This is a genomic window from Brevibacillus sp. RS1.1 (assembly GCF_013284365.1).
GTDB lineage: Bacteria > Bacillota > Bacilli > Brevibacillales > Brevibacillaceae > Brevibacillus > Brevibacillus brevis_D.
The window spans coordinates 56,952-172,294 of record NZ_JABSVA010000009.1 but is presented as its reverse complement, the minus strand read 5'-3'; the positions used below and the strand labels follow the sequence as shown (position 1 = coordinate 172,294).

Here is a 115,343-nt window from a genome sequence, read left to right as displayed (position 1 = left end):
AGCATCGGCACCCTTGATTTGCCCGAATACTGTACCTGCCGCTCCGTGCAGGATGGCAGAAGCAGCTGTGCCGCGCGGGATTTCCTGAATGGGACGAAGGTGGACACCGTACAGAAAATCAATATCGTCCACTACCTGCTTGTTCACCATCGCAAGTGCGCCATTTCCGCTTTCTTCTGCTGGTTGGAAAATCAGTTTCAAGCGCCCAGGGAGCTGGACGTCCATTGCTTGCAATACCATGAGGACGCCTAATGCCATGGTCATATGCGCATCGTGTCCGCAGGAATGATTCGCGGTAAAGACGCCGTTTACTTCTTGCCAAAGGGCGTCCATGTCTGCCCGTAAGCCTACGGTCAATTTTCCTGGCGTCAGATCGCCCCATTCGCCAACCACTCCCGTCACGTCATCAAAGGTAGTGACGTGGCAATGGTGTTTTTTCAAGAAGTCAGCAATGAATGAAGTGGTTTGGACTTCCTCCCAGCTTATCTCTGGATGCTGGTGTAAATGCTCGTATAGAGAAAAAATGGCGGGCTGCAATTGTTTGATCGTTGTGCGCATGGTTCCTCCATCGGTTTGTTCGTGAGTAGTCGATAAGTGAAGCGCAGGCTACGCCAATCATTTGACGCAGCCAGTTTAGTGAATAGCTCATTTGTTACGAAACGCCGATTATCACTGCTACAATGAGCGCGATTGAGGCGATCACGGCCCAACCAGCTAGCAGCTTCCAAATGAACTTGACCCATTTCTCATACGGAATGCCTGCAACAGCCAGATAGCCCATCAACGCAGAAGAAGTCGGGATAATGGAGTTGGTGACCGCATCACCGTATTGGAAGGCAAGAACCGCAATTTGACGTTGGATGCCGAGCAAATCCGCAATCGGTACCATGATCGGCATTGTTGTCGCTGCCTGTCCACTACCGGAAGAAATGAAGAGATTGAGAAAGGCTTGAATCACAAACATAGCCAGGACGTTTACGGCATCTGGCAAATGACCAATCGCCGAAGTCAGACTGTTAATCATCGTATCGATAATTTTTCCGTCTTCCAAGACGACCGTAATCGCGCGGGCAAAACCGACGATCAGCGCTCCAAACGTAACAGCTCTCGCACCAGCGACGAAGGAATCAAACAACGTATTGACCGACAAACCTCCGACGAGACCAGCAACAAGGCCCATGATCAGGAAGGAAGCGGTAAGCTCGGTCAGGAACCATTCGTACTTGAATACACCGTATACGTTGAAGGCGAGGCCACAGACCATTACCAGGAACACGAGCTTGTGGCGTGCATTCAGATCGGGAATGTCTACTGTTGCCTGTTCTTGACTTGCGTGATTCTCCACGCCATAAAGCACACTCTTGGTCGGGTCTGCTTTGACACGATACGCATAGCGCATGACGTACCAGATGGCAAAAGCAAGCACGAAGACATACACAACAGCACGGAAGGTAAGACCAGAGAAGAGCGGCAATTGCGCGAGCGACTGTGCCACCCCAACCGTAAATGGATTGATCATTCCGCCCATGAAGCCGGCTGCCGCCCCCATGGTGATCATGGCTGTACCTGTTACGGCATCAAAGCCCATTGCACGAGCCAGCGCGATACCGATCGGAACGAAGATGATACTTTCTTCTGCCATTCCCATCGTAAAGCCACCAATGGAGAAGAGGAACATGGAAGCAGGAATGAGCAGCTTTTCCCGACCTTCCAAGTGTCGGACACCTTTATTGATCCCGGCCTCAATCGCTCCGGTCTGGCGGATGATTCCGAATACACCGCTTACAATAAAGATGTAGAAAATGATTTGCGCGCCTTTTTGCATCCCTTCTGGAATCGCTTTGAACATGTCAAAGAACGAGACCGGATCACTTTCTACAGGATGGTAGCTACCGTTGACGACGATGGTTTTTCCTGAGGCAGCGTCCTTGACGCGATCGAATTCACCAGCCGGAAGCACGTAGGAAGCCAAGGCTGCCAAAATGATGATGATAAAGAGAATGGCATAGGTATGCGGCACAGAAAAACGTTTCTTTGCAGGTTTCAATGGATGTGTAGACATGAGGTCACCTCGCTTTTTTTTGCTTATGACAAGCAAGGGTCGTGCCAAGTGTCGAAATTTCCCGAATATAAGCGTTTTCAGTGGATTTTCAACGGCAAGGGAAGGGAAGAAAATGAGCTTTAGGAATGTTTATTAGGTTTTATGCAGCCTAATACATCCTATTATTCAATGGGCGGATGCTAAATCCGCCCGTGTTTTCGCAACAATTCGATACCCGCGGGGGTGATGGAGGTTCCTTGTCGAGTTGTGCCTGAACGCACCAAACCTTGCTGTTCCAGCAGTTTTAGCTTGTGCCGCAGTGCGCTCTCCGTCCAGCCTACGGATTGCAGTTCGGGAGAGTGCGCCAATTGATAACGCCCGACTGGTTTGTTGGATACGTAATAATGATGCAAGCAATACAAAATGTCTAGGTCGCGGTTGTCGTCCAAATTGGGGATAGAAGCCGTCTGCTGCTTTTTGAAAAGGCTATCCGTGAATCGTTTGGGGAGATCCTGAATGCCGATGACGGGATGCTCGCTTACTGTAATGGCATAGTCTACGACATTTTTCAGTTCGCGAATGTTCCCCCGCCAGTCATGTCGATTGAATAGCTCCATGACTTCTGGCGACCATGTTTTGCGAATACCTTGCTGCTCCAGATGCTCATCGATGAGAAGGGGAATATCGCTGATTCGCTCACGCAAAGCGGGAATCTGGATCGGCAGGACAGCCAAACGATAGAACAGGTCCTCGCGAAAGCTTCCTTGGGAAACAGCGTCTTCCAAATCGCGATTGGTAGCAGCGATGATGCGGCAATCCACAGAAAGAATTCCCGTACCGCCCACGCGGATGACCTGCTTTTCTTGCAGCACGCGAAGCAGCTTGACCTGAATGGCCCCAGAGATGTCCCCCACCTCATCGAGAAAAATCGTCCCGCCATCCGCTTGCTCAAACAGGCCGGGCTTTCCGCCTTTTCGTGCTCCTGTAAAGGCACCGTCTTCGTAGCCAAACAACTCGCTCTCGAGCAGGTTTTCCGGCAAGGAGGCACAGTTGATTGCGACAAAGGGGCCGTTTTTGCGTAGCGAGTGCTGATGAATGGCATGGGCGAACAGCTCTTTTCCCGTTCCATTTTCGCCTGTCAGCAGAATCGTTTGATTGTTTTTTGCCATCTTTTTGCCGAGCTCGATGGCTTGGAGCAGCGGTTGGCTTTGTCCTTTGATATCGGAAAAGGAGTAGGTGGCTGTATGACCGCGCAACGTAAGCGTGGTTCGCAAGCGTTGGATTTCCGTCACGTCTTTTAGCGTACAAACGAAGCCTAAATGCTCATGCCTACGGCGGATGCTTTGACTGCTGACGATAAATTGTTTGTGATCAATGGTTACGAGGGCGTCCTCCTGATCTTCCTGCTCAAAAAAGGGTTGCAGCAAGCTGTGCTCCTTCAACACCGTGTACGGTTGTCCAACAATGGTAGATGCATGTGGACAAAACAGCTCAACGGCGACGTCGTTTATAAACGTGATCAGACCTTGTTCATTGCAAGCGATCACGGGGTCTTTGACTGCCTGAAAGGTAGATTGCAGCTGGCTGTTAAGCTTCTGTACTTCTGCGTAAGAGGTGCCGAGCATTTTCGCGAGCTCAGACATTTCTACAATGAAGGCAGACAAGTACTCGCGCTCCCATTCACTGGGCACGCCTACCTTGCGACCGGTATCAATCAGGTCATGAATGCTGATTTTGCGAAAACCGAGATCGATCACCTCCACATGAGGAGGAAGAGGTACGTCAGGAACGCTCATAATGATGGCGTATTGAAATTCGAGATCATCAAATGTACAGCCAGGGTGAAAGGGAACGTAATTCAAATGATCGACATTCGCTTCTAATAGATTTTGGATGACTTCCTGTGCGGAAACTGGCGAATTGTTCATGACAGGGACGGTCGTCCCCGGAGGGATCTGCATCAGGGCTTTCATTTTGTGCAGCTCGAAAAAACGGTTTAAAACCGTGATGGGTACGGAGTCAGCAACAGCTTGACGGGCAACTGTGTACAGCTCCGGGGATTTGGTTGTGATAAAGACATGATCGACTCCGCTCAAATCGGGAATGTGCTCATGGCTGGCATAACCGACGACTTTACAATACGGCTCGAAATAAGCCCGCAGTTCTTTTAACAAAAATTCGAGAGTGTCCGTTCCTTTTGCAATCAAGACAATGGTGTGGTCCATGCTGCACCGCCTTTGCGTAAACAATCGTGAATGTTTTGTAATCTCATGATAGCACAATGCCTGGCTGTAATCGGATGGATTCGCTTGTATAGAGAGGAAAGACAAGGATTGATTTGGTGGTAGGGAAATGTGTTTTAATAGAAGATAGGAGATAGAAGATAGAAAAAGCAATAACACGAGCAGGAGGAATCAGCATGGAGGACAGATTGGTTCCAGAGGTGCTGCAAATGATTGGGGAAGTCGTGCCAGACGGGGTATCGATTGCGATCTCGGACGGATCACAATACTTGTACTATCAACCGAGTTCGAATATTGATTTGAAAATTACGCCAGGGGATCTCGTTCCCATTGGCTCGGCTACACATCAAGCCCTCTTGGAAATGGGGAAGGTAGGGCATCAGGTGGAGAGTCGTATTTTTGGTGTGCCGTACTACGGACTCTCGCTTCCACTAGTGCGAAATGGTCAGGTCGTGGGCTGTATTACCGCCATCTATCCACCTCAAAGCGTTCCGCTCACAAATCCGGAGGCGCGTCTATCGTTTTTGGTCGGAAAAGGGGAGGATGGCTGGCTGCCTATTCCGTTAACAGAGATCGTCTATATCAGCTCTCATGAAGGAAAAACGCTTCTGCACACGGCTAGTGGATCATATGCGAATAAATATAACATGGCTGAACTGGAGTACATGCTCCCGCAAGAGCGATTTGTGCGTTGTCATCGTTCATATTTCGTCAATATGGAATCGATCGGCTTTATTCACCCGCATTTTCATTCGACGTTTTTATTGGAAATGAAGGATAAGCAAAAGACGAGAGTTCCTGTGAGCCAGTCGTACGCCAGCTCGTTTCGGCAATTGCTTGGCTTCTGAAATATCTGACAAATGAGAACGGTTCGCTGTCGTTTTTTCTTGATAGCCGCGTAAATATTCTGTTTTGCTGAAAATCGAGTGCCCGCTCAGAATCCGTGTGCTAGTGTAAAAGGCAACAAAGATGGCATGGGAGGTCACAATGATGTGGGAACGCTTACGCGATAAACGACTGGCAGATAAAATCGTGACGGCTGAGGTAGCAGCAGGATGGATTGAGGATGGCATGACGATCGGGTTAAGTGGTTTCACGCGTGCTGGTGATGCCAAGGTCGTGCCGCTCGCATTGGCTGAGCTGGCGAAAAAAGAGAACAAGCCTTTTGGCGTAAACGTATATACAGGAGCTTCACTTGGCTCCGATGTGGATGCCGTAATGGCGGAAGCGGGGATCATCAACAAGCGATTGCCTTTTCAAGCTGATCCGGTTATGCGCAAAAAAATCAACGATGGCAGCATGATGTTCGTTGACCAGCATTTGTCTCATACAGCGGAAGCGATTCGCCAGGGAGCGATAGACGCGGTCGACTACGCGATTGTGGAAGCGGTTGCAATTACAGAAGAGGGCATGATCATTCCGGCTACGTCCGTGGGGAACTCCAATATTTTCGTGGAAAATGCCAAGCATGTCATCATTGAGCTGAATATGGCTCAATCGGTGGAATTGGAAGGCATCCATGATATTTATACACCAGCAAAACAAGGAGAGCGTGAACCGATTCCGCTCACATCCGTGGATCAGCGAATCGGCACAGCAGGGATTCCTGTCGATCCGGATAAAGTAAAAGGGATTGTCCTGACAAATCAGTTGGATTCTCCGTCGACGATTGTGGAGCCGGACGAAGAAACGGCGCAGATCGCGGCGCATCTGATCGACTTTTTGCGTCAGGAGGTAAAAGCGGGACGCTTGCCGAACAATCTCGCGCCATTGCAATCGGGGATTGGATCGGTAGCGAATGCGGTTTTCAACGGATTTTTGGATTCGGAATTCACGGATCTGACTGTCTTCTCGGAAGTGTTGCAGGATGCGGTGTTTGATTTGCTGGATGCAGGTAAAATTTCGTTTGCCTCTGGCTGTTCGATCACGCTGACAGCTGAAAAAATGAAACATGTCACTGAGAATTTCGCCCAATACCGGGACAAGCTGCTGTTGCGTCCGCAAGAAATCACGAACCATCCGGAGCTGATTCGCCGCCTCGGTCTGATTGCGATCAATACCGCGATTGAAGCGGACATCTACGGCAACGTCAACTCGACCAATGTATCGGGTACGAGAATGATGAACGGTATCGGCGGTTCTGGTGATTTTGCTCGCAACGCACGTCTGGGCATTTTCGTAACCAAGTCGATTGCCAAAGGTGGAAACATCTCGAGCATCGTTCCGTTTGCCTCCCATGTGGATCATACCGAGCACGATGTAGATATTATCGTCACTGAGCAAGGTCTGGCTGACCTGAGAGGCTTGGCTCCGCGCCAGAGAGCCATCAAAATTATCGAGAACTGTGCGCATCCGATGTACCGCGATCAATTGATGGCCTACTACGAGGAAGCACTCACACGTGGCGGACACACTCCGCATGTACTGGAAAAGGCATTCTCCTGGCACGTACGTTACGCGCAGGAAGGCACCATGTTGGAGAAAAAGCCAGCGTTGGTTTAGTCGAGGGAATGATGAAAAAAAGAAAACCCGCTCGGGCGTTAAAGCCTTGGCGGGTTTTTCTCGTCTCCAGTGCAAAGTTTACGTTTTACGCTCGCAAGCTTTGCTGCCTTTTTTCCTGAGCAAACGAAGCCCATGCAAAGCCAAAGCCGACGAGGACGAGCAGACCGCCGACCCAGCTGATGTGAACGATACCTACATGGTCTACGATCACTCCACCAAGTCCTGCACCCAGCGCCAGCCCAAGCTGAAAAACCGAGGTGTTCATGCTGAGGGCCACCTGCGAAGAGTGAGGGGACAGCGTGATCAAATAATACTGCTGGGCAGGAACGGTGGTTTGCACGGCAGCGACCCAGAACATAACCGTGATGATTGCCCACGTGAACAGTTGCGAAGACAGCGGCAGGATCAGCAGGATAGCCGCATGGAGAAGCAAGCTGACATACAGCGTGGGGCGAATCCCCCATTTGTCGGTGGAGACGCCTCCGATCCGCGAGCCAGCCACACTAGCGAGGCCTGCCAAGAAAAGCGTGGTGCTTACCCAAGTAGTCGTCATGGCGGAAGTGCTCTGTAGAAGCGGAGTAATGTAGGTATAGACGGTGGAATACCCTGTGACAAAGAACAAAGAGATACATAGCGCATGAATCACCCGTTTGTTGCGGAGTGCGGCCAATTGTTTGCGTAGCGGGACGGTTTCTTCCCCCTGCTGCTTCGGCAAAAAGGCGAGGATGGCAAAGAAGGGAATCAGTGTCAGGACGACAATAAGCGCGAAAACAGGACGCCATCCCCAGATGTCTCCCAGCATGGTACCAAGTGGAACCCCAAGCACGAGCGAGAGGCTGAAGCCCATGAGGATGATCGCGATGGAGCTGCCTTTTTTCTCTGGGGAGGCCATGTTAGCAGCTTGCGCGAGAGCTACCACGGTGTAGATGCCTCCGCAAAGCCCCAGCAGAATGCGGGATACCATCAGTAGGGAGAAGCTTGGGCTTATGGATGCGAGCAGGTTTGCCACTATGAAAGAAAACAGTGTCCAAAGGATGAGTTTTTTGCGTTCTACTGCCGCGGTGAGTGCAATCAAGACCGGAGCCCCAAAGGCAAAGGCCAGAGAAAAGGTGGTCACTAACTGACCAGCAAGGGAGAGGGAGACATGGGTGTCATCTGCGATCATGCCGATGATTCCGGTCACGATTGACTCGGCAGTGCCAATCATGAATTCTCCCAAGGCCAGCAATAGGATTAAAAATTTTTGGGGCAAGGTGGTTCACTCCTCGAGCTAACAAAATTGATGTAGTGACATTTTACAAAACGATTTCTATAATTTACATACATAAACAAAGGTGTTTTCGATGAGAGGATTTCTATATACAAGTTATTTGGTAGGAAACACTTATGGATTTGAAAGGATGATCTGCGTGGACCAAATTGATTATAAAATCATGAGCTTGTTGCACGAAAATTCGCGGATACCGTTCGCGGAGCTGGGGAGAATCATCGGAATGACGCAGCCTGCCGTGAAGGAGCGGGTCCGTCGTTTGGAGGAGCAGGGAATCATTACGGGCTACCACGCGTCGATCTCTCAGGAAAAGCTGGGTAAGCACACGACTGCTTTTGTCATGTTCCGCACCAAGCAATGTGCGGCGTTCATCGATTTCTGCAAGCAATCGCCGGAAGTGACGGACATGTACCGGATCAGTGGGGAGTATAACTACATGCTGAAAGTGGTAACAAGGTCGACGGAGGAATTGGTTGCCTTCTCGGAACGCACTGGGGATTTCGGCTTCTCCTATACATTGATCGTGCTAACGGCGCCGTTTGAGCAAAAAATGATGCTGGAGGAAGAGAAAATCTTCTGATCGTGCTTTTGACCGAAAAAAAGAGGCTCCGCCGTATCAGGGCGAAGCCTCTTTCCTTTTGCGTTTTGCGAAATTGCTATTTTTGCCGGACGTACTGCTCGTCCCTCATAAACAGACGCCAGAAATAAATAAAACCGGGTACGAGAATCGCAAAGCCGACTAAATAACAAATGAACAGAGCGTGGAACGTATCCGGGTGTGTAAAGCTGGACTCAATCGTCACATTGGGATAGACGATGTAGGGGAGGCGTGCTGCACCATACGCATAGCTGGCGAGCAGGTATTGCGTCGTGGCGACAATGACCGCAATCCGCGGAAGGTGGATGCCGAAATATCGACGATCTTGTGGTACCAAGAGAGCGATATAGCTAATGAAAAAGCAGACCGCCGATGCAATAAGCCACGGCAAATAGTCGAGAATGCGCTCATATAGCCATTTTGCCTCCAATTGCATCGTCATCACGGTAACCAATGCTGCAAGCAACGTAATTGGCCCCAGAAACACCGCATCCCGGCGATAGACAGAGAAAGCTTGCTTTTCACCTGCGACGAAGGAGTAGTCCGCGAGAAGCAGCGACGAGAGGTAGAGTGTGCTGCTGACGGCAAGACCAATAAAAGAATAGACGTGCGGGCTGGTCAAAAAGAGTCCCCAATCGAGAGACTCCACACCATTGATCGTTCGAGACAACCCGCCCTGTGTCACAGGGAGCACGCTGATTAACAGAGCTGGTACCAATATCCCGGTAACACCTGAAACGATGCTGAGCATCTTATCATACCTGTGAATCAGATGAGAAAACACCATGAATGTACTGCGAATCAACATCAATAACACCACGAGACATCCGGGAACAAGCAGCAGGCTTGCCAATGTGTAGGTTGCGCCAGGGAAAAAGGTAACGAGTGCGACTACAATTAACACGATAAAGACATTCACGACCTCCCAGGAGGGCGAGAGGTAGCGATTGGCGATTTGAGTGGCTTTGGTTTTTTCCCGATTCAAATAGATCATCGACCAAAAACCAGCACCGAAGTCGAAGGAGGCCGCAACGGAATAGATAACGACGAAAATCCAGAGCAGCGTAATGGCAATAATCGTATCGGTCATGCTGTTCCTCCGTCCACTTTCGGCTGTTCTGGCGGATCGAGCTCCAAGGGATGGCGGCCAAAATAGCTACGGAATACGAGTAGGGTGACGATCGCGAAAAATACGTACACCGAGAGGAAAATCCAAAATAGAGTAGAGATGCCTGCTGCTTGGGTAGCGGCGTCTACTGTTTTCATCACACGATACACCACCCATGGCTGGCGTCCTGTGCAGGCAAATATCCAGCCGAATTCAATCCCTAGCAAGGCGAGCGGGCCACTTACGACAAAGACCCAGAGAACCCAACGGGGATACTGAGAGCGCTTTAGGAGCTTCTTCCAAGCGAAGCCGATGAAACCAACGAAGATCAACAAGCTGCCGATGATGACCATTCCGTTAAATAGCGTATGGATGTAGAGTGGAGGCCATAGCTCCTTTGGAAAGTCGTCCAGACCGACCACGACCTCGTCAAAGCGGTTGGCTGCAAGGAAGCTGAGCGCCCATGGAATCTCGATAGCGTATTTGACTTTTTTTGTCTCGGGATCGGTAAAGCCGCCAATCGCGAGTGGGGCATAAGCTTGTGTTTCAAATAGTCCTTCCGCAGCGGCCAGCTTTTCCGGCTGGTATTCATGTAAAAGCTGCGCTGATTCGTGACCGTTCAAGGCAGTTAAAAGGGAAAAGGTGCCTCCCACGATTAAACCGGCCAAGAGTGCTTTTTGGTGATACAAATAAACCCGACTCCCTTTTTCGGCGCGAAGCATTTTCCATGCTGCTACTCCAGCGACGATGAATGCCCCCGTCATATAAGCAGAGACAGTTACATGACCTGCCGTCACGAAAAAGCTGGGATTAAAAAAAGCTTTCCAGGGGTCCACGTCGACGATCTGCCCATCGACCATCCGAAAGCCAGTTGGCGTGCCTTCAAAGGCGTGGACATTCGTAATCAGGATCGCGGAGGCCGTCGCACCAAGCAAAACCATAAACAAGCTAAGCAAACGCATGTTGCGGGATAGGCGGTGAGCCGCGTAGACGTAGATGGACATAAATAAGGCTTCCACGAAGAAAGCGAATATTTCGATCTGAAAAGGCAGCGAGATCACCTTGCCGACAATCGCCATGAACCCAGGCCATAGCAGGGAAAGCTGGACCCCAGCAATCGTTCCAGAGGGGATCGCGACACCTAGCAAGATCGCCTGCGCTTTTGTCCAGCGTTTGGCCATAATCTCGTAATCGCGGTCACGCGTCCGCCAAAAGAGGAGCTCCACCAGCAAAATCATGAGCGGGAGACCAACACCCATGGTCGCAAAAATAATGTGAAAGGCCATAGTCGTCCCGAAAATGGCTCTGGTCATCACGATATCTTCCACGTTCAACTTCCTTTCTGATCGACACCAAAAATTGTTAACGATTTCCTCGTTAATGTCCCATGAGGAGGCGGAGTTTATACGAAAAAGACCGTCACAAAAATGTGACGGCCGGGCTTGATGATAGGATAAGGGCGTTTGGAAGAGTAGATTATTTACGATAGAGTGGATAATCAACCTCAGTTGGTACCTGAATCAACACCAGGCGGAGCGGAGCATCCGTTGATGCTGTGTAGATGGCTGTGTTGCTTTCCTCGGTGGAGAGAACGACAAAGTCACCTTTGGTTGCCGGGGTGTGATTCTCGCTGACAGTTGCTTTCTCTGCAACGCTTCCGTTTCCTTCCACTATGACGACTGCGTGAGCATAACCAGCCGGGAGTTCTTTTGCATACGACTTTCCAGCGGGAATCGTGATATCGCTCATAAAGGAATCCGTGACCAACTGAATGGGCGCAGGCGATCCGATGATGTGCTTCACTTGCACTCCATCAACATCCTCAGACGGAAACTCCTCATGATCAAACTGATGGTAAGTCGGTGGTTGCTTCGTCGTTTGTGCCAGATGCGGTTCAAACCAGATTTGAAACATTTCCGTATCCTTGCCGAGCTCTTCTGCATGGTACGCGCCTGAACCGGTTTGCATGATCTGTGCGCCGCCTGTCGACACCTCTTGAAGATTTCCGAGCGTGTCTCGATGTCCGACTGTCCCTGTGAGGACATACGACAAAATTTCAAAGCCGGAGTGAGGGTGCAGCGGAATTTCAAATGTCTTCAGTGATTTTGCCCATGCCCAGTAAAAAAGTGGTCCTACCCGTTTGACAACGGAGCCTTCATGAGGGAAGCCAATTGGTTTGTTCTCTACGATTTCACCGTCGCCAAAATGTCCTTTTGCTTGCTCGTTCTTTGTATAGACGCGGATTTCCATCTGATGTTCCTCCCTTAGTACGATTGCTGGCTTACGGGTTGTGAGGAGTTACCATTAAAACAAGATGTATGCACCTGGACCGATCAACGCTACACCAATAACTACTGCGATTATTGTCAGGTTGTATTCGAATCCGTTTTGTGTCACCCAATATCCATTTTGCCCGTGTACCTTTAGAATGGCAACCAGCATTGTGAAAGCAAGTAAAATAGCACTTGGCCAGATACCTACGCCTGCCGCAAACATCAGACCACCAACGAGTTCAGACAATCCAGCGACAAAGGCCATCGCTACGCCAGGTTTCACTCCGATGGACTCCAGCCAGCCGCCTGTTCCTTTCAAACCATAACCACCAAACCAACCAAACAATTTCTGCGTACCATGACCTGCAAACGTCAAACCAATGACCAAACGAATTAACAACAATCCAGTATCCAACACTTTTCATCTCTCCTTAATTACTTTTAATTAGTATATCTTTATTTTGAGATATTAGTCCAAAAAGGCTGGCGGGCCTTAGAAGGATTCCGCCAGTTTTACTGCTTTTTCTACACCAGCTGCAACGAGCTCAGCTGCTTTGTCTTGGAATTGGTTGTGACCTTCTACGATCACTTCGGTTACATTGCTAACGCCCCAGAAGCCGAGGATCGTGCGAACGTATTTGTTTGCCATTTCCATCTGAGCCATAGGCCCTTCGGAATAAACGCCACCGCGTGCGCTCAACAGAGCTACTTTTTTGTCGCCCATCAGACCAACTGGACCTTCAGCTGTGTACTTGAATGTTTTACCTGCTTGGGAGAGGTAATCCATGTACGAGTGCAGAACAGCAGGAACAGTGAAGTTCCACATTGGGAAAGCAAATACGACTTTGTCTGCTGCTGTAAACTGGTTCAGGTATTTGTTAACCAAGTCAGCACGTTTTTGCTCATCAGCAGACAGCTCGATGCCGTTTCCTGCTTTCCACATAGCAGTCAGCATGTCGTTACCGTAATAAGGGAGGTTTTCTGCAAACAGATCCAACTCAACGATTTCGTCATTTGGATGTGTTTCTTTGTATGCTTTCGTGAAAGCTTCGTACAGCTTTACACTTGTAGCCTGCTCAACTGGGCGATCGTTTGCTTTAATAAAAAGTACTTTACTCATGGAAATTTCATTCCCCTTCCGTTTAGTAAGTCACTAACTTTTAATGTGTATATCTTGATTTTAAGATTATTACGTATCGGATCTTTTGTCAACACTTTTTTGAAAGATAGTGTTGGAGAGTGGGGACGGGGACTGCTCTTCTAAAAAGTAGCTTGAGCAGTACGTCCCAATTTTTTAAGCAGTTCGATTGCTTGACGCTGTTCTTCTGGTGTGAGACCTTCCATCGCTTTCTCAATTGCGAGTTGATGAGGCGGGAAGATTTCAGACAAAAATTGATGCCCTTTTTCAGTGAGTTCTGCAAAAATGACGCGTCGGTCTGCTGAACAGGGCTTGCGAATGAGCAGTTGCTTCTTTTCGAGTTTGTCCACAACGTATGTGATGTTTCCGCTGGAGATCAATATTTTTTCGCCAATTTGCTGCAATGGTTGAGGACCTTTATGAAATAATACCTCTAGTACGCCGAATTCAGTTGGATTAAGTCCATGCTCGCGAATGTGACGATTGGAGTGAGCGGTAACCCAGTTGTATGACCTTGATAAAACGACAAAAAGATCGAGGGGATCATTTCGCAGTGGTTTGTCAGACATATGGACCCTCCTTTACATCTACATCGAAATTTCGATATCTCTAATTTAAGATAATCCTACATGATTGCATTCCTATTTGTCAAATTTAGAAAAAATAAAATGAAAAACACGCTTGTGAAAACAGTTGTCTACGTGATAAACTTTTGTTTGTAAACAAGCTGTGAAAGCGTAACAGAAGAAAGGAGGATGACCGTGGAAAAAGACATGCAGATCCTTCATCATATCCGGCAAAATCCTTTTATCACGCAACAGGAGCTGGCTGATCTGATTGGCATCTCACGTTCAGCGGTAGCTGGCTACATCGCACAGTTGACCAAACGCGGGGAAATCAAAGGACGGGCTTATGTACTTCGTGATGAAGGAATGATTGCTTGTATCGGTGGGGCCAACCTGGACCGCAAAGCACGCGGCAAGCAACAGGTGCGTCTACACTCATCCAATCCCGTAACGATTATGGAATCGTGTGGAGGGGTGGCACGGAATATCGCGGAGAACCTCGGTCGTCTTGGCTGCAATACGTCCCTCATCACCAGCGTTGGCGAGGACAAAGAAGGCGAGTGGCTCTTGCAGGAGACGAAAAAGCACGGGGTGCACATCAGCCAAGTGTGGCGACTGCCTACACAGCGTACGGGAACGTATACGGCGCTTCTCGATATTGACGGCGAGATGGTTGTTTCCTTGGCGAACATGGATATTTACGATACTCTCACACCGGAGATGTTCGCAGAAAAATGGTCGCACATTGCAGCAGCCCACGTGGTTTTCATCGATACAAACATTCCGGCGGACTGCTTGGCTTACATCATCGAACGTTGCCGGGAGGAAAACATCCTGCTCTTCGTTGACCCGGTCTCTTCCATTAAAGCAAAGAAGCTCCCACAGCAATTGGACGGAGTAGAAGCGATTTTGCCGAATCGCGAGGAAGCCGAGCTGATGGCTGGCATGAAGATCACGACGATTGAAGAATGCGCCGAGGCTTGCCGCAAGATCAGGGAACGAGGCGTCAAGCACGTCATCGTGACCTTGGGAGAAGAAGGCATTTACTATCAATCCGAGGACGTTGAGGAGCATATGCTTCCATATCCAACAGAAGTAGTAGATGTTACGGGTGCGGGAGATGCGTTCGCGTCGGGACTCTTGTATGGCATTGTAAACGGAGAGTCTTTCCAGAGGGCGTGTCGCCTTGGGGTGGCAGCATCCGCTCTGACATTGCAAACAGAGCAGTCCGTATCTCCTCTATTAAAAGCAGAACAATTGGAACTGGCCGTAGAACAATTCGAAAAGGAGCGATAAGAGATGAAACAATATTTGACCTTTACTGAGGAAGTACGCCACGCACTGGAGAACAACCTGCCGGTAGTTGCGCTGGAGACAACGATCATTTCGCACGGTATGCCGTATCCGCAAAACATCGAAATGGCAAAAGAAGTAGAGCAAATCATTCGCGACAATGGTGCTGTACCAGCTACGATCGGGATCATGGACGGCAAAATCAAAATCGGTTTGACTGACAGCGAGCTGGAAGAGTTTGCGACGAACAAAAATGTAGCAAAAGTAAGCCGTCGCGACTTCGCTTATATTTTAGCTAGCGGTAAAATCGGTGCGACTACAGTAGCCGCTACCATGATCGCAGCTGAGATGGCTGGTATCCACATGTTTGCAACTGGCGGTATCGGTGGGGTACACCGTGAAGGCGAAATCACTTGGGACGTATCTGCTGACCTGACTGAGTTGGCGCAAACAGATGTAGCTGTAGTATGCGCAGGTGCGAAATCGATCCTCGATATCGGCCGCACACTCGAATATTTGGAAACGCAAGGTGTACCCGTTGTGGGCTACCGCACGGATGAATTCCCTTCCTTCTTCGCTCGCAAAAGCGGATTTGGCGTAGACATGCGTATCGATACACCAGAAGAAGTCGGTAAGATGATGAACACCAAATGGGATCTGGGACTCAAAGGCGGTATGATTATCGCGAATCCAGTACCAGAATCTGATGCACTCAACCACGAGGAAATCGAGGCTGTGATCCAAAAGGCACTGGCAGAAGCAAAAGAAAACAACATTGCAGGGAAACAGGTAACGCCATTCATGCTCGATAAAGTGAAAAAGCTGACAGAAGGCAAGAGCTTGGCAACAAATATCGCGCTGGTGAAACACAATGCTGAAGTAGCTGCGAAAATCGCGGTAGCTTATCAGAAAGAAGCGAATCAAGGTAAATAAGAGAGAGATTAAACAACAAAATAGGTAAAGAAAAACGAGCCGCTAGAATCGCTTCTAGGGCTCGTTTCGTTTATTTTACTCACTCCCACCAATGTTGCATTCCACGGATTCCAACGTCCCACAGCTTAGCGTTTCCGGAGACGATAATGGTAATTTCGTTTACCTCGTTAAAAGGCATCTCCCTTAAAGCTGCTGCCCCTTGATAGGATTGTTCGTTTAACTGAGATAGTTCTTGTCCATCTACGATGATTTTGGCTTCACCCTTTGAGCCCCCATTGTCGGGAATGCCGAAATAGAAAGAAAGCCAGACATTTTTTTGGTTCCCCAGAATATAGTTGTATGTTTTGGTTGATTCCCCTTCACTGCTATACACGTTCATTTTCGGCTCTATTCGCTCACCTGCTACCGAAAAGCTTGGGAGATTCTCCGTCATAGGTGTAGTTCCTGTCATTTCTTTCATAACCGTTAATGATTGAACGGGGCCTTCTCTTTTTTGGAGGATTTCAGAGACAACCATGACTCCAAATACAAGTACAACAATAGTTAGAGCCGAAGCCATGAGCTTTTTATAAGAAAGGTTTGAAGAAAATCCAACTCGATAGGAAACATAACCAATCGCTGCCCCTATTGTATTGGATATCACATCATTTACATCAAAGCTACCAAGATATGTTAGGGCCTGAACTGTTTCTAGAACGAAAATCGCTAAGACAAACAAGGATATGAACTTCCCAAATCTTACACGATACAACAGGGGAAATAATATTCCAAAAGGGATAAAAGCAACAACGTTTCCGAAATCAACAATCCATGAATAAGTTAGTTCTGGAAATGTAAGTGGTACTCCTTCTGGAGCAAGGATAAAGGTGTATCCATCTACACTAGTTGCACCGTCGAGCCTGTTAAACGCAAAGAACATAAAAAATAAAATGAATATCGTATAGCATATGGTCCCAACTAAGATGATTTTCCGTGATTTCGTTTCCATCATTTCAATCTCCTTAAAGCTATTTGTGTCTGAATGATTTTACTCTGAATGAATACGTAAGTGATTGGCTGTTAGTCACTTGAAGCCCATTTAGAAAAAAATTGAAAAAAGCACTTGATATACCCTGAGGGGGTATTGTATAGTAAAGGTGTGATCAGGAAACAACGTTAGGGAAACGATACGATAAAATATACCCCCAAAGGGTATTTGGAGGGATTATAATGAGTGCCAAAACAGCAGAGGCAACAGTCGCAATCTCAGGGATGACTTGCGCAGCTTGTGCACTGCGCATCGAAAAGGGCTTAGGAAAAATGGAGGGAGTGGAGACCGCCAACGTCAATCTGGCTTTGGAAAAATCCACAGTGGTGTTCGATCCAACGAAAACGAACATCGACGACATCCGCTCCAAAATTGAATCGCTCGGCTATGGCGTCGTCTCTGACAAGGTGGAGCTAAACATCTCGGGAATGACGTGTGCGGCTTGCTCCACACGGATCGAAAAAGGCTTGAACAAAACAGCTGGGGTTCTAAAGGCAAACGTGAACCTGGCGATGGAAACAGCCACTGTCGAGTACGATTCCTCACAGGTAAGTGTGACGGACCTTATTCAAAAGGTAGAGAAGCTAGGGTATCAGGCGACTCGCAAGGAAGATGGAAAAGAAGAAGAAAAAGTAGATCGTCGCCAGGAAGAAATCAAACGGCAGACCCGCAAGTTCTGGATTTCCGCGATTCTGTCGCTCCCACTGCTCTGGTCGATGGTGAGCCACTTTTCCTTCACCTCGTTTATCTGGCTGCCTGAAAGCTTGATGAATCCGTGGGTACAGCTCGCATTGGCCACACCGGTACAATTCATCATCGGAGCACAGTTTTACGTCGGAGCTTTCAAAGCCCTTCGCAACAAGAGTGCCAACATGGATGTGCTGGTTGCTCTCGGTACCTCGGCAGCTTATTTCTATAGTTTATGGGTCGCGATCAACTCCATCGGTGCTCATGGTGGCCACATGTTGGAGCTGTACTTTGAGACCAGTGCGGTACTGATCACGTTGATCGTTTTGGGTAAATTGTTTGAAATGAAAGCAAAGGGACGTTCTTCGGAAGCGATCCGCAAGCTGATGGGCTTGCAAGCAAAAACAGCAGTAGTCGTACGAGATGGCGTCGAAATGACCATTCCTGTAGAAGAAGTGAGACTAGGCGACGTCGTTCACGTGAAGCCAGGCGACAAAGTACCTGTCGATGGCATCGTCATGGAAGGGCAGTCCGCAGTAGATGAGTCCATGCTGACTGGCGAAAGTATTCCGGTGGATAAAGCTGCAGGCGATACCGTCATCGGCGCCACCTTGAACAAAAACGGCTTTTTGAAGGTCCAGGCAACCAAAGTCGGAAAAGAAACGGCTCTGGCGCAAATCATTAAAGTAGTGGAAGAAGCACAAGGAACAAAAGCACCGATTCAGCGTGTAGCTGACAGCATCTCCGGGATTTTTGTCCCAATCGTAGTAGGGATTGCTATTCTTACCTTCTTGATCTGGTACTTTTTCGTTATACCTGGCAACTTCGGTGAGGCTTTGGAAAAAGCAATTGCCGTACTCGTAATCGCTTGCCCATGCGCCCTCGGTTTGGCAACACCGACCTCAATCATGGCGGGCTCTGGACGCGCAGCTGAGCTGGGCATCCTGTTCAAAGGCGGGGAGCATCTGGAGACGGCTCACCACTTGGATACGATCGTCCTCGATAAAACAGGGACTGTAACCAAAGGCGAGCCAGAACTGACAGACGTCATCGCCATTGATATCGAAGAACAAGAGCTGCTCTCTTTAGTCGGTGCCGCTGAGAAAAACTCCGAGCACCCATTGGCTCAAGCTATCGTTCGCGGTATTGCGGATAAAGGAATCACTGTGGCTGATACGGGTTCGTTTGAAGCCATTCCTGGTTTCGGTATCCGGGCCACCGTCTCCAGCAAAGAAGTACTCGTCGGTACCCGCCGTTTGCTGGAAAAACATCAAATTTCATACCAAGCAGTGTCCGATACCATGCTGGCACTGGAGCGCTCCGGTAAAACGGCGATGCTCGCAGTCGTCGAAGGCAAGCTCGCTGGTTTGATTGCCGTAGCGGATACGATCAAACCAACCTCCAAGCAAGCGGTTCAGCGTATGAAAGCAATGGGATTGACTGTGATCATGATGACCGGTGACAACCGTCAAACCGCCGAGGCCATTGCCCGTGAAGCAGGAATCGATCACGTCATCGCAGAAGTCCTGCCTGAAGGCAAAGCCGCAGAAGTGAAAAAACTGCAAGAACAAGGCAAAAAAGTCGCGATGGTCGGCGATGGTATCAACGATGCTCCTGCACTCGCTACCGCTGACGTCGGTATGGCAATCGGTACAGGTACAGATGTGGCGATGGAAGCAGCCGATATTACCCTGATGCGCGGCGAACTGACTAGTGTCGCAGACGCCATCGAGATGAGTAAGCTCACCATCCGCAACATCAAGCAAAACCTGTTCTGGGCATTGGCCTACAACACCTTGGGCATCCCAATTGCCGCAATCGGCTTACTCGCTCCATGGCTTGCCGGTGCCGCAATGGCCTTCAGCTCCGTATCCGTCGTACTCAACGCACTAAGACTGCAACGAGTGAAGCTGTAACAACAGTAACAAGCGGCTTCGTCCGCCTTACCTATACAACATAAAATGCAAGGAGAGATTGATCATGACAAATATCACATTGAACGTAGAGGGCATGTCTTGCAATAAATGCGTAGCGCGCATCGAGAACACATTGAAAGATCTTGGTGCAGAAGGCAAAGTAAACCTGGCTGAAAAAAAGGTTGAGGTTTCCTATAACGAGAGCAACTTGACTCTCGATGCAGTGAAAGAAGCTATTGAAGACCAAGGTTACGACGTCGTTTAATCATTGTATCTTTGAAAAGCAAAGCTCCTGCCTGATTCATTGAGGCGGGGGCTTTTTGGTGTTGAGGTAAAAGTGGCTGTAGGGGAGGGGAAGAAGCCCATTTCCAGTCTACGCTTCCACCTACGCCCCGCAAGGGGTTAGACTGTCCGCTACGAAATAAATGTCGGGAGCGCTTCAAAAGTAGAGTTTCGAGGATGTATTCGCAGAGGTTGAAGCTGACAACCCCCGCCATTCATTTCTCCGCTAAGTAGGGCTCCAGAGGCGCTAGGACTGGAAATGTTCTTCTTCCCAAGCGGCTATTGTTTACATCTTGAAAGCATCATTCAAAAAGTCTTTAAAAAAGCGTAGAACCTCAACAGCTCGTAGAGGAAACAGGTGAAATAAGCGAAGATCTTTGGACACACCTACCGAGGCGCAGTGAAAAAAAGCGAAACTGCCTTTAGCGTCCACCTCTGAGCCACATCCTGATGGACTACTTTGGACGCGGTTTCGCTTTTTTTCACGGAGCCGGGCACCCCATGCTCCCGCGCAGGGGTTCCAAGAATCTGAGCGTTTTCTCCTGTTTCCTCCCCACCACAACAGCGAGTATAACGCACTAATCCTTCAACCGAATAAGCAACGAACAGCTAATCCAATCCGACTCATAAAGAAAGCCGTAATCCGGTTAAAACCATGCTAAACGAACGTTCACAATAACTGGAAGCCAGCGTATAATTCAAATCACAATCACGCTTCAATAAGAAACAACACATACGGCCTAGTTCCGATATTCTCGGAAGCGGGGGAACCAATCTTTTGGGGTTAATCCTGAGTGATCAGGAGGGATGAGGAAATGTCTTCTCTGCCATCCTACCCGTCAGCTAACCTCGTCGGCCAAAGCAGGGAAGGTCATGGATGGATAAAGTCTAGGCATTTTATGCGCAACAAGGGGATTCCTTGCGGGCGTGTGATAGGCCGATACAGGCTTTTTCTTTGGGACCTTTGTTCTGGAGAAAAAGGATGGATCGGTCTATTTTTTTATGGAAATATCGACGAGCAGCTTACGCGATACAGTCGTGAAGGAAATGGTGTGGATCGCTGGGAGGCAGTCGGTACGACATAAACCGCTGACAATCGAAATCGGGAAGACAGAGTACAGGGAGTCCTGACAATGGACGCCAGGTATTCCGTAAGCCTGCGGATTTTCTACACGAGTAAAAATCAAGCGTGCCTGCTTAGGTTTGCTGGAGTGTGGAAGCTTCGCGGGCTTTTTACATTTACGAAAAAACGAAGGATGAGGGATATCATGTCCAAAATGAAAGTCCATCAACTTACAAAAGTGTTTGGCAAGCAGCCCGAGCTGGCCTTGAAGCTGCTGGCGGAAGGACGTAAAAAAGAACAAATTTACAAGCAAACCGGCCAGTCCATCGGTGTCAATCAGGTCAGCTTTGAAGTCGAGGAAGGCGAAATCTTCGTCATCATGGGCCTATCCGGCAGCGGCAAATCAACCTTAATCCGACTGTGTAATCGACTGATTGACCCAACGAGCGGAAGCATCGAGATCGATGGGGAAGAGATCGTGGCCATGAAGGCGACAGCTTTGCGCGAGGTGCGGAGGAAGAAGCTCGGGATGGTTTTCCAAAACTTCGCCCTGTTTCCGCAGCGGACGGTACGGGAAAACGTGGAGTTTGGTTTGGAGATTCAACAAGTACCACCAGGGCTCCGACAAGAAAAAGCACGGGAAGCGCTCGCGCTCGTTGGATTGACCGAGTGGGAAAATGCGTACCCAGATCAATTGAGCGGAGGTATGCGTCAACGAGTCGGATTGGCGCGGGCGTTGGCTAATAATCCAGATATTCTCTTGATGGACGAAGCGTTCAGTGCACTGGACCCGCTCATTCGAAAAGATATGCAGGATGAGCTGCTGGAGCTTCAGATGACGATGAAAAAGACGATCCTGTTCATTACACATGACTTGCATGAGGCGTTGCGACTGGGCGACCGGATTGCCTTTATGAAAGACGGGCAGATCATTCAAATCGGCCGCCCAGAAGAAATCCTGGCTGACCCAGCGGATGAATTCGTGCGGAAGTTCGTGGAGGATGCCGACCTGTCCAGGGTGCTCGTTGCTGAAAATGTGATGAAACGGGCAGAAGCAATCACGCCTGACAAAGGGGCCCGAGTGGCACTGCAACTCATGATGGATAATGGCGTGTCCAGCTTGTACGTCGTGGACAAAAAGCGCACACTGCTCGGATTGATTACGGCGTATGACGTATCACTCGCGATCAGTACGGGAGATTCGCTGGAGGCAATCATGAAAACCGACCTCCCTACCGTTTCGCCTGACGCACGTCTGCACAGCTTGTTCCCGATGATGGCAGACCTGCATGTCCCGATTGCGGTAGTGGGCGAGCAGCAGCGTTTGTTGGGTGTCATCGTAAAAGGAGCGGTGCTAGGCGGGCTGGTAGGCAAAGTCAATGTCCAAGAACATCAGAGAGCAGAGGTGATGAGTGATGGACGTCGTGCCTAAGCTACCGATTGGCGGTTGGATGGAAGGGTTCGTGGAGGTGCTGGGCCAGTACAAAGGGGTATTGTTTGATCCGGTGGCTATCGTCATTTCCACGATGGTGACTTACTGTTCTACGGTTTTGGCAGAGATACCTTCGCTGATTCTCATCTTGCTGCTGGGGGCCGCTGCGTGGGTTTTTGCAGGGAGAGCGTCCATGGTCTTTACGGTTGTTGGACTTTCTCTCATCCACAACTTGGGGTACTGGGATGAAACGATGGAGACATTGGGACTCGTCCTCACTGCCACCATGATTTCGATCGCTATCGGGATTCCGGTGGGCATTCTTTGCGCGAGACACGATACGTTTCGCAATCTGGTTACGCCAGTACTGGATTTGATGCAGACGATGCCAGCGTTCGTTTATTTGATTCCCGCCATCTTTTTCTTCGGTTTGGGCGAGGTGCCGGGAGTTATTGCCTCCGTTATTTTTGCTTTGCCGCCAATCGTGCGTCTTACGAACTTAGGCATTCGTCAGGTCCCAGCGGAAATGGAGGAAGCGGCGGACGCCTTTGGCGCAACTGGGTGGCAAAAGCTCGTGAAAGTGCAGCTGCCGTATGCGAAATCGACGATCTTGGCGGGCGTCAATCAGTGCATCATGCTCGCCCTGTCGATGGTGGTCATAGCGGCTATGATCGGGGCGAAAGGCTTGGGTGCAGATGTGTATCGTGCCGTATCGCAAGTGGATATAGGAAGAGGATTCGAGGCGGGGCTATCCATCGTGATCATCGCTATCGTCCTGGATCGGCTTACCCAACATGCAGGAAAAAAGGAGAGAAACACATGATGAACAAAATGATTCCAGCTTTCTTGGCAGGGATGATGGGAGCAACAGCTTGGCTCGCAGGCTGCTCTAGTCAAAACACAAACACACAAATACCGACAGCAACGGTGGTCGATCCTATTGCTTCTGAGACGTCGGACAACGCGTTAGGAGAAAAGCTCGACTACAAAATCATCGGAATCGACGCAGGAGCAGGCTCGATGGTAAAGACAGAGGAAGTCATGAACCTGTATGGCTTGGATAAATGGCAGCTTGTCGAAGGCTCAGATGCAGCGATGACAGCCGCTTTGATCAAGGCGTACGAAGCGAAGGAACCAATTATCATAACGGGCTGGACGCCGCACTGGATGTTTAAAAAGATGGATTTGAAATACTTGGCGGACCCAAAGAACGGCTTTGGCGGAGCGGAACAAATCCATACCATCGTGCGCAAAGGGCTGAAAGAGGATCAGCCTGCTGCCTATCAATTTCTGGATAAGTTCTGGTGGGAGCCAGCTGATATGGAGTCGGTCATGGTTCAAATGATTGACGGAAAAGATCCGGAAGTGGCCGCTGCGGAATGGGTAAAAAATAACGAAGCCAAAGTGGCGAAATGGGTGGAGGGCATACAGCCTGTCCAAAAAGAGAAGCTGACTCTCGCTTATGTAGCATGGGATTCCGAGATTGCCAGCTCGCACGTCGTCGAGCATGTGCTGGAACAGAAGCTGGGGTATGAAGTCGAGTTGAGTCAGGTGCAGACTGGACCGATGTGGGCAGGAGTGGCAATTGGGGATGTGGATGGAATGGTTGCGGCGTGGCTGCCGTCTACGGATACGAGCTATTTGAAAAAATTTGGTGGGCAAATCGAGGATTTGGGTCCGAATCTCGACGGAACCAAAATCGGACTCGTGGTTCCTTCGTACATGAACATCTCGTCCATTGAGGATCTCCAATAAGAAAGGGGAGGTGCTGCTATGAAGCATTATTTTGTAATGGGCAGAGGGGAAGCTTTCACTTCTTTTGTCCAGACACTCTGCTGCGACAGTTTGCCTGCATTTTGGGGAAGGAATCCAGGTGCCTTTTCATTGACGGTGGGGTCTGGAGACAAGACGATTCAGCGTTTTTTGCCCATCTCATTTGACGAGTGCTACCGCGATCAGGAATCTTTGCTGATATACCAATCCGTCTACATTTTTCCAGATGAGTGGGCAGAGGGACGAGACTTCGTTACACTGTTCAGGCAACTGGGTTCCTGCCGGATTTTTGTGATGACACAGGAGCATCGGAACGCGATGTTATACAAGGCGCTCGGGGCGAATCACGTCATCGTGAGCCAGCCCGGTTATAAGGGCTACGGCTGGTTGGCTGAACAGATGAGTGGCTAGGAGAGAAATAGAAAAGGCTCCGCCTGCACATGAGGTGGAGCCTTGTTTTCGTAAAATTAGCCCAACATTTTTTCGAGGTCTTTGTCCAATACATAAACTTCGATCCGTTCACCCATCTTCGTGCTGATGTCGCTATGGCTCGATAGTACCTTACAGCTGGTCAGCTTTTCTACGATTTCTTCTGATTCTTCGCTGTACATTTCACGAAGAACCTCGCGCATTTCTTTGACGATGCGGCGACCTTTATCGTGACTGGACAGATGCTTTTCTTCGACGGTGAGAACGCCCTTGAACCTAGCGATGACCATATCACCGACGATGTAAGTCTTCGCTTCCTGTGGACCTCGTCCAATCAGTTCGCGCTGAAATTTTATGAATGCTTCGCTGATTTCGGCTTCCAGCTTTTTTTTGTTAGAGATGGCCAAATGCCATACCTCCCATAATTTATCATTGTGCCTAATATTACTCAGCAGTCTTGGGACTGTCAAACAAATAGGCTGATAATGTGAAAACGCAAGAGAAACGATGAAATATCATGATCGGATGAGGCCTGATAGGTTTAAACCGCTTACACGGATAAAGAATGCAAAAATCGTGTGAAAAAGACTGAAATAGGACATTAACATCCGATTATGCCGGACGTATAATGAGATTCGTAACCAACAATTGCAAAATATGGCCAAATCCCGAGGCACTCGGGAACGGAGGACCCAATCAGTAGGGGTTAATCCCACGAATGAATCGTGGGAGGGATGAGAAACTCTTTCGCCATCCTACCCGTCAGCTAACTTCGTCGGCTAAAGCGAGGGAGGTCTAAAGACCGCCTGTTTGAGGAGGCCTTTTTGTTATCCATTGAGGGACAACAAGGGTTGACTCGAAACGTTACGCAGGTCTTTTCGTTTTGCTCAAAAACGGCCAATGACCGTTTTACTCACAAGTAAATAGCTGTTTTCGGAAAAAGGAAACGGGAGACAAAACGCAAAGAAGGCAACTTCAAGTCGGCTGGGCGTTAGGTAGACCAATGAGTACTTTTTCTCCGATACAAAGAATCGTTTTGATTTGCCGCGAAAAGGCGGGCGACTTGTTTCGTCTGTTTATCTTTCGCTCGGTCAAATGTGGCGATCTTTCGGGGAAATCGTAAGCATTGGTCTATTTTTTTCCCAACTGGCAGGTTTTTTTCAAAAAAGGAAGCCTGTACAGGGGAAGCGAGAGAGACGAGTCGGCCAGACTTTACGGGATAGTCAGTACCAGAAAAAAGGAGGGACATGGCATGGACGTGGTTTCCATACTGCTCTTGGCGCTTTCATTCGGTGTATTTTTTGCACTCATCAAGTTTTGTGACGCCGTGGTAAGAGAACAGGGAGGGAAAGAGAAATGATCTGGTTGCTTTTGATTATGGCAGGGCTTGCGATGTACCTGTGCCACGCATTGATTTACCCGGAAAAATACTAGGGGTTACCCGAATCATTCGTTTATTTGGAACCATTTTTTAGAGGGAGTAGGAGGAACTGTCGTGGACTTTATACAAATAGCGTTGGTTTTGGTCGTGCTTTTCGTGCTCGCCATACCGATGGGAAAATATTTGGCACGCTCCTTTTCGCTGGAGACGACTCGATTGGACCGTGTTTTTGGCGGGGTGGAAAAAGCGATATACAAGCTGTCTGGCATTCGCGTAGCAGATATGACCTGGAAGCAGTACGCAATGGCTGTTCTGGTCAGCAATATTTCAATGGTGGCGATTGCTTATCTCTTGCTTCGTTTGCAAGGGATGTTACCTGGAAACCCGAGTGGGATCGCGGCGATGGAGCCGTTGCTTTCCTTTAACACGGCTGTCAGCTTTTTGACGAATACGAATCTTCAGCATTACAGCGGAGAGAGCGGATTGTCGTATCTATCGCAGATGCTGGTCATTATTTACCTGATGTTTACGACCCCAGCGACAGGGATCGCGGTCGTGATGGCCTTTATGCGCGGGCTGACTGGACAACGCAGCATCGGTAACTATTACGTAGACCTAGTACGTGCTCATACACGTGTGTTGATTCCACTGGCGATTGTCGTGACATTGCTTTTGGTGTCCCAAGGCGTGCCACAGACGATGGAGCCGACCGCAACAGCGACAACCATTAGCGGGACGGAGCAACAAATCGCTCGTGGTCCGGTTGCTTCACTCGTATCGATTAAGCATTTAGGAACAAACGGGGGCGGATTCTTCGGGGTAAACTCCTCGCATCCATTTGAAAACCCGACACCGCTAACAAACGTGATCGAAATTTTGTCGATGTTCTTGATCCCAGCGGCACTGCCGTTCGCATTCGGCTTCCTGGCGAAGAGCCGCAAGCAAGGCTGGGTTATTTTTGGAGCGATGTTCGTGATGTTTCTGGCGTTCCTGATCACGGCCTATGCCAATGAAGGAAACGGCAACCCTGCGCTAGAGCGGGTTGGCCTGTCACAAGAAATGGGCAGCATGGAAGGAAAAGAAGTCCGATTTGGCATCGCACAAAGCGCCTTGTTCACTGCCGTGACAACAGCGGCAACGACAGGAACCGTGAACAACATGCACGATACATTGACACCACTTGGCGGCTTGGTTCCGCTGGGTGAAATGATGCTCAACTGCGTATTCGGGGGAGATGGCGTCGGAACGATTAACATTTTGATGTATGCGATTTTGGCTGTATTCTTGGCGGGCTTGATGGTAGGGCGTACGCCTGAATTCCTCGGCCGCAAGATCGAAGGAAAAGAGATGAAGCTGATCGCCATCGCGATTCTCGTTCATCCCCTGATTATTTTGGCGCCAACCGCCATTGCATTGGCAACAGAAATGGGATCGTCCGCAGTGTCGAACCCAGGATTCCACGGCATTTCACAAGTGCTGTACGAGTACACTTCTTCCGCAGCCAACAACGGTTCCGGTTTTGAAGGATTGGGCGACAACACGCCATTCTGGAACATTTCTACGGGACTCGTCATGCTGTTCGGCCGATACGTCTCGATTATTACGATGCTGGCGGTAGCAGGCTCCTTGCTCGCAAAAACGCCGGTACCGGAAACGATGGGTACACTTCGCACAGACAATAGTGTATTCACAGTGATTTTGATTGCGACGGTGGTGATCGTAGGCGCACTGACATTCCTGCCTGTGCTTGCTCTCGGCCCAATCGCCGAGTGGCTTACGATCCGATGATAAGAGGAAGTTTAATAGCTCACTTTGAACTTCGATTTGAAAATGAATACTAGAGGCAAAGGAGTAATTTTCCATGAGTAGAACGCGCACGGTTGCGCTTCCTAAAGATTTGTATCAACGGGCCTTTGTCGAGTCCTTCAAAAAACTGGACCCGCGTGTGATGATGAAAAATCCAGTCATGTTCGTGGTAGAGATCGGGTTCTTCATTACACTTCTCCTGACGTTTGTGCCGAATTTGTTTGGGGGAGCTTCGGACCCGTTTTACAACGGCGTCGTCAGCTTGATCCTGTTCGTGACGATTTTGTTCGCCAACTTCGCAGAAGCCTTGGCAGAAGGGCGCGGCAAAGCACAGGCAGAGAGCTTGAAAAAAACGAAGCAGGACACGCAAGCAAAAAAAGTGGGGAAAGATGGTCGCATGCAAGTCGTCAGTTCCACAGAACTGCGAAAGGGCGATCTGGTCATCGTGGAAGCAGGCGAGCTGATTCCATCCGACGGGGAAATCGTCGAGGGTGTCGCCTCTGTGGACGAATCAGCGATTACAGGTGAATCCGCTCCGGTCATTAAAGAAGCAGGTGGCGATTTCAGCTCTGTCACGGGAGGCACACGTGTCGTCAGTGACCGCATCCGCGTCCGTGTGACGACTGATCCCGGCGAATCGTTTTTGGATCGCATGATTTCGTTGGTGGAAGGTGCGAAGAGACAGAAGACTCCGAATGAAATTGCGTTGAATACGCTGTTGGTCAGCTTAACATTAATTTTCTTGATCGTTTGCACGACTTTGCTGCCGATAGCCAACTATGTACATGCAGCCATTCCGGTTGCGACACTGATTGCTTTGCTCGTTTGCTTGATTCCAACCACGATTGGCGGACTCTTGTCAGCGATTGGGATTGCGGGGATGGACCGGGTCACGCAGTTTAACGTCATCGCCATGTCGGGTAAAGCGGTTGAGGCGTCTGGTGACATCAACACTATTATTTTGGATAAAACGGGAACGATCACGCATGGTAACCGGATGGCTGCCGAGTTTGTCACCGTAGGCAACACCAAAAGCACGGAATTGAACCGAGTAGCTGCACAAAGCTCAGTCCATGACGAAACACCGGAAGGACGCTCTGTTGTAGAGCTGGCGAAAAAACAAGGTCTGGCACCTGCTGAACTGGAATTGCCCGGTTCCGAAGGCGTGGAGTTCCGCGCTGAAACAAGAATGAGCGGGACGAATCTGGCAAACGGGGTCATCATCCGTAAAGGAGCCGTCGATGCCATCAAGAAATACGTGGCAGAGCAAGGGGGCAACATTCCTGCTGATTTGGATGAAAAAGCAAACCGGATTGCAACGGCTGGCGGCACGCCATTGGCTGTAGTAGAAGGCAATGCGATTCTCGGATTGATTTATTTGAAGGATACCGTAAAGCCAGGGATGCGCGAACGCTTTGAAGAGCTGCGCCGGATGGGAATTCGTACGGTCATGTGTACGGGAGATAACCCGCTGACAGCAGCGACGATTGCCCGCGAAGCTGGTGTGGACGATTTCGTAGCGGAAGCCAAGCCGGAAGACAAGATTGCGTTGATCCGTAAAGAACAAGCGGCAGGCAAGCTGGTCGCCATGACAGGTGATGGTACGAATGACGCGCCAGCTCTCGCACAAGCCGATGTTGGTCTGGCGATGAATACAGGAACGGTAGCGGCAAAGGAAGCAGCGAACATGGTCGATCTGGATTCTGACCCGACCAAAATCATCGAGGTCGTTGCGATTGGCAAGCAGCTTTTGATGACACGCGGTGCATTGACGACGTTCAGTATCGCCAATGACGTAGCGAAATACTTCGCGATCATTCCTGCGATGTTCATGCTGGCGATCCCACAAATGAGTGCGCTCAACATTATGGGCTTGGCTACACCGCAAAGTGCGATTTTATCCGCGTTGATCTTCAATGCGATCATCATCCCGATCCTGATTCCGTTAGCGATGAAAGGTGTGAAATACACGCCGATGAGTGCGACAAAGCTGCTTAGCCGCAACCTGGTGATCTATGGCTTGGGAGGAATTATCGTTCCGTTCGTGGGTATCAAGCTGATTGACTTGATTTTGAGTGGATTGAATTTAATTTAATTCATATTGAAAAAAGAAAGCTCAGGTGAACCGATATGATTTTGAAAAATTTACGTCTCAGCCTCATTTTGCTGCTGATTTGCGGCGTTGCCTACCCGCTGGCGATGACAGGGATTGCACAGGTTGTCATGCCTGCACAAGCAAGTGGCAGTCTCATCACCGATGGGAGCGGCAAGGTGGTCGGCTCCGAGCTGATTGGGCAGACCTTCACCGATCCGAAGTACTTCTGGGGACGCATTTCTTCTATTGATAACAATGCGTCAGGCTCTGGCTCGAACAACTACGCGCCATCCAACCCGGCCCTGATCGAACGTACGCAAAAGGATATCGCCGCATTTCTAGCAGCGAATCCTGGCGTGAAGCAGGAAGACATCCCGGCTGATTTGCTGACTAACTCCGCTTCCGGTCTGGACCCGCATATCTCGCCAAAGGCTGCCCAAATACAAGTAGAGCGTGTAGCCAAGGCGCGCAATCTCGAACCGGTACAACTCCAGGCACTGATTGAAGCGAATACAGACGGAAGAAGCTTGGGTGTATTCGGAGAGCCGCGTGTCAATGTAGTGAAGCTGAATTTGGCCTTGGACGAATTGAAGAAGTAAAGATAGAAGGAGGGCTGCGAGATGGTAGAGCAGTTTCGGCGAAAGTCCCCGGAGGAAATCTTGCAGTCCATCTCCAGAATGCACCGGGGCAGGCTGAAAATCATTCTGGGGGCAGTCAGTGGTGCAGGTAAAACCTATCACCTGCTAATGGAAGGGCAGTCGCTTAAGAGAAAAGGGATTGATGTGGTCGTAGCTGGCTCAGGTGAGGCCACTCATCCCAAGCTGGCGCAAAAGCGGGAGGGCTTGGAGCAAATCGAGCCAATCAACTGGCATTCTCTCGGGGAAGCGAGACATGATCTGGACGTTGCAGCCATTATCGAGCGAGATCCGGAAGTTGTGCTCGTAGACGGTTTGGCTCATCGCAATCGTCCAGATGCCCCGCGTCCAACCCGGCTCGAAGATGTTCAGTTTTTGCTGAATAACAATATTAGTGTGATTGCGACGGTCAACATTTACGAGTTAGCCGGGATGAAAGAAATGGCGGAGCGACTGACGAAGGCAGAAGTACGGATTGACCAGTGTGTTCCTGAGGATACGCTTGCCATGGCTGACGAGGTGAAATTGCTCGACGTCACGCCAGAAGCCATTCTGAAACGGCTGCAAGAAGACGACCGCAACCCAACTCGAACCCAGCATCCGTTGTTTCGCAGAGACAATCTGCATATGCTGCGGGAACTCGCTCTTCGGTTCGTAGCTACGGGCGTAAACGAGGATTTGGAGGATTATCGGGAGAAGCACGGCATGGTGGGGGCTTCAGGAGCCACAGAGAGGGTGCTGGTTTCTGCCCAGTATCATTGGAACGGCTCGATATTGGTTCGGCGCGGACAACAGGTTGCCAAGCGGCTCGGCGGAGAGCTCTTGGTCGTCTGTTTTCTCCCTTTATCCAAAAAGCTGACGAAAGAAGAAGCGACTTTTAAGAGATCCATCGGAAAGCTCGTGGACAAAGTCGGTGGTACCTTTGAAGAGCAGATGCTTGCACGTGAAAAGGACGTAGCAAATGAGCTCGTCGCCTATGCGATGGAGAATAATGTGACCCGCATCGTCATGGGGCAGTCTAAGCGTACGCGCTGGGACGAGATATGGTACGGCTCCATCGTCCATAAGATTCTTCGGCAAACGAAAAATATTGATATCTTGATCGTGGCAGATCGTTCCGAGCGAGACGGTGAGCGCGTCATGCCGACCAAGCGAGAACAGGCGGTAACGGTCAATCCGTACCGACGACTCTCCGATGAGGAGATGCAGCAAGAAATCGGGAAAATCAAGCGCGGGACGCTAAAAGTATATGTAGGAGCCGCACCAGGTGTCGGCAAGACATACACGATGCTCCGAGAAGGTAACGAGCTAGCTGAAAATGGCATCGACGTGGTGATTGGGCTTTTAGAAACGCATGGACGAAAAGAAACCATTGAGCAGGTAGGGAGACTTCCTCTTATCCCGCGCAAGCGCATCCCGTATAAAAATGTGACGCTAGAAGAAATGGACACAGACGAAATTATCCGGCGAAATCCGGAGGTCGTACTGGTGGATGAGCTGGCACATACGAACGTGCCGGGAAGCGCCTATGAGAAGCGATATCACGATGTCGAGAAGATTTTGGCTGCGGGTATTTCTGTCATATCCACGATGAACATTCAGCACTTGGAGAGCTTAAACGACAGCGTCGAGCAAATTACGGGAATCCGCGTTCGAGAGACGGTGCCGGACCATATTCTGCATCAGGCAGATGAGGTAGAGCTGATTGATATTTCACCCAAAGCGCTACGCCAGCGGATGCGGGAGGGAAATATTTACGCGATGGAAAAGGTGGAGCAGTCACTGACCAACTTTTTCAAAACAGGGAATTTGATCGCGTTAAGAGAGCTGGCCTTGCGTGAAGTGGCGGACGACGTCGACGAACGCTTGGAGGCATGGGAGCGACGAACGCTGCGCGGGCCTTGGCGGCAGCAGGAAGTCATTTTTGTCTGTGTGAATTTGCGGGCAGATAGTGAACGATTGATACGCCGAGGGTTCCGAATTGCCTATCGGCTGAAGGCGTCCTGGCATGTAGCTTACGTGCAGGATCATCCGTCGCTGACAGAAGAGGAAGAGACGCAGCTGGCGAAGCTGAAGGCACTAACGGAGCGTCTCGGAGGTCGTTTTGAACGATACGAAGCCCCTTCCCGACGCAAGGTTTTCACCAAGCTAGTTTGGCATATGAACGAAAAAGGAACGACGCAGGTCGTCATCGGGCAGTCGGCACGAACCCGCTGGAAGGAAATTCTCGAGGGTTCGGTCATCCAGCGATTATTGCGGGAGGTCCGACACATGGATGTGCTGGTCGTGGCCGATCACGCACCCGATATGATGTGAGGGAGGGTAATGATGGGCACAGAAAAAGAAGGGCAATGGGACCAAAGCGTGGCAGACGCCTATAGCCGTTTGGAGTGCCTGATACGAGAGCCAACTACGGAGGCAGATTTATTTTCCAGGCTGATACGGATCTATCTGGAGGAAGAAGAGGTGCGCATACGGCAAAAGCTAAAGCGCAAATCCTCACAGCGAATCTCTCGCGTCATGCATGAGCGGGTGGGTGAGTTTTTGTCCGGGCAGTTGAGCGGGCTTTCGTTTCAAGTGATCGATGGTCTCTTGTTTATAAAGAGGGAAGAGCAGCTAGTCGGGGCACTCAAATGCATCCCTGATCTCGGCAGCTACGATACGCCGTCCTGGAATGCGACACTTGCCCGTTTTGCCAAGCAGTATCAGAAGCGGTTCAACCTGGCGCCAGAGAAGCTGCTATTCGTTATCTGCTCGCTTGCCAAAAGCTTGGATGCAGCCCATGCCAAGGAGTTGACCGGAATTGACGTGTGGTGTGGCGCGGCTTTAACGACTCCCGTCTATCGGGATGCGTTGCAGGTGTATGTTAACAAATATGTGGAGCTCATGGACGCTCTCCCGCAGCCTGTACACCAAGTGTATTTTTTAAGTGCAGATGTCCATCCGAATGCACTGGCTTGCCAATTGCTGCGCGGGGAAAAAGCATCCTTGCCAGATCGATGGTTACGACCGTCCGTCGGTGATCTCATCCAATTTTTGCAAGGCAGGCTGTGATATACTTTTAAGGACATTCATACCATGAATTCCTTGGGAGGGACTATTTATCAGAGTAAAAGTGGCTGGTATCCCGCATTTCACAGGAGCATATGTCTCTGGCACAGAATTATCTCCGGACGCGCTTCGTACAGCAGGATTGATCGAGCAGTTGCAGAAGCTTGGCTTGGAAGTGCAGGACGTAGGAAATCTGCATCTTCCCGATGATTTGCCTCGCCATAATATTCCACCAGTTCGTAATTGGCCGGCACCACGCATGTTCTGGGATTTGCTGCAAAAGGACGCGCAAGAGTGGCTCGATACAGACGACTTTGTCTTGATGCTTGGCGGCGATTGCAGCTTGGTCGTTGCAACGGCACAGGCTCATCAGGCTCAGTATCAGGAAAAAGCGTATCTGCTCGTGCTTGACGGTCATCTCGATGCCGTAGTTCCATCGGCCTCTCGCTGTATTGGGGCGGCAGGGATGGGATTGTGGTTTTTGCTTCAGGATCGCGGACAATGGATCGAACCAAGCGGCTGGGATGCAGAGCGAATCCGTCTTGTCGGTTGCCAACAAATGCCCACAGAGACGTATGGCGTAGAGATTATGACCTTGGACCAGCTCACAGAGGGAAGCATCGTGGAACGAATTTCTCATATGCTCCAATCGATCCCGCCTGATGCCAAAATCCTCGTTCATTTCGACGTAGATATCATGCACAAAGACGCGATGCCAGCGGCCTATTCTCCAAGTGAGATTGGATTGTCGCTGTCCGAAGCGGAGGCATTACTGGCAACTGTTTTGCGAGATTCGCGCGTGACTAGTATGGAAGTGACGGAATTCTCAGGGGCAAGGGATACCACTGGCGAGTATGCAAGGAGACTGGTAGAGTTACTCGCTCGGGCACTATCTGCACGTGTTTAAAGCCCTCTCATTTATGAAATAGTAAATTCGATAACGAGTGAGCTCGGCAGACCTGATTTCGTTCAGGCTGTCGAGCTCTTTTTTTGCGTGCTCCTCGTGAACCGAACGATTGTTTCTCGTGAATATTGAGTGAATCTAGGAAAATAAGGAGTGGAGCAGTTATGAAAAAAATGGCATTATGTGTGGCAGCATTGGCAGTCGTTGTATCAACGGGAATCCTCGTGTCCCCGTCGTTTTTCACAAGTAGTCCGGCAGCAGTGGTGAATGCAGCACCGTCTGTGAACACTAGCTTGTTTGTCTCGCAAAAGGCTGGAGATCCTGGAATTTTGCAAGCCGCTCAAAATGGATTTACCCAGCCGCTTGATCTGAAAGTGACCGATCAAGGCTTTATCTTGGAAGCAAAAGAGGTTCTGGCAGACCCGCTGCGTATCAGTATCATCGCCGGGGTAAAAGACAAAGACGGCAAGGCAACAGATGTGTATTGGGATAATTTCCACACCCCCACCCATGAATATCAAGAAATCACGATCAAGGATAAAGCGGGCAAGGTTTTACATAGCTCATCCCCCAATCAAGTGTCGTGGAAAACAAACCAGATAGGCGATTACATCCTGTTTGAACACGAGCTCAGAAGCTATTTTGACGATGGGAACAAGCTGCCGGACGAGTTGGTCGTAGAGTTCCACATGAAAAAGATGGGCAGTACCAAAGGCAACTGGCAGCTGTCGGTACCCGTGAACTTGAAAAAAGCAAAAGCTGCGACGAAAACAGTGGCTGTCAATCAGTCCCATACCTCTCTCCAAGGATTTCAGTTCGATTTGCGAGAGATTACCTTTGCACCGAGTGGAACAGAAGTGGTGATTGATTCGAATAACAAGGACTTCAGCTATCAGCTTGTCAATGAAAAGGGAGTCGTCCTTGGCGCATGGGACTCTGCAGTCGCTATCCATGATGAGAGCATTCAGAAAAACGTAATCAATACGATGAAATGGCGCGAGTCTGCTCCAGTGGAAAAAGGGCTGCGACAATTTCATTACTTCCACGACCTGAAAGAATCGAATGGTCTAACCTTTAAGCTGCATGCTGTTTATACAGAGGAAGAGCCAAGATTCAGCGTAAAGCTGGACCCTGCCAGTGTGGGAGCAAAGCCAGTTACAGCAGAAAAGAATGGGACTCGCTTCACGTTTCACAAGGTATCTAAGGGCAGCGGAGAGGATCGCCACAACATCGAGTTTGAGGGGACGCTAGCGGAAGGAGTAGTGGGAATCTTCCCGTTTGATACATGGTACGTGACGGACGAAAAGGGCAAAAAGTACAGTGCGGTATGCCATATCGAGGAATCCGCCAATCAAAATGGACGGATGAAAGTAAGAGGGAATTTGGAAATCGAGGAGATGAAATCCTTGCCAAAGCAAATGACGATCACCTTTGACAGTATGTTGAAGGAGCATCGCGATGTGAGCTTTGCGGTACCTCTTTTGACAGGAAAATAAAATTTTTCAAAATAACGAGAAAGGATTTTCCAGCTCATTCGTATTAGTGGTGAATCAACCAAATTGGAAGCTGCGCAGCATTCCCCACTGGCTGATCGGTTATAGATGGAGGAGTAGTAGAAATGCCGGACGATCGGGAATTGATCGAGCAAATCCTGGCTGGCAATCATCAGCTGTACAGTCAGATTATCGACAGGTACAAGGGCAAGATCGTGACCTACTTGTACAAAATGATTGGCAACATGCCGGACGCACAGGATTTGGCTCAAGACGTGTTTACCAAAACCTTTTACCTATTGAAAGACTATCGGCCTGAGCACAAGTTTTCTTCATGGCTGTATCGAATCGCGAGCAATCATTGTCTCGATGAAATACGAAGACGCAAAAGGACGGAGCAGACAGCCATAGTGGAGGAACAGATCGTTGATCCACAAACACCTGAGACCGTCCTGCTAAAAAAAGAGCGGGAAGCCCAGCTGGAACGCAGCATCATGCTGCTGGATGAGGAGTATCGCGAGGTGTTCGTCCTGCATTACCTGCAGCGTCTGTCGTATCGGGAAATTAGCGAGCGACTGTCTCTTACGGAGAGCGCTGTACAGATGCGCTTGTTCCGTGCTCGTAAAGAGATGAAGAAAAGCCTGACGAAAACAATGGGAGGGGGAGATATTTATGACATGCTTCATGTTTAATCAATGGAAGCTCTATGCAAATGGCGAGCTCCCCCCTGCCGAAAGAAAAGGACTAGAGCAGCATGCAGTAGAATGCCCACAATGTCAAATCAAGCTACAAGAGTGGGTAGATCACATGCTGGAAGAGGAGTTTTCCGCTTATCCGGAGGTTCCTGTACCCGATACGTTTACAGACGAGGTCATGCGTAAACTGTTCCAAGCAGTTCCCGCACGCACGGCACGGAAGCGCTCCTCCCAAACCAGAAGACAAAGGGGCTGGGACATTGTGAAGAAGACAGGATTGGTAGTAGCAGGACTTACGGCGTTGGTCGTGACAGGTACGGTCGTTTCACCGACATTTGCTAACTATGTGAATAGCTTGTTCCAAATTGAGAAGGATGCGGATAATGGCATGAAAAATGCTGTGGATAAAGGTTTTGTTCAAAAACTTGAGCAACAAGTAACTAATCAAGGAATTACTATCGAAGCAAAAGAGGTAATGGCTGACTCGATGAGAATCGCGGTTATCTATGATGTGTACGACCAGAACGGCAAGCAAATTAAAATTGGTGAAGATGGACACTTACTGAATGCTTATCTGATTGATTCAACAGGGAAAGATTGGTTGGAGGGCGATGGACCAACTTTAGGTGGTCACGGAAAGTATTTTATCGCAGAGCAGCCCTTAAACACTATTTTTGAATCCGCCGAAGCTACTCCGAATCTGTTGACCTTAAAATTAGAACAGACCGAAATCGCTGGGAAAAAGGGAAAATGGTCATTGGAAATCCCTATCGATATGAAGAAAGCCAAGGAAGCGACCAAAACCGTTGTTTTCCAGGATACAGCTTTTCATTCACCACTGGGTATGGAGATTGAACTGGAAAAAATCGAATTTTCCCCGAGTGCGACCCGCCTGATGCTAGAAACTACTCTTGCTAAATCAGCTTATGTAGAAATTGAAGAGGAGCGAGTAGAAGTAACCAGCGAAGGGGCGCAAGTCAAAACAATGGAAAAAAGGCAGGTTCCCATTTTATCAGGAAACGATATTGCGTACGAAATCACAAACGAAAAAGGGGATGTTGTGGCTGCTCGGGATAAGTCGTCGTTGGATGAGGGGATAGCGAAGGAGAAAAACGTGCTCAATATATCTGGATTTACAGGAAAACGACAAGGTGAACATAGCCAGAAGTGGTGGCATACTTTTGGCCCGATTCAGGGTGAACAAAAATTAACGCTTCAGCTCCGAAAAATATATGAAATGAAACGCTCTTCTCCCAAAGTCAAAGTCGATCTGGTTCCAGCAGAACTTAACAAGGAAGCAGCGACTTTACAAGATGAAGCAGGCGGTACCTTTACGCTCTCCTCCTTTGCATTGGAGCCCGCTAGCGGTGACAGGCAAGCGAAGGCTGCGATGACAATAGAGGGTAAATTGGGAAATGCCGTAGTGGATACCGATTCTTGGACGGTAATAGATGAAAAAGGTGAGAGTTACCCCACTCGTCTGGAAACAACCAGTACCAGAGACAAAGATGGTAGAGTGTACATCAAAGGAAAGCTGGATATTATTGGTCTGGAAAAGCAACCGAAAAAGCTCACGGTATCCTATGAGGAATATACAGTGGAGCACAACGTGAATTGGGAAGTACCTATTGAAATCAAATAGCTGGAAGACAAGGTGAAGAGGCGGAGAAATGCCTCTTCTTTTTTATTTGGATAAATGATTCAAAAATTTTTTAAAAGTAGAGAAAGGTTTTTCCAGCAAATCCGTAATAGCTTATGAATCAACCAAAACGGAAGCTGCGCAGCATTCCCCGCTGGCTTGATCTGTGATAGATGGAGGAGTAGCAAAATGCCGGACGATCAGGAACTAATCGAGCAAATCCTGGCTGGCGATCATGAGCAGTACAGACAAATTGTTGACAGATACAAGGGCAAGATCGTTGGCTATTTGTACAGGATGATCGGCAACATGCCAGACGCACAGGATTTGGCTCAAGACGTGTTTATCAAAACCTTTTATCGTTTACACGACTATCGGCCTGAGTACAGGTTTTCTTCATGGCTGTATCGAATTGCGAGCAATCATTGTTTCGATGAAATGCGAAAACGTAAACGGACAGAGCAGGTAGAAATCGATGAGGAGCAGCTGATTGACCCAGACACGCCAGAGACGACTTTGTTGAAAAAAGAACGGGACGCCGAGCTGGAACGCAGCATCATGCTACTGGATGAGGAGTATCGGGAGGTATTCGTCCTGTTTTACCTACAGCGACTGTCGTATCGGGAAATCAGCGAGCGACTGTCTCTCTCGGAGAGCTCCGTTCAGATGCGATTATTCCGTGCCCGCAAAAAGATGAAGGACAGCCTAGAGAAAACGATGGGAGGGGGAGCTATTTATGAAATGCTTCATGTTTAATCAATTGAAGCTATACGTAAACGATGAGCTAGCCCCTGCCGAGAGCAAAGGATTGGAGCAACATGTGGAAAATTGCCCACAATGCCAGAAGTACCTGCAAGAGTGGGTAGAAGGCATGCAAGAAGTGGATTTTTCCGACATTCCAGATGCTCTTGTACCCGATACGTTTACAGATGAGGTCATGGATAAGCTGTCTGATGCAGTTCCTCCACGTTCTACGCGAAAGCACTCCTCCCGAACCAGAAGACAAAGGGGTTGGGATATTGTGAAGAAGACAGGATTGGTAGTAGCAGGACTTACCGCGTTGGTGGTGACAGGAACGGTTGTATCACCTACGTTTGCGAATTATGTGAATAGCTTGTTCCAGATTGAAAAAAATGCGGATAGCGGTATGAAAAATGCTGTCAATAAAGGCCTTGTCCAAAAGCTGGAGCAAAAAGTAACCGATCAAGGAATTACGGTCGAGTTAAAAGAGCTGTTGGCTGACTCGATGAGGATCGCAGTCATCTATGATGTGTACGACGAGAGCGGTAAGAAGATTGAAGATCATAATTTGAATGCGAAGCTAATTGATCAGAACGGTAAGGATTGGTTTGAGGATGATGGAGGAGATAATTGGGGAAGTCATGGAGAGTTTTTCATCACAGAGCGATTTTTGAACGAAATCTTCGAATCAACTGAGGCGACTCCTGACCAACTGACCTTGCATTTAGAACAGACAGAAATCGCAGATAAGACAGGAAAATGGTCATTGGAAGTTCCGATCGATATGAAAAAAGCCAAGGAAGCGACGAAAACGGTTGCCTTCAAGGATACTGTTTTTCAATCGCCGCAGGGGCTCGGGATTGAGCTGAAAAATATCGAATTTTCCCCGAGTGCGACACGGGTCATGCTGGATACCACTTTCCCAAAATCAGCTTATTTGGAGGTTGAACGAACGTCGATCCTGTACGATCGGAAAAATCCGCAAGGCGCCATTGTCACAGAAAAAGAGCGTGATCCTGCTTTTTCGGGAGAGAATATGATGTACGAAATCACCAATGAAAAAGGGGATGTGGTAGCCGCTTGGGATATGAAATCATTGGATGATGAGCTTGATAACAAGGAGAATGTTCTTTTCACACCAAGAACAGAAGAAGAAGCGGAAGAAAGACCAGAAGGCAATGTCTTGAATTGGTGGCATACATTTGGCCCGATACAGGGAGAACAAAAATTAAAGCTTGAGCTAAAGAAAATTTATGAGAAAAAGCTGGCTTCGCCTAAATTTGATCTGGTTCCAACAGAACTAGACAAGAAAGCTGCGACTTTCAAGGATGAGACAACAGGCAGTACCTTTACATTCTCTTCTTTTGCATGGGAGCCAGGTAACGGCGAAGATCTAGGTGAGGCCGTAATGACCATAGAGGGTACATTAGGAAAAGGCATAGTCGAGAACCGCGATTGGTCTGTAAAGGATGAAAATGGGAAGACTTACCCTGCGTCAGTGAGCACAGAAAGCACCAGAGACAAGGACGGACAGGTACAGATCAAAGGTGAGATCTCGATTCCGCGCTTGAAGCAACAACCGAAAAAGCTCACGGTATCCTACGCTACCTATATGATGGAACACGACGTGAAGTGGGAAGTACCGATTGAAATCAAATAGTTCAAAGAAAAGGGAAGAGGCAGACAGTGGCCTCTTCTTTTTCATTTTAGGAGCTACGAGAATTTTTGTCCTGATGATCCAGTCATTAATACCCCGGCAATGATTTATTGGCACATCAGCGGAGCTTTTCGCGTATACCTAATAGGCAATGGGAAAGAGGTGACCACATATGAGCGGATGGCTCGCACTCCTGCTCGTTTCCCTGGCCATCAGCATGGACAGTGTCAGTGTAGGATTGACGTATGGTTTACGGAACATGAGAATGCCCTTTTTGTCGCTCGTTGTCGTTTCCGGTTGTTCGTTTGCTGTTGTCTATGGTGTCATGCTTGTAGGCTCATCCCTCACCGAATGGTTAACACCCGAGATTGGCCAGTATATTGGAGCTGCGGTCTTGATCCTCATGGGTTTGTTTACTCTGTGGCGGCTGATTGAGACAAGGTCAGGGACAGAGGTTCAGGAGTCTACTGCTGCGAGCAACAACGCCGTTGTAGCCGAAGAAAAACAGGAAGAGCAGGAACCCATCGTATTATTGTCGCAGTTCCGCATTTTTGGTGTGATGATCCAGATTTTAAAAGATCCGTCCAAAGCCGATACTGACCGTTCTGGGCATATTATGGGCTGGGAGGCCGTCATGTTGGGGCTTGCTCTGTCTTTGGATGCTTTCGGCGCAGGCATCAGCCTTACGTTTTTGGGATACTCGCCACTGCTTGTCGCTCTCTGTATCGCAGTGATGAGTGCCTTGCTTCTTGTGGTAGGAATTGCTCTCGGCAGCCGTGCAGGAAAAGCCAGCTGGCTGACGCGGCTCACCTGGCTGCCGCCGATTTTGTTGATTTGCATTGGTGTAGCCAAAAGTTTGAAATAACCGACAAACTAACACAGACCCGTCCAGATAAATGGACGGGTTGTTTTATTTTCTAGCTCGTCTGCATACACATGAAAATGAGTGAGATGTGGATGGAGGAGATGTAGGTGGATACACAGCCAATTCGAAAATGGTACACGCTGGCGGCGGCCGACGTGACCGAAGCCCTTCATAGTGATGCTGCGCAAGGGTTGACTCAGCAGGAGGCGGAGCGGCGACTGGCTAAACAAGGTGCCAACCAGTTGGCTGAACAAAAGCGAAAGCCTCTCTACTCGGTCTTTGTTGATCAGTTCAAGGATTTTATGGTACTCATCCTGTTCATTGCAACGTTGATCTCGTACTTCCTCGGAGAGTACCTGGATGCGATTGCGATTATTGCGATCATCCTCATTAACGGCATCCTCGGTTTTATTCAGGAGGCCAAGGCTGAGCGATCCTTGCAAGCGCTAAAGGAGCTGGCATCCCCGATGGCGCGTGTCATCCGGGGTGGTAACATTTCCATGATACCGGCTTCGCGGCTGGTACCTGGTGACCTGGTGCAATTGGAGGCCGGGGATCGTGTTCCCGCAGATTTGCGTTTGCTTTCGGCCAATCGGCTAGAGGTAGAGGAGTCTGCATTGACAGGAGAGTCTGTTCCCGTCGGAAAAAACGTGAAAAGACTGGAGACAGCCCAGGCCTCCACTGTACCGCTTGGCGACCAAAAAAATCTCGCGTTCATGGGTACGATGGTGACCGGAGGAACAGGGAGCGGTATCGTCGTAGCGACAGGGATGAGCACAGAAATTGGGAAAATCGCGCACTTGATGAATACAGCGGAAGAAGCAGAAACGCCTTTGCAGCTGCGCTTGGAGCAAATGGGCAAGATTCTTGTGGTCGTCGCACTGCTGTTGACGATTGTGGTCATTGCTGCTGGTGTCTGGCATGGTCATGAGCTGTTTACGATGTTCCTCGCCGGGGTGAGTCTCGCAGTAGCGGCGATTCCGGAAGGCTTGCCGGCGATTGTGACTGTCGCGCTAGCGCTTGGCGTCCAAAGGATGATCCGCCGCAATGCGATCGTACGCAAGCTGCCATCAGTCGAGACGTTGGGCTGCGCCTCTGTTATTTGCTCCGACAAAACAGGGACCTTGACTCAAAATAAAATGACCGTTACCGAAGTGTGGCACAGCGATTCCACGTATGAGGTGAGCGGTAGCGGCTACGCACCAGAGGGAGCCTTTCACTACCTGGGGAAAATGGTATCTCCCGCCCGTGACGGGGCTCTCACGCAAATGATCCGAATCGCAGACCGATGCAACAATGCCCGTTTGACATGCGAGGAGCAAAGCACGCGCAATTTGCTTGGAATGGGCAAGGCATCACGCTTTTGGCAAGTCATAGGCGATCCGACTGAAGGTGCTCTCAAGGTGCTTGCCGCGAAGGCATTGGGCGGCAATACAGAGCGTACCACCCCAAAGAATCAGGGACAGCGTGTGGAGGAGCTCCCCTTTGATTCTGACCGCAAAATGATGTCCGTCGTCGAAAAGGGGATGGACGGTGTGTATTCCCTGCTGACCAAAGGCGCGGCGGAGGCATTGCTGGCGAGATCGACACATATTTTGTGGAAGGGTGAGCTCATTCCACTCTCCGCAACGCTTCGTCACCAGGTACTGGAGCAAACGGAACAGATGGCGGGCAAAGCGTTGCGCGTACTAGGCTTCGCCTATAAGACACTGCAAGGCTATCGCCCGGGACAGCCGATTGGCTCTCTGGAAAACAATCTTGTCTTTGTCGGATTGGCCGGGATGATCGATCCACCGCGTGAAGAGGTGCGTCCAGCGATCGATCTTTGCCATCAAGCAGGGATCAAGACAGTCATGATTACAGGCGACCATAAGGTGACAGCAGAAGCAATCGCCCGTCAGATTGGTTTGATGCGTGGCTACGGAGAAGTATTGGAGGGGCGGGAGCTGGATGGCATGTCAGATGAGCAACTCGCAGAGTATGCGGAGCGAGTGACTGTCTATGCCCGTGTGTCTCCTGAGCACAAGCTTCGGATCGTCCGTGCCCTGCAAAGCCAAGGACATGTTGTCGCCATGACCGGGGACGGTGTCAATGATGCTCCTGCGATCAAGACCTCAGACATTGGGATCGCGATGGGGATTACCGGTACGGATGTGACGAAGGAAGCGGCCGATCTCGTGCTGCGCGACGATAACTTCGCCACGATTGTTGCCGCCGTCGAGGAAGGGCGTAACATCTATGACAACATTCGAAAATTCATCCGTTATTTGCTGGCGTCCAACGTAGGCGAGATTCTCGTCATGTTTTTTGCAATGCTCCTTGGGCTTCCTTTGCCTTTGGTGCCGATCCAGATCTTGTGGGTCAATCTCGTGACGGATGGTTTACCGGCCATGGCGCTGGGCATCGATCAGGCGGAAAAAGATACGATGTATCAGAAGCCGCGCAACAAGGCAGAGAACATATTCAGCCGAGGGTTGGGCTGGAAAATTATTAGCCGTGGCTTTCTCATCGGGGCCATGACGCTGCTCGCGTTCTGGCTGACCCTCAAAGAGAATCCGAATGACTTGGTGCATGCCCAAACGGTCGCTTTCGTCACGTTGGTGATGGCGCAGCTGATTCACGTTTTCGATTGCCGGAGTCAATACAGTGTTTTTCACCGCAATGTATTTGAAAACAAATACCTTGTTTGGGCCGTACTTTCGTCGATCGTGCTCGTGATCGGTGTCGTATACATGGAGGCACTCCAGCCGATCTTCAAAACAACGGATCTGAATCTGCGCGATTGGGCATTAATTTTAGTCACGGCGGGAGTTCCTACGTTTGTCGCGGGAATCGGTGGGGTGCTTACCGGCGGCAGACAGCGCACAAGCAAAGAAAAAAAACCAGCTATGCGTACGGTTCGTCCTGACTAACCGAGCCGCCAAAGGGGAGAGGGGGCCATCGTGCGTGTGAGAAGGGGAGGATGGAAAAGACGCAGAAGGAGAATTTTTGCTGGGATCCTGCTAATCATTGTGGTATTGATTGTTTTGTTTATCGTTGTGGAACGCAGGGTGGAGCCGACGTTGATGCTGATTGCCCAGGCCAAGGCAGAGCAGGTCGCCAAGCTCGCGATTACCGATGCAGTCACCAAACGCATGACCCAGCAGGGTGTCGACGTCAACGAAGTTGTCATCATGGAGAAGGACGAGAGTGGTAGCATCAAAGCGGTGAATTTTAATTTCAAAGAGTATTCCCGGATTGTGGGGGAAACGACAGCCCGTATTCAAAATCGCTTGAAGGAATTCGAGCAGGAGCACGTCCAGACAACCATACCACTAGGCTTGGCTACCAAAAACGTCTTTCTGGAGCACATTGGGCCTGATATTCCGGTGTCGTTCGTTCCGATTGGCGCCGTCAAAACGAAGCTGGAAACAGGCCTGAAGCAAGCCGGGATCAATATGGTGCTGGTGACTGTCTACATTCACGTCGAAGTCGATTTGCGGGTCATTATCCCGTTTGCGACCAAGCAACAAACGGTCACTACACAAATCCCAGTCTCCGAAGCCCTGATCGTCGGCAAGGTACCGACTTATTTGTACGACAATCCATCCGGGAAGCCCGATGTGCCGATGCCGCGAACGGACCAAGTCCCAAGCAACCCGATCCCAAGCCAGCCGTGATGTTTTTCGCTTATACATGAAGGATTTACACATCTATGAAAAATTTGTTGAAACGTTTCTGAAAGGGTGCCGTCCAATGAATAGAGACACACAAAAACAAACAAGCACATTGGAGGCATAAACAATATGAAAACATTCCGTACAGGTATGATGACAATCGCGGCACTGGCCGCTTTGGGAACTAGCGTGGTATCCGCAACCTCCGAACCAGTAAAAGAGCTTTCTGTTAACATAAACGGTCAAGCAATCGCACAAGATGCGATCTTCGATAAAGGTCAACAAACCGTACTGGTTCCACTTCGTCCTGTTGCTGAAGCTCTTGGTTTCAAAGTAAGCTGGAACGACAAGGAAAAAGCAGCAGAAGTGCAAAGAGGCGCGATCACCAGCTACGCAAAAGAAGGAGAGGATCGCTATCCTTTCGCAAAAATGTACAAAACGCTGGGAGCAGAGCCTCGCGTACTGAATGGCAGCACCTATGTGCCAGTTAAATTCGTAGACGAAATCCTGCAAGCAGACGTGAATGTAACCGATGATACAGTGACTGTAGTGGAGGACGAAATCGCTCCTATGCGCACAGGTACCATTACAAACATCAACAAATCCGATAAAGGCTACTCGGTTACACTGAACATCTATGAGTCTGGCATCATCCTGCACCTGACAGCAGACACCAAAATTACGGATGAAGCTGGTAAAGTACTGAAGCCAGAAGACTTGAAGCTGGGTATGGCCGTAGATGCTACGACCGAGAAATTCATGGCAATGAGCTTGCCGCCACAAACGAGTGCGCTCAGCATTACGGTAAAAGGCGGCTTGGAGACTCAGGACATCCTGGGAACAGCGGGAAAAGTAGAGAGCATCTCTGCTGACAAAGATGGCAACTACAAAATGCTCGTAGAGGGTCGCGGTATTACCGGAACCTCCCAAGAAAAAATCAACCTGAACATTACCGAAAAAACGGTGATCATCAATGCGCGAGACAACAAGGTACTCTCGCCAGCTGAGCTGAAAGAGGATATGCAAGTAGTTGCCTTCTACGGCCCAATGATGACGAAGAGCCTGCCGCCTATAGGCACTGCTGAAAAAATCGTAGTAGAGTAAGAGGAAGTACGGGATGGCATTTGCTGTCCCGTTTTCTTATGTTCAGGGAATTCCCTGATACACTTTCTTTTATGGAAACTTTACAATAACGTTAGGATGATTGTCTCAAAAGGAGGAGCCATGGGTACGTCGAGTGAAGTGCTTTCCCTGATGCAGTCCATCTTTGCCAACGTCAGCGATGCGATCCTGGTGATTGATCAGGAGGGACGAATCGTAAAAGCCAATGCTGCGTTGGAGCAGATGACGGGCTGGACAGAAGAAGAGCTGATTCGAGATAAACATATTTGCGAGCTGTGTCTCGGAATGGCAACGTGTATGGAAGAAACGAGCTGCGCGGATTGCTTTTTTAAGCGCGTGCAAATGCCTTCATTCGAAATGAGGCTCCGAACGAAATCGGGTGTGGATTACCCTGTCGCTGCCAGCTCAGCGAGGCTAGAGGATGAATCGCAGGGGAAGCTGGTCATGATTTTGCGTGATATGTCTGCGCAACAGCGAGTAGAAAAAGAGCGCTACCAGTACAAGCTGACGAATTTTGCGATCCAAGCACAAGAAGAAGAGCGAAAGCGCATCGCCCGGGAGCTGCATGATGGCGTAGGGCAGGCGCTTTATAGTATTTTAGTGGGACTAAACGTAGTCAGACAACGAGAATTGAGCGAGCCGGTTATGCAGCATGTCGCGGAATTGGTGAATATGACTTCCAAGGCGATGGAGGAAGTGAAGCGTATGGCACTGGAGCTGCGTCCATCTGCACTGGATGATCTCGGTTTACTGCCTGCCTTACGTTCGTTGATGAAACGAGTGGAAAAGACGTTTCATATCCAGGTGGAGCTGCATGTTCAGGGGGAAAAACGCAGATACTCCGCTGCGATGGAAACAGCACTGTACCGGATTGTACAGGAAGCCATGACCAATACGGCAAAATACGCAAAGGCGAGCCATCTAGGAATCATGTTTGAGAATAGGGAGAAGGAAATTGTCGTCACAATTGTGGATGATGGCGTAGGATTTGAAGTAGAGAAAACATTGAAAATCGGCAAAGGTCTCGGTGTGTTTGGCATGAAGGAGCGTGCCCAGCTGCTTGGTGGTACCGTTGATATTCGCTCCGCACCCGAGGAAGGAACGACGGTGATCGTCCGAATTCCGGTGCCGAAGGAGGGGGTAGAGGATGAGCATTCGTGTCTTGATCGCCGATGATCATGCGATTGTACGCTCTGGGCTGGGGATGCTGATCAACGCCCAGGAGGACATGGAAGTCGTCGGTTATGCAGCTGACGGAAAAGAGGCATGTGAAAAAGCATGGGAAGTCCGGCCCAACGTCGTCCTGATGGATTTGAGTATGCCGCCTGGGGAAAACGGTTTGACGGCAACGGCCAGGCTGAAGGAAACGGCACCAGACATTCAGGTGCTCGTGCTTACGATGCATGATGACGAGGAATACTTGTTTCGGGTACTGCAAGCCGGTGCTGCTGGCTATATTTTAAAAAGCGCCCCTGACCTCGATTTGATCACGGCGATCCGCTCGGTCAATCAGGGCATGGCGTATTTGTATCCATCTGCGACGAAATCTCTGATCGAGGAATTTCTGCAAATGGTCAAGAACGGTGAAGAGCAGGCCAAGTACGACATCCTGACTGATCGGGAAAAAGAAGTGCTGGTCTTGATCGCAAAGGGCTTTAGCAACAAGGAAATTGCTGAACAGCTCACTGTTTCCGTCAAGACGGTAGAATCGCATAAAGCGCATATTATGGAAAAGCTCCACCTGCGTACGAGGCCTGATTTGGTGCGGTATGCGATAAAGAAGGGCTGGCTGGATTTTGAGTAAGGACGATCCCAATACGGGGTCGTCTTTTTTTTTGTCGAACCTGTGACCAAAAATGGTCATAAAAAGGTCGAAATCAGGGGTTTCCCGGAACATTTTAGGGGATTTCCCCGAATTACTTCCAAGGGGTTCCAGCGGTAGAATGAAGGCGTGAAAACTACACCGCGCCCATGAGGCACGTAGGAAAGGAGAAGAGCGCGATGGAGACGCAAGTTGACAAGGCGGAGAAAGGCATGAAATCAAAGTCCAGCAAGCTGCAAACGGACCAGGAAGACTTGAAGGGAACGTTTGTCGCGGTTCTGATCGTCGGAGGTATCATTCTAGTCGGTTGGTTGGGTGTATTTGGGCTTTTCCTAGATAGGGCGTAATAAGGAAGTAAAGGAGGGTACTTATGCATTTGCATCGATATGAAAAAATCTGGTTGATGCTTGGCGCAGGCGGTTTGGCCTTATTTATTGTATTGTTGTGCGTCAATGCGTTTGCCATGGGGATGGCTCCGCCAAGTAATATGGAAATGATTGATCCGGAGAAGGTTACGGAGACGCCTCCTTTTGATAAACCAGGCTTGAAACAGGTAGGAGACAACGAATACGACGCTTACATGACAGCATTTGCTTTCGGCTTCTCTCCGACCAAGATGGAAATACCAGTTGGCGCAACGGTGAATTTCCACGTCACAAGTCCAGACGTTATTCACGGATTCCAGATTCCAGAGACCAACATTAACTTCATGGTTCTGCCTGGACACATCAGCTCGGCGACACACACGTTTGACAAGCCAGGTGAGTATTTAATCCTTTGTAACGAATACTGTGGCGCAGGTCATCAGGTAATGGCGACCACAATTATTGTGAAATAAAGGTAGGTGAATCCTATGGTAATCGCACGGAAGGTCGAAGATACACTCCCCCATGTCCCGGTTCAGCGTTCTGCGGCAAGGCTTAGTTTGGCCTATGTGTGGGTAGCTTATATTGCATTCGGTTTGGCAGCTGTGGCTGGGATGGTACAGGGAATGGTTCGCGGTGGAATCATGGAACTACCGAGCTGGACAAATTACTATCAAATTTTGACCGCTCATGGCGTGTTGATGGCACTTATTTTTACCACGTACTTCATCGTCGGATTTATTTTCTCAGGAGTCGCCCGCACGACAGGTGGTTCCTTGCACGGAGCCGCCCTGAAATTTGGATGGGCCGGCTGGATTCTCATGACGCTAGGGACGTTGATGGCTGTTGTCACCATTCTCTTGAATGAAGCCTCTGTCCTTTATACGTTCTACGCACCACTGAAAGCATCTCCGTACTTTTACATTGGTTCTGCCTTGCTAGTAGTAGGCAGCTGGCTAGCAGGATTCGGGGTTTTTGCCAGCTATCGCAAATGGAAACGCGAAAATAAAGGGAAAACGTCTCCACTGTTCCTCTACATGGGAGTCACAACTTACATTCTGTGGATTACTGCGACAATTCCAGTAGCGGTGGAGGTTCTGTTCCAACTCATCCCGTGGTCACTCGGGTTGGTTCCTACGATTAATATCATGCTCAGCCGTACGCTGTTCTGGTTTTTCGGTCATCCACTCGTTTATTTCTGGCTATTACCTGCTTATATGGCTTGGTATGTATGTTTACCAAGAATCATTGGCGGTCACATCTTCAGTGATTCGCTTAGTCGACTCGCTTTTATCTGCCTGCTGTTGTTCTCGATTCCTGTCGGGTTCCACCACCAATTGATGGAGCCGGGTATCTCACCAGCATGGAAAATGATCCACGTGACACTGACGCTGATTGTTGTAATCCCGTCTTTGATGACAGCATTTTCGATGTTTGCCATTTTTGAAACAACTGGACGTAAAAAAGGCGGAGTTGGACTTTTCGGTTGGTTCAAAAAACTGCCTTGGACAGACGTACGTTTCTTTGCTCCATTTGTAGGGATGCTGTTCTTCATTCCTGGCGGAGCTGGGGGGATTATTAACGCAAGTAACCAGATTAACGCGGTGGTGCACAATACGATTTGGGTTACCGGTCACTTCCATATCACAGTAGGAGCAGCTGTTGCGCTCACCTTCTTCGGTGTCACCTTTTGGCTAATTCCAGCATTGACCGGAAGGCAGTTGACCAAGACTGCGAATCGGATGGGAATGGTGCAAACGGTATTCTGGGCAGTAGGAATGTTCTTGATGTCGCTCGCTATGCACACGATGGGCTTGCAAGGGGCGCCACGCCGCACGGACTACACAACGTATATGGATCACCCGTTAGCTCTGGGCTGGATGGATTACCAGCGCTTGATGGCTTTTGGTGGAGGACTGTTGTTCGTATCTGCGATTCTCTTGATCCTGATCTTGCTGTATCTGACTTTCTACGCACCAAAAGGGAATACAGAATATCCGATTGCCGAGACAGAGACAACGCAAGAAGTTCCAAAAATTTTGGAGCGCTGGCCAGTTTGGATCGGATTGGTCGCCTTCCTCATTATTCTCGCGTACGGTTATCCGATTTTGCAACAAATTCAGCACCAAGCACCAGGCTCGCCGCCTTTTGTGACTTGGTAAGACGATACGTACGAAAAAGCCGCTCATTCCATTTGGAAGCGAGCGGCTCTCCTATTTTTATGGTTCGTATATCATCTTGCGGGTCATTCCGCCATCTATAATCAGCTCAGTACCCGTAATGAAATCGTTGTCCTTTTGTGTCAAAAATAGACATGCACGGGCAATATCGTCGGGTGTTCCTACGCGACCTACCGGATGCTGGGCATGATCACCGGGACGAAGAGCGGCATAATCGCGGTGCTCAATCCAGCCGGGAGAGATCGCGTTGACGCGAATCCCATCGGGGCCGAGTGAGACACTAAGCGCATGTGTTAAGGATAAAATGCCTCCTTTTGAAGCCGCGTATGCTTCCGAGTGTGGCTCAGACATGTGCGCCCGCGTCGAACAAAGATTAAGGATAGCCCCTCCACCATGGCGACGCATGATTTTGGCTGCTTCTCTCGATGCGAGAAAAACACTGCGCAAATTCGTGTTCAAGATATGGTCCCATGCTTCGATGGTCAGTTCATAAGGAGATTCCCATACGGACAAGCCCGCGTTGTTGATCAAAACATCAAGTCGCCCCCAGCGTTCATCGACGGTTCTCATCAATTGTTCGATCTGCGCTGGTACGCTGACGTCGATGTGCTCGAAGTGTGCAGTACCTTTCACTGCTTCTGTCGAGTTGATTAGCGATGCCGTTTCCTCTCCCGCAGCATGATTGTACTCGGCGATGACGACATGTGCTCCTTCGGCAGCATACATAGTGGCGACAGCCCGTCCGATGCCTTGGCCACCGCCAGTGACGATGACAATGTTATCCGTGTATTTCATCGAGAGTGCCTCCAAACAATAAAGTATGAAGCAAAATGTAAAAAGTAATTGCAAAATGTTTGTAACGATAATAAAGTAAGTAGTATCTTTTTAACAGCGTACTATACAGTATGGAGGAGATTCAATCATGAATACAGAACTGAAAATTACCGCTGAACAGGTAATGGAAGCCCGTCACAGCGTACGTAAATACGATCCGAATGGAAAAATTCCACAAGGCGAGCTGAACGAAATTCTGCGTCTTGCAGCAAGTGCGCCATCGGCTTGGAATTTGCAGCATTGGCGTTTTCTCGTCGTAACTGATCCTGCGATCAAAGAAAAACTGCTCCCAATCGCATACAACCAGCAGCAGGTAGTGGATGCTTACGCTACGATCATCATTCTCGGCGATTTGGAAGCTTATAAGTCTGCTCGTCCTGTTTATGACGAAGCATTGGCAAAAGGTTACGTTACAGAGCAAGTGCGGGAGAACATGATCGCACAAATCGAAGGGGCGTACAATAACAACCCGGAAATCGCGCGTGATGAAGCAATCCGTAATTCATCCTATGCAGCGATGCAGCTCATGCTGGCGGCAAAAGCAAAAGGATACGACACGTGCCCAATGGGTGGATACAACCGTGATGCGCTCATTAAAGAGCTGAACATCCCATCCCGCTATTTGCCAACACTCATGCTGACTTTGGGGAAAGCAAGCGTGCAAGCTTATTCGACTTCCCGTTTCGGCTTGGATCAATTGGTTATTCAAAATAGCTTCTAATAGCGTGTTCCAACAGCAAAAAACTCATCCACGCCACATATATATGCGGCAAGGATGAGTTTTTTTGTCATATCTTCTCCAGGGGAGCGATTCGCTCTTCCTCCCTTATTGATTCGCCAACAACGGTAAATCCACCATAATCGATGTTCCTTGACCAAGGGCACTGCTGACCGAAAACCGCCCGGCATGGAGCTGAATGATCTCTTTGCAGATTGCCAATCCCAGACCACTGCCGGAGAGTTTGGAGCGTCCTTTGAAAAACTTTTCTGTGACATGCGGCAAGTCTTCCGGGTTAATGCCTTCGCCAGTATCCGTGACGGTGACAAGAAGCCTATCAGCTGACAAGGAAGCTGCGATAACGATCGAGCCATTTTGTGGCGTGAATTTTAACGCGTTGTCCAATAGATTCACAAATACTTGCTTCAGCCGATTCGGGTCTCCCATAACGATAAGTGGGGTGGGGGGAGTCTCCAGCTTCAACTCGATTTGTTTTGCATGGGCACGTACTGAAAATTGAAGATGCAAATCTTGGAGAAGCTCCCGGACATCCATGGGTACACGAGACAATTTCATCTCACCGGATTGAAACTTCGAGAAATCGAGCAATTCCTCGACGAGCCCGATCAAACGATCTGTCTCCTTGGAGATGACCTCCAGACCGAGCATCGTCTCCTCAGGTTCTTCCAAACCACCCGAAATGAGTGTTTCGCCCCACCCTTTAATCGACGTAAGTGGGGTGCGCAGCTCATGGGAGACAGAGGAGATGAAGTCATTTTTTAGCTTTTCGTTTTTCCCGATCTCCGTTGCCATGTAATTGAAAGTATCCGCGAGAGTTCCTACCTCATCATCGAATCGTTTTGGAGCGCGGACAGAAAAATTTCCTTCCGCCATTTGTTTAGCCGCGTTGGTTAAATCTTCGATAGGGTCAACGATTCGTTTTGCCATGAGCAGGCTGAGTGCAAAAGCCAGGATGACTACGCCTGTCCCAACGCCAGCGCCGTACAAGGCAATGCGATTTACTGCTTGGTAGAGCGGTTCAGCAGAGATCGTGTACCGCAGAACACCTACAAATTCTCCGCTGTACGTAAGCGGGTTGGACACCGCGATGACGCGCTCCCGCGACTGTGGACTTTTCCCGATGTAGAGACCACTTTGCCCCTTGAGGGCATCCATCACATCAGGGGTATTGATAATCTCGCTGGTCTGAAAGCCGTAGGAGTTGAGAATGACCTTTCCCCCTGGGTCCAAGACCTCTATTTTGGCGTATTCCTGATTCGAAACATTCTCCAAAATGTATCGTGCTTTGTCTTTTAACCGATAGCCAGTGGCGTACTTGTTAATAAAATTGGTGAAGGTCGTGCTGCGGGTCACTAATGCTTCGGTCGCAGTCCCGATGTAATACGTATGAACGGCCCAGTAAAACAGTCCCTCCAAAAGCAACACGATCAGAAGGAGGATCAGGCCGAAATGAAGAACCAGCCTACTCTTAATGCCTTTCATCTGGGACGTCCTTTCGCCACAGGTAGCCATACCCCCAGACTGTCTCCAGGAAAGCTGGATGAGCCGGATCGTCCTCGATTTTTTGCCGGATTCGGCGGATATTCACATCAACGATTTTTAAATCCCCGACAAAAAATTGACCCCAAACTGCTGTCAAAATCTCGTCCCGACTGATGGCTTTGTTCGCATTTTCTGCGAGTAATTTGATGATGGCAAATTCTTTTGGCGTGAGGTCAATTTCTTGTTCCGCCCGAATTAGCTTTCGTTCATCGAGCAATAGTCTGAAGGGGGCAATGTTAATTTCATTTTTGTCCTCGGCTTCAGGAATGGGTGTCAATCTGCGGTGCAACGCTTTGACACGGGCCAGCAGTTCCGCAGGGCTAAACGGCTTGGAGACGTAATCGTCCGCCCCGAATTCGAGACCCATGACTTTGTCCAGCTCCTGGCTTTTCGCCGTCAACATAATGATTCCGAGACGCGGATATTTTTTTCGTAGCTGCCCACATACTTCGAAGCCATCAATGCCGGGGAGCATGACGTCGAGAATTGCGATGACGATGTCCGTTTGTTGATCTGCGAGATCAAGTGCTTCTTCTCCGGTGCCAGCCTCGATCACCTCATAGCCCTCGCGTTTGAGATTGATGCGCACAAAATCCCGGATGGATTTCTCGTCTTCCAGTAATAGAACCTTCATTGGGCAAATCTCCTTGATAAGGATTTACTATTTCACTTTATTCCCGGTTCGTCATCGGTTTGTAGAGCTGACGAATCTCCTCCGCGGTAAGCTGCATGGATCGATATTCCGCGAGAGCAGCCTTTCCAAGGGTAGGGGTTGTTTGCGGTAAAATGGCGATCAAAACTTGTTTGCCCTCTTCCTTCAGCAAAATGTAGGGAACTTGCTTTTGCTTCAATCCGCTCTCAAATTTGATCCATTCGTTTTGTGGAATGCTTTGCAGCGTTAGTAATTCCGCCTTATTTTTCCCATTCGCGCCGTAATATTGGAATCGGACTAGAAGTGGATTCGTATCATGGTTGATGGAGATGGTGTACTTTTCGCCCCATTTTGCCGGAATCTTGAGGTCAAAGCCCTGTGAGTAATTTTGATAATGATCCTCGATGTGTTTCAAGCCCGTTTTCCCGTCCCATTGGAAGTAGGAGGAGACCCAAGGGATTTCTGCCATGGCCAAATCCTCTGTCCCAGCGGGTTGTATCTTTGTGCCGATCTCGATGATGCCATCACCGTTGATATCTTCACTTTCCAAAGAATACGGCTTGAAGGTCAGGTCCATCTCTCCTTCTATTTTTGCCAAAGGGTTGGACAGTTGTCCATTGTCCCAGAGGAGTAGTTCAGTGGAAGCAGAGTGAGCACCTAATCCAGCATCAATAAATAGTCCGTTTCGGGTTGGCGATGCTTTTCCGATGATAGCCTGATAGTAGCCATTCACATATCCGTCAAGGGCTAGCTCCGTCTTTTTCGCGATTTTGCCGTTCGCCGCCCCATACAGCTCGGCTTTGGATGTGAAGTTATTTTTATCGAGAACAACGAGAGCGAGATCCGCCTGATTATCTCCTGTCAAATCCCCTACGGCCATAATGGTATAGGGCTGCTTCATCAATTCCTGGGTCATATTATTCGCTAGCGAATAAACGGAGAGCTCCTTGTTCAAATCTTCGCCGCCGCCCATTCCAATCAGCATTTCCGGAATTTTGTCCCCTGTGAGATCTTGAAAGGAGACGTAATCCAATTCACTGCCGACACCCGTAAAGGAGGAGAGCTTTTCCCAGTTTCCTTGCTTTTGGGTAAGCACAAGCACACCGATTTCATAATCGGTTTTTTCGGTTTTGTAAAAAGCGACGACCTCTGCAACCCCATCTCCGTTTAGATCCTGTAAGGAGACGGCACTGGCTTCTGCGGGATGAAGAGGAACAGATAATTGTGACCCAGCCGGCAAAAATTGCATGACGGCCTGATTGATCGATTTTTGATCACCGTCTGCTGACGGGGCGCGCATCAATTCATTGGGTGTATCTGTGAGTCCGCAACCGCTAACAAGCGAGGCGCAGAGTGCTGTCGTTACGAGCCAAGCCTTTTTCATTTCAAATGTTCCTTTCTATTGCTGCATCCATTTGACTATATTGTAGCTTGCCCATCCCGCAAATTTGTTGCAAAACGGTAAAAAAACCCGTTTTCGAGCTTTTCATGAACGAACGAACATGCTCTAAGCTACCTTATACAGGAAAAAAGTGCGAGAGAACAGGGAACATTGTACTAGCAACAATTGACCTAGCAAATTCGTTTAAAAATGTAGGATAGGAGTTGGATGTTATCTATACGAAGGAGGAGAATAGGATGAAAGCATGGCATAAAACGATGGCAGCAGTTCTTTGCAGCGGCACGGTTCTCATGGCTTCGGGTGTTGGGGCTGACCCAGTTCAAGCGACGGGCACCCAATCACAAGCATTTGCGCCGGTAGTCTTATTGCAACCAGAGCAAAATATCCCGTTCACCATACAATTTGTCGATGGATTTGTGGCAAAAGTAACGAACACAAAAACAAAAGCGACGAGTGCAGTAGATATATCGGACAATAAGGCTACGTACGTGAAGCAAGGGATTTATCATGCCAATGGAAAGCTGCAAAAGGCAACGAAGGGATATACAGAAAAGCTGGTGGAGCTGGTGCCCTTCCGGGATGCGAAAGGCAACCTGCGTTACATGGGCAAGCAAATCCTGCATGGGCTGAACACAGAGGATCGTTTAGCAGTGGCGACCAGTGTGTGGAACGTCGTCGACAAACAACCGCAGCTTTTACAGGTAACGGTTCAAAAAGCAGACTGGGACAATATGCCGTCGACAGATGTGACGATCAATAGCGGCTTCAGTATGAGCAGCGATAGTACCTTTGTCCTCGACTCGAAGTATGCAGACGTGACGGGGGACAACATCAAGGATCACATTTTCCTTGTAGGCGATAAGATGGGGGTATCGATGAATCAGACGGCCCATAACCTGCGTGTCGTGGTTCGGGAAGGGAAGGATAATCAGCAGACGTTTATCTCTGTAGGAAAGCACGACAGTGGTATTCTTCCGAAGCTCGCCATCACAGATGGTAATGCCGATCAGGTGAAAGACATCCTCGTCACAATGCCGACTGCGACAGGTCATGTGTATAGTCAGCTTACGTGGAAAGAAAATCGCCCGCAGCCAGTCGTCGACCAGGGGAAATTAAATGATCGTCAGGCGTACCAGCCAGTCATTGGGGTTTATGGTGAAGCGGTTGGGATGAATAAGGCAAAAAAACAATAGTAGAGTAGGCGTGGACGAAATCAGTCAGAGTGAAATCTGGCTGATTTTTTTAGTTCCTTAAATCGTAACAATTACGTTTTATATTGACTCTGAATGTTTCGATGCGTTATGATAACGATCAAATCGTAACAATTACGTTTTAAGAAAACTGAAAAGGAGAACCTAGCATGAACATGATTGAAAAGAAAATCCCTGTCACAGTCCTGAGCGGGTACTTGGGAGCGGGCAAAACGACGCTACTGAACCACGTCCTAAACAACCGGGACGGGCTACGAGTCGCCGTGATCGTTAACGACTTGAGCGAAGTAAACGTAGACGCCTCTCTTATTCACTCAGGCAGTGGTCTTTCACGCGTAGACGAAAAGGTCGTAGAGCTGTCGAATGGCTGCATTTGCTGCACCCTGCGAGAGGATTTGCTGACGGAGGTAGAGCGTCTGGCTTTGGAAGGACGGTATGATTACATACTGATTGAATCGACGGGAGTAGGCGAGCCGGTTCCTGTCGCCCAGACTTTTACATACGTAGACGAAGAAAATGGCATCGATTTATCGTCCCTATGCCGCCTGGACACGATGGTGACCGTAGTTGATGCATACCGCTTCTGGCATGACTTTTCGTCCGGCGAAAACCTTTTGGACAGAGGGCAGGCAGTTGGTGAAGAGGATATTCGTGAGGTCGCGGATCTGTTGATCGACCAGATTGAATTCTGTGATGTGTTGATTCTGAACAAATGTGATCGCGTTGCTCCAGATGATTTAATCCAGCTGGAAGCGATTCTACGCAAGCTACAGCCACATGCTCGCTTCATCCGTGCTGTTCGTGGACAGGTGGACCCGCAAGCAATTTTGAATACCCATCTGTTCGATTTTGAGACTGCTAGTCAATCAGCGGGATGGATTGCTGAGCTCCAGAAGGAAGTCCATACACCTGAGACGGACGAGTACGGAATTTCCTCCTTCGTGTATCGCGGTCGCAGGCCGTTTCATCCAGCCCGTTTTGAAAAGTGGTTGGAGGATTGGCCAGAGGAGATCGTACGTGCCAAAGGCTTTTTCTGGTTGGCGACACGAAATGACGTGGCGATGACACTCAGTCAGGCGGGGCCATCCATCGAAATCGGAACGGCAGGCTATTGGACAGCGGCGTTATCGGCAGAAGAGCAACAAGCCATTCTGGTAGAAGAGCCGGATTGGCAGCAAACATGGCATCCCGTACATGGGGATCGAACCACAGAGCTCGTCTTTATCGGGATTGATCTGAACCAGGAGCAAATCGTGAAGCATCTCGATGCATGTCTCCTGACCGATGAGGAGTACGAGGCGGACTGGAGTAAGCTGCCCGATCCACTCCCAACAGCAGATGCTGTTATCGAGACGACATTGTAACCAAAAAAGAGGAGGCTGACATCCATGCGCGTGAACATTACCCTGCAATGCACCGAAACCGGAGATCGCAACTATATCACATCCAAAAACAAACGGAATCATCCCGAGCGATTGGAACTGAAAAAGTACTCCCCGCGACTAAAGCGCTATACCCTTCATAGGGAAACAAAGTGATTCAAAAGATACGGTTAACACAATGCTGGAGCGGGATAGTAGCAATCCGTATAACCTGCTCGGCCGTCTGCTCCAAAAGCGAGGCAGCTTCGAGCATCGATTGATCCAGCGTCATCGGTTTGTTGGTGATGCTGACAACGGCAGAAACGCCTTTTTCATAAAGGGTGTCGATGCCATTTCCAATGGAGCCAGCGAGGACGATGACGGGAATGCCGTATCGTTGCGCGACTTGGGCAACTCCACATGGCGTCTTTCCTTGGGCAGTCTGGAAGTCGACTTGTCCCTCACCTGTGATCACAAGATTGGCTTTGTCCATGGCTTCCGCGAGTTCGGTCGTCTCGATCACAATCTCAATACCGGAACGCAGCTGACCATTCAGAAAAGCGAGAAGGGCACCAGCGACACCACCAGCAGCACCAGTTCCAGGCAGATCGTGAATGGCGATGCCGCGGGTCTTTTCGATCAAGTCAGCGAAATGGCGTAAATGATCATCCAATTGGAGCACCATTTCGGGTGTGGCACCTTTTTGCGGGCCGAAAACGTGAGAAGCGCCATTGGGTCCAACAAAAGGATTGGTGACATCACATGCGATGACGAAGTGACAGTCAGCCAGCCGCTTATCAACCTGACTCGTGTCAATACGGCTCAGTCGAGATAATTCCCCACCTCCAAAAGAGAGTGGCTGATCGTTTTGATCGAGAAGCACATACCCGAGAGCTTGGAGCATACCAGCGCCTCCATCATTGGTAGCACTGCCACCCAGCCCCAGAATGAACTTGCGGCAGCCTTGATCCAGTCCAGCCGTAATCAACTGACCAAAGCCATAGGTCGTCGTGACAAACGGGTTGCGATCTGCGGCAGAAATCAAGTAAAGGCCAGATGCAGCAGCCATTTCGATCACACAGGTTACACCGTCACCCAAAATACCGAATTCAGCAGAAATGTCCTGTCCGAGCGGGTTTTTTACGGTGGCGGTCAGTATTCTGCCATCTGTGGCATCGACCAGGCATTGCATAGTACCTTCGCCGCCGTCAGCCATCGGTTTCACGATGAGTTCACTTTGCGGGAGTGCGCGTTGAATCCCTGAGCGAATAGCTTCGCCCACCTGTTTGGCAGTCAGGCTGCCTTTAAAGGAATCCGGAGCGATTACAATTTTCATGACGGTGTTCCTCCTATCAGGTAGGGTATTTTTACCATAATAAAAAAGACTGTCTCCCGCGTCTATGGCGAGAAACAGTCTTGGTTGTGTTAGGCGTTCTTTTTCAATGCCATTTCTTCTGGCTGTGTCGTTTTCGAGAAGAACCATTTCATCATTGGTGGAGTGACGATGGTGGTTAAGAGTACGACGATAATCAGGACGGCAAACATGTCTTGCGTGAGCAAATTGTTCTCCAAACCAATGGCGGCGATAATGAGTGCCACTTCTCCACGCGATACCATGGCAGCACCAATGGCCATCGAGTTTTTCCACGGGAAGCCTGTGATTTTTGCACCAAAAGCACCACCGATGAGCTTGGAAATAATCGCGATGACACTCAAGAGCACAATCAATCCGAGATTTTCCAAGATGCCAGAGAACTGTGCCGTTACCCCGATCGAGGTGAAGAATACTGGCACGAAAACCGCGTAGCTGATGGTTTCGACCTTGTGCGTTACTTCTGTCTTGTAATTGGTTAGGCTGATGGCAACACCGGCGATGTAGGAACCGATGATGGCGGCAACCCCTGTATATTCAGCAAAATAAGCGAACAGGAAACAGATAATGAGTGCTGCGGAAATGACCGATTCTGTAACCTGCAACGGAGCAAATTTTTTCAAAACCCAAGGGACAACCTTCCAGGAAAGAGCGATGACGATGGCAAAAAACGCGACTTTTTTCAATACCACCATGCCGAGATTTACGTCCCCGCCAGCAAAGCTCATCAAGAAAGCGAGCGCGAGGATGACCAAAACGTCATCAATAACAGCAGCTCCCATGATCGTTGCGCCTTCTCTTGATTTTAGCTTACCCAATTCCTTCAACGTTTGTACGGAAATACTCACACTGGTAGCAGAGAGCAGCAGGCCCAGGAAGATCGCTTCAATATTGGAGAGACCAATCGCAATCCCGGCACCATAACCGAGTGCAAGTGGCATGACAATTCCTGCGATACCTACGCTGGTTGAGGACTTGGCGGTGCGTTTGAACTCATCAATATCGGTCTCCAAGCCCGCGATAAACATGAGAAGGATAACCCCGATTTGACTAATTTCCTTGAGGATTTCTGTGTCTGTGACTAGCCCGAGAACGGTAGGACCTAGAACGATACCGATGAGCAGTTTCCCCAAAACGGATGGCTGTCCCAGCCGTACGCTGATATCACCAGCGATTTTGGAGGCAATCAAAATGACAGCCAGCTGAAAAATAAGCATGTGGTTTCCCCCTTTTTACAAAATAAAAAAGAGCCTGTAATCACAGCTTTCTTTTTGTCGGCTAAAAAAAGACAAAAAGAACCCTATGATGACAGGCTCCTCCAGTTACGAATCAAATATTCACTTATCGTACACAAATATTATAACAAAGCCAGCAGAAAAAGTAAACACTTGGTGACAAATGCTCCTCAGCGTCATTATCCAGGCAAATGAAAGAAAGCCTGACCGTCAAAGGATGCGGTCAGGCTTTTGTATGTGTCATGCTTATTTGAAATTGGTAAAATCGGATACTTGCGCGAAGAAATCTGCCAATGCATGTATTCCTTCGAATGTTTGGTAAGCAAAAATAGGCAGACCCACAATAAACAACAAAGCTTCTCCGATGTATTTGGCGATCATATGATCAACCTCCTTTTGGATGTTTTACGCTACGCGATCCAAAACAAAGGAATCATATGTATCCATTTCGCTGTCTGTATGCTGCATGCGCCTGAATAAGCGAAGGCGCTGCGGTTGCCTTGCCGCCATTGGATAAGTCTCAACCAACAATGTGTTAATGGGAGGTCGGTACATATCCATGACGTTCTGAGGTAGAGCCCGGTTTTGCAGGCAACACTGTCTGAGACAAAAAGCAGAAGTGAAGCATCCTACAAAAATCGCGACCAAGGCGAAGAAATCTTCCAGCGAAAACAGCAATAACAGCATATCTTCCATGGCGATTCTCCTCCTTTCGTATTCCTCATTCTACTCTTGTTCACAAAATCGTGCAATCTTAAAAATTTATGAGAGCGAATACATTGACAAACTACCAACTATTTCAATTTGTTAATCGATAGATTGACACGGTAGTTCCCAAAAGGAAGCAGGGCATCTAAAAAATGATTGAGGGCCTCTTGATCTGGAACATGTACGACCATAGAATAGCAGCCTTCTCCGCTAATGCGATGTGCTTGGACGATCTCGCTGCGACTTTTGATAAAACGAGTGAAGAGAGAATGATCGGTAGTGGTCATGAACATAGTGACCAGAGCAGTGAGGAAAGGGGCAATTTTAGCTTCATCAATGATCGTCGTGTAGCCTTGAATAATCCCTTGCTGCTCCATTCGTCTAATGCGGTTGCCCACGGCTTGACCGCTTAGATGGACCTGTTCGCCGATGTCCTTCCACTGCAAGCGGCTGTTTTTGCGTAGCAAGGCAAGGATGGAGAGATCAATTTGGTCTAGCATGCGTAACTCCTTTCACGGCGAAAGTGGGAAGCCAGCAATCGTTTCGCGGCAACCGTTTACGGCCTTATACAATAAACGTACATCCATTATAGCGATAACGAGGAAAGGAAGAAATGACATGCAGATTCAGCTTGTACGACATGCTACCTTGCGTGTGGAATATGCAGGGCTAACATTTTTGGTCGATCCGATGTTTAGCACAAAGGGCGAAATGCCAGCCGTACCAAATACGCCGAATCAGTGCCCGAATCCAGGAGTAGAATTGCCCATATCCGTGGAGGAGGTACTCGCTGGCGTGGACGCCCTCTTGGTGACGCATACCCATTTTGATCATCTCGATGAAGCGGCCATCCGCCTTCTCCCGAAGCATTTGCCTGTATTTTGCCAGCCACCTGATCGAGAAAAGCTGGTGCAGCATGGCTTCGAACAAGTCATTGCCATCGAAGTAGAGTATACGTGGCAAGGTGTTCACCTGCATCGGACAGGTGGTCAACACGGAACAGGGGAAATTGGGCAGCAGATGGGGCCAGTATCTGGCTTCGTTTTGCAGCGAGCTGGTGAACAGACGCTGTATGTGGCGGGGGATACGATTTGGTGTGAGGAAGTGGAGCAGGCCATCGTTGAATATCGTCCGGATGCAATCGTTGTTTTCGCAGGTGCGGCCCGGTTCTTGACGGGAGACCCGATCACGATGACGAAGGAGGATATCGTCCATGTCGCAAATGCCGTACCCGACAGCCGAATTCTCGTTGCCCACATGGAGACGTGGAACCATTGCTTGCTCAGCCGCCGGGAATTGAATGAATGTTTGCAGGAAAAACAGCTATCCGGACGTGTACATGTTCCGCAGGATGGCGAAACCATCTCCTTTCAATAACAAACCGAATCGTAATGAAAAACAAAAGCTCCGCAGGCTATAGCGGGGCTTTTGACGTTGTCGAAAAAAAGGCTTAACCATCATTTGACAAACAAAAATGAACGTAATAAACTATTTTTACGTAAATGATTAATGTCGTGAGGTGTTGTTGTGGCGCACGAACAACTGGAAACATATGTAGTCGAGAAGCCGGAACAGGCGATGGCGCTATTGAACCCGCTCCGTGCCGAGATTTTAAGCCGTTTGGCAGAGCCTGCTTCAGCAGCAGAAGTCGCGCGGGGTATCAATGAAATCCCGCAGCGTGTCAATTATCATTTGAAGGCCTTGGAAAAGGTTGGATTGGTTAGGCGGGTAGGGAGTCGACAGGTGCGCAATCTCGTCGAGGTGCTTTATTTGGCGATTGCGCGGACGTATGTGCTCTCGGAAGGACTGAACTGGGGCAATGATACCGTTCAGCAAATGAAGGATCAAGGGTCGCTGTCTCATCTGGTCCAGACAGCAGAACGAATCAAGCGGGATGCCATGCTCTTGCTGGAGCGCTCCGATCAAGAGGTGGAGGTTCCGAGCGCCTCACTGAATGCGAGCATTCAGCTAGCTAGTGCGGAACAGCGCAGTGCTTTTGTAGAGGAATATGTCCAACTGGTGAATCAGCTTGTGGCGAAGTATCAGCCAAAAGAAAAAGGACAAGAGACGTATCAGGTCGTTCTTGCGGTTTATCCAAAACAAGGAGGAGACGAGGCATGAAGGCACACGCTGTGGAGTCAAACAAGTCCAAACCCGTAATCGTTTGGGAAAATCGTATCCAGCCACAATCTGATCAGGTCATTGCCATGCCGAGCCGAAACGGAAATGGAGTTGCGGTCGAAAGAGAAGCAGCTGTTCAGACATGGTCAGTGGGTCCGGCGAGTAATCCGGCAGTGGTGACGCAGGTTTCATCTGGATTTAACAAAAAATCAGTGGCGGTTCCACAAGCAACCAGCATGCGAATGGCAGCGTAAAAAGTTGAGCGTAAACAAGCGAAGGAGGGTTTTTCATGAATCTCATTCCGGTAGTAGTCGAGCAAACGAGTTATGGAGAGAGGTCCTATGATATTTACTCCCGGTTGTTGAAGGATCGCATCATTTTTCTCGGAAGTGCCATCGATGATCAGGTAGCCAATGCAGTCGTAGCTCAGTTGCTGTTCCTGGCAGCAGAGGACCCAAAAAAAGACATTCACCTTTATATCAATTCGCCCGGAGGCTCTGTCACAGCAGGGATGGCGATTATTGATACGATGAAGTTTGTGGCACCTGATGTGTCCACGATCTGCACTGGAATGGCAGCGTCTATGGGCGCGATGCTTCTCGTAGCAGGAGCGCCCGGCAAACGGTACGCGCTGCCCAATGCAGAAGTCATGCTCCACCAGCCGTGGGGAGGCAGTCAAGGACAGGCGAGCGATATCAAGATCGCAGCAGATCGTATCATGCGACATCGCCACATGCTGTATACGATCATCTCGGAGCGGACGGGAAAAACAGTCGAGCAAATCGAAAAAGATGCAGACCGCGACTATTTCCTTACCGCCGCAGAGGCGCTTGAATACGGCTTGATTGATAAAGTGATCGAAAAATTATAGAGATGGGGATAGAGGATAAAGTGGCTGTGAAGCTTGGAGTTTAGTGTACCGAATGTTGGAACCGTCAGGGATTTTTCCTGGCGGTCTTTTGTTTGCACATCAAAGTGTTTGAAGGAAGGAGGAGCCGGGTATGAACAAGAGTATCAGATGACGGGAGGCACATCTTGTGAAAATCAGAACAAAAATCATCCTGGCTTTTGGTGTCATATTGGCAGTGATGTTCGGTTCAGGTACGTATATGCACCTGCAAATGCTAGCAATGAAGGCATCCTACACCCAGATTATCGAAGAGGAAAAATTATTAACGGATCTGCGTGAAATGCAGTTTATCATGACAGGTCGAAATAATGACGAAAGAGCCTACTTGTTAACAGGCGATGAAGAATTTCGGAAGGAATTGAAGGGAAAGGCAGCAAAGGTGGACAGCCTGTTTGCCAAAATGAACAGTTCTCTAGAGTCTTCTCACCATCGTGAAAAAATGGAGGAGGCAATGGGACTATACAAGTCCTTTCTGGAGTCGAGTGATAAAGCGGTAGAGGCACAGGATAATGGGCTACATAAAGAAGCTATCGCGCATCATTTCGGCAAGGAGCGGCAATCGAGAATAACACTGGATTCGGTTGTGAGTGGACTGGTCGAAGAGGTGCGTAATGAAATCGAAGTAGATAGACAGGAGCTGGAGGAGAACGAAGGAATTTCGGCCATGATCCAGTTGTTTTTTAATGCAGTGGGAATTCTCGTCGCGATTGTGGTCGGCGGTTTTCTAATTCGCTCGATTGTGGCACCGCTGCATCGGGTGAACAAACAGCTACATGAGATCGCTGATGGAAAAGGAGATTTGACGCAAGAGTTGACCGTCTTTTCCAAAGACGAGATTGGACAGTTGGCAGGCTCATTCAACCGGATGCTAGCCAATTTACGAGAGCTGATTTCTCAGGTTCGTGGACATGCCCAGCAGGTTGCAGCCGCGGCTGAACAATTGACAGCGAGCTCGAAGCAAACGAGCCAAGCTACAGAACAGATCGCCATCACGATCCAGGAAATGACGGAAGGAACGGACAGACAATCCCAAAACGTAGAAGAGAGTCAGCAAGAAGTCGAGGAAATATCCGCAGGAATTGAAAAAATTGCGGCACGTGCCCAAAGCGTGTCTGCTGCGGCTGCCAGTACCTCAGAGCTGGCGACAGAGGGGGATCGAACCATCCAGCAGTCGGTTTCCCAGATGAACGGGATCGGAGACACGATGGAGAATTTGACTGCACTGGTAGGTGGCTTGGGAAAACGCTCCGAGCAAATCGGTCAAATCGTCGAAGTCATTACGCAAATTTCAGGTCAGACGAATCTCTTGGCATTGAATGCCGCCATCGAAGCGGCGAGGGCTGGCGAACATGGCAGAGGCTTTGCTGTCGTGGCGGATGAAGTACGAAAGCTGGCAGAGCAGGCATCTGCATCAGCACAAGAAATCTCCCAACTGGTAGCGTCGATCCAGATGGAGACGACCAACGCAGTCCTCACGATGGAAAAAGGCTCTCAAGAAGTAGCAGATGGGATGGGTGGCGTCGCAAGAGCAGGAGAAGCGTTCTCTCAAATTCGCGATGCTGTTGTAGGCGTGACGAATGAAATTCAAGAGGTATCGATTGCTGCACATACTCTTACGGAAAGTACAGGCAAGGTCGGACAATCGATGCAGATGATCGCGACTGTCGCGCAATCGGCAGTCTCTCACTCGGTGGAAGTCTCGTCAGCTACAGAAGAACAGCTTGCTTCGATGGAGGAAATCTACGCCTCGGCGGCATCACTTGCGAGCCTCGCGGATGATTTGGAAAAACTGATAGGCCATTTCAAGGTATAAAGCTTCGTCACAGGATACACCCCTTAGAATCGACAGAAAGATTCTGAGGGGTGTTTTTTCGTTTACGCCAATTTCCACAAAGCCAATCTTCGATACACGAGAAAAACCACGAGATTCACTGCTTAGCTTGGCGAAAGTGGGGGATGAAGCTGCTCTGGGAAGTAAGGGCTTTGTTGCTTTTTGAGTTAAATTTCTCGATATTTTTATAGAACATACGTTCTTATTGTGGTAAACTCTTCCTGTGTGGAGGTCATCGCCATACTCTATAATCGTGGAAGATGAGTCTGTCACAGCGCCTCTAGTTGCGCTATGATAAGGCTTACGCGTTAAAAGGCGGAGGGGAAGTATGAAACGATTTCGATTTGATCAGCAAGTAGGCAAAACAATTGATCGCTATCAGTCCGTCCAGGCGACGATTTCTCGTGTCATCCGCACGCCTGATTCCGTTTCAATAGGATGTATCCATTTGGAGGCAGGCGGGATTGTCGGCTATCATCCGGCGACTTGCCCTCAGCTTTTTCTCGTGGTGAACGGTGAAGGCTGGGTGCGCGGTGAAGGTACAGAGCGCATCCCGATCCAGAGTGGTCAGGCGGCATTCTGGATCACAGGTGAAGGGCACGAATCAGGCAGTGAAACCGGAATGACTGCCATTGTGATCGAAGGAGATGGGCTCGATCCGGAGAGCTTCATGTCCTTGTTGGAAACATAACGCCTGTATGTATGATGGTATTGGTTTGCCATTCCACCAACCGTACATAAGCTCCCAAGACTCCCCAAGAAAGACGGTGTGAAAGGCAAATGACATGGAAAACACATATGGTACTCGGTGCCATTGCAGGCTACTGTGCCTATCCTTCGTGGAAGGGGAGTGTCATTGGTGCAACGATGGCACTTGTACCCGATATCGATCAAGCAAATAGCAAGCTCGGAAACTTGATGGGACCTTTGTCCAAAATGCTGCAAAAAGGATTCGGTCATCGTACGGTGACACATTCATGGGTGATTTTATTCCTTCCGTTCCTGCTGTTCGGCGATTCTTTGGCTGCCATGGCAGCGCTTTGGGGGATTTTGTCCCATCTGATCAGCGATATGCTGGTGGGACGCATTCAGTTATTGTGGCCGTTGCGAATGGGATGGCTCGGCATTCCGGTATCCAAGTCGATGTATCGGACTGTGGATCGAATCGTTTTCTATGTAGCGATTGTGTATATCGTAATCAAGGGTTATCAGTAAGAAGAAAGACATGGAGAAAGGACCTCCCATCTAGAGGTCCCTCTCCTTCGTATATTCGTAATATTCAGGACAGTTTGTGGTTTTAATAAAAAAGCTGACACCGGTTTTGACCGATGCCAGCTTGCTAGTAATGATTATAAGCGGATTCTTCTTATCACGAAACAATTAAGGCCCCATGAACTGTTGCACGAGCTCAGCGTGTTCATTCATGAACTTATCTGCGTTTTGCATGACCTCTTGTTGCGCTTCCATCATTTGTTGGTCAGACACTGTAACGAAATTGATGGAGTTGTCAGCAGTCATAGCTGGAATTTCCAGTGCTTTGCCGAATTCTGCTTTGGACTTCAGCTTGAAGCTAAAGCCTTTTGGCATATCCGGAGTAGGGTTCGAGAAGTTCACTTTTACCGTGCCGTCAGAATCTACACCATTGTCCGTCTTCGTCTCGTTCACGGTAACATTACCGGTCAGAGCAACAGGGTTAGAGGAGTATTCGTCTGCCGCTACGAGTGCAAAGTCATACTTTCCGGTTGTTTTCTTGTCTTGCTTAGTTGTATCGAAAGTAGTCGAGAGGTCCAGAATTGGCTGGTCAGTCTCTTTCATCAGGATGCTGAACTTGCCCTTTGTCTTGTCTTTTTCTTTTGTCGCTCTGTAGGTGAAAGACATTTCGCCATTTTGCTGATCAGACAGGTTGTGCAGGGAGTAACGGTAGTACGTTTCTGCGCCTTTATCGTAAGAAACACTGTTGTAGACCAATTGATCTTTTTTCCCTTTGTCGTCGACCAAGAGTTTGCGGGACAAGATTTGATGATCGCTATTCACAAGCACGACCATTTTCAATTGCTCAGTTGATTTGGCGTTTGTATCTTCTGTATCCTTGATGATGTCATCGAAGGCTTGCTCGTAATCCTTCTTGAATTCTTCTTTGCTGATTTCTTCTACTTTGTAGCCACTGTCGAGCATCAGTGTAGCCACATTGTGGTAGCGGCTGTAGATCAGGTCAAACAGCTTTTGGTCTGCTTTTGCTTTCTCGGCAATTTGCTTCGTCAGAGCCGCGCCTTCTTGGGCGTTAAAGGTAACAGTGATCTCTCGTGCATCTTCCTTGAGACCTTCTTCAGAGAAAGAAACGTCTTTTTTGATGCTTACCTGGCTGTCTTTGATGCTGTCAGCATACAGCAAGGCATACGGAGTCATGACCGTTTTGAGTTCATCTTGGTTAAAATTGATCGCTTCATTTAAATCGCTATAGCGTACGAAGCGCTTTGGCAGTTCCTCGCCGCCCAGCTTTTGCTTAAGTGCCTCGCGATCTTTCAGGTCCATATAAGCGTATTTAGAGTAAAACTCCGGCAGCTTGAAGCCCATAACAGAATCATTCATGAAGTACTCTAGAGAAGCCAGCTTTTTATCTTGTAGGTGAACTTCCAGGTTCCCCGATTGTTGATTTTTCTGTTCATCGATGTTGCTTTGCATCACGATCTTCGCTTTGCCCAGCATGTCGAGAATTTTTTGCGCTTGCGGGTCTGGGATGGTTGCATCTAGGGCAATGTCACTCAACTCAGTGGTGGAGTGAACTGGTTTTTCCAAGTACGGCTTCATGTAGTCTTGGTATTCCCCGTAAGCTTTGGATACGTCGCTAGAAAACTTCATCATGCTCTCCGCTTCCGCTTGCAGGTAAATCGTTTTTGCACTCTTAAACAAGTCGTACTTGGCATAAGCGGTTCCTAAACCACCCAGCACAACGACAGCCGCTGCCCCCGCGATCAGCCATGCTTTTTTCTTGCTTTTGCGCGGTGGGTTCACGTTTGTTGCAGTTTCCATCTTTTCTCTCCCCTTTTGTTCTCTCTCTTTGGTGAGTCCAATGTGCGTAATGATTTTGCGCACTCGATTTTGTATTGTACCATAAGGGGGAAAAAGGAGAACGATTTCCAGTAAATTTCTTCAAAAATGAGGAAGAAAGACCCAAAAAGTTGCATTCTTCCTACTTTTGTATGCATATAGAACACAGAAAAAGCGACAGCAGGGGGGAGATCACGTGGATTTTCGCGTGCTGCAAACGTTTATGGTCGCGGCCACGACAGAAAATTTTCACCAGACAGCAGAAGCGTTGTTCATTGCGCAGCCTACTGTCAGCCAGCATATACGTCAATTGGAAAAGGAATTGGGGATCAAGCTGTTTGAACGGGTTGGCAAACGCGTTCGGTTAACGGCTGCGGGCAAACGCTACTTGCCACATGCAAAAGGACTTCTTCAACAGTGGCATAGCAGTATGGAGGACTTGCAGGCTTGGAGACAGGGTTATCGGGAGAAGCTTCAACTGGCTGTTTCCCCGATTATTGCCCGTGCTCGTTTTTCCCATTTGCTGCACCGTTACACCAAGCTCTATCCCGATGTAGATATCTCGATTAAAATTGTCGACTCCGTGGAAATTGGCCCACTGGTGCAAAATGGACAGGCTGATCTGGGCCTGACCCGGATGGTGCCAGGGGAATTCCAGTTGTCTACTTATCTTTTGTATGAAGATCCTATTGTTTTTGCAGTCCCTCACAGCGGCGGAGATATGGAGGCGCCCTTGCCTGATTGGGAGCAAGAGGTGCAATCGAACCGTCTACTGACCCATAATCACCCGGGCTACTGGGATGAGTTGCTGTTGCTTTTGCGTCAGAGGGGGCTTTCCTTGCGTACGATGGCTGTTTCCCAGGTAGACATTACAAAGCGATTCATCGAGGATGGGTTGGGTGTTTCCTTTTTGCCTCGAACGGCTGTTGATCGGGATTTGTTTGAAAACCGCTTTATTGAACTGCCCACACCAGGCCTTGTTTTGCCGAAGGTCGCTTCTTATTTGCTGGTACCGAAAGCAGGAATTAGTGAGCCAGCGCAACATTTTATGGAAATCTTGCATTCCTTGTATCCACCGATGCCGCTTGTTCAGTCGGGTGGACGGACATAAAAGATAACAAGCCTGTAAGGTAGAGGTAAGGTGAATCGATAGGTTTGATGAGTATATGTATGCTACACTGAACCCTGCTTAAAGACAGCAGGAGGGATTGACGAATATGCAGGCGGAACCAATCACACAGAAGGATCGGATTTATTCTATTGATATTGTAAGGGGATTGGCATTGTTCGGGATTTTGCTGGTGAACTTGCCTAGCTTTATCATGTATTCGGAAGACGTCCGTATGCCAATAGAGGCAGGGATCGATGCATGGATTCGCTTAAGCTATGATTTATTCATTCAAACGAAGTTTTTCGGGATTTTTTCGTTTCTGTTTGGCTTGGGTTTTTACATTTTCATGTCACGGGCTGAACAGCGTGGACAAAAAGTATTTCGTCTCTTCAGCAGACGGTTGTTCGCGATGTTTTTCATTGGTGTGATTCACGTCATTTTGTGGTTTGGAGATATTTTGACGGTGTACGCGCTTCTCGGCTTTTTACTGATGCCATTTTATCGAAGAAAGTCTTCTACGATTCTAGCATGGGCAGCCAGTCTGGGAGGAGTGTACATGCTCACTCAAGGCGTGGCACTTGTACAGACGCTTAATGGTCAAGAAGTATATCCATTTGTAGCATCACTCCAGACGACACTGATACCGATCTTTGTGATGTTCCTGTTTGGTTTGTACGTGGGAAAACGCGGTTTCATTGCTCAAATTCGCGAGCATAAACCGTTGTTAAAACGAATCGCTACTACCACTCTGGCAATCAGTCTTCCAATCGCAGCAGGGATTGTGTGCGCGAGCGGTGTCGTCTTTGGTTCAAAGCTTGAACAGGTGAATAAAATATTGGTTGACCTGAGTACACTGCCTATGGCGCTGTGCTTGATAGCCAGCTTGTTTCTGTTGCTGGATCGAGAGTCGGCAAGGAAGGTTCTCCAGCCATTTGCCTACACGGGACAAATGGGGTTAACGACTTATTTGGGTCAGACAGTCATCATGACCATTCTGATTCCTTTGTTCGGTATTACGGCCATGCCGCTCTCTTCTTGGCTTTTGCTCGCGCTTCCGATCTATGCGTTTCAATTGCTCGCAAGCTGGTTGTGGCTGAAGCGTTTTAATCGAGGTCCGATGGAAAAGCTGTGGCGCTTCCTGACGTACGGACGTAAAAAGAAGGCAGTTCCAGCTCCTGCTAACTGATTGTAAAACGTGATCAAAAATCCAGTTTTCTTTTATTTCCCTTCACGATTATGAATCGATTATACTGAAGAGAAAAGAGACGAAAATGGAGTGGTGATGATGACAAAACAACATCCTTTGGCTATCGGCTTGGATGGTATCGCCGTAGCAGAAACAGACCTTAGTTTGGTGGATGGAATTAATGGACTGCTGGTGTACCGCGGTCATTGGGCGCGTGATTTGGCTATTCACCACACATTTGAGGAAGTGGCACACCTGCTCTGGTTCGGACATTTGCCGAGCGAGCAGGAGTTGACGGATTTAAAAGATAAGCTCAAAGCAAACCGTGAGCTGCCGGAGCATGTAAAAGGAATCTTGAAGTTGATCCCAGCAGATGTAGATATGATGAGTGTCCTGCGTACAGGTGTTTCGGCCCTGGGTAGTTCCTCGCACGGCTTTCCGCCAACCATCGATGAGGTGATTGCGCTGGCTGCCAAGATGCCAACAATCGTTGCGTATCGTTTTGCTTGTCTGGAGGGCCGCGAGCCGCTGGCACCGAATCCAGAGCTGGATCATACAGCGAACTATCTGTATATGCTCAAGGGCGTAAAGCCGAATGCGGCACATGTACGTGCACTCGATGCGTACCTGATTTTGACACAGGAGCATGGCATGAATGCCTCCACATTCTCCGGTCGTGTCGTGAGCTCGACTGAATCTGATCTGATTTCTTCCATTGCGGCAGCTATCGGAACCCTAAAAGGGCCGTTGCACGGCGGAGCACCATCCGAAGTGACGGAGATGATTGAGGCGATCGGCACGAAGGAAAATGCAGAGCCGTGGCTGCGGAACAAGCTGGAGAGCGGCGGACGTTTGATGGGCTTCGGACACCGTGTCTATAAAACGATCGATCCGCGTGCAACTGCTCTGCGCGTCGTTGCATCCGAGCTGTCGTCCAACGATCCGTGGTTCGATCTGGCGACACACGTAGAAAAAGTAGGCTTGCAGCTGCTGGAAGAGTACAAACCAGGCCGCAAGCTGAATACAAACGTAGAGTTTTTTGCCGCAGCTGTCATGCGCGCAGTTGGCTTGGATGACAATTTGTTTACACCGACATTTGCTGTGAGCCGTGTGGTCGGCTGGAGTGCGCACATTCTGGAGCAGGCAGACAATAACCGCATTATTCGCCCGCAATCCAATTACATTGGCACGATGCCAGAATAATAAAGACGTTAATTATAAAAGCTATCCGTTATGCGGATGGCTTTTTTCGTGGTTTATAAATGTGGCTGTGGTGGAGAGATTTCCAGTCTAGGCTCCAGGCTCCGTCCCGCTGAGGGCTGAGACTGTCCGCTCCGAAGGGATTCGCGGGGAAACGCAAAAGTGGTAGCCGCTTCGTCGCGCGGGCACGGTTGCGTTTCTTTTGCCCGCAAATCCCTTCTCCGCTCGGTCGGACTCCACAAGTCGCTACGTCTGGAAATATTCTTCTCTGTCGTAACAGATGACATCCTTATATTCTTTTAAGTCTTTTTAAAACCCGTTTAAGCAGGAAAAGCTCGTAGAGGAAACAGGAGAAAAAAGCGAAGATCTTTGGTACACCGACCGAGACGGAATGCAAAAAGCGAAACACGCTCTTAAGCGTCCACCTCTGAAAAACCTCCTGAATGGACTACTTTGGACGCGGTTTCGCTTTTTGCATGGAGGCGGGCAGTGAATCCCTCAGCGGGTGGGACAAGAATCTGAGCGTTTTCTCCTGTTTCCTCCCCACCACTACAGCCGGAAAAATTGTTTTAACAAAGTGCAACTTGGGATTGCAGAACATGCTTACTTTTGGCATGATAATGAAAAAAAGTAAGGAGTGGAGCAAATGGCGTTGTTGTCTACCCCGTTTCAGTTTAAAGGACTTAGCTTGAAAAATCGGATTGTCATGCCGCCGATGTGCCAATACTCCGTGGATGCACACGATGGAACACCAACGGACTGGCACTTTGTTCATTACGTTTCTCGTGCAGTAGGCGGAACAGGTCTGATCATCGTGGAAATGACCGATGTCGAGCCGGATGGCAGAATTTCCAACGGCGATTTGGGCTTGTGGTCTGACGAGCAGATTCCGGCGTATGCGCGGATCGTCTCCGAGGCTCATAAGTATGGGGCCAAAATTGGCATACAGATTGCTCATGCGGGCCGCAAAGCGGAAGACGCAGAAGTGCCTGTATCATCGTCCGCGATTGCTTTCCCAGGGGGACGCTACAAAACGCCACGGGCGTTGACGACAGAAGAGGTCAAACAAATGGTCGTCAAGTTCCAGGACTCAGCGAGACGTGCGGTGGAAGCAGGGTTTGATACCATTGAAATCCACGGTGCGCACGGATATTTGGTTCACCAGTTCCACTCTCCTTTGACAAATCAGCGAGACGATGAGTACGGGCGGGATAAAGCGCTGTTTGGCGTAGAAATTATTCAGGCAATCAAAGAGGTCATTCCAGCTGACATGCCGCTGATCATGCGCGTCTCAGCCGTAGAGTACGTAGATGGTGGATATGGACTAGATTACAGCACGGAGCTGTGCCGACGTTACAAGGAAGCAGGCGTGGATATTTTCCATATATCCAGCGGCGGGGAAGGACCGATTGGTTCAGCAGGCCGTCCAGGTGTTCATCCTGGCTATCAAGTACCATTGGCACGCGCCATTAAGCAGGCACTGGATGTCCCAGTCATTGCAGTCGGCAACCTCGATGATCCACAAGTGGCGGAAGCGTCGATTGGCAATGGTGATACGGATTTGGTAGCAGTCGGTCGCGGCATGCTGCGAGATCCTTATTGGGCACTGCATGCGATTCATGAGCTGTCGGCGGATGAGCTGCAGCCACCGAAGCAATATTCAAGAGCGTTTTAATCAGGTAAAAGAGCGATGGGCTTTCCTTTCGACTGTATCGTCGGGGGAGAGCCTTTTTTACTTTGAGCCCCTTGACACTTATTGGCAGTAGATTTAAGATGAATGTCAGTCAGTACTGACAATCACTTCCGGGAATGAGGATAGCAATGAGCAGCAGCAAAAGTCTTACAAGTAGCGAAAAACTGATGATAGCCGCAATCGATCTCATAGCGGAAAGAGGCTACAACGGCGTAACTACGCAAGAAATTGCCACTATGGCAGGATTGAGCGAGAAGACGTTATTTCGTCACTTCGGCAGCAAGCGAAATTTGCTGGAGAGTGCCTTTGACCGTTTTCATTACACGGAAGGACTGACGAAGCTTTTCGCGGAGAAGCTTACGTGGAATTTGCGTGAGGATTTGCTTTTAATCAGCCGAACGTATCACGAAATGATGAACCGCAATCGGAAAATGATTTTGATTAGCATAAAGGATGAGGCCCATTTGCCCGGATTCCGTGAGCGGACTCAAAAGCACCCGCAACAGTTAATGGTACTTTTTACAGATTACTTCAAAGAGATGGGCAAAAAAGGCAAGATGATCCAAACGAATCCCGAGGCACAGGCAACTGCTTTTATGGTCATGAATTTCGGGGCGTTTTTGAACGATCTGGATGGCACTAGCAATTTTTCAGGGGTATCCCTAGATGCATTTATCGAAGAGAGTGTAGAGGTTTTCGCTAGGGGTTTGACTCCCTAGTTTTTTTACCACCGACATGTCAGTCGGTACTGACAGTCAAAGTGTGAATAACAAAGTGAAGGGGAAGATACGGCATGGAAGCGACAAAAACGCAGCAAAACAGGGACATATTAATCCGAATCTTGATGTTTACCTTGGTCATATCCTCCATGAGTGCCTTGGTGTTTAACATTGCACTCCCCCAAATTAGCAAAGAGTTTGGTTTGAGCATAGCGCAAGTGAGCTGGCTATCGACCGCATATGGATTGTTATACGCGATCGGAACCGTGACGTATGGCAAGCTGGCGGATCGATACAAGCTCAAGAATCTGCTGACGTTTGGACTCTTGGTGTTTACAGCTGGTTCGTTTTTCGGTTTGGTCTCCGATTCCTTTGCGATGGCCCTCTTCGGAAGATGCTTGCAGGCAGTAGGGGCGGCTGTCATTCCGGCCACTGCGATGCTGATTCCTTTGCGATACTTCCCGCCGGAGAGCAGGGGTTCTGTTTTAGGCAGAACGGCAGTAGGATTGGCTCTTGGCGGTGCACTCGGTCCTGTGGTCGCGGCATTAATCGTCAGCTTTGCCCATTGGCGCTGGCTGTTTTCCATCCCGCTCCTGATCTTGCTGACGCTGCCGTTTTACCGCAAATATTTGGAGGATGAAGAGATCGCGTCTGGTGGGAAGTTTGATTGGGTGGGTGGCTCCTTACTTGCGATCAGCGTGACGTCACTGCTTTTGGGAGTAACGAATGGATCCTGGTGGTTTGCATTGGGCAGCTTGGTTACTTTGCTCCTGTTCGTTTTACGAATTCGTTCGGTAGCTGATCCGTTTGTACAGCCGAAGGTTTTTGCCAACAAGCCGTATACAATCGGGATTTTGATGGCATTTCTCATAAATGGAATGGGAATATCGCTTTATTACCTCAGTCCGCTGCTCTTGGCCCAGGTGCAGCAACTATCGACGAGCTGGATTGGCTTTGTGATGGTTCCAGCGGCTATCGCTTCGGCATTGCTTGGTCGTGTGGGAGGGAAGCTCGCGGACAGGCGGGGGAATGCTTTTCTGTATTTCGTTGCGTCTAGCTTACTGATTGGCTGCTTTGGCTTGCTGTCTACTTTCACTAGCGCCTCGGTTATAGGCATTGCGCTCTTCTTAATATTGGGTAACGTGGGACAGTCTTTTATGCAAATCTCGATGGCGAACTCGATCTCGAGGACGTTGACGAAGGAGCAGGCGGGAGTAGGCATGGGAATCTTCTCGATGCTGAGCTTCATTTCCATGGGGATCGCGTCTGCGGTATACAGCAAGGTGATCGATCTTGGCGCGACTACCATTTGGAACCCGTTAAATTCTTATACGAGCGGCCTCATTTACAGCAATATTTATTGGCTGATGGCCCTGATGCACGTGTGTCTTATGGTCTTCTACTACTTTCAGTTCGGTAGGGCTAAGCGACAAAGCCTTCTGGCGGATAGCTGACCTTTTGTTCATTCAGGCTTACTATTATATGTGGTAGACTAAAACAAAAAAAAGGGGGTTCCTGTCCGGTGCGAGAGCTTTCGGCCATTCGTTTTACAGAGGGAGAGCCATTGTTCATCCAAATCTATCACTTTATCAAAGACGAAATATTGCGTAACCGAATTACGTATGAAGAGTTTCTCCCCTCGATCAGAAGCTGTGCGCAATCGCTTGCTGTCAGCAAAAACACGGTGGAAGTTGCTTATCAGCTACTGGTATCGGAAGGGTACGTCACTAGCATTCAGAAAAAAGGATATCAGGTGACGTACAAGGCAGGACTTCCTTCCAGGCGGCATGTAACAGAACGAGAAGACTCTCGTATACCGCCGATTCGTTATGACTTTCGCTATGGCAACATCGAATTGGGGACATTCCCTTTTCATCCGTGGAATAAGCTGCGCAACAAGCTCATTTCCTACCATCAGCGCACGTATATGGTGGAGGGGCTGGCTCAGGGAGAGTACATCTTGCGAAAAGAACTCTCGAAATTGCTGCATGAAACAAGAGGAGTCCTCGCCACGCCGGAGCAGATCATTATTGGAGCCACCCCGCAACAGTTGGTGTCGATTGTCGTCCAGCTTCTGGACAGAGAGAAGCATGTGATCGGCGTAGAAAATCCGGGCTATGATGGTGCGAGAAATACGTTTCTCAACGGTGGCTACCGGGTACACGGTATTTCCTTGGACGCAGATGGTGTATCGATCGAAGAGCTGAGGCAAAGCGGGGCAAGCGTCATGTACGTGAGTCCTTCCCAGCAATTCATCAACAAAATGACGATGCCTCTGGAGAAAAGAAATCAATTGACTCTGTGGGCGCAATCCTTATCGCATTCTTATTTGGTGGAGGATGACTACGAATGGGAGTTCAAATATCAAGAGAGCTACATCCCTTCGATCCAGAGTCTGTCTCCCCAAAAGGTTATTTACATTGGGCGGCTCTCCAAAGCATTGCTGCCGCTCGTAAACGTCAGCTACGTCGTCCTTCCTTACGAGCTGTTATCGCGTTTTCACCAGCGCGTGCCTGAATACGATCAGCCTGTTTCCCGTTTGGACCAGTTGACGCTAGCGGCGTATTTGTCCGATGGCTATTGGCATAGACACTTGCAGCACATGCGAAAAAACTACGTGGAAAAGCGAGAGGTGTTTCTTCAAGCAGTCACGCGTTACATGGACGGACGTGTGGAAATAGAAGGGAAGGATACGGGGCTGCATGTATTTTTGACCGTAAAAAGTCAGTGTACAGAAGCGGAACTCATGGAACGTGCCTATCAAAAAGGCGTAAAAGTCTACGGAACTGCCCGATACTGGCTCCATGATACAAGGGAGCAGCCGACGGTATTGCTAGGGTACGGAGCATTGACCCCCGACGATATTCAGGAGGGCATTCGCTTGTTGGCTAGCGCTTGGTTCGAGTAACAGATCAGTTTCTGTCCCACTCATCTTGAACGATCTGTCCCTTTGGCCACGAATGGCTATCCATTACGATGGACAGGACAGCGATTAGAAAGGGTGGGGAAAAATGAAATTTATTTTTGATCTGGACGGGACGATCTGCTTCAAAGGTCAGCCGATCTCAACGAACATTTTGGATAGCCTGCTTGCACTCGAACAGGCGGGACATACTGTAGGTTTCGCCTCCGCAAGACCGTGCCGTGACATGCTGCCTGTCCTCGATGAGCGGTTTGCCAACCATCTCCTCATTGGCGCGAATGGAGCGATGACACATCACCGAGGGAGCTTGCAGGGCAGCATGCCAATCCCGGATCGTTTGGCACATGAAATCATCAGCATTCTCGATGATTATCGCGCGCAGTATTTCATCGATGACTCGTGGAATTACGCACATAATTGTGTGTCGGCACATCCTTTTTTGAGCTATATCGATCCCAATCGGACAGCCAGCCGCGTGGACGTGGATCAACTGAATGCCGTGCTGAAAATCCTGATTTTATCGTGTGACCGTTACGAAGAATTGGTGGCGAGAATCAGGGAACTCGACGTTACGCTGCATTACCATTCCGCAGAAGGTATTCTCGACCTTACTTATCGGGGAGTGAATAAATGGACTGCCCTGAATCGGTTCGATGTGGCAGGAGAGCCGTTCATCTGCTTTGGCAATGACATGAATGATTTACCGCTGTTTGAAAAAGCGCATCATTCCGTATTGATTGGCGAGTATGAACCGCTGCTTGCATTAGCGAAGGAAAAAATCGCCATGGATGATTATGTAGAGCAATCCATTATCGCAAAATTGCGAGAGTTGGGCGAGAGGTATGAGTTAGCTCTTCCGTAAACGAAAAAGGAGGCTATTCAATAATGAATCCCTTATTGGAGAAGAGACATCAGGCACTGCGCGAAGCAGAGACCAAAGCTGAGTTTTTATTTACTACCATCGAAGAAAAGGGCTTTATTTGCAGCGGTGTAACGGAAAAAGAGATCAACAAGGAAATTTACGAGTTGGCCTTTCAATTGTTCGGGATCAAAAAATATTGGCATAAGCGGATTGTGCGAGCGGGCAAAAATACGCTATATCCCTACAGAGAAAACCCACCGAATTTGACTGTCGCTCCCGAAGATATTGTCTTTCTCGATTTCGGGCCCATTTTTGAGGACTGGGAAGCTGATCTTGGTCGGACGTATGTGCTTGGAAATGATCCGGTAAAACAAAAGCTGCGCGACGATATTGAAAAAGCGTGGGACGAGGGCAAGACTTACTTTTTATCCAAGCCGGATATTACGAGCAGCGAGCTGTTTGCCTACATGTGTGAGCTCGCCAAAGCATACGGTTGGGAGTACGGCGGTCCACACGCAGGACATCTCATCGGCGAATTCCCGCATGAAAAAATTCAAGGGGATGGTATCGTCAACTATATTCACCCAGACAATCACAAGCCGATGAGAGAGCCGGACCATAACGGGCACCCGCGCGATTGGATTTTGGAGGTTCATTTTGTTGATCGGGAACGGGAAATCGGGGGATTTGTGGAGAAGCTGTTGACGGTGGAGTAAGGAAAGCGCTCATAGCGTTGAGTCGATAAGCTAGCCGTTGGTTCGTCAGAAATCACGGCAACTCAGACATTCAAAAGTTCTGTTGATATCATGCTTGCATCTTGCCATGACGGATTGACCTCCAGCATGGCTGTTTTCATTTATTTATGCTTTCTTCACGTGGGAGCTTGATAAAAGAAGCGAGATGCTCCAGAACTGGAAGGAGAAAATCGAGGATGCTAGGTAAGGCTTGCGTATCACCGGACTGCGCACGTCTCAAAATGATGGAGAATGACTGATTTTGTGCGCCAATACATTCAAGTATTTCTTTTTGCATTTGTGTACCCCTTGTCGAGTCATATTTAGCTGCTTGGCCACCTCTTCTTCCGTAAGTCTGTCTATCACAATACTCTTAATGATGAATCGGGGTTTTTCGGGAATTTGCATGAGTAGCTCCTGCACGTATATGCTCGAGTCTATGGAATCTATTAAGTTATCGCCAAATACCTCCTCAATGATAGTGGTTTCCCGATTAAATCGAGTTTTAGCAGCGTATTGCATTCTCCAAGCAATTCGCTTAAGGATTCTTCTACAACGTTCTTTCAGCATTTCATCTTCCACTAAAATCACCTGCCATAATGTATTTATACTTCCAATTGAAACAGTCTTACATTCCCCCTGAAATTTTGAAATTTCTCGACTCTCATATACATAGGTAAAAAACGAGCACAAAAAGAGGGAGGGATTACATGTGAAAAACAACTTGATGATTCCGATTGTTTGTTTCGTGGGTTTAGTTGCAGGATGTTCACAGCCAAGTCAACTATCACAGGAGCCTGCTTCCCAGCAGCAACAAATGGTTAAGCAAGAAGTGCCTCAGGGCTTTGTACCGTTGACATTGACAGAAGAAAATAAAACAAAAATAATGGCTGATGCAGAGAAATTTGGTATACAGAATATTTATGTCCCGCTATTTGTTAGAGAGGGTTTAACATTACAGGAGATTTCCGGTAGCGAGCAAACAAAACAGATTTCTCTCCGATTCGAAAATGAGCAAGGTGATCAAACATTAGAAATTAGTTTATCCCCTCAAGAAGTTTTACTTGGGGGTGCCGTTATCCAACAGCAAGAAATCAAACTCGATAACGGTACTCCTGCAAAATGGATTTCCTTCTCGAATCATAAGGAAAATGTTGAGGCAGCCGTCGCAGAATTATATTTTCAATTGAATAACACCTATGTAGCTGTAAGTAATGACTCCAACCAATTTGAAAAGGAAGTCCAACAAATTGCTTCTGCTCTCCAGCTTCTAAAAAAATAATGTAAAAAAGTAGTTTCTATTTTTCCTGTTTTTTTTCCTAGATAGGTGAAGGCGACAACTAGTCGACCATTCGAAAATCTAAGGAGGAAGAACAGGCATGGCAAAAGGAATTGATTACGCGGGAAGAAGCAAAATTGATTTCAAAAGCCGGATTGTACATCGTCGAGGTGTATCAAAATGGTGGTAGAGACAAAGGTGAATTTACCTATGCTAGCGGTAAGCAAGCTTGCGAGAGTGCTATTGAGCAAGCAGAGTCAGTGGGTCAACCGTACAACACCCCTATTTATTTTGCTGTTGATTTTGAAGCTGATTCCAAATCAGAGCTTGAAGCAGTTAAGGACTACTTCAGAGGGGTTAAATCCGCGATGGAAAAGTACGAGCGGATGAATGGAGATGCCTTTAAAGTCGGGTGTTATGGCAGCTACTATGTAGTGAAGCATATCGACGACGAAGTACCGGGAGTAAGCCATTTTTGGCAATGTAAGGCATGGAGTAAAGGCAAGGATTACAAATACCGCGACTTATATCAATATGACATCGACAAAGATTTGGAGTTAGATAATGGAAACACCATTCTGGTTGATTTCAACGAATCAGATGATAGCGCTGGTGGGTTTCAGGTATAACGGAAAAACAGAGGTCACCTATTCTAAGGTGGCCTCTGTTTTGTTGTGGAGAAAACTTTTTAACTTTTTTGGAAAAACGGTTTCTATTTGCCTCTGTTTTTTTCCTAGATAGGTGAAGCGACATTGACCGGTCAAAAAGTCGTTGATCAACTATCAAAAAGGGGAAATGAAGAATGGCTAAGTATGAACCTATTCCTACAAAAAGAGTGAAGATTGACGGAATTGTAGACACATATGTTGGGGTCAATCCCAATAATAGAGGGAATGAAAAAATCCTTGCTTTTATTGATGCTTTTAAAGCAGTAGCAGGAAGGACCAGTGACGCTTGCTACGGTTTGCCTGTTGAATTAATCCTTGCAATGTGGGGCGGGGAATCGGGGTGGTCTCAGTATGATACACAAGTTGAGAACCAGAACTGGTCGAATATGATGTATGTAGACTCGACCTACCCTGAAGGGAATATCGGTGAAGGGATAAGAGGGTGGGCGGCTTTTCCTGGCCGTTCAACTCACGGAGAAGCATTTGCAGATTTCTTACAAGGAAAGCGTTACTCCAAATTAATCGATTACTTGAAGGGCACAAATAATCCTAAGTCAGAAAAATGTGCACGTTATATTGCTGATGCAGGTTACGGCGGTACCAATCATGACAAATACTACGATGAAGTTATTGACTACCTGGAATCCGTTCGTAAGCGTCTCTAACCTGTTTTTCAAAAACAAGAAGCACCTCAAAACGGGTGCTTCTTGTTTTTTTACCGTATTTAACCGAGAACAGTCCAATGTACTCGTTTTGTCATAACCGTAGGGACTACGGGGATAGCCTAAGTGGCGGGAGCGTTCAAAGGCCTTTACTTAAATTGAGTTCTAAATCAATTTGCTTTTTTAACCATACCCCATAATCCCCCACCTGATAAATTTTCCATTCGTTTAGTTTTTGTGGGTTTTGAACGCCAACAAAGGCATCATTAGGAACGGTAGGTTCCAAGAAAAGCACGATGTCCTTTCTCGGGAATTCGTTGACTCCCACTTCTGGAATAAAGGGCTCTCTGACCAATCGAATATACGTATGGTCTTGCGTGCTTTCTCCCTCATCTAGACTTCCTTGGAGATAAGGTTGGCTCTCTTGTAAAAAAGGTAGCTCCTTCTCATCTTTTGTGCCTATCAGCTTGCCATCCCTCCGATAAGCAACGGTGTACAAATCCATCGAGTTTTCGAGAAGCCCATCGCAAATAGGGGAAACGCCCGAGACAAATATTTCCTTTCCTCTCTGGATGATAATTTTGCTTACTTCTGGATGTTTTTTTGGAGCCTCGGAATCAACAATCGGGGTGTTTTGCTGGTGTATTTCTTGACCTTGAGTGCTAACTCCGCATCCGGATAATAACCCAATACAAACAACACATAAAAATATTCGTTTCATAAGACCAGACCTCCGTCAAAACGATATTAAAGTGGGAATTTATATTTCCCCTACCGATTCAATAAATCATTATACCTTTTAAGACGGTAATTTTTGGAAAAGGTTTCTTTTGTTTGTAATTGAAAATTATTAGCTGGAAAAGTAAGAAACCGCTGAGAGGAAAGCTACTTCTAGCCGAATTACAACCTACAACCACGATTCCTTCTGAAGCAAAAGCACGACCCTAAGGTCCTCTTCATCTGGGTTTTCACCAGCACTTAATACATCACCATGTTCCCCGTCTTTTTCATATGCTTCTCCGCCAGCTTCAACAACACGACAGTCGCCGTCACCAGCAGGAGCAAGACAGCGGCGAGAAGTCCCATACTCGGTAGCATTGCTTGTAATGCTGCCCCCTCCATCAGCAGCTCGCGAATCAACTGAAGCGCGTAGGTCAGGGGAAAGCAAAAGGAAATGACCTTGGCCCAAACCGGAAAGGCCATCGGGGGCAGACGGACACCGGAAAAGATCAGCATCGGCTCATCCAGGACGGTGTACAGAAAGCTCGCGTCGCGTGAAAACAGAAAGAGCACACAGAGAAAGCCGCCCCAGACGATGGCCGATACCAGCAAAATGAGGAAGGCGAGTGGAGGTGCCCACCAGCCGCTCAATTGAATGCCATCGACAAAAAACAAGGCTAACAGGACAAAACAAAAGAACAGCCAGACTCCCTCGATCAACGAGGAAAGCGAACGCCCATACAGAAAAGCGAGTCGGTTGACCGGACTGATGAAGATCATTTCCATGGTTCCCGCTTGCCGTTCAAAGCTCATTTGCCAGGACGACTGCACCAGGCACCAATAAAAGATGTAGCCTAAATAGCCAGTCAACAGGAACAACGGCAACTGCTCGTAGCTGATGAACCGGGCTAGAGGGGAATCAGCTCCCATCCGGAACGGGGCAAACGAATAATACGCGGTCACGAAATTAATGACAGGCCAGACCAAGAGCGAGAAGTAGATCATTTTGCTGTGAAACGAGTGGCGATGCTCCTTGATGATTTCTGCCAAAAGCAGGCTACCCAGCTGTTTCATGCCCCCCTCCGATCTGCCATGTGCAGGATGACGTCCTCCAATGATGGCTGTTGGGTGGAGAGATGCAAGACGGGGGATTGGTGAGCAGCCAAGAGGGAAAGCAACGGAGTTGTCATATCCGTTTTTCCCCGTAATGTCACTTCCCAGGTCTGCTCGTCTGTTTCTGCGATTTCACGCGAGCCGTCGTAATCTTGAGCCAGCTGGCGCAGATCGTAATCGAGCGAGTCGGAGAGAGAGGGGATCACTACCTGTAAGGCTGTATCCAGGTGGAGCGATTTGATCAGGTGCTCCGGTGTATCATGCGCCACGAGTCTTCCTTTATCGATGATGTATACCTCGTCGCAAAGCTCCTCTACCTCATGAATGTAGTGACTGGTCAACAGAATGGCTTTTCCATGCTGAGAAGCGAGCTCACTCACATGCTTGCGAAGCTGCCGGGCGATGGGGGCGTCCAAGCCGAGAGTCGGTTCGTCCAGGAACAGGTAACGCGGATCATTGATCAGGCCGCGGGCAATTTGCAGTCGTTGCTTCATACCTTTGGAATAGCGCTCGACAGGGGTGTTGGCAGCCTCATACAGGCCAACCTGCAAGAGCAATGAATCGATCCGATTACGCAGTTCCTGCCCTTGCAAACCGTATAGACTTCCGAAATATTGCAGGTTTTCCCGCCCTGTCAGCCGCCAGTACAGCATGCGTTCTCCCCCTGCGATCATATTGACCTTGGCTTTGACGAACCGATCGTCCTTTACCGCGTCATATCCGTCTACCGTGATCGTGCCACTGGTTGGGGTGAGCAGTGTGGAGCACATCTTGATCGTTGTTGTTTTTCCTGCACCATTAATGCCTAACAATCCAATAATTTTGCCGGGTACCATGCGAAAAGACAGATCAGCAACTGCCTCGACCTCTGTCCATTGCTGGCGTAACCAGCCTTTTTTCTCCTTCACCCGGTATACCTTCCGTACATTCTCTGCGATTAGCATGATTATTGACCTCCTCGTTCGTTATCCGAAAATCGATTCCATAACGCGTTTTTCCATCCGACGTATGCCCCACACCCCCATGACGAGATAGACGAGGGATAAGGCTGCCATATGAAACAGCTGTGGGGAAACAGCATGCAGTGGCGCTCCTTGAATCACGCATTGCCGAAAAGCATCCAGTGCAGGTGCGAGCGGCATGATGAGACCGAGTGGTTGCACCCATTCAGGCAAATACGGAATCGGAAACGTCACCCCACTGACAAAGGCCATCACAGCAAACAGCGTGTTTTGTGTGATGTACGTATCGCGGAACCATAGCATGAGACTGCCCAAAACGAGTGCCTGGCAAAAGAAAGCTCCTGTAGACAATATCCAGACTAGGACGGCGCTCCATACATTTGTTTGAGAGAGGGTGAGCCCAAACAACGCCCCTACCAGTACAATCACCGAAAATTCAAACAAAGTACGCATGAGCTGTTGGGCGACATTCCCCAAAAAGTACCCCCTGCGCAAGGAAGGGGTGAGCAAAACGGCCTCCAAGGTCCCTTCCCGAAGCTCCGTAATGAGTGAGCGGCTGACATTCATCAAGGTAGAGACGGCAAACGCATAAAAAGCTCCGCCGAGGATGGCGTACGACAAGTAATCGGACGAGCCGGTGAGATGTGCGAAATTTTCGTCCAACTGCCCGGCAAATACATAGTGATAGGCGAAGAAGGCAAACAGCACTGTATACACCCCGGAAAAAATGTGGCCGATGACAAACGACCACGGATAGGCACGAAGCATTACGCGGGTATTGCGGATAAAGGTAGCTTTGGCGACATGAAACACGTTATTTCCTCCGTTCTGGGGGATGTGATGAAGCAGGTGGAGAGGCAAGTCCGGGAACAGGCATATCGATGAACTCATGCAGATCGACAGCCAGTTGTTCCAGCCGTGATGCAATCGCGCGGTAAAACACATACCGTCCCCGCCGTTCACTCCAGATAAAGCCTGTGTCTACCAACAGATTCAAGTGCTTGTTGACGGCAGGCTCACTGATGTTGTGCAGGTCAGCCAACTGCTGCGTGCAGTAAGGATGAGCCAATAATGATTTGAGAATCGCTGTCCGTGTCGGGTCGCTGAACACCTTCATTTTGCTGATGAAGTCAACGGGAATCACCGAGGTGGCTCTGGTGCCGGGAACGTCTAGGGATAAGCACACAGAGATATGGTTGTCGTAAATGCCGAGCAACAAATGCGGCGCGACAAAAGTAGAGACACGCAAATGAATACGGGCTAGCTCCGAATAGCCAAATGTGTACGTTTTTGCCTTATGAAATTGCAAGAAGTTCTCGTGCACCTTCAAGCGCGGGTGAACCTGCGACAAAAACGGAATCGGGTCTAGCTTGATCTGCTCTTGTGCCTCATGTACGGCGCGGACGAGCCACGGTTCAATCCGCCGTTCTTCTTTCTGGAAAAAAGGCAGATAGTCGTAGCAAAGCTCCAGAAAGCTTCGCTTGGTCGAGAGCGGATGGCGCAAAAGCTCCCGATGCTCTGGTTTCAGCTCTTCAAAAATCTCGTCTGTACGTCCTTGCATCCAAGCGTGAAGTTGTCTGGGATGATAGACGGGACCAATCATAAGCTGGGCAAACTCTCCAGCATCCATCGCCTGTACACGCTCCAACGCGGCCTCAACAGAATGCTCAAAGCACTCCTCCCAAGGTGCCAGGAAGTCCATGGCATCGAGAAACTGATTGGACATGGAGCTAAAATAGTGAAGCTTTTTCAAGAGCGGGGCAGGTAAAGCAGTGAGCAACTCCTCCGCCCAATGCAAGCGGGAGGTGTGATGCTCTGGCTTTGCAAGCACGTGGAGACTTAAGAAAAACTCATAGCCGGGTATGTATGCGACATGAAGATGCTTACGCAGCCAGTCAGGCAAATCTTGCACGGAGCATCCTCCTTTCTCGTTCAATTAACCATCTGGTGAATTCATTTTGGGAGCGGGCAAAATTGAAGAAATTATGCCGGAGGGACTTCTCGATGTCAAGAGAAAAAGAAAACAACCACGGCTAACGCATAGCACGTGGTTGTGGAGAGGTATTATGTCTCAGAGAAACGAGCGCCGAGCGTCTGCACGGATTGTTGCATCGCTGTCAAATCCGCTTCGGGAAGCGCCTTTTCCTGATAGCGATATTGCTGATAGTAACGGGTGATGCGAGCGACTGCATCCAGCTGACCTGCATCTAGCAAGGACTGTTCGCGCAGGCGATTGAAAAACTCTTGGGGTGTCTCATGCAGCTCGATTGGCACTCCTTGCTTCTCCATGAGGACGAGGAATTGATAGTAGGCGTATCGGGTGGGATCATCCTCTGGGCCGACTGGCTGTTTGAACCATTTGGCAGAGCCATTTTCTGCGCTTTCTTCACGGGAAGAGGGAGGAACAGTGGTCAATATGGTGTTTTGTGCAGCCGCCACTTCTTTTTCCAGCGTAATCGTCCCCTTGAAGCGCCTTTTCCATATGTATCGGCCGAGCAGGATCACACAGGCGAGGATGAAGGCAATGATTAAGTACGGTTGCAGAATAGAAAAGAGTGATTCTCCGAGCTGTATCTGTACCACAGGATGATCTGCTTTTTGCCCGGTACTTTCCATGAGTACCTTCATGCCTGCCTGTTTTTGGTTCGCCTTCTCGTACAATTGCTCAAACAATTCCACAATGAAAATAAGCACTGGCTCAAAGAGCGTATACAGCCCATCGCTGACAGGCCCTTTTATCCAACTCCAGATCCAATAGATGAGACCAAGTATGATAGAGCTGACAGCCAAATAGCCTGCGATTAAAAGAAAACGTGTGCCGAGCACTTGACTGCCTAGTAGCAAGCTGATGCGAGCAGGTAGCCTCGTAGAGAGTGATCCTTCCCGCAGCACGAACGCCACAATCGCCACCAACATATAGCTGAGAGTGATGAAGACAAGCATGGAAAAAGAGGCTGCGAGTGTATAGGAACCTGGGTCAGCGATGGAGGTGTAGAGTACTGCTATCACGAGCTGCATGAGGCCCGCCATCAGCGCCAGAACAAATCTGCGTTGCAGACTGTCATGTCGATACCCTTTTGATGCAGCGCTTTGTACTCTCCAAAAATAAACAGCAGCCAGTACAAGCGCGATGAACCAAGAATCGTAGAGATAGAAGCTGCCCATTCCGATGAATAACACAAGGGGATACAGCAACAGATGGAGCATAAATCGACCGCCACCACCATAGTACAACCAGCCCCCCGCCATGAGCAGGGTCGCTGCGACTAGGCAAAACGTGAGCAGTTGACCAAAGTCTGCTGTCATATACCCAAACAATACCAGGAAAACGCCCGTCAGCATGGCCTCCAGCCAAAACGCGAGCGTCCAGCGACCTATCAACGAGAGTGTCATCCCATCATCACGCTCCTTTTTTTCAGGCGAGCATGCTGGAAGCGCTGGATGATGACAGGGTCAGAAGAAACGTCCAGTACCGCAACCTGATGACCGCATTGAATAAGGCGCTCTGCAGAGGCTTGTACGGATGGGTCCATTCGTGGTGTCACAATGAGAATAGCTTCCTTCCCATGTGCTCCCTCTAACCGGCGAAGAACAGGCGCCAGTGGCGTTGTCACAAAATGGTTGATTTGCGCCAGCTGGGTCATGACGTGCAAGTGGTGTGCCTTGCCACTTCCCGCAGGCAAATGAAAATGCTCACGTCCTCGTTGCTTCACGGTGAGGTACAGCTCGTATCCGACTGATTTTCTCCTGCACAGGCCAGCTAAAGCCGCAAGACAGGAGATCGTCCGTTCATTGGTGATATCGTTATACTTCTGCATCATGGGTTCATAGGAGGGCAGGATATGCCCGACGATTCGCCAGTTTGGATGGGCTGTAAACTCGAAAATACGCGTCTCGAGCGAGCCTGTTTTGGCGGTTGCCTTCCAATGGATGTGCTTGAAACGGTCGCCTGGCATGTACGACCGAATACCACGCTGAAAAGTGACATCATCCTGTTGGCGCTGACGAGAAAGCCGATTCCCGTCCGGCTCCGATTCAGCAAGTACGACGGGAGAAAGCGCAAGAGGCAGCGGATAGACCAGCAAGGAAAAGGAAACCGACAGTGTTATGGCGGTAGGCTCCTCGCCCAATAATGGCAATGTCTCGGATTGCACATCCGTCAGCCAGACCGTACCTCGCTTGTTCGGGATGAGAGTCAAGGTGCGTGTGGCACTTTGCCGCATCGGCAGATCAAATCGCAGGCGAACGCTCGTCCGATGATTGAGGATTCGCACCTCGTCTGCGCCTTCCACTGAGACATGCTCCGGCAGTGTGAAGCGAAGCCAGGTAGCAGGCAAAGGCAGCCACGAACGATTGTGCAGGCGAACTGTAATGTGTACGGGTGTCCCTGACAGGACGCGCGTTTGATCACTGGACCATTCGAGCGACACCCATTTGGACATGGACTTGGCCCACCAGTCTTGTGCAGCAGGGAGAAAAAAGAAAAAGCCCCCAAACAGAAAGAAAAACCAATGCCCGGAAAAAACGGCGAAGAGCAGTAAGACAAAACCGATTACGTGAAAGGTTTGTTTGGTGATCATCGCGCTACACGCTTTCTTCGACGGGAGCGGGGACGCTGGTCAAGATTTGTTCCACGACTTCCTGCTCCGTCACGTGCAGCTCTGCTTCCATGGACAGGCGGATGCGGTGAGCTGCCAGACTTGGGAACACCACTTTTACATCATCCGGCAAGACATAAGTACGACCAGAAACGAACGCGTAAGCTTGGGCGGATCGCAGCAGGGCGAGCATGGCGCGTGGACTGATGCCCACCTCAACCGAGCGATGTTGGCGAGTAGCTTCCGTCAGGTCGATGATATAGTCTTCCACCGGTTGGCTGACGTGAACAGTCGTTACCTCGCGTTGCAGAGCCGCAATTTGGTCGACAGTGATGACCGGCTCGACCGCCTCTAATGGGGAGCCGCTGCGGAACCTCCGCAAAATTTCTTTGGCATCCTCTCGTGTACCGTAGCCAAGAGACAGCTTGAAAAGGAAGCGGTCCAACTGTGCTTCCGGCAGCGGATAGGTCCCTTCCGATTCAATCGGATTTTGGGTAGCGATGACCAGCATGGTCGATGGGAGTGGCAGGGTAACGCCTTCAATCGTAACCTGGCGTTCCTCCATGCATTCCAGCAAACCGGATTGAGTCCTGGGAGTGGCCCGGTTGATTTCATCTGCAAGCAAGACATCCGCAAAAACAGGTCCCTTTCGTAGTTCGAATTCACTTGTTCGTTGATTGAATACGTGAAGACCGACGACATCGGATGGCAGCAGATCCGCGGTGAATTGCAGGCGGTTGTAAGAGCCGCCAATCGCTTGCGCCAATGTTTTGGCAAGCACGGTTTTTCCCATTCCGGGCAAGTCCTCCAGCAATACGTGACCACGGGCAAGCAAGGCCGTTACTAATAGACGGATCTGACTTTCCTTGCCCACGATGACGCTACTGATAGCATGCTGAAGGTTATCCAATGTCGGATGTATCATGAATATTCTCCTTTTCTCATTCAAAATTGCGGAGTCATACGATTTTTATTATATATGGAATATCCTGTTAGTTACAAATTTTCGAAATAATAATCCCGTAAGCGCGGCGAGCACGATGACGGCCCCTACAGAGATGTAAAGAGGGCGAATCCCTACCTGATCGCTTAGCTGTCCGCCTAGCCAAATACCGACGGGCATCGTCGCACGCACGATGAGCAAGCGGACAGACAGTACACGCCCCATTAGCTCGGAAGGAACGTGAAGCTGATACAGGCTTGTGCTGTGTACCTGGAAAAAGGGAGCAAACAGACCAGCTAGTAGTTCGATGGTGATTGCAAGCCAGATGTCATGGGTAAAGCCTATTGCAACAAAGCTCAAGCCTCCTAGTACCAGTGACCCTAACATGATCAGGGGCTGTCCAAGGCTGCTACGGAAGCGAGGCACGAGCAATGAGCCGAAGAAATATCCCAACGGATAGCCAGCCAAAAACAAGCCTACATAAAACGAGGTGCCTTGCAGCTCGCCGGCTACAAAAGGCAGGTTTAGCACAAGTGTGACTCCGACAGCAAATTGGACGAGAGCCGAGTACAGACCGAGCCAGAGTAGAAGGGGCTTCTGCCAAAAAACCGCAAGACCAGCCTTAAACATGACGTACCACGATTGCTTCTTGTTGGCGGTATCCGCTGGGGCGAGTGGACAAAGAACCAGAAAGAAACCGCTGAGCGCATAGCTGATCGCGACCAATGCGAGTACGGACTCACCGCCGATACTCGCCACGAGAATCCCAGCCAAAGGCGGACCTGTAATCAAGGCAATGCGCAGGACACTATCCAAATAGGCATTGGCTTGGAGGAGCTGCTCTCTTTTGACCAGAGCAGGGAGGAGCGACTGGCTGGCTGGCACATACAGCGGTTGAACGAGACCGTTGATTAAGGCTGTAAAATACAGCGGCCAGAGCGATTCTGTCCCGGAAGTAATGACCGCAAAGGACAAACAAAAGGCAGCCGCTCGCATCCATTGAGAAAAAAGCATGACACGCTTCTTGTCGAATCGGTCGATGTACGGTCCGGCTACCAGCTGAATGGTGAGCGACGGCACGAAATACAGCAGCCACATCTGTCCGACCGCACCTTGTGAGCCTGTTGCCTGATAGATTAACCAGCTATTGGCGAGGGTACCGAGTGAGGCGCCTAGTTCTGAAATGAGCTGACCGAAAACAATCCAACGATAAGAACGCTGCTGCCAGACAGAGGCTTGTACAGCGGTTTGGCTCATGGGGTGCTCCTGTCCAGGAATTCATCCCATAACAGGGGAAGCTTGTCCAGCGTATGACGGCGGAGTCTGTAACGGGAGCCTGCTGTTTCAACGAGATGGGCAGACCGCAGCATGGATAGGTGATGGTGTACTGTCGATTTCGCCATTGAGAGTTGATCGGTTATCTCTTGCAGGCTCAGGTCTTTTTCCGCGAGCATTTTGACCATGCGCAGCCTGTGCTCATCTCCGAGTGCTTTTAAGGCTTGCACCAGTGATGGGGGTGGCTGATAAGGATCTACAGCATCGTGCAAATTTTCGTCGGCAACAGGGTAATAAAAAATCTTCGTACCGACAGCATCGGCCTGTACAGTCCACGGGCGGTAGATCGCTTGCGGAATCAGCAGTACGCGTGTCACGGCAGGCTCTGGGAGGTAGCTCGATCCCGTCGCATACTCCACAAAGGCTTCAGGGTTGAGCTTTCCTAGCTTGCTTTGTTTTTGCGACCAATCCCGTTCTAGCATGCGAACGATTTTTTCCTCATGTGGCTTGATGTGAGTGGTATACCAGCCTTCCATCAATCCGAGAATATGACTCCGCAGCACTTCTCCATCAACGGAAGTAATATGTTCGATATACGATTCAAAAAAGAGATGTGCGCTGCACGCTTCCTGTAAAGCGGCGCAATCATCCTTGCTTCCTTGTGCAGCCTTCCGCCGTGCTTCCTGCCTATTTTCACCGAGGTAAGGGAGGGCTTCGTATCGGAGCTGTTCGATTGAGAGCTCTCTGACATACGAGAGAAAGGAATCCAGATCAGCGAAAGGGCAAAGATCAAGTAGTTGCAAAAGCGTCTTCCACGTGTTGTGCTTCTTCGCATATTCGACCTCTTGCCGTACAGAAGGTGATAGCTCGGCCAACAGTTGACGCCAGTAGGTAGGAGGGTGCTCCATCGTGTGATGCAATTGGTCGTAGGTAGCGGCAGCGATTCCCAAGGCAGCTTCGAATAAAGGAGAATACGAGAGCTCAACCCGATAGGTCGTTCGTTCACTGCCAATGTTCAAAATCTTCATGTGATCATCCTTCCAAAATTTGTACATAATTATGTATTTTATAAAATACGAATTTAAAATTCAATATTTTTCGAACGAAATGAGAAAAGGAAAAGAAGAATCACAACTCTCTATCCAAAGAGATCATGTGATTCTTCTTTCTGTAAAGATATGGTTAGCCGACCGTGGATAATTGCAACGCACGCTGTAGTGCTTGCTCCAGATCAGAGAGGATATCGTCGATCGCTTCTGTGCCGACTGAGAGACGAATAAGCCCCGGGGTCACTCCGGCTGCTGCCTGCTCTTCTTCCGTCATCTGCTGATGTGTTGTGCTGGCTGGGTGAATGATGAGTGATTTGGAGTCTCCGACATTTGCGAGATGGGAGAACAGCTTCACTGACTCGATCAATGTTTTTCCTGCCTCAACGCCACCGCGAATGCCAAAGGTCAGGATCGCGCCAGCACCTTTTGGCAAATATTTTTGGGCCAATTCACGCTGGGAGTCTGACTCCAATCCCGGATAACTCACCCACTCTACCGCAGAATGATTGGCGAGAAACTGGGCTACTGCCAAGGCGTTCTGGCTATGCCGCTCGATGCGCAGATGCAGAGTTTCTAATCCTTGCAGGAACAAGAAGGAGTTGATCGGAGCGACTGCTGCTCCGATATCGCGCTGGAGCTGGACACGTGCCTTGATAATATAGGCAAGCGGACCGACTGCTTCTGTATAGACGACGCCATGGTAGCTTGGATCTGGAGTAGTCAGACCTGGGAATTTTCCGTTGTTCCAGTCGAATTTTCCTGAGTCTACGATGATACCGCCAATTGCTGTTCCGTGGCCGCCGATGAATTTGGTGGTGGAGTGCACGACGATATCGGCCCCGTGCTCAAAAGGACGGCACAAAATCGGAGTCGCAAAGGTGTTGTCCACGATCAAGGGCACACCATTCTCGTGAGCAATATGGGCGATCGCCTCGATATCAGCGACATCAATACGCGGGTTGCCGATTGTCTCGCAAAACACGGCTTTTGTCTTTTCATTGATATAGGCCCGGAAATTTTCCGGATTGGATTGATCTGCAAAATGAACCTTGATACCGAGGCGGGGAAGAGTGTGGGCGAACAGGTTGTAGGTACCGCCGTAGAGGCTGCTGGAAGCGACAATCTCGTCACCCGCATGTGCAATATTTAAGATGGCAAATGTAATGGCAGCCTGCCCGGATGCGGTCGCGAGTGCACCAACACCACCTTCGAGCAGAGCAACACGCTTCTCGAATACATCCTGTGTGGGATTCATGATGCGTGTATAGATGTTCCCAAACTCTTTTAGGCCAAACAGGTTGGCTGCATGCTCCGTATCGCGGAAAACATAGGAGGTCGTCTGATAGATCGGAACAGCACGTGAGCCTGTTACAGGGTCAACCTCCTGCCCACCGTGTACCGCAAGTGTTTCTGGCTTCCATTGTTGTTGATCGGACATGTCCATCTCTCCTTTTACTATAAGGGAATCAGCGAATAAAAAAACGGAGCATTCTCCTGAGAAGAAGAAGGCTCCGATCATGCACGGGCTTGTGTTCATCTCTCAGAATCACTGGATTCTGCAGGAATTGGCACCATGCAGCTAGTCTGCTGGTTGCCGGGCTTCGTAGGGCCTGTCCCTCCACCGCTCTTGATGAAAATAATTGTTGTCGTAATTGTATGAAAATAAGTCCGTGCTGTCAATGTGGAATATACAGTTATCAGGGAGGTTTTTATGTATATATGAATGAAGGTGGCTTACTCATGCCATTAATTTGTAACGGTTTTGTCTCAAGCTGTTCACATCCCGTGTGGCTACTGCCGTAGCGAAATAGGAGATAATGGTAGAAAATAGGGAACATCAATGCAGGGTGAAGCCAAGTGCTCCTCGCGTTAGAAAAGTAAAAAAGCGTGTGATATCATGGAGGTGGTTGCAACTGATCTGATCGTACATATAGGAGGATAAATAGCGATGAGCCATGGAGTAAAGGAAATCACACCACAAGAGCTGTTGGAAAAGCTGGAAGCCAAAGAGGAACTGCAAGTCATTGATGTACGTGAAGTGGATGAGTGGAATGCAGGTCACATTAAAGAGGCAAAGCTGATCCCACTTGGCTTTTTGCCACATCGTATCGATGAGCTGGATAAGAACATTCCGATTGTGATGGTTTGCCGCAGTGGTGCCAGAAGCAATACAGCTACAGAGTATTTGAGTGCACAAGGGTATGACGTGGCGAATATGGTTGGCGGCATGCTCGCATGGCCAGGTGAAGTGGAACAATAAACGAGATAGAAACAGTGTGAATGCCTCCCGTGTGTAATCAGGAGGCATCACACATGGGACAAGCAGGGAGGAAGCAACCGATGAGTGAAGGAGCACAATTGCAGCAGGAATCTGCAATGAAGAAACATTGGTTTCCTGTGTTAGCTGGTATTATCATTTTAGCTATCGTCGGAGTATTTGGTTATAATTATATGACAAAAGAGAAGATCGAGGTATTGAAGCCGATTGCAGACTTCACCTTAGACAACAGTGACGGAACAACCTATACATTTCATTCAAGTGCTGGCAAGGTACGACTGGTAGAGTTTATGTTTACCAAGTGCCCGGATATTTGTCCGGCGACTACGTTTAACATGGCCAAGCTGCAAGATCAGTTGAAGGAAAAGGGACTGTTCGGAGACAAAGTGGAGTTTGTTTCCATTTCCTTTGACCCTGATAACGATACACCGGAAGTCTTGCAGGAGTATGCAGCCAAGTTCAAGGCAGATCAGAGTGGCTGGAAGTTCCTGCGTGGGGACGCTCAGGCTGTAGAGAAAGTAACGAAGGATTTTGGTCTGATGGTCATTAAGCAGCCAGATGGTTCTTATTCCCACACGGCTCGCATGTTCCTTGTGGATGGAGAGGGAAACATGCGTCGTGCGTACGGGATGGCAGCTAACATGGAACTGGAAGTCATGATGAAAGAGATGGTACAGCTCGCTGACTAGCGGGTCTCCTCATAGAAGATGTTTACGACCTCTTCTGTTTGATTCACGAATTCAATATGAACGAGTAACGCCCACCTGCGATTGCTTTCTTGAAGCAAGAGCTTAAACGTCTCTTCTGACGTGGTGGGCGTTTTTTGTTTTCGTCCGACATGCAGGTAGTCCACAATTTGAGCGTTTGGATATCGCCTCATCGTTTCCTGCATCGCGAGCCTGCCCCATTTTGCATAGGGAGGCTGGGCATAGGTAGGGAACGGCTGAAAGATGAGCAGGAAAAGGACGGTGGAGAGAAGGGGCATCATGTTCCGATAGCGAAATAGGCGACGAGCTGTTTGCACTTGCTATTCCCTCTCTTTTTCGAATGATTTGCCATGTATTTTGAAGACTTTTCGGAATATCATTCGTAGAAAATAATGACAATGAAATGCGGGAGGTTTTCGATGCATTACTTGCTCATTCCCTTATTTGGCGTTCCTGTTTTGGTGGGGGTTCTTACGGCGATTTTTCAAAAGCCTCCTTTCTGGAAAAAATGGGGGCTGACGATTGCTTCAGCCGTATTGATTTACGGAGGCTGCTTTGCCGCGAATGTATATTGGCAAGTGAAGTATGGCATTCCGGTGTTACCTACGGAGTCTGATTTGGAGGTCTTTTTCTATTTTTGTATCCTGTTAGTGTTTGTTTGTATTCTCCTGTATATTGGCTTTTTGATCACGATGAGAAAACAGTTTTGGAAGATGAACCTCGTTTTTCTATGCACAGCTTTTGGTTTGTTTAGTTTTTTTGCCGCTGCCTTTTTAGGGATGGGTCCCTTTTTGAAGAAAGCGGAGTACGTGATCGTCGTACAAAAAGCAAAAGACCAGTGGAAAGAGGCGAAGATGGACAATGAGAAGCCTATTGATCTCGCCCTCGTATACAGCAGACAAGAGTGTACCAAAAATTGTGTCGGGTATCCGTATTCAAGTCTCATCCTGGTACGAAATCAGTCGGACCAGCCGTTGGAGATCGATTTGAAGCTTCGATTGAAAAACAAAAGCGGCAACGTATTAAAAGAGGTCGAGGCCATACCGTTAAAGCTCGCTTCAGGAGAAATAACGGAGGTATGGACGGGCGATTCTTATGCGAAGCACGATTTCTGGGCGAGAGCTAGTGCCGTTACCGATGAACGAGTTGCCGATTTGGAGTATCAGTATTCGATTATTGACCGAAGATGAATGTGTGGAATAGACAAGACTGGGTGAAACGAACGTCTTACGTTGTGATATAATAAGAATGGCATGCTTGGTTCGGATTCCCATAATCATGCACGACGATGTTAGGAGGAAAGAGATTGAGCGACGTTAAGATTTTCGCGATGGGCGGCCTCGGCGAGATCGGAAAAAATATGTACTGCGTCGAGTATGAGGACGAAATCATCATCATTGATTGCGGGGTGAAGTTCCCCGAAAATGAAATGTTCGGTATTGATCTGGTTATCCCGGATATTTCTTATCTGAAGGACAACCAGCATAAGATCAAAGCACTTTTGTTGACGCACGGACATGAGGATCACATCGGAGCGATTCCTTATATTTTACGGCAAATCAAGGTGCCAATTTACGGTGGTCGTCTGACCCTGGGCTTGGTCAAGGCGAAGCTGGAAGAGCACCGTTTGCAAAATGAAGTGAAGCTGATTCCAATTTCGGAAGATACGGAAATTCCTTTTGCCAAGCTGAAGGCGACATTCTTCCGTACGAACCACAGTATTCCGGATTCCCTGGGAGTTGTGCTCTATACACCAGAGGGAATGGTCATTCACACGGGTGACTTCAAGTTTGACATGACACCAGTCGGTCAAACAACGGAGTACGGAAAAATTGCACGCATTGGTGCGAGTGGAGACGTCTTGGCGCTTTTGTCCGACAGTACGAACAGTGAGCGTCCTGGATTTACGATGTCGGAGAGAACGGTAGGGGAAGGGATTCTCGATGTGGTACGCAAAGCGCGTGGACGCATCATCCTGGCTACCTTTGCTTCCAACGTGCATCGCCTGCAACAGGTGGTAGATGCTGCAGAGCAGTGCAATCGCAAAGTGGCGGTTATTGGCCGCAGTATGGAAAAGGTTTTCTTGATTGGACAAGAGCTGGGTTACATCCAAATGCCAGAGGGCATGTTGATTGATATTAAGCACATCGACAACTACGCGGACAACCAAGTGCTTATTATTTGCACGGGTAGTCAAGGTGAGCCGATGGCAGCGTTGACCCGAATTGCTTCCGGATCGCACCGTACTGTTTCCATTTATCCAGAAGATACGGTTATCATTTCCGCATCCCCGATTCCTGGGAACACAATCAACGTAAGTCGCACGATAGACAAGCTGTACCGTGCAGGGGCCAACGTGGTATTGAGTCATGCGTTTGACATCCACGCATCTGGACATGGCAGCAGTGAAGAATTGAAGCTCATGCTCAACTTCATTCGTCCGAAATATTTCATCCCGATCCACGGGGAATACCGGATGCTCAAGACTCACTCCAAGCTAGCCCAACAGGTTGGGATCGAGGAGAGCAACATCTTTATTATGGACAACGGCGAAGTGCTGAATTGCAACCGCGAAAAAGCGTGGCTCAGCAAAGTACAAGCAGGGATTGTCCTCATTGATGGCAGTGGTGTTGGCGACGTCGGCAATATCGTTCTGCGCGATCGCAAGCATTTGGCAGAGGATGGCTTGATGGTTGTAGTTGTCAGCCTGGATATGAAGAACTTCAAAATTTTGACGGGCCCAGATATCGTGAGCCGCGGGTTCGTATACGTACGCGGTTCGGAATCCTTGATTCAGGAAGCGACACAGCTCGTTCGTGGGCGTCTGCAAGAAGCATTGGATAAGAAAATCAAGGAATGGTCTGAGTTGAAGTCACAGATTAATGAAGTGATCAAGCCGTTCATTTATGAAAAAACAGGCCGTAACCCAATGATTCTTACCATTTTGATGGAAGTGTAGCTTCTGCTTTCTCGGGTAGGCGCAGTCGGGGTATAATAATAAGTAAGTTGAACACGTGATACAAAGGAGAGATTGCCCAATGATGTCTTATGAAGCATATATGAGCCAAGTAATTCAACCGATGCGCGATGAGTTGACTCGCAACGGTTTTCAAGAGCTTCGCACTGCTGAAGAAGTAGAGCAAGCACTGCCAAATGCAAAAGGCCTGACACTTGTTGTCGTGAACTCGGTTTGTGGCTGTGCAGCAGGACTCGCTCGTCCAGCAGTTGTACATTCCTTGAATCACGCTACAAAACCGGATAACATCTTCACGGTATTCGCAGGTCAAGACAAGGAAGCGACAGCAAAAGCTCGTGAGTATTTCGAAGGCTATGCACCGTCTTCCCCATCCTTCGCGATCATGAAAGACGGCAAAATCATGACCATGATCGAGCGTCATCAAATCGAGAACAACGAACTGGCAACAATCGCTGGCTTGTTGACCAACGCTTACGACACTTACAAATAAGAAAGTACGAAACATCACGAGACGCCCGGTACCGGGCGTCTTTTTTGACGGACTTGAAATGGGGCTGTAGTGAAGAGAAGAATATTTCCAGTCTAGGCTCCAGGCTCCGTCCATCTGAGGGTTAAGACTGTCCGCTCCGAAGGGATTCGCGGGGAAACGCAAAAGTGGTAGCCGCTACGACGTATGGGCACGGTTGCGTTTCTGTTGCCCGCGAATCCCTTCTCCGCTCGGTAGGACTCCACAAGTCGCTACGCCTGGAAATATTCTTCTCTGTCGTTACTGAGGACATTTCTTCATTCTTTTAAATCTTTAAAAGCCCGTTTAAACAGGGAAAGCTCGTAGAGGAAACAGGAGAAAACAGCGAAGATCTTAGGGACACCGACCGAGACGTAATGCAAAAAGCGAAACACGCCTTTTAGCGGCCACCTCTGAAATGCATCCTGAAGAGATCACTTTGGACGCGGTTTCGCTTTTTGCATGGAGTCGGGCAGTCAATCCTCTAGGGGGTGGCCCTAGAAGCTGAGCGTTTTCTCCTGTTTCCTCCCCACCACTACAGCCCAAACTTAAATTCCTTGGGATTGATTTCCTTTTGTTATTATACTAAAATGTTTAATAAGTATAATAATGGAGGGGGAGAGAAAATGAACAAGCTGGTAGTGATTACAGGCGTGACACGTGGTTTGGGCAGGGAGATGGTCGAGCGTTTTCACGAAGCAGGCTGGACAGTTGCAGGCTGCGGTCGTTCGGAAAAAGAGGTGCAAAGACTGCGTCAGCAATTCGGAGAACAGCATCATTTTTCTGTTGTCGATGTTTCGGTCATGGAGCAAGTGGAAAAGTGGGCAGAGGAAATCAGAGCCGAGGTGGGCGTTCCTGATCTGTTGATTAATAATGCTTCTATTATAAACCGGAACAGTCCAGTCATTGGTCTTGCGCCAAATGAGTTTTCGAGAGTCATGGACATCAATGTGAATGGAGTTTTCTATGTGATTCGCGCCTTTTTACCGTTTATGATTCAGCGCGCAAATGGCGGAGTCGTCGTAAATATTAGCTCGTACTGGGGAAGATATGGGGAAGCGTTTTTATCGCCATACTGCGCTTCAAAGTTCGCCATCGAAGGATTGACGCAATCATTGGCAGCCGAATTACCTGAGGGAATGGCCGCCGTGACACTTGATCCAGGAGGCAGCATCGATACTGCCATGCTCCGTTCATGCTCGCCAGAAGATGTGGACACTGCACCAAATCCGGTAGAGTGGAGCCGTGTAGCTGTACCGTACATCATCGGACTTGGTCCGCAAGACAACGGAAAGTCACTTACCTGCCCACCTGTGAGAAAAAGTACCAACTAAATATCATTGCCATTGTTTCATTAGCTGTCGAGATACCCTCGGCAGCTTTTTTCGTATGAAAAAAATCTCCCGTTTTCCAAAAAAGTTGCGATCTTTTTCCACCATTTTCCGTCGTATTAAGGGTACAAGCAAAAAAGGTGATAGCTGCGCAGCGTACCTTTTTGAACCTGTAGCCCTCGATACAGGTTTTGATATGGGGAGGAAAACAGATGCAGGACGACAGGCTGATCATTGAGGAGGTCCTCCAAGGGAACAAAGAGGCGTATTCTCAGATCATACAAAAATATAACAAAAGGGTCAGATTGCTCATCCGCAAGATGATCGGACAGCCGCATCTTGAGCAGGACATGGCTCAGGAGATCTTTATCAAGGTGTATTACCATCTGGGTGACTACAGCAAAAGCTATGAATTTGGTGCCTGGCTCTACAGGATTGCCACCAATTATTGCTTCGATGAACTGCGAAACCGGAAACGATCAATTCCGGTTGCAGAAGCAGAGATTGAGTTGGCTACCAGTCATACACCTGAGCTCGAATACCTTGCGAAAGAGCAGAAAGTCTTTTTGCAAAATCGAATGATGACCCTGGAGTCCAAATACCGCGTCGTCCTGGAACTGCGTTACCTCCAATTTTTGAGCTACGAAGAAATTAGCGAGGAGCTGGATGTTCCCATCAGTACAGTGCGAACACGTCTTTCCAGAGGCAGGGCCAAGCTCAGAAATGCCATTACGAATTCGGGGAAAGGAGGGGACCTCTACCTATGACATGCTTGGATACATTCATGCTGAACGCGTTTTTGGAAGACAATCTTTCTTTGCGAATGAAACAAGAAATACAACGGCATCTGGATACATGCAGCGCGTGCCAGATCAAGTTTGAAAAATATCTCGATGAGCTGGATACATCCGATGATGAAGGCGAAGATCTTTGGCAGACTGAAGCAACCATTCAAAATGTCATGGAAAAGCTCCCCGCCTACCCGATGAACGTACTCAAACTCAAACCCATACAAAAAAAGCCAGTTCAAATAAATTGGAAAAAGCGGAGTGTGGATATTGTGAAGAAAACGACGATTGCAGTTGCAGGGTTGGCTATGGTAGTAACATTCGGAACAGCAGTTTCGCCTACGTTTGCCAGCTATATGAATGGGATCTATGCATCGATCAATCCGAGCGAGATAACAGTAACAAAAGGGCCTTACAATGCGAAACAAGTAGTTGACCTGTTTGATAAAAAGCAGACGGACATTGGCGTGAAGAAAGCGGCAGAAAACGGCTTTGTACAGCCGCTTGACATGAAGGTGACAGACCAAGGTCTAACCATGGAAATCAGTGCAGTTGTAGCCGATCCCTTGCGTATCATAGTTCTGGGCTCAGTGAAGGACTCGTCAGGCAAAAAGATTCCTTCGTTCTGGAAGGATCAGTTTACGTTCATTTCAAGCGATAATTTGAGTGAATTTAGGGAAGTTCGACTGAAAGATAAAAATGGCAAAGTAATCAAGGATTTAGATGATCAATCGGAATTGCTGAGATGGCTGCCGCTGCCGAACGGTGAAAACTTCTCCTACGGCTACGGAGGCGGTCTGGGTGCATTCTTTAATGAAGCGAATCCAATGCCGGACGAATTGATTTTGGAAATGCGCGTGAAGCGCCTGACAGATACGAAAGGCACGTGGAATTTCGATATCCCGATTGATATGCGACCAGCAAAAGCAGCCATGAAAACAGTAGCGTTAAACAAGGAATTAAAAACTCCAACAGGGGTATCAGTAGAGCTAAAAGAAGCCCGCTTTGTTCCCACTGCTACGCAGCTAGAGTTCTCAAACAGCAATCCGAATGAGAAAGTAGTGGAGGGTTTTCGTTACGAGCTTGTCGATGAAAAGGGGACTGTAGTGGGCAAATGGGATGATATGATTGACCCATATGAAGGGGATCAAAATCTCAAAATCCTAGGCATGGGCCATGGCTCATCGATCGACTACACAACGAAATGGCAGCCAAGTACGAGTTTTGTCCATACGTACATGCCACTGGACCCAGCAAAAAACTTGACAATGAAGCTCGATGCTGTTTATACAGGAGAGAAAGTCTCTTCTCAAACCAAGCTATCTCTTGCTGAACTGGATAAAAATCCGAAAAAAGTGGATGTAGCTGGGAACCAAATCACGTTTCAATCGATCGAAATGGAAGTTGATGAGGGGGGGACCTCAATCGATATTCCAGTGGAAGCCATTCTGGCCAAAGATATTGTGGGACTTCCAGAGCGATGGACGGCAAAGGACGAAAACGGGAATGAGGCTAGTCTAGTATGGTTACGGGTCGACAAAAAAGAAAACCCAGATGGTACGATAAAACTCGAAGGGAAGCTAGATGTGCACTTTGAGAAAAAAGATGTGAAGGAAATATCAGTTGTGCTCGATCGTCTAATAAAAGAGAACAAAGTCGATTGGGAAGTGCCAATCAAGGGAGAAAAGAAGTAGTGTAATGAACAAGCCGCTCGATTCTGTAAAAGGATCAGGCGGCTTTTTTGCAATTGAAATCAGTATTTAGCAACCTCTGCTCGATTTTCCCGATGAAAATAAGCGTGTAACAGACAGAGCAGGACCGAACCCGCAGAGACAAGCATTGCCAAGAACAGAGTTGGATGAATACCACCATGGTCATACATGAACCCCATAGCCAGCGGCCCCAAGAGCCTCCCACCAGTTGTAATCGCCCCTACGACCCCCAAATAAAAGGGTGCATTTTCTCCGGTTTTTTCCGATATAAAAGTAGGGATAGTTGGCGAGATGAGCATTTCTCCAAACGTAGTGATAACCATTCCGACAACAAATGCGTAATAACTACCGTGGTAGACAAGCATACACCCAAAACCGACAGCATACGCGATGGCACTGACGACGAGTTGGGCAGACAAGCTCTGATTCAACAGCCGCTTGATCCAAGACGTGATAGGCTGCCCGGCAAAAATGATAATCCCGTTGATCGTCCACAGCCAGCTATACGAAGACAGCGGCATACCTTGCTCGGTAATATAAGGAGCAACGCCAGTGTTCCATACCGTATTCGAAAAGAAAATGAATGCTGCGCCCAATGCCATAAACAAGTACAATTGGTAGCGGAATAACAGGGTAAAGTTTTTCACGCGATGCTTTTGCTGTTCTTCCAGGTTTTCTCCGACCAGCTCCTGATGGGATATATTCTTCATAAAAAGGAAGAAGAACAAGGCAAACAATAAGGTGCTCGTGCTGTTGAACCAAAAAGTGAGTTGGAAGGATAAAGTAGCAATGACGCCAGCCAACGCGGTTCCGATCGCCATCCCCAAATTATTGCCGACGTAGACGATGTTAAATAATTCGCGACGCTGTTCCTTCCAGCGGAAACCTATAAATGCCTGAATCGCTGGAAACGACAGGTTGAAGGTAAAGCCAAGCCCCATCATGAGAATCAGGTAGGCAGGCCAACTTTGAACGAAAGGAATGGAAAATTGAATAAGACCTTGAAAGATCAATGCGCCGACAATAAGACGCTTGGCACCTAGTCGATGAAACAACGATCCGCCGATGAATTGGCCGAAGATGCCAGCGAGAGATTGAATCATCAGGACGAATCCTGCTTCCGTCATCGAGCGTTGCAAAATGGTATGTACGTATAAGGTAGTAAGTGGCCACATAAAAGCGCTCCCGGAGGAGTTAATAAAGCTGGCGATGAGGAAGAAAATGGCCTCACGTGGATAGCGATTGAGGAAAACCGACGGTGATATCACGCGAATGCACCCCTTATCAGTAAGGATAAGAATAGTATAGCGAATATTCTAAACTTTGTAAAATGAAATGTTTACAATGTCACAGGTACCCAAATAAAGGCTGCTCCACTTTCCGCAAATTCGAGTATACTAATCAAAGTGGAGAGATGACATCAACTGAGGATAGAGAGAATAAAGGTGGACTTTATGAAAATATGGAAACGAGTGTTGCTTCTTTTGCTTGTCGTGATAGCTACGACAGCTGGATATTACGGATACTCTTTTTATCAATTTGCTCAAAATATTCAAGAGCCCAATATCGCACCGCCTAGTGGTGGGAATTCCACCAAAGCCGCGGAAATACCAGAGTGGGATGGCAAGGAGCGTGTCAATATCCTGCTGATGGGAGTAGACCGCAGAGGGATGAAAAATAACGGGCTGCCTCGTTCAGACTCTATGATGCTGGTCAGCATCGATCCTACGGGGAAACGTTATGACATGTTTTCAATCCTGCGTGATACGTATGTAGATATTCCCGGTAGAGGTAGCTCGCGGATCAACTCTGCGATTGTAGAAGGTGGACCTGAGCTGGCAATGGAAACGGTTAGTCAGTTCACTGGACTTCCAGTAGATCGTTACGTCATTACTGACTTTGAAGGTTTCAAGGCTTTGATTGATGCAGTAGGTGGAGTCCAGATCGATGTAGAAAAAAACATGTATTATCATGACCCGACAGACAAAGGTGTCTACGATATTAATCTGAAAAAAGGTCTGCAAAAGCTGGATGGAGACAAAGCTTTGCAATATGTTCGTTTCCGCCATGATGCGACCTCCGATTATACACGGACGGAGCGTCAGCGGAAATTAATGACGGCAGTCGTGGATCAGATGAAAAATGGTACGACGCTGATGCAGCTTCCTACAATTTTGAAGGAAGTAACACCGTATGTTCAAACCAATATTAGCTCGGTGGACATGCTGAAGCTGTCTGCACTCGGATTAAAATTGAATACGTTAGAACCAGGTAACTATCAATTGCCACCAATGGGGATGTTCCGTGAGTCCCACCGTGCAGGTTCAGTTCTGGTTCCGGATGTCGATCAGGTTCAGTCGTTTATCCAAGAAAAAATCGCACCTCCTACCGAAGCATCAGATCAACCTGTGGGAGAAAAGAAAAGCAGCACGCAAAACTAAGCGTGCTGTTTTTTTTGTATTTTTTAGGAAAGACTAACCATGATTTTCTAAGTGCTGAGGTGACAGTGTCGATGGATCGGGAGAGTGCACGTAATTGGTTTACACATACAAGCGACTTGGTCACTGAACATATCGATGAACCTAAAGGCCGCGTGCGACTTTTCTATTTATCGACCATGGCAGATGCCAAGGTTGTTTACAGCGAGCTCATCCCGAAGCTGCGCGAGATTTGTTTGGAAGAAAGCGAAATTGCAGTGATTGCTCAGCATCTAGGAGTGTCTAGCAGCAACCGAGTCTTCGATGACGGGGAAGCCATTGAGCGTTTACTCAGCGGCCATATTGTTATTCAAGTAGAGGAATCGTCCTATGGCTTGGCGTTCCCCAGTGATGGCACAGTTGGCAGAAACATTCAAGCGCCGGAAATCGAAACAGTTGTACTCGGCCCACAGATCGCCTTTGTAGAAGAGCTGAATGTGAACATCTGTATCATTCGCAAATATATGTCTACCCCAAGGTTGTTCCATGAACGATTGAGCGTGGGGAAAACCATACCGATGAATGTGTCGATGCTGTATTTGAGTGGGACGGCCGATGAGGAAAATGTGAATACGGTACGGCAACGGATTAATGATCTGGAATTAGACACCAGTCTGGATTCCACCATACTGGCTCAGCATATCGCGGACAATGAGAAATCATTATTTCCTACGCTTCAGCAAACAGAGCGTCCAGACCGTGCTATACACGGTTTGCGACAAGGGCAGATTGCCATACTCGTGGAGGGGAGCCCATTCGCTCTGCTCGGGCCTACCACCCTGTTGCAATTTTTTCAGTCGCCAGATGACTATTACTTGCGTTGGAGTCTTGCTACCTTCAACAGGCTCATGCGCATCTTTGCCATGATTTTGTCCCTGATCCTCACGCCGATCTATGTGGCAGCCTTGACCTATCATTACGAGATGGTTCCAGCTGACCTCTTGCTTTCGCTCGCGCAATCACGCTCTCGGGTACCGTTCCCGCCGTTGTGGGAGGCCCTTTTGATGGAGCTGATCATTGAGCTTTTGCGGGAAGCGGGAGCGAGACTGCCGACCAAGGTCGGTCAGACGATTGGTATTGTAGGCGGTATTGTTATCGGACAAGCGATCGTTCAGGCCGGATTCACCAGCAATATTTTGATTATTATCGTTGCTCTCGGGGCTTTGTCATCCTTTATCGCGCCTAGCTATATGATCGGCTCTACAATCCGGGTGGTTCGTTTTCCGATGATATTCCTTGCCGGTTTGCTAGGTTCATTGGGGATTGTGGTTGGATTTAGCTTTCTAGCTAGCCATTTGCTACGTCAGACTAGCTTGGGGCGTCCGTATATGTACCCCATTTACCCCGTGCGATTTACTGATTGGAAGGATGGCTTTATTCGTGCTCCCTTATCCTCCCTTTCGGAACGCCTCAAGTTTTTTAACCCAAAACGAATATCGCGCTTTGATAGGGGTAGAGCCAAAGAGAAGAAAGACATTGACGAGTAAGCGAGGCGGCCATGAAGATCAACATCGATGTAAGTAAGGATAATACGATAACGGCATTTCTTGCAGGGGTTCTTGTGCATGGCACGCAGATAGGGATGGGCATTTTGGGCTTCCAACGAATCATTGCCAAGGAGGCGGGGCATGATGCTTGGATATCTGTCATACTCGCAGCCTTATTTACTCATCTTACAGTGATGACGATTTACAAGACCTTGCAAAAATACCCCTCAGCCGATATTTACGGAATTCAGGAGGATGTGTTTGGAAAGTGGCTGGGAACAGGCATAAGTATCATTTATTTGACCTATTTTTTTGTGTCGGCTGGAGTCATTTTACGTACCTACATTGAAGTTGTCCAAACCTGGATGTTTCCGAATTTACCAACGTGGGTTCTGTCAGGAATCATCCTGTTTCTAGCGTTTTACACAGTCGTAGGGGGGATAAGAGTCATCGCAGGCTATGCGTTTTTTTCCGTTATGGTCACGATGTGGATGATATTTGAGTTATATTTTCCCTTGAAATTTGCCAGGTGGGAATATTTGTTTCCTATCATGGACACCAGCCTAGAAAACCTGTTCAATGGAATGATTGCCATGTCTTTGACCAGTGCCGGCTTTGAGATTCTCTACGTTGCCTATCCTTATGTACAAAATAAAGAGAAGGTACACAAAAGTGTACAGTTGGGAGTGCTGGTGACGTATCTGATCTATTTGCTTGTTATGATTGTGGCGCTGGTCTTTTTTAGTCAGGGTCAGCTCATGAGAACGATTTGGGCGACACTCAATATGCAAAAGATGGTGTACCTCCCTATTCTGGAAAGGTTTGAACTGGTTGTCATTTCGTTTTGGCTTCTCGTAATTTTGCCGAATATCATGCTGTATTTGTGGGCTTCTGCCCGAGGTCTCAAGCGCTTGTTCGGATTTAATCTACGTCATTCATTGTATTGGATTATACCCGTGATCTATGTAGCCTCCTTGTCGTTGCTTTCCAGACAGCAGATGAGTCGGATGACGACTATTTACTCGCATATAACTCTGTACATTATTTACGTGTACCCCTATTTTTTGTACCTGATGGTCTGGCTGAAGCAACGAAAGCAAAGGATGAAACCAACCAGCAAAGGAGAGAGTGCCTGATGCTGCCTGTCCAAAAACATTGGATGCAGTTATCCAAGCGGTTTTTTGCCTTGTGGTGTTCATGTGTCCTTTTCCTGGCAGGCTGTTCAGATCGGCAAATTTTTGATGAGACAGGACTTGCCACGGCTGTCGGCTATGATCTGTTAAAGGATGGGGACGTTCGGGGGACAGCAATCATGCCCTCCATTAATCCAGAGGCGAAAGAAAAGATACAGGTTTTTTCAGCCATCGGTGAAACCAGTAAGGGAATTCGGGATCGGATAAATTTACAATCAGATAAAAGAGTATTGGGTGGGCAAATTCGTGTCGCACTCTACAATGAAAAATTGGCAAAGCGTGGACTTGGTAGTATCGTTGACACGTTGTATCGGGATTCCTCTATTTCCAGCAGGGTTTATCTTTGCTTATTTGAAGGCGAAACATATGATATGTTAACGCATCGCTATTCGGAAGAAGGGAATATCGGAATCTATTTATACCGTATGATTGAGCAAAATATTGAGGGGGAAAAAATTCCGTCTTCCACCATGCATGAGTTTTTTCGGTCTTATTATGACAAAGGAATCGACCCGATCATGCCGTTCATTGCAAGAAAGGGAAATGAGCTGCAAATCAAGGGGATCGGATTGTTTCAAGGGGAGCATTATGTAGGGTGGATCACACCTAAGGAAGCCTTTTTAATCAAGCTCATGCATGGAAAATTCCGCATTGGCAGCTACGATACTTCTGTCCCTGCTCATATTTTTGGCGAGGTACCCAAGAATCGCGGAAGTAAAAAAGACCGTGTGCAGCTTGTCTTTGATACGATTTCCAGCCATTCAAAAATCGAGCTGACCCAAGTATCTCCCCCGATCTTTGATATTCACATCCGATTAAATGCGCGGATTTTGGAATTAACCCTCCCACTGAAGCTAGAGAATGCAAGGTTGATGAAAATCATGGAACATGCACTGGAAGAAGAGCTCGGAAAAGAACTGCAGAAAGTAGTCCACAAATTGCAGAACCTCAATGTCGATCCCGCTGGTTTCGGGATCGTGTATCGCTCAAATAGCAGAGGGAAGGCAAATATGACGCAGGCTGAATGGAGAAAGATGTTCAAAGACGCGACATTTCGCTTTCACATAAAGTCAACCATCATCCGCAACGGCGTCATGGATTAAAAAACTTTTTCCTGCTATTACTATTGACGTGATATTTTCAAAAAGGATATAATCCGTTTTGTATCATCAAGAAATACAAAAAACGAACATAATATACGTAGATATCTTTCTTATCAAGAGAGGCGGAGGGACAGGCCCTATGAAGCCCGGCAGCCGGTTCATTTTCGAATGAACGTCGCGGTGCCAATTCCTACAGGATTTTTGGATCTTGTACAGATGAGAAGGGTGGATGCGAACGTATACATTGCGTTGCAGCCCCTTTTTCGTTTGTGAAAAAGGGGTTTTTATATTTTTATCAAGATTATGGTCGGGAGGTGGATGCGTTGATCCAACTGCGTCATTTGCATAAAAGCTATCAAGTACAGGGTAAAACCATCCCAGCGTTAACGGGGATCGACCTTTCCATAGAGCAAGGCGAAATATACGGGATTATCGGACACTCTGGTGCAGGGAAAAGTACGTTGATCCGGTGCATCAATTTGCTAGAGCGTCCAACTTCGGGGGAAGTTATTGTGGACGGCGTCGATTTGACGAAGCTGGATGAAGGGAAGCTGCAAGAAAAGCGCCGCTCAATCGGCATGATTTTTCAGCATTTCAACTTGCTGTCTTCTTCAACGGTCGGCGAAAATGTTGCTTTTCCGCTCAAGCTGGCAAAGCGTTCGAAGGCAGAGATTGATAAGAAAGTAAACGAGCTGCTGAAGCTGGTTGGCTTGGAGGCTCATAAGGACAAATATCCTTCCCAGCTGTCTGGCGGACAGAAGCAGCGTGTCGGGATCGCCCGTGCGCTCGCGAATGATCCAAAAGTGCTGCTCTGCGACGAAGCGACATCGGCTCTCGATCCGCAGACGACGAACTCCATTCTGGCTCTGCTCTTGGACATCAACCGCAAGCTGGGCTTGACCATTGTGTTGATTACTCACGAGATGCACGTCATTCGCTCCATTTGTGATCGTGTCGGCGTGATTGATGGAGGAAAGATCGTTGAGTCTGGTAACGTACTGGATGTATTCCTTCGTCCAAAGCATCCAACGACACAAGAATTCGTGGAGCAAGTAGCCGATTCTACAGAGCTGCGCGAAGCGGTCGAGCACGAAAAGGCTTCGGGGAACCGCACGATTGCTCGTGTCACCTTCCTCGGAGAAAAAACGTACCAGCCGATCCTGTTCCAAACGATGCAAGAGACAGGTACGGTATTCAGTATTTTGCAGGGAACGATTTCTCGCATGAAAGATACGCCGTATGGTCAGTTAGTGATCGAGCTGGAAGGCGATGTCGCACAGAATCAAAAGACCATCGAGACGCTGCGCCAACGTGGCTTGGAAGTAGAGGTGATATAAATGGACTGGACATTCGAAAATGTGGATTGGGCTGAAATCGGCGAAGGTACGATGGACACCCTCACGATGCTGGGCTTCTCTACTCTGTTTACCGTCCTGATTGGTTTGCCGTTGGGCATCATTCTGTTTTTGACTTCTCGCGGACAGCTTTTGCAAAACCGCACTTTTTATACGATTGCATCATTCGTTGTCAATGTATTGCGCTCGGTACCATTTATTATTCTGATGATCTTGCTGATTCCAGTGACGAAAATGATCGTAGGAACTTCACTCGGCGTACTGGGTGCCATTCCGCCGCTCGTATTTGGTGCCGCTCCGTTTTTCGCACGTTTGGTGGAAACCTCCCTGCGTGAGATTGATAAGGGCGTGATTGAGGCCGCACAATCTATGGGTGCTTCCAATTGGCAGATCGTCTGGAATGTCCTTTTGCCAGAGTCTAGATCTGGTCTAATCGCGGGTATTACGATCACGACGGTAACACTGGTCTCCTACACAGCAATGTCTGGGGTAATTGGCGGTGGTGGTTTGGGTGACTTGGCGATCCGATACGGTTATCAGCGTTTCCAAACCGATGTTATGGTTGTGACTGTTGTTATTTTGCTGGTGATGGTACAGATCTTACAGTCGCTGGGGGACCGTCTGGTTCTGAAATTCAGCCGTAAATAGGATCTTTCCATATAGATTGTCAAAAAATAAAACGAAATACATGCAAGGGGGAAATCATTCATGAAAAAGCTAGTCGTATCTGTACTTTCTACTGTGTTGGCATTTTCTTTGGCAGCTTGCGGAGGCAAAACCGAAACAGCACCTGCTCCAGCTGAAGGCGGCGCACAAGGCGGAAAACAGGAAGTAACATTGAAGGTAGGCGCTTCTCCCGTTCCACATGCAGCAATCTTGAAGTTCATTCAACCAAAACTGAAAGAACAAGGCGTGAACTTGGAAGTCCAAGAGTTCACTGATTATGTACAACCTAACGTTCAAGTGAACGAGAAACAACTCGACGCAAACTTCTTCCAGCACAAGCCTTACCTGGAAGACTTCAATAAAGGACAAAACATGAACCTGGTGCCAGTAGTGGCTGTACACATCGAGCCATTCGGCGCTTACAGCAAAAAAATAAAATCTGTAGATGAATTAGCTGATGGCGCAACAATCGCGCTGCCAAACGACCCGACAAACAGCGGTCGCGCACTCGCACTCTTGGAGAAAAACGGCTTGATTAAGCTGAAAGAAGGCGCTGGCATCAGCGGTACAGTGAAAGATGTTGTTGAGAACAAGAAAAACCTGAAATTCAAAGAAGTTGAAGCAGCAATGCTGCCGCGCGTTCTGGAAGAAGTAGATTTGGCGCTGATCAACACGAACTACGCACTGGAAGCAAAGCTTGTTCCAACCAAAGACGCTCTGTTTATTGAAGATAAAGATACGCCATACGCAAACTTCTTGGTTGCTCGTCCTGACAACAAAGATTCCGAAGCCATTCAAAAGCTAGCAAAAGAACTGAACTCACCTGAAGTGAAAAAGTTCATTGAAGATGAATACAAAGGCGCGATTATTCCAGCGTTCTAATGTAGAAATTATTGATCGATCAACAAAAGCCCAACTGGCCGAAAAGCTGGTTGGGTTTTACTTTTGTTTATAATATAGTGAATTTTCATAAAATTAAATTAAATCTATACTAACCCCGTTTTCAACCCAATTCCGGTCGCGTATATTGTGTTTGAAACAGAAAAATACAGATAAGGGGGAATTTTCTGATGAAACGAAATCTCAAGTTGTTTCTCGGTGCGATGCTGGTCGCTGGAAGCGTGCTAGCTGGATGCTCCACGAGTACGCCATCGACGACAACCCCTCCAGCAGAGGGAAATGCAGCACCCGCTGAAAAGCCTGTAAATGCAAAGTTGCAGTTATTTCGGGCGAACATTGTGAGTGAGCCATCGACAGCGGACCCTGGTCTTGCGAAGGATGCCACTTCGGGAGCGATCATTCGTGCTACTTTTGATGGCTTGACTCGCTTCGATGCAAACGCAAAGCCAGTGAATTCAGTAGCATCCGATGTGAAGCTTTCAGATGACAAACTGGTGTATACGTTTACGCTCCGCGACTCCAAGTGGAGCAATGGAGACCCGGTAACTGCCCATGACTTCGTGTATGCATGGAAGCGTGCACTCGGCAAGACCTTTGGTGCCGAGTATGCCTATCAACTGTACTACATCAAAAATGCGAAGCCGATTCACGAAGGCAAGGCGAACCCCGACGAACTCGGTGCGAGGGCAATCGATGACAAAACACTGGAAGTCACGCTGGAGAATCCAACGCCTTACTTCTTGGAGCTGACGGCTTTCTACACGTACTACCCAGTTAACAAAAAAGTAGTGGAGGCTAATCCCAAATGGGCAAACGAAGCGGCGACGCACGTAAGCAACGGTCCATTTAAGATGACAGCGTGGGAGCACAAGAGCAAAATCGTGCTTGAAAAGAATGAGCACTACTGGGATAAAGACGTAGTAAAGCTCGATCGCATTGAGTTTGCGATGATCGAGGACGATAATACAGCGCTGTCCATGTTCGAGAACGGTGAGCTGGATTGGGCAGGCCAGCCACTCGGCGGACTTCCCACCGATGCGATTCCGACACTAAAAGAGGCGGGAAAACTCGTTGTTCATCCTAAAGCGACGATGTACTGGTACAAGATGAATACGACAAAAGGGCCACTCAGCAATGTGAAAATTCGTAAAGCATTGGCATACTCGGTAGATCGCCAAACTATCGTAGATAACATCACACAAGTTGGACAGGTGCCAACGATGGGGATGTTGCCGCAATCCATGATTATCAAAAAAGATGGATACTTCAAGGATAATGATGTAGAAACAGCGAAAAAGCTGCTGGAAGAGGGCATGAAAGAGCTCAACGTGACAACGCTGCCTCCGATCACCTTGTCTTACAATCCAAGCGACAGACATAAGAAAATTGCCGAAGCGATTCAGGACCAATGGAAACAAAAGCTGGGCATTGATATAAAGATCATGGTAAAGGAAGCTGCCGTTCATTTGCAGGATATGCATGAACTCAATTACGAGATGGGCCGTATCGGTTGGAATGCAGACTTTAATGATCCGATGAACTACCTGGAAATGTTCCGAGATGGTAAAACAGGCAACAACGACACGGGCTGGGAAGATCCGCGCTATCAAGAGCTGCTGAAACAGTCATCGGTAGAAACTGATCCAGAGAAACGCAAGCAGCTGTTTGCAGAGGCTGAGCAAATCTTTATGGATGCCATGCCGTTGATTCCGCTGTTCACGGATGTGGATGTGTGGGTGCAAAGTGACAAGGTAAAAGGCGTTCAAGTAGATGGGCTCGGATTTATCGACCTCAAGTGGGCGGAAATGACGGAGTAACGAATCGAAAAAAAATCCCGAGGCCAACGAAATTGCTGGTCTCGGGATTCTTTTGTATTAGAATCCAAAATCAAGTGTCTTGCCTGTCTCCGCATACGTCTTGATCGACGAGAGCATCATCGGCCAATTGTTGCTGGCACTTGCGTGGGAGGGATGGTTTTCTGTCCATTGATCCTGAATCAGCGTCAGCTTGGTGCAGCCGCCAACCGGTTCTAAGGTAATGGTGACGCGAGTCTGCAATTCCGCATGATTCTCGTAATAGGCAGGACCAGGGTGTTCAGTGTAACTGAAAATGTGATGAGGTTCGAACTGCAAAATTTCCCCGTAAACATGCACCGTGTCGTCACCAGCTTTTCCCGGACCAACGTAAGCCATCTCATCGCCTACTTGAAAAGTTGAGCGAATCGTACAGCCAAAGAAAGTACTCTTTACGCCTTCATCGGAAGTAAGGGCATGCCAGACCTGCTCTGGCGTAGCACCAATGTAGAAATCGAAGCGAAGATCCATCGTTTTACCCCCTCATTTTTTCATTTGGGAATTGTAATCAAGTCTCCCAACTACTACTCTTACTATAAGAAGAAATAGGTAGCGTGTATTGTAAAAACACGACAGGAGGCGCATCTTGGAAAATCAGACTGCCAAGCTCCCAAAGGGTGTACTGCATGCCATGATTGGACAGAAGAAATTTTCGCTAGCCAGATAC

Annotated in this window: 108 protein-coding genes and 4 riboswitches (2 of these 112 cut by a window edge); of the genes, 71 read left to right on the top strand and 37 right to left on the bottom strand. The window is 48.6% G+C overall.

Annotated features, from left to right (window positions below):
• The 3 genes from HP570_RS23850 to HP570_RS23840 form a co-directional block, all read right to left on the bottom strand.
• Positions 1–558, bottom strand: partial view of a M20 peptidase aminoacylase family protein gene (locus HP570_RS23850; RefSeq protein ID WP_173627383.1) — the beginning only. 582 nt of this gene lie to the left of the window's left edge; only the first 558 of its 1,140 coding nucleotides appear in the window; its start codon is at positions 556–558; the stop codon falls past the left edge of the window.
• A gap of 94 nt (positions 559–652) precedes the next feature.
• Positions 653–2,062 (bottom strand): YfcC family protein, encoded by a 1,410-nt coding sequence (locus HP570_RS23845; RefSeq protein WP_173627382.1) that lies wholly within the window; start codon positions 2,060–2,062, stop codon positions 653–655.
• A gap of 179 nt (positions 2,063–2,241) precedes the next feature.
• Positions 2,242–4,266, bottom strand: a complete 2,025-nt coding sequence (locus HP570_RS23840; protein WP_173627381.1) for a sigma 54-interacting transcriptional regulator — start codon at positions 4,264–4,266, stop codon at positions 2,242–2,244.
• A gap of 194 nt (positions 4,267–4,460) precedes the next feature.
• Here HP570_RS23840 and HP570_RS23835 point away from each other — a divergent pair, with 194 nt between their 5' ends.
• Entirely contained in the window at positions 4,461–5,132 is a 672-nt protein-coding gene (locus HP570_RS23835) for a LytTR family DNA-binding domain-containing protein (RefSeq protein WP_173627380.1), read from the top strand.
• Positions 5,133–5,274: 142 nt separating this feature from the next.
• Positions 5,275–6,786, top strand: a complete 1,512-nt coding sequence (gene scpC / locus HP570_RS23830) for a succinyl-CoA:acetate CoA-transferase ScpC (protein ID WP_173627391.1) — start codon at positions 5,275–5,277, stop codon at positions 6,784–6,786.
• 85 nt (positions 6,787–6,871) lie between these two features.
• On the opposite strand, the gene HP570_RS23825 is transcribed toward scpC, so the two are convergent.
• Positions 6,872–8,038: an MFS transporter gene (locus tag HP570_RS23825; RefSeq protein WP_173627379.1), complete on the bottom strand. Its 1,167-nt coding sequence runs from the start codon at positions 8,036–8,038 to the stop codon at positions 6,872–6,874.
• Between the two features lie 157 nt (positions 8,039–8,195).
• Here HP570_RS23825 and HP570_RS23820 point away from each other — a divergent pair, with 157 nt between their 5' ends.
• Positions 8,196–8,636 carry an Lrp/AsnC family transcriptional regulator gene (locus HP570_RS23820; protein WP_012684114.1) on the top strand — a complete coding sequence of 147 codons (441 nt, stop codon included), beginning with the start codon at positions 8,196–8,198 and terminating at the stop codon, positions 8,634–8,636.
• 76 nt (positions 8,637–8,712) lie between these two features.
• Here HP570_RS23820 and HP570_RS23815 read toward each other — a convergent pair whose 3' ends face one another.
• The 6 genes from HP570_RS23815 to HP570_RS23790 form a co-directional block, all read right to left on the bottom strand.
• The gene (locus HP570_RS23815) at positions 8,713–9,744 is read right to left on the bottom strand and encodes a cytochrome d ubiquinol oxidase subunit II (protein WP_064203388.1); all 1,032 of its coding nucleotides are present in this window, start codon (positions 9,742–9,744) and stop codon (positions 8,713–8,715) included.
• On the bottom strand, positions 9,741–11,075 hold the full coding sequence (locus tag HP570_RS23810) for a cytochrome ubiquinol oxidase subunit I (RefSeq protein WP_202890543.1): 1,335 nt from the start codon (positions 11,073–11,075) through the stop codon (positions 9,741–9,743). The genes HP570_RS23815 and HP570_RS23810 overlap by 4 nt, the downstream gene beginning before the upstream one ends.
• A gap of 163 nt (positions 11,076–11,238) precedes the next feature.
• Positions 11,239–12,012: a pirin family protein gene (locus tag HP570_RS23805; protein ID WP_173627378.1), complete on the bottom strand. Its 774-nt coding sequence runs from the start codon at positions 12,010–12,012 to the stop codon at positions 11,239–11,241.
• Between the two features lie 54 nt (positions 12,013–12,066).
• The gene (locus tag HP570_RS23800) at positions 12,067–12,453 is read right to left on the bottom strand and encodes a DoxX family protein (RefSeq protein WP_012684118.1); all 387 of its coding nucleotides are present in this window, start codon (positions 12,451–12,453) and stop codon (positions 12,067–12,069) included.
• Positions 12,454–12,528: 75 nt separating this feature from the next.
• Positions 12,529–13,155 (bottom strand): FMN-dependent NADH-azoreductase, encoded by a 627-nt coding sequence (locus HP570_RS23795; protein WP_064203386.1) that lies wholly within the window; start codon positions 13,153–13,155, stop codon positions 12,529–12,531.
• A 140-nt stretch (positions 13,156–13,295) separates the two neighbouring features.
• Complete coding sequence (locus HP570_RS23790) at positions 13,296–13,742, bottom strand: MarR family winged helix-turn-helix transcriptional regulator (protein WP_173627377.1); 447 nt, start codon at positions 13,740–13,742, stop codon at positions 13,296–13,298.
• A gap of 192 nt (positions 13,743–13,934) precedes the next feature.
• Between HP570_RS23790 and HP570_RS23785 the strand changes: the two genes are divergently transcribed.
• Together HP570_RS23785 and HP570_RS23780 are read left to right on the top strand one after the other, a co-directional pair.
• Positions 13,935–15,035 (top strand): carbohydrate kinase, encoded by a 1,101-nt coding sequence (locus HP570_RS23785; RefSeq protein ID WP_173627376.1) that lies wholly within the window; start codon positions 13,935–13,937, stop codon positions 15,033–15,035.
• Positions 15,036–15,038: 3 nt separating this feature from the next.
• Complete coding sequence (locus HP570_RS23780) at positions 15,039–15,965, top strand: pseudouridine-5'-phosphate glycosidase (protein WP_012684122.1); 927 nt, start codon at positions 15,039–15,041, stop codon at positions 15,963–15,965.
• Positions 15,966–16,044: 79 nt separating this feature from the next.
• Here the strand turns inward: HP570_RS23780 and HP570_RS23775 are convergent, their stop codons facing one another.
• Entirely contained in the window at positions 16,045–16,956 is a 912-nt protein-coding gene (locus HP570_RS23775) for a VanZ family protein (protein ID WP_254495430.1), read from the bottom strand.
• A gap of 218 nt (positions 16,957–17,174) precedes the next feature.
• On the opposite strand from HP570_RS23775, the gene HP570_RS23770 reads away from it, so the two are divergent.
• The 6 genes from HP570_RS23770 (at position 17,175) to HP570_RS23740 (ending at position 24,556) form a co-directional block, all read left to right on the top strand.
• On the top strand, positions 17,175–19,595 hold the full coding sequence (locus HP570_RS23770) for a heavy metal translocating P-type ATPase (RefSeq protein ID WP_173627375.1): 2,421 nt from the start codon (positions 17,175–17,177) through the stop codon (positions 19,593–19,595).
• Positions 19,596–19,659: 64 nt separating this feature from the next.
• The gene (locus HP570_RS23765; protein WP_012684125.1) at positions 19,660–19,860 is read left to right on the top strand and encodes a cation transporter; all 201 of its coding nucleotides are present in this window, start codon (positions 19,660–19,662) and stop codon (positions 19,858–19,860) included.
• 744 nt (positions 19,861–20,604) lie between these two features.
• A riboswitch (cyclic di-AMP (ydaO/yuaA leader) is annotated at positions 20,605–20,751 on the top strand.
• 394 nt (positions 20,752–21,145) lie between these two features.
• Positions 21,146–22,372 carry a quaternary amine ABC transporter ATP-binding protein gene (locus HP570_RS23755; protein ID WP_173627374.1) on the top strand — a complete coding sequence of 409 codons (1,227 nt, stop codon included), beginning with the start codon at positions 21,146–21,148 and terminating at the stop codon, positions 22,370–22,372.
• Entirely contained in the window at positions 22,356–23,195 is an 840-nt protein-coding gene (locus HP570_RS23750) for an ABC transporter permease (RefSeq protein ID WP_173606192.1), read from the top strand. The genes HP570_RS23755 and HP570_RS23750 overlap by 17 nt, the downstream gene beginning before the upstream one ends.
• Positions 23,192–24,127 carry a glycine betaine ABC transporter substrate-binding protein gene (locus HP570_RS23745; RefSeq protein ID WP_173627373.1) on the top strand — a complete coding sequence of 312 codons (936 nt, stop codon included), beginning with the start codon at positions 23,192–23,194 and terminating at the stop codon, positions 24,125–24,127. The genes HP570_RS23750 and HP570_RS23745 overlap by 4 nt, the downstream gene beginning before the upstream one ends.
• A gap of 18 nt (positions 24,128–24,145) precedes the next feature.
• On the top strand, positions 24,146–24,556 hold the full coding sequence (locus tag HP570_RS23740) for a hypothetical protein (protein WP_173627372.1): 411 nt from the start codon (positions 24,146–24,148) through the stop codon (positions 24,554–24,556).
• A gap of 56 nt (positions 24,557–24,612) precedes the next feature.
• Here HP570_RS23740 and HP570_RS23735 read toward each other — a convergent pair whose 3' ends face one another.
• A complete protein-coding gene (locus HP570_RS23735; RefSeq protein WP_012684130.1) occupies positions 24,613–24,981 on the bottom strand; it encodes a Na-translocating system protein MpsC family protein in 369 nt (122 codons plus the stop codon).
• A gap of 242 nt (positions 24,982–25,223) precedes the next feature.
• A riboswitch (cyclic di-AMP (ydaO/yuaA leader) is annotated at positions 25,224–25,370 on the top strand.
• Positions 25,371–26,069: 699 nt separating this feature from the next.
• Here HP570_RS23735 and kdpA point away from each other — a divergent pair.
• From kdpA to HP570_RS23635, 20 genes are all read left to right on the top strand, one after another.
• Positions 26,070–27,743, top strand: coding sequence for a potassium-transporting ATPase subunit KdpA (gene kdpA, locus HP570_RS23730; protein WP_173627371.1), 1,674 nt, complete (start codon positions 26,070–26,072; stop codon positions 27,741–27,743).
• Positions 27,744–27,816: 73 nt separating this feature from the next.
• Positions 27,817–29,856, top strand: coding sequence for a potassium-transporting ATPase subunit KdpB (gene kdpB, locus HP570_RS23725; protein ID WP_173627370.1), 2,040 nt, complete (start codon positions 27,817–27,819; stop codon positions 29,854–29,856).
• A 35-nt stretch (positions 29,857–29,891) separates the two neighbouring features.
• On the top strand, positions 29,892–30,455 hold the full coding sequence (kdpC, locus tag HP570_RS23720) for a potassium-transporting ATPase subunit KdpC (RefSeq protein ID WP_173627369.1): 564 nt from the start codon (positions 29,892–29,894) through the stop codon (positions 30,453–30,455).
• A gap of 21 nt (positions 30,456–30,476) precedes the next feature.
• Positions 30,477–32,807 carry a universal stress protein gene (locus tag HP570_RS23715; RefSeq protein WP_173627368.1) on the top strand — a complete coding sequence of 777 codons (2,331 nt, stop codon included), beginning with the start codon at positions 30,477–30,479 and terminating at the stop codon, positions 32,805–32,807.
• Positions 32,808–32,819: 12 nt separating this feature from the next.
• Entirely contained in the window at positions 32,820–33,545 is a 726-nt protein-coding gene (locus HP570_RS23710; protein ID WP_173627367.1) for a hypothetical protein, read from the top strand.
• A 61-nt stretch (positions 33,546–33,606) separates the two neighbouring features.
• Positions 33,607–34,449 (top strand): arginase family protein, encoded by an 843-nt coding sequence (locus HP570_RS23705; RefSeq protein ID WP_173627366.1) that lies wholly within the window; start codon positions 33,607–33,609, stop codon positions 34,447–34,449.
• A gap of 161 nt (positions 34,450–34,610) precedes the next feature.
• The gene (locus tag HP570_RS23700) at positions 34,611–35,942 is read left to right on the top strand and encodes a DUF4179 domain-containing protein (RefSeq protein WP_173627365.1); all 1,332 of its coding nucleotides are present in this window, start codon (positions 34,611–34,613) and stop codon (positions 35,940–35,942) included.
• A 122-nt stretch (positions 35,943–36,064) separates the two neighbouring features.
• Positions 36,065–36,631, top strand: a complete 567-nt coding sequence (locus HP570_RS23695; protein WP_173627364.1) for an RNA polymerase sigma factor — start codon at positions 36,065–36,067, stop codon at positions 36,629–36,631.
• Complete coding sequence (locus tag HP570_RS23690) at positions 36,612–38,276, top strand: DUF4179 domain-containing protein (protein WP_173627363.1); 1,665 nt, start codon at positions 36,612–36,614, stop codon at positions 38,274–38,276. The genes HP570_RS23695 and HP570_RS23690 overlap by 20 nt, the downstream gene beginning before the upstream one ends.
• A 186-nt stretch (positions 38,277–38,462) precedes the next feature.
• On the top strand, positions 38,463–39,029 hold the full coding sequence (locus HP570_RS23685) for an RNA polymerase sigma factor (protein WP_007728877.1): 567 nt from the start codon (positions 38,463–38,465) through the stop codon (positions 39,027–39,029).
• Positions 39,010–40,674, top strand: coding sequence for a DUF4179 domain-containing protein (locus HP570_RS23680; protein WP_173627362.1), 1,665 nt, complete (start codon positions 39,010–39,012; stop codon positions 40,672–40,674). Before HP570_RS23685 ends, HP570_RS23680 begins: the two co-directional genes overlap by 20 nt.
• A gap of 169 nt (positions 40,675–40,843) precedes the next feature.
• Positions 40,844–41,536, top strand: coding sequence for a sporulation membrane protein YtaF (gene ytaF / locus HP570_RS23675; RefSeq protein WP_012684144.1), 693 nt, complete (start codon positions 40,844–40,846; stop codon positions 41,534–41,536).
• Between the two features lie 107 nt (positions 41,537–41,643).
• Complete coding sequence (locus HP570_RS23670; RefSeq protein ID WP_173627361.1) at positions 41,644–44,448, top strand: calcium-translocating P-type ATPase, SERCA-type; 2,805 nt, start codon at positions 41,644–41,646, stop codon at positions 44,446–44,448.
• A gap of 30 nt (positions 44,449–44,478) precedes the next feature.
• Positions 44,479–45,195, top strand: a complete 717-nt coding sequence (yunB, locus tag HP570_RS23665) for a sporulation protein YunB (RefSeq protein WP_142498535.1) — start codon at positions 44,479–44,481, stop codon at positions 45,193–45,195.
• Positions 45,196–45,321: 126 nt separating this feature from the next.
• A complete protein-coding gene (locus HP570_RS23660; RefSeq protein WP_173627360.1) occupies positions 45,322–46,296 on the top strand; it encodes a copper amine oxidase N-terminal domain-containing protein in 975 nt (324 codons plus the stop codon).
• A gap of 120 nt (positions 46,297–46,416) precedes the next feature.
• Positions 46,417–47,490, top strand: coding sequence for a PAS domain-containing sensor histidine kinase (locus HP570_RS23655; RefSeq protein ID WP_026133877.1), 1,074 nt, complete (start codon positions 46,417–46,419; stop codon positions 47,488–47,490).
• Complete coding sequence (locus HP570_RS23650; protein WP_012684149.1) at positions 47,462–48,118, top strand: response regulator transcription factor; 657 nt, start codon at positions 47,462–47,464, stop codon at positions 48,116–48,118. The genes HP570_RS23655 and HP570_RS23650 overlap by 29 nt, the downstream gene beginning before the upstream one ends.
• 197 nt (positions 48,119–48,315) lie before the next feature.
• Positions 48,316–48,483 carry a cytochrome c oxidase subunit 2A gene (locus HP570_RS23645; RefSeq protein ID WP_173627359.1) on the top strand — a complete coding sequence of 56 codons (168 nt, stop codon included), beginning with the start codon at positions 48,316–48,318 and terminating at the stop codon, positions 48,481–48,483.
• Between the two features lie 23 nt (positions 48,484–48,506).
• Positions 48,507–48,974 (top strand): cytochrome c oxidase subunit II, encoded by a 468-nt coding sequence (locus HP570_RS23640; protein ID WP_012684151.1) that lies wholly within the window; start codon positions 48,507–48,509, stop codon positions 48,972–48,974.
• A 15-nt stretch (positions 48,975–48,989) separates the two neighbouring features.
• The gene (locus tag HP570_RS23635; RefSeq protein WP_012684152.1) at positions 48,990–50,663 is read left to right on the top strand and encodes a b(o/a)3-type cytochrome-c oxidase subunit 1; all 1,674 of its coding nucleotides are present in this window, start codon (positions 48,990–48,992) and stop codon (positions 50,661–50,663) included.
• A 57-nt stretch (positions 50,664–50,720) separates the two neighbouring features.
• On the opposite strand, the gene HP570_RS23630 is transcribed toward HP570_RS23635, so the two are convergent.
• On the bottom strand, positions 50,721–51,476 hold the full coding sequence (locus HP570_RS23630) for an SDR family NAD(P)-dependent oxidoreductase (protein ID WP_173627358.1): 756 nt from the start codon (positions 51,474–51,476) through the stop codon (positions 50,721–50,723).
• A gap of 127 nt (positions 51,477–51,603) precedes the next feature.
• Here HP570_RS23630 and HP570_RS23625 point away from each other — a divergent pair, with 127 nt between their 5' ends.
• Positions 51,604–52,236, top strand: coding sequence for a nitroreductase family protein (locus HP570_RS23625; RefSeq protein WP_012684154.1), 633 nt, complete (start codon positions 51,604–51,606; stop codon positions 52,234–52,236).
• Positions 52,237–52,341: 105 nt separating this feature from the next.
• Here the strand turns inward: HP570_RS23625 and HP570_RS23620 are convergent, their stop codons facing one another.
• The 3 genes from HP570_RS23620 to HP570_RS23610 are packed head-to-tail and all read right to left on the bottom strand — an operon-like array spanning position 52,342 to position 55,832.
• Positions 52,342–53,736 carry a sensor histidine kinase gene (locus HP570_RS23620; RefSeq protein WP_041749213.1) on the bottom strand — a complete coding sequence of 465 codons (1,395 nt, stop codon included), beginning with the start codon at positions 53,734–53,736 and terminating at the stop codon, positions 52,342–52,344.
• Positions 53,723–54,430, bottom strand: coding sequence for a response regulator transcription factor (locus HP570_RS23615; protein WP_142498532.1), 708 nt, complete (start codon positions 54,428–54,430; stop codon positions 53,723–53,725). The genes HP570_RS23620 and HP570_RS23615 overlap by 14 nt, the downstream gene beginning before the upstream one ends.
• Positions 54,431–54,467: 37 nt before the next feature.
• Positions 54,468–55,832: a VCBS repeat-containing protein gene (locus HP570_RS23610; RefSeq protein ID WP_173627357.1), complete on the bottom strand. Its 1,365-nt coding sequence runs from the start codon at positions 55,830–55,832 to the stop codon at positions 54,468–54,470.
• Between the two features lie 254 nt (positions 55,833–56,086).
• Here HP570_RS23610 and HP570_RS23605 point away from each other — a divergent pair, with 254 nt between their 5' ends.
• The 3 genes from HP570_RS23605 to rpmG all read left to right on the top strand — a co-directional run bounded on the left by HP570_RS23605 (position 56,087) and on the right by rpmG (position 58,599).
• A complete protein-coding gene (locus HP570_RS23605; protein WP_173627356.1) occupies positions 56,087–57,043 on the top strand; it encodes a hypothetical protein in 957 nt (318 codons plus the stop codon).
• Between the two features lie 167 nt (positions 57,044–57,210).
• Complete coding sequence (locus tag HP570_RS23600) at positions 57,211–58,425, top strand: GTP-binding protein (protein WP_173627355.1); 1,215 nt, start codon at positions 57,211–57,213, stop codon at positions 58,423–58,425.
• 24 nt (positions 58,426–58,449) lie between these two features.
• Positions 58,450–58,599: a 50S ribosomal protein L33 gene (gene rpmG / locus HP570_RS23595; RefSeq protein WP_012684162.1), complete on the top strand. Its 150-nt coding sequence runs from the start codon at positions 58,450–58,452 to the stop codon at positions 58,597–58,599.
• Between the two features lies 1 nt (position 58,600).
• On the opposite strand, the gene HP570_RS23590 is transcribed toward rpmG, so the two are convergent.
• The 5 genes from HP570_RS23590 to HP570_RS23575 all read right to left on the bottom strand — a co-directional run bounded on the left by HP570_RS23590 (position 58,601) and on the right by HP570_RS23575 (position 62,237).
• Positions 58,601–59,758: a glycerate kinase gene (locus HP570_RS23590; protein ID WP_173627354.1), complete on the bottom strand. Its 1,158-nt coding sequence runs from the start codon at positions 59,756–59,758 to the stop codon at positions 58,601–58,603.
• A gap of 89 nt (positions 59,759–59,847) precedes the next feature.
• Positions 59,848–61,011: a cation:proton antiporter gene (locus HP570_RS23585; RefSeq protein ID WP_173627353.1), complete on the bottom strand. Its 1,164-nt coding sequence runs from the start codon at positions 61,009–61,011 to the stop codon at positions 59,848–59,850.
• A 264-nt stretch (positions 61,012–61,275) separates the two neighbouring features.
• Entirely contained in the window at positions 61,276–61,410 is a 135-nt protein-coding gene (locus tag HP570_RS29835) for a hypothetical protein (protein ID WP_012684166.1), read from the bottom strand.
• A gap of 24 nt (positions 61,411–61,434) precedes the next feature.
• Positions 61,435–61,725, bottom strand: a complete 291-nt coding sequence (locus HP570_RS23580) for a hypothetical protein (RefSeq protein WP_173627352.1) — start codon at positions 61,723–61,725, stop codon at positions 61,435–61,437.
• A gap of 98 nt (positions 61,726–61,823) precedes the next feature.
• Positions 61,824–62,237 carry an Lrp/AsnC family transcriptional regulator gene (locus HP570_RS23575; protein WP_173627351.1) on the bottom strand — a complete coding sequence of 138 codons (414 nt, stop codon included), beginning with the start codon at positions 62,235–62,237 and terminating at the stop codon, positions 61,824–61,826.
• A gap of 118 nt (positions 62,238–62,355) precedes the next feature.
• Here HP570_RS23575 and HP570_RS23570 point away from each other — a divergent pair, with 118 nt between their 5' ends.
• The 7 genes from HP570_RS23570 (at position 62,356) to HP570_RS23540 (ending at position 67,814) form a co-directional block, all read left to right on the top strand.
• On the top strand, positions 62,356–63,114 hold the full coding sequence (locus HP570_RS23570) for an MBL fold metallo-hydrolase (protein WP_173627350.1): 759 nt from the start codon (positions 62,356–62,358) through the stop codon (positions 63,112–63,114).
• Between the two features lie 150 nt (positions 63,115–63,264).
• Positions 63,265–63,858: a winged helix-turn-helix domain-containing protein gene (locus HP570_RS23565; RefSeq protein ID WP_007726169.1), complete on the top strand. Its 594-nt coding sequence runs from the start codon at positions 63,265–63,267 to the stop codon at positions 63,856–63,858.
• The gene (locus HP570_RS23560) at positions 63,855–64,112 is read left to right on the top strand and encodes a hypothetical protein (protein WP_173606221.1); all 258 of its coding nucleotides are present in this window, start codon (positions 63,855–63,857) and stop codon (positions 64,110–64,112) included. The genes HP570_RS23565 and HP570_RS23560 overlap by 4 nt, the downstream gene beginning before the upstream one ends.
• 35 nt (positions 64,113–64,147) lie before the next feature.
• A complete protein-coding gene (gene clpP / locus HP570_RS23555; RefSeq protein ID WP_012684171.1) occupies positions 64,148–64,729 on the top strand; it encodes an ATP-dependent Clp endopeptidase proteolytic subunit ClpP in 582 nt (193 codons plus the stop codon).
• Between the two features lie 166 nt (positions 64,730–64,895).
• Complete coding sequence (locus tag HP570_RS23550; protein WP_173627349.1) at positions 64,896–66,581, top strand: methyl-accepting chemotaxis protein; 1,686 nt, start codon at positions 64,896–64,898, stop codon at positions 66,579–66,581.
• A 346-nt stretch (positions 66,582–66,927) separates the two neighbouring features.
• Positions 66,928–67,290: a cupin gene (locus tag HP570_RS23545; RefSeq protein ID WP_173627348.1), complete on the top strand. Its 363-nt coding sequence runs from the start codon at positions 66,928–66,930 to the stop codon at positions 67,288–67,290.
• A gap of 89 nt (positions 67,291–67,379) precedes the next feature.
• Positions 67,380–67,814, top strand: a complete 435-nt coding sequence (locus HP570_RS23540; RefSeq protein ID WP_173606227.1) for a metal-dependent hydrolase — start codon at positions 67,380–67,382, stop codon at positions 67,812–67,814.
• Between the two features lie 165 nt (positions 67,815–67,979).
• On the opposite strand, the gene HP570_RS23535 is transcribed toward HP570_RS23540, so the two are convergent.
• Entirely contained in the window at positions 67,980–69,629 is a 1,650-nt protein-coding gene (locus tag HP570_RS23535) for a DUF6583 family protein (protein ID WP_173627347.1), read from the bottom strand.
• 214 nt (positions 69,630–69,843) lie between these two features.
• Here HP570_RS23535 and HP570_RS23530 point away from each other — a divergent pair, with 214 nt between their 5' ends.
• The 9 genes from HP570_RS23530 to HP570_RS23490 all read left to right on the top strand — a co-directional run bounded on the left by HP570_RS23530 (position 69,844) and on the right by HP570_RS23490 (position 80,057).
• A complete protein-coding gene (locus HP570_RS23530; protein WP_173627346.1) occupies positions 69,844–70,758 on the top strand; it encodes a LysR family transcriptional regulator in 915 nt (304 codons plus the stop codon).
• Between the two features lie 106 nt (positions 70,759–70,864).
• Positions 70,865–71,944, top strand: coding sequence for a DUF418 domain-containing protein (locus tag HP570_RS23525; protein ID WP_173627345.1), 1,080 nt, complete (start codon positions 70,865–70,867; stop codon positions 71,942–71,944).
• A gap of 99 nt (positions 71,945–72,043) precedes the next feature.
• Positions 72,044–73,147: a citrate synthase/methylcitrate synthase gene (locus tag HP570_RS23520; RefSeq protein WP_173627344.1), complete on the top strand. Its 1,104-nt coding sequence runs from the start codon at positions 72,044–72,046 to the stop codon at positions 73,145–73,147.
• Positions 73,148–73,790: 643 nt separating this feature from the next.
• Positions 73,791–74,819: an NADH:flavin oxidoreductase/NADH oxidase gene (locus HP570_RS23515; RefSeq protein WP_173627343.1), complete on the top strand. Its 1,029-nt coding sequence runs from the start codon at positions 73,791–73,793 to the stop codon at positions 74,817–74,819.
• A 146-nt stretch (positions 74,820–74,965) separates the two neighbouring features.
• Positions 74,966–75,556: a TetR/AcrR family transcriptional regulator gene (locus HP570_RS23510; protein WP_231850547.1), complete on the top strand. Its 591-nt coding sequence runs from the start codon at positions 74,966–74,968 to the stop codon at positions 75,554–75,556.
• 74 nt (positions 75,557–75,630) lie between these two features.
• Positions 75,631–77,010 (top strand): MFS transporter, encoded by a 1,380-nt coding sequence (locus tag HP570_RS23505; RefSeq protein ID WP_173627342.1) that lies wholly within the window; start codon positions 75,631–75,633, stop codon positions 77,008–77,010.
• A gap of 68 nt (positions 77,011–77,078) precedes the next feature.
• Entirely contained in the window at positions 77,079–78,464 is a 1,386-nt protein-coding gene (gene pdxR, locus HP570_RS23500) for a MocR-like pyridoxine biosynthesis transcription factor PdxR (protein WP_173627341.1), read from the top strand.
• A 103-nt stretch (positions 78,465–78,567) separates the two neighbouring features.
• On the top strand, positions 78,568–79,341 hold the full coding sequence (locus HP570_RS23495) for an HAD-IIB family hydrolase (RefSeq protein WP_173627340.1): 774 nt from the start codon (positions 78,568–78,570) through the stop codon (positions 79,339–79,341).
• 23 nt (positions 79,342–79,364) lie between these two features.
• Positions 79,365–80,057 (top strand): M24 family metallopeptidase, encoded by a 693-nt coding sequence (locus tag HP570_RS23490; RefSeq protein ID WP_173627339.1) that lies wholly within the window; start codon positions 79,365–79,367, stop codon positions 80,055–80,057.
• A 136-nt stretch (positions 80,058–80,193) separates the two neighbouring features.
• Here the strand turns inward: HP570_RS23490 and HP570_RS23485 are convergent, their stop codons facing one another.
• Positions 80,194–80,373: a hypothetical protein gene (locus tag HP570_RS23485; protein ID WP_173627338.1), complete on the bottom strand. Its 180-nt coding sequence runs from the start codon at positions 80,371–80,373 to the stop codon at positions 80,194–80,196.
• Positions 80,374–80,787: 414 nt separating this feature from the next.
• On the opposite strand from HP570_RS23485, the gene HP570_RS23480 reads away from it, so the two are divergent.
• From HP570_RS23480 to HP570_RS23470, 3 genes are all read left to right on the top strand, one after another.
• Entirely contained in the window at positions 80,788–81,357 is a 570-nt protein-coding gene (locus tag HP570_RS23480; protein WP_173627337.1) for a hypothetical protein, read from the top strand.
• A 68-nt stretch (positions 81,358–81,425) separates the two neighbouring features.
• On the top strand, positions 81,426–81,983 hold the full coding sequence (locus HP570_RS23475; protein ID WP_309139211.1) for a DUF1906 domain-containing protein: 558 nt from the start codon (positions 81,426–81,428) through the stop codon (positions 81,981–81,983).
• Positions 81,984–82,156: 173 nt separating this feature from the next.
• Positions 82,157–82,687, top strand: a complete 531-nt coding sequence (locus HP570_RS23470) for a glucosaminidase domain-containing protein (protein ID WP_172142799.1) — start codon at positions 82,157–82,159, stop codon at positions 82,685–82,687.
• A 136-nt stretch (positions 82,688–82,823) separates the two neighbouring features.
• On the opposite strand, the gene HP570_RS23465 is transcribed toward HP570_RS23470, so the two are convergent.
• From HP570_RS23465 to HP570_RS23415, 11 genes are all read right to left on the bottom strand, one after another.
• Positions 82,824–83,405, bottom strand: coding sequence for a hypothetical protein (locus HP570_RS23465; protein WP_173627335.1), 582 nt, complete (start codon positions 83,403–83,405; stop codon positions 82,824–82,826).
• Between the two features lie 257 nt (positions 83,406–83,662).
• The gene (locus HP570_RS23460; protein WP_173627334.1) at positions 83,663–84,478 is read right to left on the bottom strand and encodes an ABC transporter permease; all 816 of its coding nucleotides are present in this window, start codon (positions 84,476–84,478) and stop codon (positions 83,663–83,665) included.
• Entirely contained in the window at positions 84,475–85,461 is a 987-nt protein-coding gene (locus tag HP570_RS23455) for an ABC transporter ATP-binding protein (protein WP_173627333.1), read from the bottom strand. Before HP570_RS23455 ends, HP570_RS23460 begins: the two co-directional genes overlap by 4 nt.
• Before the next feature lie 21 nt (positions 85,462–85,482).
• Positions 85,483–86,292, bottom strand: a complete 810-nt coding sequence (locus HP570_RS23450) for an ABC transporter permease (RefSeq protein ID WP_142498505.1) — start codon at positions 86,290–86,292, stop codon at positions 85,483–85,485.
• Position 86,293: 1 nt separating this feature from the next.
• Positions 86,294–87,391, bottom strand: coding sequence for an ArsR/SmtB family transcription factor (locus tag HP570_RS23445; protein WP_173627332.1), 1,098 nt, complete (start codon positions 87,389–87,391; stop codon positions 86,294–86,296).
• A 152-nt stretch (positions 87,392–87,543) separates the two neighbouring features.
• A complete protein-coding gene (locus HP570_RS23440) occupies positions 87,544–88,872 on the bottom strand; it encodes a DUF4129 domain-containing protein (protein ID WP_173627331.1) in 1,329 nt (442 codons plus the stop codon).
• Positions 88,869–90,059, bottom strand: coding sequence for a DUF58 domain-containing protein (locus HP570_RS23435; protein WP_173627330.1), 1,191 nt, complete (start codon positions 90,057–90,059; stop codon positions 88,869–88,871). The genes HP570_RS23440 and HP570_RS23435 overlap by 4 nt, the downstream gene beginning before the upstream one ends.
• A 4-nt stretch (positions 90,060–90,063) precedes the next feature.
• Positions 90,064–91,002 (bottom strand): AAA family ATPase, encoded by a 939-nt coding sequence (locus HP570_RS23430; protein WP_064202596.1) that lies wholly within the window; start codon positions 91,000–91,002, stop codon positions 90,064–90,066.
• Positions 91,003–91,050: 48 nt separating this feature from the next.
• On the bottom strand, positions 91,051–92,277 hold the full coding sequence (locus HP570_RS23425; RefSeq protein WP_173627329.1) for an MFS transporter: 1,227 nt from the start codon (positions 92,275–92,277) through the stop codon (positions 91,051–91,053).
• Positions 92,274–93,323 (bottom strand): ArsR/SmtB family transcription factor, encoded by a 1,050-nt coding sequence (locus HP570_RS23420; protein WP_173627328.1) that lies wholly within the window; start codon positions 93,321–93,323, stop codon positions 92,274–92,276. The genes HP570_RS23425 and HP570_RS23420 overlap by 4 nt, the downstream gene beginning before the upstream one ends.
• A gap of 154 nt (positions 93,324–93,477) precedes the next feature.
• Positions 93,478–94,782 (bottom strand): homocysteine synthase, encoded by a 1,305-nt coding sequence (locus HP570_RS23415; protein WP_016740828.1) that lies wholly within the window; start codon positions 94,780–94,782, stop codon positions 93,478–93,480.
• Positions 94,783–94,874: 92 nt separating this feature from the next.
• Positions 94,875–94,981, bottom strand: a riboswitch (SAM riboswitch).
• A gap of 311 nt (positions 94,982–95,292) precedes the next feature.
• On the opposite strand from HP570_RS23415, the gene HP570_RS23410 reads away from it, so the two are divergent.
• Together HP570_RS23410 and HP570_RS23405 are read left to right on the top strand one after the other, a co-directional pair.
• Positions 95,293–95,604 carry a rhodanese-like domain-containing protein gene (locus HP570_RS23410; protein WP_047073938.1) on the top strand — a complete coding sequence of 104 codons (312 nt, stop codon included), beginning with the start codon at positions 95,293–95,295 and terminating at the stop codon, positions 95,602–95,604.
• 53 nt (positions 95,605–95,657) lie between these two features.
• A complete protein-coding gene (locus HP570_RS23405) occupies positions 95,658–96,311 on the top strand; it encodes an SCO family protein (protein WP_173627327.1) in 654 nt (217 codons plus the stop codon).
• On the opposite strand, the gene HP570_RS23400 is transcribed toward HP570_RS23405, so the two are convergent.
• Complete coding sequence (locus HP570_RS23400; RefSeq protein ID WP_173627326.1) at positions 96,308–96,646, bottom strand: YqzG/YhdC family protein; 339 nt, start codon at positions 96,644–96,646, stop codon at positions 96,308–96,310. The two genes, HP570_RS23405 and HP570_RS23400, sit on opposite strands and share 4 nt — an antisense overlap.
• 102 nt (positions 96,647–96,748) lie before the next feature.
• Between HP570_RS23400 and HP570_RS23395 the strand changes: the two genes are divergently transcribed.
• The 6 genes from HP570_RS23395 to HP570_RS23370 all read left to right on the top strand — a co-directional run bounded on the left by HP570_RS23395 (position 96,749) and on the right by HP570_RS23370 (position 103,624).
• Positions 96,749–97,519 (top strand): hypothetical protein, encoded by a 771-nt coding sequence (locus HP570_RS23395; RefSeq protein ID WP_173627325.1) that lies wholly within the window; start codon positions 96,749–96,751, stop codon positions 97,517–97,519.
• A 98-nt stretch (positions 97,520–97,617) separates the two neighbouring features.
• Positions 97,618–99,288, top strand: coding sequence for a ribonuclease J1 (gene rnjA / locus HP570_RS23390; protein ID WP_012684200.1), 1,671 nt, complete (start codon positions 97,618–97,620; stop codon positions 99,286–99,288).
• A 79-nt stretch (positions 99,289–99,367) separates the two neighbouring features.
• Positions 99,368–99,796 (top strand): BrxA/BrxB family bacilliredoxin, encoded by a 429-nt coding sequence (locus HP570_RS23385; RefSeq protein WP_012684201.1) that lies wholly within the window; start codon positions 99,368–99,370, stop codon positions 99,794–99,796.
• Between the two features lie 641 nt (positions 99,797–100,437).
• Entirely contained in the window at positions 100,438–101,145 is a 708-nt protein-coding gene (locus HP570_RS23380) for an SDR family oxidoreductase (RefSeq protein ID WP_173627324.1), read from the top strand.
• Positions 101,146–101,354: 209 nt separating this feature from the next.
• Positions 101,355–101,909, top strand: a complete 555-nt coding sequence (locus HP570_RS23375; RefSeq protein ID WP_173627323.1) for an RNA polymerase sigma factor — start codon at positions 101,355–101,357, stop codon at positions 101,907–101,909.
• Positions 101,906–103,624 carry a DUF4179 domain-containing protein gene (locus HP570_RS23370; protein WP_173627322.1) on the top strand — a complete coding sequence of 573 codons (1,719 nt, stop codon included), beginning with the start codon at positions 101,906–101,908 and terminating at the stop codon, positions 103,622–103,624. Before HP570_RS23375 ends, HP570_RS23370 begins: the two co-directional genes overlap by 4 nt.
• Before the next feature lie 59 nt (positions 103,625–103,683).
• Here HP570_RS23370 and HP570_RS23365 read toward each other — a convergent pair whose 3' ends face one another.
• Positions 103,684–104,910, bottom strand: a complete 1,227-nt coding sequence (locus HP570_RS23365; protein WP_173627321.1) for an MFS transporter — start codon at positions 104,908–104,910, stop codon at positions 103,684–103,686.
• 186 nt (positions 104,911–105,096) lie between these two features.
• On the opposite strand from HP570_RS23365, the gene HP570_RS23360 reads away from it, so the two are divergent.
• From HP570_RS23360 to HP570_RS23325, 8 genes are all read left to right on the top strand, one after another.
• Positions 105,097–106,083, top strand: a complete 987-nt coding sequence (locus HP570_RS23360) for an LCP family protein (protein ID WP_173627320.1) — start codon at positions 105,097–105,099, stop codon at positions 106,081–106,083.
• A 71-nt stretch (positions 106,084–106,154) separates the two neighbouring features.
• Entirely contained in the window at positions 106,155–107,606 is a 1,452-nt protein-coding gene (locus HP570_RS23355; protein WP_173627319.1) for a spore germination protein, read from the top strand.
• Between the two features lie 11 nt (positions 107,607–107,617).
• The gene (locus HP570_RS23350; protein WP_173627318.1) at positions 107,618–108,742 is read left to right on the top strand and encodes a GerAB/ArcD/ProY family transporter; all 1,125 of its coding nucleotides are present in this window, start codon (positions 107,618–107,620) and stop codon (positions 108,740–108,742) included.
• Positions 108,742–109,902 carry a Ger(x)C family spore germination protein gene (locus tag HP570_RS23345; RefSeq protein WP_173627317.1) on the top strand — a complete coding sequence of 387 codons (1,161 nt, stop codon included), beginning with the start codon at positions 108,742–108,744 and terminating at the stop codon, positions 109,900–109,902. Before HP570_RS23350 ends, HP570_RS23345 begins: the two co-directional genes overlap by 1 nt.
• 107 nt (positions 109,903–110,009) lie before the next feature.
• Positions 110,010–110,125: riboswitch (SAM riboswitch) on the top strand.
• A gap of 100 nt (positions 110,126–110,225) precedes the next feature.
• Positions 110,226–111,239: a methionine ABC transporter ATP-binding protein gene (locus HP570_RS23340; RefSeq protein WP_142498489.1), complete on the top strand. Its 1,014-nt coding sequence runs from the start codon at positions 110,226–110,228 to the stop codon at positions 111,237–111,239.
• Positions 111,240–111,905, top strand: a complete 666-nt coding sequence (locus tag HP570_RS23335; RefSeq protein ID WP_012684209.1) for a methionine ABC transporter permease — start codon at positions 111,240–111,242, stop codon at positions 111,903–111,905.
• A 60-nt stretch (positions 111,906–111,965) separates the two neighbouring features.
• On the top strand, positions 111,966–112,805 hold the full coding sequence (locus tag HP570_RS23330) for a MetQ/NlpA family ABC transporter substrate-binding protein (protein ID WP_173627316.1): 840 nt from the start codon (positions 111,966–111,968) through the stop codon (positions 112,803–112,805).
• Between the two features lie 188 nt (positions 112,806–112,993).
• Positions 112,994–114,640 carry a peptide ABC transporter substrate-binding protein gene (locus HP570_RS23325; protein ID WP_173607068.1) on the top strand — a complete coding sequence of 549 codons (1,647 nt, stop codon included), beginning with the start codon at positions 112,994–112,996 and terminating at the stop codon, positions 114,638–114,640.
• Between the two features lie 57 nt (positions 114,641–114,697).
• On the opposite strand, the gene HP570_RS23320 is transcribed toward HP570_RS23325, so the two are convergent.
• Positions 114,698–115,147: an SRPBCC family protein gene (locus HP570_RS23320; protein ID WP_172142774.1), complete on the bottom strand. Its 450-nt coding sequence runs from the start codon at positions 115,145–115,147 to the stop codon at positions 114,698–114,700.
• A gap of 115 nt (positions 115,148–115,262) precedes the next feature.
• On the opposite strand from HP570_RS23320, the gene HP570_RS23315 reads away from it, so the two are divergent.
• Positions 115,263–115,343, top strand: partial view of a helix-turn-helix domain-containing protein gene (locus HP570_RS23315; protein ID WP_173627315.1) — the beginning only. The gene runs 723 nt beyond the window's last position; the window shows 81 of its 804 coding nt (coding positions 1–81); its start codon is at positions 115,263–115,265; its stop codon lies beyond the right edge, outside the window.

What these genes read in the sequence shown, in the direction of transcription:
- HP570_RS23625 (WP_012684154.1), top strand. Translation starts at nt 51,604, where the DNA reads ATGAATACAGAACTGAAAATTACCGCTGAACAGGTAATGGAAGCCCGT.
- HP570_RS23690 (WP_173627363.1), top strand. Translation starts at nt 36,612, where the DNA reads ATGACATGCTTCATGTTTAATCAATGGAAGCTCTATGCAAATGGCGAG.
- HP570_RS23420 (WP_173627328.1), bottom strand. Translation starts at nt 93,323, where the DNA reads ATGAAGATTTTGAACATTGGCAGTGAACGAACGACCTATCGGGTTGAG.
- HP570_RS23805 (WP_173627378.1), bottom strand. Translation starts at nt 12,012, where the DNA reads ATGGAAATCCGCGTCTATACAAAGAACGAGCAAGCAAAAGGACATTTT.
- rnjA (WP_012684200.1), top strand. Translation starts at nt 97,618, where the DNA reads ATGTTAGGAGGAAAGAGATTGAGCGACGTTAAGATTTTCGCGATGGGC.
- HP570_RS23470 (WP_172142799.1), top strand. Translation starts at nt 82,157, where the DNA reads ATGGCTAAGTATGAACCTATTCCTACAAAAAGAGTGAAGATTGACGGA.
- HP570_RS23385 (WP_012684201.1), top strand. Translation starts at nt 99,368, where the DNA reads ATGATGTCTTATGAAGCATATATGAGCCAAGTAATTCAACCGATGCGC.
- HP570_RS23695 (WP_173627364.1), top strand. Translation starts at nt 36,065, where the DNA reads ATGCCGGACGATCGGGAATTGATCGAGCAAATCCTGGCTGGCAATCAT.
- HP570_RS23435 (WP_173627330.1), bottom strand. Translation starts at nt 90,059, where the DNA reads ATGATCACCAAACAAACCTTTCACGTAATCGGTTTTGTCTTACTGCTC.
- clpP (WP_012684171.1), top strand. Translation starts at nt 64,148, where the DNA reads ATGAATCTCATTCCGGTAGTAGTCGAGCAAACGAGTTATGGAGAGAGG.
- HP570_RS23615 (WP_142498532.1), bottom strand. Translation starts at nt 54,430, where the DNA reads ATGAAGGTTCTATTACTGGAAGACGAGAAATCCATCCGGGATTTTGTG.
- HP570_RS23745 (WP_173627373.1), top strand. Translation starts at nt 23,192, where the DNA reads ATGATGAACAAAATGATTCCAGCTTTCTTGGCAGGGATGATGGGAGCA.
- HP570_RS23405 (WP_173627327.1), top strand. Translation starts at nt 95,658, where the DNA reads ATGGGACAAGCAGGGAGGAAGCAACCGATGAGTGAAGGAGCACAATTG.
- HP570_RS23535 (WP_173627347.1), bottom strand. Translation starts at nt 69,629, where the DNA reads ATGGAAACTGCAACAAACGTGAACCCACCGCGCAAAAGCAAGAAAAAA.
- HP570_RS23345 (WP_173627317.1), top strand. Translation starts at nt 108,742, where the DNA reads ATGCTGCCTGTCCAAAAACATTGGATGCAGTTATCCAAGCGGTTTTTT.
- HP570_RS23545 (WP_173627348.1), top strand. Translation starts at nt 66,928, where the DNA reads ATGAAACGATTTCGATTTGATCAGCAAGTAGGCAAAACAATTGATCGC.
- HP570_RS23580 (WP_173627352.1), bottom strand. Translation starts at nt 61,725, where the DNA reads ATGGAAGATATGCTGTTATTGCTGTTTTCGCTGGAAGATTTCTTCGCC.
- HP570_RS23370 (WP_173627322.1), top strand. Translation starts at nt 101,906, where the DNA reads ATGACATGCTTGGATACATTCATGCTGAACGCGTTTTTGGAAGACAAT.
- HP570_RS23560 (WP_173606221.1), top strand. Translation starts at nt 63,855, where the DNA reads ATGAAGGCACACGCTGTGGAGTCAAACAAGTCCAAACCCGTAATCGTT.
- HP570_RS23330 (WP_173627316.1), top strand. Translation starts at nt 111,966, where the DNA reads ATGAAAAAGCTAGTCGTATCTGTACTTTCTACTGTGTTGGCATTTTCT.
- HP570_RS23700 (WP_173627365.1), top strand. Translation starts at nt 34,611, where the DNA reads ATGAAAAAAATGGCATTATGTGTGGCAGCATTGGCAGTCGTTGTATCA.
- HP570_RS23355 (WP_173627319.1), top strand. Translation starts at nt 106,155, where the DNA reads ATGGATCGGGAGAGTGCACGTAATTGGTTTACACATACAAGCGACTTG.
- HP570_RS23360 (WP_173627320.1), top strand. Translation starts at nt 105,097, where the DNA reads ATGAAAATATGGAAACGAGTGTTGCTTCTTTTGCTTGTCGTGATAGCT.
- kdpB (WP_173627370.1), top strand. Translation starts at nt 27,817, where the DNA reads ATGAGTAGAACGCGCACGGTTGCGCTTCCTAAAGATTTGTATCAACGG.
- HP570_RS23685 (WP_007728877.1), top strand. Translation starts at nt 38,463, where the DNA reads ATGCCGGACGATCAGGAACTAATCGAGCAAATCCTGGCTGGCGATCAT.
- HP570_RS23640 (WP_012684151.1), top strand. Translation starts at nt 48,507, where the DNA reads ATGCATTTGCATCGATATGAAAAAATCTGGTTGATGCTTGGCGCAGGC.
- HP570_RS23645 (WP_173627359.1), top strand. Translation starts at nt 48,316, where the DNA reads ATGGAGACGCAAGTTGACAAGGCGGAGAAAGGCATGAAATCAAAGTCC.
- HP570_RS23810 (WP_202890543.1), bottom strand. Translation starts at nt 11,075, where the DNA reads ATGACCAGAGCCATTTTCGGGACGACTATGGCCTTTCACATTATTTTT.
- HP570_RS23780 (WP_012684122.1), top strand. Translation starts at nt 15,039, where the DNA reads ATGAAACAATATTTGACCTTTACTGAGGAAGTACGCCACGCACTGGAG.
- HP570_RS23495 (WP_173627340.1), top strand. Translation starts at nt 78,568, where the DNA reads ATGAAATTTATTTTTGATCTGGACGGGACGATCTGCTTCAAAGGTCAG.
- HP570_RS23815 (WP_064203388.1), bottom strand. Translation starts at nt 9,744, where the DNA reads ATGACCGATACGATTATTGCCATTACGCTGCTCTGGATTTTCGTCGTT.
- HP570_RS23410 (WP_047073938.1), top strand. Translation starts at nt 95,293, where the DNA reads ATGAGCCATGGAGTAAAGGAAATCACACCACAAGAGCTGTTGGAAAAG.
- HP570_RS23510 (WP_231850547.1), top strand. Translation starts at nt 74,966, where the DNA reads ATGAGCAGCAGCAAAAGTCTTACAAGTAGCGAAAAACTGATGATAGCC.
- HP570_RS29835 (WP_012684166.1), bottom strand. Translation starts at nt 61,410, where the DNA reads ATGATCGCCAAATACATCGGAGAAGCTTTGTTGTTTATTGTGGGTCTG.
- HP570_RS23620 (WP_041749213.1), bottom strand. Translation starts at nt 53,736, where the DNA reads ATGAAAGGCATTAAGAGTAGGCTGGTTCTTCATTTCGGCCTGATCCTC.
- HP570_RS23380 (WP_173627324.1), top strand. Translation starts at nt 100,438, where the DNA reads ATGAACAAGCTGGTAGTGATTACAGGCGTGACACGTGGTTTGGGCAGG.
- HP570_RS23715 (WP_173627368.1), top strand. Translation starts at nt 30,477, where the DNA reads ATGGTAGAGCAGTTTCGGCGAAAGTCCCCGGAGGAAATCTTGCAGTCC.
- HP570_RS23395 (WP_173627325.1), top strand. Translation starts at nt 96,749, where the DNA reads ATGCATTACTTGCTCATTCCCTTATTTGGCGTTCCTGTTTTGGTGGGG.
- HP570_RS23600 (WP_173627355.1), top strand. Translation starts at nt 57,211, where the DNA reads ATGAACATGATTGAAAAGAAAATCCCTGTCACAGTCCTGAGCGGGTAC.
- HP570_RS23505 (WP_173627342.1), top strand. Translation starts at nt 75,631, where the DNA reads ATGGAAGCGACAAAAACGCAGCAAAACAGGGACATATTAATCCGAATC.
- HP570_RS23515 (WP_173627343.1), top strand. Translation starts at nt 73,791, where the DNA reads ATGGCGTTGTTGTCTACCCCGTTTCAGTTTAAAGGACTTAGCTTGAAA.
- HP570_RS23845 (WP_173627382.1), bottom strand. Translation starts at nt 2,062, where the DNA reads ATGTCTACACATCCATTGAAACCTGCAAAGAAACGTTTTTCTGTGCCG.
- HP570_RS23440 (WP_173627331.1), bottom strand. Translation starts at nt 88,872, where the DNA reads ATGACACTCTCGTTGATAGGTCGCTGGACGCTCGCGTTTTGGCTGGAG.
- kdpC (WP_173627369.1), top strand. Translation starts at nt 29,892, where the DNA reads ATGATTTTGAAAAATTTACGTCTCAGCCTCATTTTGCTGCTGATTTGC.
- HP570_RS23455 (WP_173627333.1), bottom strand. Translation starts at nt 85,461, where the DNA reads ATGCTAATCGCAGAGAATGTACGGAAGGTATACCGGGTGAAGGAGAAA.
- HP570_RS23835 (WP_173627380.1), top strand. Translation starts at nt 4,461, where the DNA reads ATGGAGGACAGATTGGTTCCAGAGGTGCTGCAAATGATTGGGGAAGTC.
- HP570_RS23770 (WP_173627375.1), top strand. Translation starts at nt 17,175, where the DNA reads ATGAGTGCCAAAACAGCAGAGGCAACAGTCGCAATCTCAGGGATGACT.
- HP570_RS23740 (WP_173627372.1), top strand. Translation starts at nt 24,146, where the DNA reads ATGAAGCATTATTTTGTAATGGGCAGAGGGGAAGCTTTCACTTCTTTT.
- ytaF (WP_012684144.1), top strand. Translation starts at nt 40,844, where the DNA reads ATGAGCGGATGGCTCGCACTCCTGCTCGTTTCCCTGGCCATCAGCATG.
- HP570_RS23430 (WP_064202596.1), bottom strand. Translation starts at nt 91,002, where the DNA reads ATGATACATCCGACATTGGATAACCTTCAGCATGCTATCAGTAGCGTC.
- HP570_RS23490 (WP_173627339.1), top strand. Translation starts at nt 79,365, where the DNA reads ATGAATCCCTTATTGGAGAAGAGACATCAGGCACTGCGCGAAGCAGAG.
- HP570_RS23325 (WP_173607068.1), top strand. Translation starts at nt 112,994, where the DNA reads ATGAAACGAAATCTCAAGTTGTTTCTCGGTGCGATGCTGGTCGCTGGA.
- HP570_RS23610 (WP_173627357.1), bottom strand. Translation starts at nt 55,832, where the DNA reads ATGAAAAAGGCTTGGCTCGTAACGACAGCACTCTGCGCCTCGCTTGTT.
- HP570_RS23680 (WP_173627362.1), top strand. Translation starts at nt 39,010, where the DNA reads ATGAAATGCTTCATGTTTAATCAATTGAAGCTATACGTAAACGATGAG.
- HP570_RS23350 (WP_173627318.1), top strand. Translation starts at nt 107,618, where the DNA reads ATGAAGATCAACATCGATGTAAGTAAGGATAATACGATAACGGCATTT.
- HP570_RS23575 (WP_173627351.1), bottom strand. Translation starts at nt 62,237, where the DNA reads ATGCTAGACCAAATTGATCTCTCCATCCTTGCCTTGCTACGCAAAAAC.
- HP570_RS23790 (WP_173627377.1), bottom strand. Translation starts at nt 13,742, where the DNA reads ATGTCTGACAAACCACTGCGAAATGATCCCCTCGATCTTTTTGTCGTT.
- HP570_RS23765 (WP_012684125.1), top strand. Translation starts at nt 19,660, where the DNA reads ATGACAAATATCACATTGAACGTAGAGGGCATGTCTTGCAATAAATGC.
- HP570_RS23320 (WP_172142774.1), bottom strand. Translation starts at nt 115,147, where the DNA reads ATGGATCTTCGCTTCGATTTCTACATTGGTGCTACGCCAGAGCAGGTC.
- HP570_RS23590 (WP_173627354.1), bottom strand. Translation starts at nt 59,758, where the DNA reads ATGAAAATTGTAATCGCTCCGGATTCCTTTAAAGGCAGCCTGACTGCC.
- HP570_RS23710 (WP_173627367.1), top strand. Translation starts at nt 32,820, where the DNA reads ATGGGCACAGAAAAAGAAGGGCAATGGGACCAAAGCGTGGCAGACGCC.
- HP570_RS23775 (WP_254495430.1), bottom strand. Translation starts at nt 16,956, where the DNA reads ATGATGGAAACGAAATCACGGAAAATCATCTTAGTTGGGACCATATGC.
- HP570_RS23795 (WP_064203386.1), bottom strand. Translation starts at nt 13,155, where the DNA reads ATGAGTAAAGTACTTTTTATTAAAGCAAACGATCGCCCAGTTGAGCAG.
- HP570_RS23755 (WP_173627374.1), top strand. Translation starts at nt 21,146, where the DNA reads ATGTCCAAAATGAAAGTCCATCAACTTACAAAAGTGTTTGGCAAGCAG.
- HP570_RS23570 (WP_173627350.1), top strand. Translation starts at nt 62,356, where the DNA reads ATGCAGATTCAGCTTGTACGACATGCTACCTTGCGTGTGGAATATGCA.
- HP570_RS23425 (WP_173627329.1), bottom strand. Translation starts at nt 92,277, where the DNA reads ATGAGCCAAACCGCTGTACAAGCCTCTGTCTGGCAGCAGCGTTCTTAT.
- HP570_RS23635 (WP_012684152.1), top strand. Translation starts at nt 48,990, where the DNA reads ATGGTAATCGCACGGAAGGTCGAAGATACACTCCCCCATGTCCCGGTT.
- HP570_RS23335 (WP_012684209.1), top strand. Translation starts at nt 111,240, where the DNA reads ATGGACTGGACATTCGAAAATGTGGATTGGGCTGAAATCGGCGAAGGT.
- HP570_RS23460 (WP_173627334.1), bottom strand. Translation starts at nt 84,478, where the DNA reads ATGAAACAGCTGGGTAGCCTGCTTTTGGCAGAAATCATCAAGGAGCAT.
- HP570_RS23520 (WP_173627344.1), top strand. Translation starts at nt 72,044, where the DNA reads ATGACAAAACAACATCCTTTGGCTATCGGCTTGGATGGTATCGCCGTA.
- rpmG (WP_012684162.1), top strand. Translation starts at nt 58,450, where the DNA reads ATGCGCGTGAACATTACCCTGCAATGCACCGAAACCGGAGATCGCAAC.
- HP570_RS23650 (WP_012684149.1), top strand. Translation starts at nt 47,462, where the DNA reads ATGAGCATTCGTGTCTTGATCGCCGATGATCATGCGATTGTACGCTCT.
- HP570_RS23585 (WP_173627353.1), bottom strand. Translation starts at nt 61,011, where the DNA reads ATGCTTATTTTTCAGCTGGCTGTCATTTTGATTGCCTCCAAAATCGCT.
- HP570_RS23750 (WP_173606192.1), top strand. Translation starts at nt 22,356, where the DNA reads ATGGACGTCGTGCCTAAGCTACCGATTGGCGGTTGGATGGAAGGGTTC.
- HP570_RS23630 (WP_173627358.1), bottom strand. Translation starts at nt 51,476, where the DNA reads ATGAAATACACGGATAACATTGTCATCGTCACTGGCGGTGGCCAAGGC.
- HP570_RS23375 (WP_173627323.1), top strand. Translation starts at nt 101,355, where the DNA reads ATGCAGGACGACAGGCTGATCATTGAGGAGGTCCTCCAAGGGAACAAA.
- HP570_RS23415 (WP_016740828.1), bottom strand. Translation starts at nt 94,782, where the DNA reads ATGTCCGATCAACAACAATGGAAGCCAGAAACACTTGCGGTACACGGT.
- HP570_RS23525 (WP_173627345.1), top strand. Translation starts at nt 70,865, where the DNA reads ATGCAGGCGGAACCAATCACACAGAAGGATCGGATTTATTCTATTGAT.
- HP570_RS23540 (WP_173606227.1), top strand. Translation starts at nt 67,380, where the DNA reads ATGACATGGAAAACACATATGGTACTCGGTGCCATTGCAGGCTACTGT.
- HP570_RS23485 (WP_173627338.1), bottom strand. Translation starts at nt 80,373, where the DNA reads ATGCAAAAAGAAATACTTGAATGTATTGGCGCACAAAATCAGTCATTC.
- HP570_RS23840 (WP_173627381.1), bottom strand. Translation starts at nt 4,266, where the DNA reads ATGGACCACACCATTGTCTTGATTGCAAAAGGAACGGACACTCTCGAA.
- HP570_RS23660 (WP_173627360.1), top strand. Translation starts at nt 45,322, where the DNA reads ATGAAAACATTCCGTACAGGTATGATGACAATCGCGGCACTGGCCGCT.
- HP570_RS23605 (WP_173627356.1), top strand. Translation starts at nt 56,087, where the DNA reads ATGAAAGCATGGCATAAAACGATGGCAGCAGTTCTTTGCAGCGGCACG.
- scpC (WP_173627391.1), top strand. Translation starts at nt 5,275, where the DNA reads ATGTGGGAACGCTTACGCGATAAACGACTGGCAGATAAAATCGTGACG.
- HP570_RS23655 (WP_026133877.1), top strand. Translation starts at nt 46,417, where the DNA reads ATGGGTACGTCGAGTGAAGTGCTTTCCCTGATGCAGTCCATCTTTGCC.
- HP570_RS23465 (WP_173627335.1), bottom strand. Translation starts at nt 83,405, where the DNA reads ATGAAACGAATATTTTTATGTGTTGTTTGTATTGGGTTATTATCCGGA.